The organism is Chitinophaga dinghuensis (assembly GCF_003259435.1).
GTDB classification, from domain to species: domain Bacteria; phylum Bacteroidota; class Bacteroidia; order Chitinophagales; family Chitinophagaceae; genus Chitinophaga; species Chitinophaga dinghuensis.
The window spans coordinates 115,343-230,685 of the sequence record NZ_QLMA01000007.1 but is presented as its reverse complement, the minus strand read 5'-3'; the positions used below and the strand labels follow the sequence as shown (position 1 = coordinate 230,685).

General features: G+C 44.1%; 100 protein-coding genes (1 of these 100 cut by a window edge). 35 read left to right on the top strand and 65 right to left on the bottom strand.

The window, feature by feature from the left end; genetic code table 11:
• From CLV59_RS20850 to CLV59_RS20815, 8 genes are all read right to left on the bottom strand, one after another.
• A protein-coding gene (locus CLV59_RS20850; RefSeq protein WP_111594015.1) for a class I lanthipeptide crosses the window boundary here: on the bottom strand, positions 1–9 show its start. 171 nt of this gene lie to the left of the window's left edge; only the first 9 of its 180 coding nucleotides appear in the window; its start codon is at positions 7–9; its stop codon lies off the left edge, out of view.
• A gap of 93 nt (positions 10–102) precedes the next feature.
• Positions 103–294, bottom strand: coding sequence for a class I lanthipeptide (locus CLV59_RS20845; protein ID WP_111594014.1), 192 nt, complete (start codon positions 292–294; stop codon positions 103–105).
• Positions 295–385: 91 nt separating this feature from the next.
• Positions 386–580, bottom strand: a complete 195-nt coding sequence (locus CLV59_RS20840; RefSeq protein ID WP_111594013.1) for a class I lanthipeptide — start codon at positions 578–580, stop codon at positions 386–388.
• Positions 581–675: 95 nt separating this feature from the next.
• Positions 676–867: a class I lanthipeptide gene (locus CLV59_RS20835; protein ID WP_111594012.1), complete on the bottom strand. Its 192-nt coding sequence runs from the start codon at positions 865–867 to the stop codon at positions 676–678.
• Positions 868–894: 27 nt separating this feature from the next.
• A complete protein-coding gene (locus CLV59_RS20830) occupies positions 895–1,092 on the bottom strand; it encodes a class I lanthipeptide (RefSeq protein ID WP_111594011.1) in 198 nt (65 codons plus the stop codon).
• A gap of 32 nt (positions 1,093–1,124) precedes the next feature.
• A complete protein-coding gene (locus CLV59_RS20825; protein WP_111594010.1) occupies positions 1,125–1,322 on the bottom strand; it encodes a class I lanthipeptide in 198 nt (65 codons plus the stop codon).
• Between the two features lie 95 nt (positions 1,323–1,417).
• On the bottom strand, positions 1,418–1,597 hold the full coding sequence (locus tag CLV59_RS20820; RefSeq protein WP_111594009.1) for a class I lanthipeptide: 180 nt from the start codon (positions 1,595–1,597) through the stop codon (positions 1,418–1,420).
• 235 nt (positions 1,598–1,832) lie between these two features.
• Positions 1,833–5,720 (bottom strand): PAS domain S-box protein, encoded by a 3,888-nt coding sequence (locus tag CLV59_RS20815; RefSeq protein ID WP_111594008.1) that lies wholly within the window; start codon positions 5,718–5,720, stop codon positions 1,833–1,835.
• Positions 5,721–5,829: 109 nt separating this feature from the next.
• Between CLV59_RS20815 and CLV59_RS20810 the strand changes: the two genes are divergently transcribed.
• Genes CLV59_RS20810 through CLV59_RS20800 form a run of 3 tightly spaced genes read left to right on the top strand, consistent with a single transcriptional unit; the run spans position 5,830 to position 11,375 of the window.
• Complete coding sequence (locus CLV59_RS20810) at positions 5,830–8,868, top strand: FxLYD domain-containing protein (RefSeq protein ID WP_111594007.1); 3,039 nt, start codon at positions 5,830–5,832, stop codon at positions 8,866–8,868.
• A gap of 3 nt (positions 8,869–8,871) precedes the next feature.
• Positions 8,872–9,810, top strand: coding sequence for an Ig-like domain-containing protein (locus tag CLV59_RS20805; RefSeq protein WP_146616264.1), 939 nt, complete (start codon positions 8,872–8,874; stop codon positions 9,808–9,810).
• Entirely contained in the window at positions 9,807–11,375 is a 1,569-nt protein-coding gene (locus tag CLV59_RS20800; protein WP_111594005.1) for a cellulase family glycosylhydrolase, read from the top strand. Before CLV59_RS20805 ends, CLV59_RS20800 begins: the two co-directional genes overlap by 4 nt.
• Here CLV59_RS20800 and CLV59_RS20795 read toward each other — a convergent pair.
• Positions 11,364–12,563 carry a glycosyltransferase gene (locus CLV59_RS20795; RefSeq protein ID WP_111594004.1) on the bottom strand — a complete coding sequence of 400 codons (1,200 nt, stop codon included), beginning with the start codon at positions 12,561–12,563 and terminating at the stop codon, positions 11,364–11,366. The genes CLV59_RS20800 and CLV59_RS20795 overlap by 12 nt on opposite strands.
• Position 12,564: 1 nt before the next feature.
• Complete coding sequence (locus CLV59_RS20790) at positions 12,565–13,302, bottom strand: DUF4184 family protein (RefSeq protein ID WP_111594003.1); 738 nt, start codon at positions 13,300–13,302, stop codon at positions 12,565–12,567.
• Positions 13,303–13,389: 87 nt separating this feature from the next.
• Here CLV59_RS20790 and CLV59_RS20785 point away from each other — a divergent pair, with 87 nt between their 5' ends.
• From CLV59_RS20785 to CLV59_RS20765, 5 genes are read left to right on the top strand one after another with little or no spacing between them, the layout of a single operon-like run.
• Positions 13,390–14,568 (top strand): response regulator, encoded by a 1,179-nt coding sequence (locus CLV59_RS20785; protein WP_111594002.1) that lies wholly within the window; start codon positions 13,390–13,392, stop codon positions 14,566–14,568.
• Positions 14,565–14,876, top strand: a complete 312-nt coding sequence (locus CLV59_RS20780; RefSeq protein ID WP_111594001.1) for an STAS domain-containing protein — start codon at positions 14,565–14,567, stop codon at positions 14,874–14,876. Before CLV59_RS20785 ends, CLV59_RS20780 begins: the two co-directional genes overlap by 4 nt.
• The gene (locus tag CLV59_RS20775) at positions 14,873–16,111 is read left to right on the top strand and encodes an oligosaccharide flippase family protein (protein WP_111594000.1); all 1,239 of its coding nucleotides are present in this window, start codon (positions 14,873–14,875) and stop codon (positions 16,109–16,111) included. The genes CLV59_RS20780 and CLV59_RS20775 overlap by 4 nt, the downstream gene beginning before the upstream one ends.
• The gene (locus CLV59_RS20770; RefSeq protein ID WP_111593999.1) at positions 16,108–18,147 is read left to right on the top strand and encodes a tetratricopeptide repeat protein; all 2,040 of its coding nucleotides are present in this window, start codon (positions 16,108–16,110) and stop codon (positions 18,145–18,147) included. Before CLV59_RS20775 ends, CLV59_RS20770 begins: the two co-directional genes overlap by 4 nt.
• Positions 18,144–18,473 carry an Hpt domain-containing protein gene (locus CLV59_RS20765; RefSeq protein ID WP_111593998.1) on the top strand — a complete coding sequence of 110 codons (330 nt, stop codon included), beginning with the start codon at positions 18,144–18,146 and terminating at the stop codon, positions 18,471–18,473. The genes CLV59_RS20770 and CLV59_RS20765 overlap by 4 nt, the downstream gene beginning before the upstream one ends.
• Here CLV59_RS20765 and CLV59_RS20760 read toward each other — a convergent pair.
• Together CLV59_RS20760 and CLV59_RS20755 are read right to left on the bottom strand one after the other, a co-directional pair.
• A complete protein-coding gene (locus tag CLV59_RS20760; RefSeq protein WP_111593997.1) occupies positions 18,451–20,328 on the bottom strand; it encodes a glycoside hydrolase family 130 protein in 1,878 nt (625 codons plus the stop codon). The genes CLV59_RS20765 and CLV59_RS20760 overlap by 23 nt on opposite strands.
• A 50-nt stretch (positions 20,329–20,378) precedes the next feature.
• The gene (locus CLV59_RS20755) at positions 20,379–20,816 is read right to left on the bottom strand and encodes an SRPBCC family protein (RefSeq protein ID WP_111593996.1); all 438 of its coding nucleotides are present in this window, start codon (positions 20,814–20,816) and stop codon (positions 20,379–20,381) included.
• Between the two features lie 231 nt (positions 20,817–21,047).
• Between CLV59_RS20755 and CLV59_RS20750 the strand changes: the two genes are divergently transcribed.
• Complete coding sequence (locus CLV59_RS20750) at positions 21,048–21,632, top strand: hypothetical protein (RefSeq protein WP_111593995.1); 585 nt, start codon at positions 21,048–21,050, stop codon at positions 21,630–21,632.
• Between the two features lie 27 nt (positions 21,633–21,659).
• On the opposite strand, the gene CLV59_RS20745 is transcribed toward CLV59_RS20750, so the two are convergent.
• From CLV59_RS20745 to CLV59_RS20730, 4 genes are all read right to left on the bottom strand, one after another.
• Positions 21,660–22,508: a DUF5694 domain-containing protein gene (locus tag CLV59_RS20745; protein WP_211323997.1), complete on the bottom strand. Its 849-nt coding sequence runs from the start codon at positions 22,506–22,508 to the stop codon at positions 21,660–21,662.
• Positions 22,509–22,629: 121 nt separating this feature from the next.
• A complete protein-coding gene (locus tag CLV59_RS20740; RefSeq protein ID WP_146616263.1) occupies positions 22,630–23,235 on the bottom strand; it encodes a hypothetical protein in 606 nt (201 codons plus the stop codon).
• Positions 23,235–23,753: an RNA polymerase sigma factor gene (locus CLV59_RS20735; RefSeq protein ID WP_262511911.1), complete on the bottom strand. Its 519-nt coding sequence runs from the start codon at positions 23,751–23,753 to the stop codon at positions 23,235–23,237. Before CLV59_RS20735 ends, CLV59_RS20740 begins: the two co-directional genes overlap by 1 nt.
• A gap of 96 nt (positions 23,754–23,849) precedes the next feature.
• Positions 23,850–24,638: a hypothetical protein gene (locus CLV59_RS20730; protein ID WP_146616262.1), complete on the bottom strand. Its 789-nt coding sequence runs from the start codon at positions 24,636–24,638 to the stop codon at positions 23,850–23,852.
• 212 nt (positions 24,639–24,850) lie between these two features.
• On the opposite strand from CLV59_RS20730, the gene CLV59_RS20725 reads away from it, so the two are divergent.
• On the top strand, positions 24,851–25,321 hold the full coding sequence (locus CLV59_RS20725) for a lipocalin-like domain-containing protein (protein WP_111593991.1): 471 nt from the start codon (positions 24,851–24,853) through the stop codon (positions 25,319–25,321).
• Positions 25,322–26,096: 775 nt separating this feature from the next.
• Positions 26,097–26,315, top strand: coding sequence for a hypothetical protein (locus CLV59_RS20715; protein ID WP_111593989.1), 219 nt, complete (start codon positions 26,097–26,099; stop codon positions 26,313–26,315).
• On the opposite strand, the gene CLV59_RS20710 is transcribed toward CLV59_RS20715, so the two are convergent.
• A complete protein-coding gene (locus tag CLV59_RS20710; RefSeq protein WP_111593988.1) occupies positions 26,299–29,271 on the bottom strand; it encodes a T9SS type B sorting domain-containing protein in 2,973 nt (990 codons plus the stop codon). The two genes, CLV59_RS20715 and CLV59_RS20710, sit on opposite strands and share 17 nt — an antisense overlap.
• A gap of 84 nt (positions 29,272–29,355) precedes the next feature.
• Positions 29,356–30,486: a hypothetical protein gene (locus CLV59_RS20705; protein WP_111593987.1), complete on the bottom strand. Its 1,131-nt coding sequence runs from the start codon at positions 30,484–30,486 to the stop codon at positions 29,356–29,358.
• A 129-nt stretch (positions 30,487–30,615) separates the two neighbouring features.
• Here CLV59_RS20705 and CLV59_RS20700 point away from each other — a divergent pair, with 129 nt between their 5' ends.
• Positions 30,616–31,434 (top strand): helix-turn-helix transcriptional regulator, encoded by an 819-nt coding sequence (locus CLV59_RS20700; RefSeq protein ID WP_111593986.1) that lies wholly within the window; start codon positions 30,616–30,618, stop codon positions 31,432–31,434.
• A 7-nt stretch (positions 31,435–31,441) separates the two neighbouring features.
• Here the strand turns inward: CLV59_RS20700 and CLV59_RS20695 are convergent, their stop codons facing one another.
• Positions 31,442–31,891 (bottom strand): YybH family protein, encoded by a 450-nt coding sequence (locus tag CLV59_RS20695; RefSeq protein ID WP_211323996.1) that lies wholly within the window; start codon positions 31,889–31,891, stop codon positions 31,442–31,444.
• A 71-nt stretch (positions 31,892–31,962) separates the two neighbouring features.
• Between CLV59_RS20695 and CLV59_RS20690 the strand changes: the two genes are divergently transcribed.
• The 3 genes from CLV59_RS20690 to CLV59_RS20680 all read left to right on the top strand — a co-directional run bounded on the left by CLV59_RS20690 (position 31,963) and on the right by CLV59_RS20680 (position 33,328).
• Positions 31,963–32,538, top strand: a complete 576-nt coding sequence (locus tag CLV59_RS20690) for a Crp/Fnr family transcriptional regulator (RefSeq protein ID WP_111594205.1) — start codon at positions 31,963–31,965, stop codon at positions 32,536–32,538.
• A 69-nt stretch (positions 32,539–32,607) separates the two neighbouring features.
• On the top strand, positions 32,608–33,012 hold the full coding sequence (locus CLV59_RS20685; RefSeq protein WP_111593985.1) for a DUF4267 domain-containing protein: 405 nt from the start codon (positions 32,608–32,610) through the stop codon (positions 33,010–33,012).
• Positions 33,002–33,328 (top strand): hypothetical protein, encoded by a 327-nt coding sequence (locus tag CLV59_RS20680; RefSeq protein ID WP_111593984.1) that lies wholly within the window; start codon positions 33,002–33,004, stop codon positions 33,326–33,328. The genes CLV59_RS20685 and CLV59_RS20680 overlap by 11 nt, the downstream gene beginning before the upstream one ends.
• A 143-nt stretch (positions 33,329–33,471) precedes the next feature.
• Here CLV59_RS20680 and CLV59_RS20675 read toward each other — a convergent pair whose 3' ends face one another.
• The 6 genes from CLV59_RS20675 to CLV59_RS20650 form a co-directional block, all read right to left on the bottom strand.
• A complete protein-coding gene (locus CLV59_RS20675) occupies positions 33,472–34,101 on the bottom strand; it encodes a DUF4241 domain-containing protein (RefSeq protein WP_111593983.1) in 630 nt (209 codons plus the stop codon).
• Positions 34,102–34,116: 15 nt separating this feature from the next.
• Entirely contained in the window at positions 34,117–35,076 is a 960-nt protein-coding gene (locus tag CLV59_RS20670; protein ID WP_146616261.1) for a hypothetical protein, read from the bottom strand.
• Between the two features lie 145 nt (positions 35,077–35,221).
• On the bottom strand, positions 35,222–36,274 hold the full coding sequence (locus CLV59_RS20665) for a linear amide C-N hydrolase (RefSeq protein WP_111593981.1): 1,053 nt from the start codon (positions 36,272–36,274) through the stop codon (positions 35,222–35,224).
• Between the two features lie 60 nt (positions 36,275–36,334).
• Positions 36,335–36,925, bottom strand: a complete 591-nt coding sequence (locus CLV59_RS20660) for a YdeI/OmpD-associated family protein (RefSeq protein ID WP_111593980.1) — start codon at positions 36,923–36,925, stop codon at positions 36,335–36,337.
• 6 nt (positions 36,926–36,931) lie between these two features.
• Positions 36,932–37,399, bottom strand: a complete 468-nt coding sequence (locus CLV59_RS20655) for an SRPBCC family protein (RefSeq protein WP_111593979.1) — start codon at positions 37,397–37,399, stop codon at positions 36,932–36,934.
• A gap of 5 nt (positions 37,400–37,404) precedes the next feature.
• Positions 37,405–37,728 (bottom strand): ArsR/SmtB family transcription factor, encoded by a 324-nt coding sequence (locus CLV59_RS20650; RefSeq protein ID WP_111593978.1) that lies wholly within the window; start codon positions 37,726–37,728, stop codon positions 37,405–37,407.
• 154 nt (positions 37,729–37,882) lie between these two features.
• Between CLV59_RS20650 and CLV59_RS20645 the strand changes: the two genes are divergently transcribed.
• Positions 37,883–38,929 (top strand): RNA ligase family protein, encoded by a 1,047-nt coding sequence (locus CLV59_RS20645; protein ID WP_211323995.1) that lies wholly within the window; start codon positions 37,883–37,885, stop codon positions 38,927–38,929.
• A 138-nt stretch (positions 38,930–39,067) separates the two neighbouring features.
• Complete coding sequence (locus CLV59_RS20640) at positions 39,068–39,757, top strand: dihydrofolate reductase family protein (protein WP_111593977.1); 690 nt, start codon at positions 39,068–39,070, stop codon at positions 39,755–39,757.
• Positions 39,758–39,759: 2 nt separating this feature from the next.
• Here CLV59_RS20640 and CLV59_RS20635 read toward each other — a convergent pair whose 3' ends face one another.
• Positions 39,760–40,185 (bottom strand): hypothetical protein, encoded by a 426-nt coding sequence (locus tag CLV59_RS20635; protein ID WP_211323994.1) that lies wholly within the window; start codon positions 40,183–40,185, stop codon positions 39,760–39,762.
• Between the two features lie 236 nt (positions 40,186–40,421).
• Between CLV59_RS20635 and CLV59_RS20630 the strand changes: the two genes are divergently transcribed.
• Positions 40,422–42,062 carry a peptide MFS transporter gene (locus CLV59_RS20630; RefSeq protein WP_111593976.1) on the top strand — a complete coding sequence of 547 codons (1,641 nt, stop codon included), beginning with the start codon at positions 40,422–40,424 and terminating at the stop codon, positions 42,060–42,062.
• Positions 42,063–42,124: 62 nt separating this feature from the next.
• Here CLV59_RS20630 and CLV59_RS20625 read toward each other — a convergent pair whose 3' ends face one another.
• The gene (locus CLV59_RS20625; protein WP_111593975.1) at positions 42,125–42,883 is read right to left on the bottom strand and encodes a DUF3667 domain-containing protein; all 759 of its coding nucleotides are present in this window, start codon (positions 42,881–42,883) and stop codon (positions 42,125–42,127) included.
• 91 nt (positions 42,884–42,974) lie between these two features.
• Between CLV59_RS20625 and CLV59_RS20620 the strand changes: the two genes are divergently transcribed.
• Entirely contained in the window at positions 42,975–43,733 is a 759-nt protein-coding gene (locus CLV59_RS20620; protein WP_111593974.1) for a response regulator transcription factor, read from the top strand.
• A gap of 187 nt (positions 43,734–43,920) precedes the next feature.
• On the opposite strand, the gene CLV59_RS20615 is transcribed toward CLV59_RS20620, so the two are convergent.
• Genes CLV59_RS20615 through CLV59_RS20605 form a run of 3 tightly spaced genes read right to left on the bottom strand, consistent with a single transcriptional unit; the run spans position 43,921 to position 51,288 of the window.
• Positions 43,921–45,255 (bottom strand): RagB/SusD family nutrient uptake outer membrane protein, encoded by a 1,335-nt coding sequence (locus CLV59_RS20615; protein ID WP_111593973.1) that lies wholly within the window; start codon positions 45,253–45,255, stop codon positions 43,921–43,923.
• A gap of 10 nt (positions 45,256–45,265) precedes the next feature.
• Positions 45,266–48,637 carry a SusC/RagA family TonB-linked outer membrane protein gene (locus CLV59_RS20610; protein WP_111593972.1) on the bottom strand — a complete coding sequence of 1,124 codons (3,372 nt, stop codon included), beginning with the start codon at positions 48,635–48,637 and terminating at the stop codon, positions 45,266–45,268.
• A gap of 26 nt (positions 48,638–48,663) precedes the next feature.
• The gene (locus CLV59_RS20605) at positions 48,664–51,288 is read right to left on the bottom strand and encodes a zinc-dependent metalloprotease (protein WP_111593971.1); all 2,625 of its coding nucleotides are present in this window, start codon (positions 51,286–51,288) and stop codon (positions 48,664–48,666) included.
• A gap of 449 nt (positions 51,289–51,737) precedes the next feature.
• Between CLV59_RS20605 and CLV59_RS20600 the strand changes: the two genes are divergently transcribed.
• The gene (locus tag CLV59_RS20600) at positions 51,738–52,268 is read left to right on the top strand and encodes a GNAT family N-acetyltransferase (protein WP_111593970.1); all 531 of its coding nucleotides are present in this window, start codon (positions 51,738–51,740) and stop codon (positions 52,266–52,268) included.
• Positions 52,269–52,293: 25 nt separating this feature from the next.
• On the opposite strand, the gene CLV59_RS20595 is transcribed toward CLV59_RS20600, so the two are convergent.
• The 3 genes from CLV59_RS20595 to CLV59_RS20585 all read right to left on the bottom strand — a co-directional run bounded on the left by CLV59_RS20595 (position 52,294) and on the right by CLV59_RS20585 (position 55,526).
• Positions 52,294–52,845, bottom strand: a complete 552-nt coding sequence (locus CLV59_RS20595; RefSeq protein ID WP_111593969.1) for a UPF0158 family protein — start codon at positions 52,843–52,845, stop codon at positions 52,294–52,296.
• Between the two features lie 80 nt (positions 52,846–52,925).
• Complete coding sequence (locus CLV59_RS20590) at positions 52,926–53,894, bottom strand: DUF2167 domain-containing protein (RefSeq protein WP_111593968.1); 969 nt, start codon at positions 53,892–53,894, stop codon at positions 52,926–52,928.
• A 120-nt stretch (positions 53,895–54,014) separates the two neighbouring features.
• Positions 54,015–55,526 (bottom strand): S41 family peptidase, encoded by a 1,512-nt coding sequence (locus tag CLV59_RS20585; RefSeq protein ID WP_111593967.1) that lies wholly within the window; start codon positions 55,524–55,526, stop codon positions 54,015–54,017.
• A 262-nt stretch (positions 55,527–55,788) separates the two neighbouring features.
• On the opposite strand from CLV59_RS20585, the gene CLV59_RS20580 reads away from it, so the two are divergent.
• Genes CLV59_RS20580 through CLV59_RS20570 form a run of 3 tightly spaced genes read left to right on the top strand, consistent with a single transcriptional unit; the run spans position 55,789 to position 58,036 of the window.
• Positions 55,789–56,124 (top strand): PadR family transcriptional regulator, encoded by a 336-nt coding sequence (locus CLV59_RS20580; protein ID WP_111594202.1) that lies wholly within the window; start codon positions 55,789–55,791, stop codon positions 56,122–56,124.
• Entirely contained in the window at positions 56,121–56,723 is a 603-nt protein-coding gene (locus CLV59_RS20575) for an HAAS signaling domain-containing protein (protein ID WP_111593966.1), read from the top strand. Before CLV59_RS20580 ends, CLV59_RS20575 begins: the two co-directional genes overlap by 4 nt.
• Positions 56,720–58,036: a serine hydrolase domain-containing protein gene (locus CLV59_RS20570; RefSeq protein ID WP_111593965.1), complete on the top strand. Its 1,317-nt coding sequence runs from the start codon at positions 56,720–56,722 to the stop codon at positions 58,034–58,036. Before CLV59_RS20575 ends, CLV59_RS20570 begins: the two co-directional genes overlap by 4 nt.
• A 51-nt stretch (positions 58,037–58,087) precedes the next feature.
• Here the strand turns inward: CLV59_RS20570 and CLV59_RS20565 are convergent, their stop codons facing one another.
• Positions 58,088–59,389: an alpha-L-fucosidase gene (locus CLV59_RS20565; RefSeq protein ID WP_111593964.1), complete on the bottom strand. Its 1,302-nt coding sequence runs from the start codon at positions 59,387–59,389 to the stop codon at positions 58,088–58,090.
• A 51-nt stretch (positions 59,390–59,440) separates the two neighbouring features.
• Entirely contained in the window at positions 59,441–61,348 is a 1,908-nt protein-coding gene (gene dxs, locus CLV59_RS20560; RefSeq protein ID WP_111593963.1) for a 1-deoxy-D-xylulose-5-phosphate synthase, read from the bottom strand.
• 79 nt (positions 61,349–61,427) lie between these two features.
• Between dxs and CLV59_RS20555 the strand changes: the two genes are divergently transcribed.
• Together CLV59_RS20555 and CLV59_RS20550 are read left to right on the top strand one after the other, a co-directional pair.
• On the top strand, positions 61,428–62,834 hold the full coding sequence (locus CLV59_RS20555; protein ID WP_111593962.1) for an aminotransferase-like domain-containing protein: 1,407 nt from the start codon (positions 61,428–61,430) through the stop codon (positions 62,832–62,834).
• Positions 62,835–62,918: 84 nt separating this feature from the next.
• Complete coding sequence (locus tag CLV59_RS20550; RefSeq protein WP_111593961.1) at positions 62,919–63,425, top strand: GNAT family N-acetyltransferase; 507 nt, start codon at positions 62,919–62,921, stop codon at positions 63,423–63,425.
• Between the two features lie 2 nt (positions 63,426–63,427).
• Here CLV59_RS20550 and CLV59_RS20545 read toward each other — a convergent pair whose 3' ends face one another.
• Both CLV59_RS20545 and CLV59_RS20540 read right to left on the bottom strand, forming a co-directional pair.
• The gene (locus CLV59_RS20545; protein ID WP_111593960.1) at positions 63,428–63,841 is read right to left on the bottom strand and encodes a hypothetical protein; all 414 of its coding nucleotides are present in this window, start codon (positions 63,839–63,841) and stop codon (positions 63,428–63,430) included.
• A 10-nt stretch (positions 63,842–63,851) separates the two neighbouring features.
• Entirely contained in the window at positions 63,852–64,286 is a 435-nt protein-coding gene (locus tag CLV59_RS20540; protein WP_111593959.1) for a DUF3592 domain-containing protein, read from the bottom strand.
• Between the two features lie 111 nt (positions 64,287–64,397).
• Here CLV59_RS20540 and CLV59_RS20535 point away from each other — a divergent pair, with 111 nt between their 5' ends.
• From CLV59_RS20535 to CLV59_RS20525, 3 genes are all read left to right on the top strand, one after another.
• Complete coding sequence (locus tag CLV59_RS20535; RefSeq protein ID WP_111593958.1) at positions 64,398–65,363, top strand: DUF6624 domain-containing protein; 966 nt, start codon at positions 64,398–64,400, stop codon at positions 65,361–65,363.
• A 115-nt stretch (positions 65,364–65,478) separates the two neighbouring features.
• Complete coding sequence (locus CLV59_RS20530) at positions 65,479–66,864, top strand: aminopeptidase P family protein (protein WP_111593957.1); 1,386 nt, start codon at positions 65,479–65,481, stop codon at positions 66,862–66,864.
• Between the two features lie 14 nt (positions 66,865–66,878).
• Positions 66,879–68,195, top strand: a complete 1,317-nt coding sequence (locus CLV59_RS20525; RefSeq protein ID WP_111593956.1) for a hypothetical protein — start codon at positions 66,879–66,881, stop codon at positions 68,193–68,195.
• Between the two features lie 64 nt (positions 68,196–68,259).
• Here the strand turns inward: CLV59_RS20525 and CLV59_RS20520 are convergent, their stop codons facing one another.
• From CLV59_RS20520 to CLV59_RS20465, 12 genes are all read right to left on the bottom strand, one after another.
• Positions 68,260–69,726 (bottom strand): TolC family protein, encoded by a 1,467-nt coding sequence (locus tag CLV59_RS20520; RefSeq protein WP_111593955.1) that lies wholly within the window; start codon positions 69,724–69,726, stop codon positions 68,260–68,262.
• Between the two features lie 3 nt (positions 69,727–69,729).
• Positions 69,730–72,786 carry an efflux RND transporter permease subunit gene (locus CLV59_RS20515; protein ID WP_111593954.1) on the bottom strand — a complete coding sequence of 1,019 codons (3,057 nt, stop codon included), beginning with the start codon at positions 72,784–72,786 and terminating at the stop codon, positions 69,730–69,732.
• A gap of 1 nt (position 72,787) precedes the next feature.
• Complete coding sequence (locus CLV59_RS20510; protein ID WP_111593953.1) at positions 72,788–75,925, bottom strand: efflux RND transporter permease subunit; 3,138 nt, start codon at positions 75,923–75,925, stop codon at positions 72,788–72,790.
• Positions 75,922–76,992, bottom strand: a complete 1,071-nt coding sequence (locus CLV59_RS20505) for an efflux RND transporter periplasmic adaptor subunit (RefSeq protein ID WP_111593952.1) — start codon at positions 76,990–76,992, stop codon at positions 75,922–75,924. Before CLV59_RS20505 ends, CLV59_RS20510 begins: the two co-directional genes overlap by 4 nt.
• Positions 76,993–77,001: 9 nt before the next feature.
• Positions 77,002–77,628 (bottom strand): hypothetical protein, encoded by a 627-nt coding sequence (locus CLV59_RS20500; protein ID WP_111593951.1) that lies wholly within the window; start codon positions 77,626–77,628, stop codon positions 77,002–77,004.
• 2 nt (positions 77,629–77,630) lie between these two features.
• Complete coding sequence (locus CLV59_RS20495) at positions 77,631–78,812, bottom strand: 6-bladed beta-propeller (RefSeq protein WP_170137843.1); 1,182 nt, start codon at positions 78,810–78,812, stop codon at positions 77,631–77,633.
• Positions 78,813–78,876: 64 nt separating this feature from the next.
• Positions 78,877–79,356, bottom strand: coding sequence for a carbohydrate-binding module family 14 protein (locus tag CLV59_RS20490; RefSeq protein ID WP_111593949.1), 480 nt, complete (start codon positions 79,354–79,356; stop codon positions 78,877–78,879).
• A 68-nt stretch (positions 79,357–79,424) separates the two neighbouring features.
• Positions 79,425–79,916 carry a chitin binding peritrophin-A domain-containing protein gene (locus CLV59_RS20485; protein ID WP_111593948.1) on the bottom strand — a complete coding sequence of 164 codons (492 nt, stop codon included), beginning with the start codon at positions 79,914–79,916 and terminating at the stop codon, positions 79,425–79,427.
• 144 nt (positions 79,917–80,060) lie between these two features.
• A complete protein-coding gene (locus tag CLV59_RS20480; RefSeq protein WP_170137842.1) occupies positions 80,061–81,119 on the bottom strand; it encodes a DUF1573 domain-containing protein in 1,059 nt (352 codons plus the stop codon).
• Positions 81,120–81,215: 96 nt separating this feature from the next.
• Positions 81,216–82,238, bottom strand: a complete 1,023-nt coding sequence (locus CLV59_RS20475; RefSeq protein WP_146616260.1) for a DUF1573 domain-containing protein — start codon at positions 82,236–82,238, stop codon at positions 81,216–81,218.
• A 400-nt stretch (positions 82,239–82,638) separates the two neighbouring features.
• Entirely contained in the window at positions 82,639–83,073 is a 435-nt protein-coding gene (locus CLV59_RS20470) for a peptidase associated/transthyretin-like domain-containing protein (protein WP_111593945.1), read from the bottom strand.
• A 39-nt stretch (positions 83,074–83,112) separates the two neighbouring features.
• Positions 83,113–83,427 (bottom strand): hypothetical protein, encoded by a 315-nt coding sequence (locus tag CLV59_RS20465; protein ID WP_111593944.1) that lies wholly within the window; start codon positions 83,425–83,427, stop codon positions 83,113–83,115.
• A gap of 98 nt (positions 83,428–83,525) precedes the next feature.
• Between CLV59_RS20465 and CLV59_RS20460 the strand changes: the two genes are divergently transcribed.
• Both CLV59_RS20460 and CLV59_RS20455 read left to right on the top strand, forming a co-directional pair.
• Positions 83,526–85,805 (top strand): hypothetical protein, encoded by a 2,280-nt coding sequence (locus CLV59_RS20460; RefSeq protein WP_111593943.1) that lies wholly within the window; start codon positions 83,526–83,528, stop codon positions 85,803–85,805.
• Positions 85,806–86,048: 243 nt separating this feature from the next.
• The gene (locus tag CLV59_RS20455; protein ID WP_111593942.1) at positions 86,049–87,167 is read left to right on the top strand and encodes a hypothetical protein; all 1,119 of its coding nucleotides are present in this window, start codon (positions 86,049–86,051) and stop codon (positions 87,165–87,167) included.
• A 144-nt stretch (positions 87,168–87,311) separates the two neighbouring features.
• On the opposite strand, the gene CLV59_RS20450 is transcribed toward CLV59_RS20455, so the two are convergent.
• Positions 87,312–88,343: a hypothetical protein gene (locus tag CLV59_RS20450; protein ID WP_111593941.1), complete on the bottom strand. Its 1,032-nt coding sequence runs from the start codon at positions 88,341–88,343 to the stop codon at positions 87,312–87,314.
• Between the two features lie 773 nt (positions 88,344–89,116).
• Here CLV59_RS20450 and CLV59_RS20445 point away from each other — a divergent pair.
• The gene (locus CLV59_RS20445; RefSeq protein ID WP_146616259.1) at positions 89,117–89,701 is read left to right on the top strand and encodes a hypothetical protein; all 585 of its coding nucleotides are present in this window, start codon (positions 89,117–89,119) and stop codon (positions 89,699–89,701) included.
• Positions 89,702–89,859: 158 nt separating this feature from the next.
• On the opposite strand, the gene CLV59_RS20440 is transcribed toward CLV59_RS20445, so the two are convergent.
• The 3 genes from CLV59_RS20440 to CLV59_RS20430 all read right to left on the bottom strand — a co-directional run bounded on the left by CLV59_RS20440 (position 89,860) and on the right by CLV59_RS20430 (position 93,167).
• Positions 89,860–90,846, bottom strand: a complete 987-nt coding sequence (locus tag CLV59_RS20440) for a lipase family protein (RefSeq protein ID WP_111593939.1) — start codon at positions 90,844–90,846, stop codon at positions 89,860–89,862.
• A gap of 198 nt (positions 90,847–91,044) precedes the next feature.
• The gene (locus CLV59_RS20435) at positions 91,045–92,244 is read right to left on the bottom strand and encodes an FAD-dependent oxidoreductase (protein ID WP_111593938.1); all 1,200 of its coding nucleotides are present in this window, start codon (positions 92,242–92,244) and stop codon (positions 91,045–91,047) included.
• A gap of 89 nt (positions 92,245–92,333) precedes the next feature.
• Positions 92,334–93,167 (bottom strand): helix-turn-helix domain-containing protein, encoded by an 834-nt coding sequence (locus CLV59_RS20430; RefSeq protein WP_111593937.1) that lies wholly within the window; start codon positions 93,165–93,167, stop codon positions 92,334–92,336.
• 107 nt (positions 93,168–93,274) lie between these two features.
• On the opposite strand from CLV59_RS20430, the gene CLV59_RS20425 reads away from it, so the two are divergent.
• The gene (locus tag CLV59_RS20425; protein WP_111593936.1) at positions 93,275–94,102 is read left to right on the top strand and encodes a hypothetical protein; all 828 of its coding nucleotides are present in this window, start codon (positions 93,275–93,277) and stop codon (positions 94,100–94,102) included.
• 48 nt (positions 94,103–94,150) lie between these two features.
• On the opposite strand, the gene CLV59_RS20420 is transcribed toward CLV59_RS20425, so the two are convergent.
• Positions 94,151–95,659: a serine hydrolase domain-containing protein gene (locus tag CLV59_RS20420; RefSeq protein ID WP_111593935.1), complete on the bottom strand. Its 1,509-nt coding sequence runs from the start codon at positions 95,657–95,659 to the stop codon at positions 94,151–94,153.
• Between the two features lie 191 nt (positions 95,660–95,850).
• Here CLV59_RS20420 and CLV59_RS20410 point away from each other — a divergent pair, with 191 nt between their 5' ends.
• The 3 genes from CLV59_RS20410 (at position 95,851) to CLV59_RS20400 (ending at position 98,899) form a co-directional block, all read left to right on the top strand.
• Positions 95,851–96,378, top strand: coding sequence for a hypothetical protein (locus CLV59_RS20410; RefSeq protein ID WP_111593933.1), 528 nt, complete (start codon positions 95,851–95,853; stop codon positions 96,376–96,378).
• Between the two features lie 232 nt (positions 96,379–96,610).
• Positions 96,611–97,918, top strand: a complete 1,308-nt coding sequence (kynU, locus tag CLV59_RS20405) for a kynureninase (protein ID WP_245950911.1) — start codon at positions 96,611–96,613, stop codon at positions 97,916–97,918.
• Between the two features lie 12 nt (positions 97,919–97,930).
• A complete protein-coding gene (locus CLV59_RS20400; RefSeq protein ID WP_111593932.1) occupies positions 97,931–98,899 on the top strand; it encodes a tryptophan 2,3-dioxygenase family protein in 969 nt (322 codons plus the stop codon).
• Between the two features lie 91 nt (positions 98,900–98,990).
• Here the strand turns inward: CLV59_RS20400 and CLV59_RS20395 are convergent, their stop codons facing one another.
• The 11 genes from CLV59_RS20395 to CLV59_RS20345 all read right to left on the bottom strand — a co-directional run bounded on the left by CLV59_RS20395 (position 98,991) and on the right by CLV59_RS20345 (position 115,202).
• Positions 98,991–99,464, bottom strand: a complete 474-nt coding sequence (locus CLV59_RS20395; RefSeq protein WP_111593931.1) for a hypothetical protein — start codon at positions 99,462–99,464, stop codon at positions 98,991–98,993.
• A gap of 16 nt (positions 99,465–99,480) precedes the next feature.
• On the bottom strand, positions 99,481–100,011 hold the full coding sequence (locus CLV59_RS20390; protein ID WP_111593930.1) for a hypothetical protein: 531 nt from the start codon (positions 100,009–100,011) through the stop codon (positions 99,481–99,483).
• A 273-nt stretch (positions 100,012–100,284) separates the two neighbouring features.
• Positions 100,285–103,410, bottom strand: a complete 3,126-nt coding sequence (locus tag CLV59_RS20385; protein ID WP_111593929.1) for a glycosyl hydrolase — start codon at positions 103,408–103,410, stop codon at positions 100,285–100,287.
• Between the two features lie 4 nt (positions 103,411–103,414).
• Positions 103,415–105,292, bottom strand: coding sequence for a family 20 glycosylhydrolase (locus tag CLV59_RS20380; protein ID WP_170137841.1), 1,878 nt, complete (start codon positions 105,290–105,292; stop codon positions 103,415–103,417).
• A gap of 38 nt (positions 105,293–105,330) precedes the next feature.
• Positions 105,331–106,389, bottom strand: a complete 1,059-nt coding sequence (locus CLV59_RS20375; protein WP_111593927.1) for a DUF6528 family protein — start codon at positions 106,387–106,389, stop codon at positions 105,331–105,333.
• A 4-nt stretch (positions 106,390–106,393) separates the two neighbouring features.
• Positions 106,394–107,500, bottom strand: a complete 1,107-nt coding sequence (locus tag CLV59_RS20370) for a DUF6528 family protein (RefSeq protein WP_111593926.1) — start codon at positions 107,498–107,500, stop codon at positions 106,394–106,396.
• Positions 107,501–107,516: 16 nt separating this feature from the next.
• Positions 107,517–109,007: a RagB/SusD family nutrient uptake outer membrane protein gene (locus CLV59_RS20365; protein WP_170137840.1), complete on the bottom strand. Its 1,491-nt coding sequence runs from the start codon at positions 109,005–109,007 to the stop codon at positions 107,517–107,519.
• A gap of 78 nt (positions 109,008–109,085) precedes the next feature.
• Positions 109,086–112,517 (bottom strand): TonB-dependent receptor, encoded by a 3,432-nt coding sequence (locus CLV59_RS20360; RefSeq protein WP_111593924.1) that lies wholly within the window; start codon positions 112,515–112,517, stop codon positions 109,086–109,088.
• A 134-nt stretch (positions 112,518–112,651) separates the two neighbouring features.
• A complete protein-coding gene (locus tag CLV59_RS20355) occupies positions 112,652–113,812 on the bottom strand; it encodes a FecR family protein (RefSeq protein WP_111593923.1) in 1,161 nt (386 codons plus the stop codon).
• Positions 113,813–113,896: 84 nt separating this feature from the next.
• The gene (locus CLV59_RS20350; protein WP_111593922.1) at positions 113,897–114,478 is read right to left on the bottom strand and encodes an RNA polymerase sigma-70 factor; all 582 of its coding nucleotides are present in this window, start codon (positions 114,476–114,478) and stop codon (positions 113,897–113,899) included.
• Positions 114,479–114,632: 154 nt separating this feature from the next.
• The gene (locus CLV59_RS20345; RefSeq protein WP_111593921.1) at positions 114,633–115,202 is read right to left on the bottom strand and encodes a methyltransferase family protein; all 570 of its coding nucleotides are present in this window, start codon (positions 115,200–115,202) and stop codon (positions 114,633–114,635) included.
• Between the last annotated feature and the right edge of the window lie 141 nt (positions 115,203–115,343).

Genomic DNA, 115,343 nt, shown 5'->3' with positions numbered 1-115,343 from the left:
CTTTTTCATGCTGAATGCGGGTTATGGACATTGCAATTCTACTAACTGTAACGCACACAGTATTGGCGCTTTGTCCGATGAGGAAAAAAAAGGGTCATCCAATTAGCATACAATGCAATTATACTCTCCCGGAGGAATCGTTTCGCAGCTAGCTTCGCGTGTAACGTCACAAGTTAACAGTCTTGTGAAAATAGCGCCACCTGCAATGCTCTGTTGTTGTGTTGCATTCAGTGATGCTACTGCTTCCTTTTTCAAGGTTAATTTTTTCTCCAGGGAGATTTTTTTCTTTTTCATAACTGGATTGTATTATGGACATCCACCTTCTGCCAACTGCGAAGCGCAGCGCGGGTTATATGTCCGGTGAAGAAAACTAGGAATTACCTGATTAGCAAATAACGCAATCAAACTCTCCCGGAGGGATGGTCTGGCAGGTATCCTGGTACGTAACAGTACAGGTAAATTGCTTGGTGTAAAAAGCGGCGCCACCAGCGATGGCACTCTGCTGCATTGCATTCAACGATGCAACTGCTTCTTTCTTAAGCGTGAGTTTTTTCTCCAGGGAGACTTTCTTCTTTTTCATGATTAAGCTGCATTATGGACATAGAAATCCTGTAACTGCGATGTGCTTACAGTTATGACGCGCTGTCCGATGAATAATAAATAATACCAGGAGGATTAGCAGTAAATGCACTCCATCTGATTAGGAGGAATTGTTTCGCAAGTATCCTGAGAAGTAATACAGGTAATCTTGAGTGTCAGTGGAGGTATACCACCGGCGAGGGCTTCTTTCTGAGAAGCGTTCAGAAAAGCAACGGCTTCTTTATTCAGCGCGAGCTTTTTTTCGAGGGACAGTTTTTTCTTCTTCATAGCAAAACGGAATAACAGATGAATGAATTAACAAAGAACGCAGCTAGCACCGCCAGCAGGAATTGTTTCACAGGTATCCTGCCAGGTAATGCAATTCTTCATTGACTGAATCGTTGTGGTAGGAAGACCACCAGCAATACCATGCTGTTGTGAGACTGTCAATAATGCTATTGCTTCTTTATGTAGCGTGAGCTTTTTATCCAGCGATATTTTCTTCTTTTTCATGAGAAAACAAAATATTAAATGACCAGATAAGATTAACAAGCTACACAAGCCATTTGGCCCGGAGGAATAGTGGAACAAGTATCAACCACTGTAGGGCAAGTTCTGATAGACATTACCGTAGTAGTAGGCTGACCACCAGCGATCATATTCTGCTGAGCGTCATTCAGGAAAGCAACTGCTTCTTTGTTGAGCGTGAGCTTCTTCTCCAGAGAGAGCTTTTTCTTTTTCATAACTAACGGAGTTAAAGGGTTATCGGGTTAATTTGTATGGGATAGTGCTGACTAAGGACGGGTTAACGGCCTTCTTAAGGCAGCTACAATAAGGCTTACATACAAACGTATCCAGGTCTTGGATGAGACTCACAAGTCCATTGTGGATCGTAGGTATTGCAATAGTCCGTGTTGAGACCACCGGCAACTGCCTTCTGCTGTGGTTTGCTGAGGGATGCCACTGTCAGTTTGTTCAATGTCAGTTTTTTCTCCAGAGAGATTTTTTTCTTTTTCATAAATTGGAAATTAAATCATAGTCCTCCCCTGTCTTCAATGAAGCCATTACGCCCTGGGGCGGTTGTTCAGCGTTAAAAAGATTATAAGTGAAGTGAATTGTTTTTCATACACGTTGACATATCGAAAAGCCAGGTTATTTTGAGCTTAATAGATACTGAAGATAGGAAAAATGATTTTGAAAAAAAATTTCTTGGGGATTTTTTTTAGAGAGATGAATGTTCGGCTGCCAAATGATTATAAACTATTCAGCGACAAGCGGATGGATAAAATCGCGTTATTCAGCTCCTTAATAAATTTCTTATATTTAAAGACAGATGGCGTCGTCCCCTCAATATCCAGGATGATCGCATCCAATTCCGTAAGACCAGTATAAGAAGCCACACCATGCATACTATGACAGATTTCTTTCAGTCGCTGAATATCCGCTGAAAGATCATTCGTCTGTAACTCCTGATAAACACGCTCACATTCATCCAACAAAAGTCTTAATGTTTCCTTTAGCAACTGATTATTATCTGTATCACCTAAAAATGATCGCAAGGTGGTGAGATCCAGTGGAGCCGCCGTCTCTTTCGTAGTAAGGGTTTCCGGATTATTTTCACCCAGCCATTTCTCCAGTATACTCAGTAACATATCTTCCACAAATGGCTTTGCAAGAAAATCATTCATTCCTGCAGCCAGACACCGTTCCCGCTCCCCTTTGACATTACCAGCTGTCAATGCAATAATAGGCACCGAATGCCCGGATATATGATCCCGAATAGCTTCTGTAGCCTCATAACCATTCATATCTGGCATCTGTACATCCATCAGTATAACATCCGGATGTTCAACAATAAACACATCATATGCCTCCCTTCCCGTTTTTGCTTCCAATATCCTTGCATTCGGCAACGCCCGTCCAATAATCGCTTTCGCCAATAGCATATTAACACTGTTATCCTCAGCCACCAAAACTGTAATACCTTCTGACAATACCTTCCGCTGTTTTTTTTCTGCCGGGATACTTCCCTGGCTTGCTCCTGAGGTATCCAGAAGCCCCGATAATGCCTTATACAGCTGTTTCATCGTAACCGGCTTTACAAGACGTTGGGATATACTTAACTCTTCACATGCTTTCACAACCATTTCATCATCTGAAGAGCTATACAAAAGTACTACCGGAATAGAAGCAACTTGCGGCGATTGCATCCCCCGGATCTTCCGAACCGTTTCCAATCCATCCATAATTGGCATATGATAATCTATAATCAAAACATCATAGCTATTAGCCGGGTCCATTAATAATTGTAATGCTTCCAATCCATTATTGGCTTTAGTGGTAGTCATTCCCTTCAATTCCAACATCCGGTTAATAATCTCCTGATTATGCTCATTATCATCTGTGATCAATACATTTTTGATACTATTAATATTGATGTATTCCGGTTCAACGGCATTCACTGCCTGCACATTCAGTTCAAAATAAAAAGTAGTCCCTTTTCCCAGTTCACTGGTCAACTGCAACTTGCTACCCATTATCAAGAGTAACTTATTGGAAATGGTAAGCCCAAGTCCAGTTCCTCCATATTTCTTAGTAACGCTGATATCCTCCTGTGTAAAGGCCTCAAATATTTTCTCTCGCCCTTCTTTTTTAATACCGATACCTGTATCAAATACTTCAAATCGGACTACCATATTTGAAAGACCCTGTTCTTTTCTTATGATAAATACCCTTAAACCCACTTCTCCATGTGTTGTAAACTTCACCGCATTGCCCAATAAATTGATCAATATTTGTTTCAGCCGTAGTTGATCTATCCATATATACTTTGGTAGATCAGCACTTATATCCAGAATAAATTCCAGGCCTTTCCTTTGCACCAGGAATTTCACGAGATCTCCCACCTCTGTACATAATTCTGTCAAATCAGACTGCTGGATATCCAGGTCTATCTTACCCGCTTCTATCTTCGAAAAATCAAGAATATCATTGATGATATTCAGTAAGGTATTCGCACTCTGATTAACAATAGATATATACTGATACTGCAGTGCCCCCAACTCTGATTTCAGCACCAGATCTGTAAATCCTATTATACCATTTAATGGCGTCCTGATCTCATGACTCATGTTGGCAAGAAACTCCGACTTGGCCATACTGGCCTGCTCCGCTATCTTTTTTGCCTGCTGTAGTTCTTCCTGTTGCATGGATTTGTTGGTGATATCTTCCGTAAGGATCATAATTCCCCCTATTTCACCATTATACTGATACCATGGTCTGTATTCGATTCGCATATGCTGATCGTGATCCCAGCCCGGAGGACGCCAGGTATAATCTTCATACTTTTCAATTTTACCCTGCAATGCACTACGATGCATTACCTTGAATTCTTCCGGTATATCAGGGAATACATCATACACCTGTTTTCCAAGGATGTCTTGTCCCTGAAGATTATAATCCTCCATCCAGACATTGCTATGCAAAATAAAACGCAATGAATTATCCAGCATAGCAACAGCTTCAGGAATATCTTTGACAAAAGCGGCCAACTTCGCTTTTTCATCCTGCAACATTTTTTCCGCTGCCTTCCTTGCACTAATATCGTTGGCTATATGGAGATAACCGGTAATCTGGCCATCTATATCCCTTATTTCAGAAATGATCTGAGATACATCCAATTGTTTACCATCGCTTCTGTGATACACCCATTCTCTTTGATGCCGGCGATCCTCCGCCTTGGCTTCTACTGCAAAAACCTGGAATAAAGGCACTCCCAGTTCTGCCCCTACCTGCTGTAACTGATCCTGATCATGGATAGCGGCTATACGCTGCTTACCTACCATTTCACTTCCTTTATACAACAACATTTTCTCCGCTCCGGAATTAAAATGCGTAATCATTCCATCAGGCGTTGTGGCAATGATACTCACATCTACCGCCGCTTCCAGAATGTCGGCAAGAAACTTATGCGCTGTCTGAATCTCCTCCTCCATGCGCTTATGCTGATCAATATCCTGAAAAGTGCCATACACCCGCTTACATTTCCCATCTTCCATTTCTGATCTTCCAATAGACCTTACCCAAACTTCCTTTCCTGTGGCAGTTTTAATCACCATCTCTTCATCCCACGGCTCTCCAAAACGAATCGCCCGCGACAACACGTCCTGTATCCGTTGGCGACTGGCATTATCTCTGTAAAAATTCAAGGCTTCTTTTACAGAAGGACTATAGTCCTCCGGTACCTCATGAATATTACAAGTAACCGATGACCAATAAGACTTTTCAAGATCCAGGTCATATTGCCAGAAGCCAATTCTGGCTACTTCATTGGTTTGTTCCAGCATCTCCTTGGTCCACTTCAAATCCATCTCCAAGGCATGCCGCTCAGTAATATCCAATGCATTCCCAATAACATAGGTACTTTTCTTATCCTCCCCAGATTCAAGCACGTTATTGTATAACCATATCCGGGTAGATCCATCTTTATGCAGCGTACGCATAATTCCAGTCAATTGCTTGTCTTTCGCTATCTGCCGCAAATACGGCTCCACCCCTTCCCTGAATGCTGCTGGCACTATATCATTCAAATTTTTCCCTTCCAGTTCTTCGGCAGTATATCCCAGGCTCGCCGCACTGGCGTCATTTACAATGATTAACTTTCCCTCCAGATCATGCAAACACATCATGCCTTTGGAGTTTCTGAAAAATATTCTAAACCTTTGTTCAGACTCTTCCAATTGCTGCTCCTTCCGCCTGTAATCTGTTATATCACGTCCAATGGCAAAAATATCTCCTCCAGGACCTTCCGGAGTAGCCATCCATTGGATCCAGGCATAATTTCCATTCGCGCATTTCCATCTAAGTTCAAAATTCACCGTATTAATCCCTTGATTTAAGCGCCGCAGCTCTTCCATAGCCCTGGCAATATCTCCTTCATGAATGAAACTGAATACAGACTGCCCCTCCACTTCTGTAGGCTTCCATCCCAATATCTTTTGGAATGCAGGATTCACTCTGCTGAAATTTCCTTCAGCAGTTACAAGACATACCAGGTCATTGGAAAGGATAAAGAATTTCCGGTAGTAATCAAACTCATCATTAACCGGGGTAACCGGTTTGGGGTTAGTCTGGTTCTCCATTATGAATAGTATTTCTACAATATCAATTTACAAAAACTAAACAAAAATCAGGCAGGATGCCTTATTATTTACAAGTACATGGAAAATAACTTATTTTCACAATACCACTATGAACCCCTCATCCAACAAGGCTGACCGTTTACTCCTCATCGCACTGCTCCTGGCGTTACTGCTTCATGGCGCAGCACTTATCTATAATGCAGACAAAACTTACGACGCTTTTGTTCATATGTTTTTTGCCGATCACTACTCCAGATCCTGGTTCGATCCCTGGGAACCCCGCTGGTACACCGGATTCCCAGTCACCAGCTACCCGCCTCTAGGGCATCAGCTGATTGCTTTATGTAGTAAGATCGGCGGACTTAAATTTGGATTCTTTATGGTAGCCATGACTGGCTTATGCTTCTTTGTCATCGGCATCTATCGGTTCAGTCTCCTTTGGGTATCCAAACGCAGCGCCGGCTATGCGGCTATCTATGCGGTACTGGCATCTTCCATTATTGAAACCATCCATATTTTCGGACAACTACCAACTGTTATAGGCATTTCCTGTTTACTGAATGCGTTACCTGAAATATATGCCTACTTCAGAAATTCCCGCTTTACCCATCTTTTACTGGCACTGGCTTTATTGGGTGTAACGGTTGCATCTCATCATGTAACTACTATTTTCGGGATCATCTTTTTTATTGCACCGATCATTGCTACTGCTCTCGCAGATGAAATCAATCTGGAAGAGAGTTTTGGCATAGTCGCATGGAAAATGGTTAAAAAGGCTTTCCAGAAATGGAAATCTTTTGTGCTGTTCTTTGGCCCGCTATTCCTGGAGATCATCATTATTATTTTCCCCTACTGGTATTGGTCCAAAACAGACCCCATCAGCCAGGTCCCTATTCCACATGGTTCCCGTGATTCCTTTATCCATGAACCTTCTTCAGGATTGATGTTTTTTATCATTCCACTGGGTTTTACCATTTTACTCCTTCCCTTTATTCTTCGCTCGCTATTCAACAGAAGAAATGTTTTTCTTGCCCTTTCCTTTTGCCTGCTGCTATTACTCGGCACCGGAGGCACTACCCCTCTGCCGGCTATGATTCTGGGAAAAAATGCATTTAATATTCTTACGCTGGACAGATTCACTTTCTGGGCCTCTATTATCGCCATTCCCTTCATCGGGGATTTCTTCTGCCGCATCGTGGAGGGCGATATCCGGGAACGTATCATCCACAGATATGGCAAGAAAATGTATCATTTCACTTCCTTGCTAATGATTGCCACCGTTCTTTTCCAGGGCCTGGCACTACTGAACTTTCATAAATTCAGAAAACTCCAGCCAGATACCATTGAATTACGACCGCTTCTTAATTTTCTGAGTCGGGATCAACATGATAAATGGCGATTCATGACACTGGGATTCGGCGATCAGATGGCCTGGTTGTCTTCCCAAACCACCGCCTCTTCTATCGATGGTAATTACCATTCTGCCAGGCGGGTACCTGAAATGACCGGCAAACCACTGGAACGCCTGGAAAACTCAAAATTCAAAGGCATTCCCGGCCTGGGCTCCCTACATCAGTTCCTCACCATACCGGAGAAATATTACTTAAAGTTCATCTTCTCCAATGATAAATTCTATGACCCCATCTTATTCTTTACTGGCTGGGAACGGGTACAGCGACTCGAAAACGGAATTATGGTCTGGCAGAAAGCCGATGTTCCTCCACTACCAGCCGTAACCGGCAGAAAAAATATTCCTCGGATACAATGCCTGATGTGGGGAATACTCCCGCTATCCTCCTTATTCATACTATTCATTGTGCTGCTCATCTGCAATAAACGATTCCTGCTGTCTCCTTTTCCCAATCGTAGCCGCAGTAGTTTTAAACCCGCTAATGGCAACAGACTGCTCTTTTCATGGATGGGTATTATCCTGCTGATAACTGTTGCTTTCCAGGTGAAGGCTACCTTCAGATCCCTGCATAATTCTCCTGAAATGCTCATCCGTACTTATTATCATGCTTTGGATTTCAAAGATTATACCGTTGCCTACAGCTGCTTTCCGCCAGGCGCAGAACGAATTGACAACTACTTGTTGCAGCTTTCTGTTCGGGATGGCCTGCTGGCTTCTTATGGTAAACTGGACAGCCTTTCCTTTAAGATCACATCGAATAACCATCATCAGGCATTTGCAAAAGTTGTTTCCCACTGGACAACTCCACTGGAAGAGTATGAAATTACGGATAGCCTTCACCTGGTGGAGCTAAACCATAAATGGTACCTACTACCTCCCTCCTTCCAACATCCTCCGGCTCCGGATGAACATATAGAAAAAGGTGTGCTGGCCCTTCACAGCCAGGGAAGCAGAATCATTGATCCGGCACTGACACGCCAGGCAGATATCCAGGACCGACCCTCCATTGCGGTAGTATCTGCCAGACTGGTAAAACTAGATTCACAATACATCGTAGTCGGAGAGATTAGCAATACCAGCGCGATTCCGGCTCACCTCACCATTACCGCCGAATTATATGACCGTTCCGGCTCCAGACTGATATCTTACAATACCCGCTACAATACCATTCATGACCTGTTACCAGGAGAGGTAGTTCCCTTCCGTATTGATTTTGAACAAACAGCCTGGCTCCGGGAAAATGACCTGCGACCCTTTAAATTCGAACCATATGCGCATTATCCATTTACATTCAATACAGCCCCTGCCACCTTCAAAATACTGGCGAAAGCGGTAGTCGGGGATAAAGATCTATACCGGGATGATGGTATTATGAATATTCGTATAGACAGCAGCATAAATACACTTCAAGCTGCTGTCTATAACTACGGAGTGGAGGAAATTACGATCCCCCAAATACTTCTCACCTACTACGATCAGCAACAAAAGGTATTGTTCGTGGATCACCACTTCCTGAAAGATGGAATCAGGCAACAGGCCAAGGAGACATTTTCCTGTTATCTGGCAGATACGGATTCAATACAAGTTATATACAATGGCGACTTGATCGATTTTTATGTAAACGGCCTGCAACAACAGCATCCATTCGAATCTAACAACAGCAGGTTGCCGGTTGGCTCCAGACGGTCGGTCAGGCTATCGCTCAATACCTATATTGGTAATCCAACTATTTACTGAGATTTGAATAAGTATATCACATATATCATCTTTTTTCTGCTATTACTTTCCTGCACAAGCCGGCATCAAAACAATGCCAGTGCCCATCCTGTTGCCAGTATTGACGGGCCCGATACGATGACAGCCGGGCATGTTTCTCTTCGAATAAAAAGCAATGGGAATGAATGCATGCTGTTGATCACCTGTAGCAGTGGTAATCTTATTCTTCCGTTGTTGCCCCACTCGGATACATTGCTTCAAATCCCATGCTGGCAAAGCGGATGGATGGAAGCAAAGGTAATTGCTAGCAACCGCGTCATCGCAAAAAAAGCAGTGATGGTGCAGTCGGACCAGCAACCAGCAGCGCTGGAACTCTATATTTCTCCCAAATCGACCATTGCCGGTCACCCTGAACAGTGTTTTCTGGCATCTGTTCTTTCTGATAAATACGGAAATCCTCTGGAGAATGGCCAGGAGATCAACTATCAACTGGAATATCCCAATCAGCAAGTAAAAACAGTAACAGGTAAACCACAATTTGGTATGTTCTTCACCCCCATTACCCAAATTCTGCAAGCAGGAAAAATAATGTGTTTTGCCAGTTACCACTCCCTGCAGGCTGAACCGGCAACCGTGCGGATATTCTCTGGGAAACCTGCATCCATACATATATATTGTGTATCCCAAACCCCCATTGCAGACGGCAATAGTACGCTGATCATTAGAACAGATATAATCCGGGATGATTATGGGAATACGGTTGCAGACGGCGCCTACATTACATTTCTGGCGGAGGCAGACGGCGCAAAAACATATCTGTCTTCCTACACGCTGTCAGGCATTGCCACAGTATCCTTTCAGAATCCTGTCAAAGCCGGACATTTCACCATCACCGCTTTTAGCGACAATGGCGTACAGAGTAATGCCCTGACATTTTACTTCTCCAAAATACCCGTTCCATGAGCATCAGAAAAATAAAATATTATCGTATCTGGTTTGCGGTGATCAGTATCAGCATCCTGGTGTTGTTGATTGGCGTAACAGCGACGGTACTTGCCTATTTCAACACTGGAGCAAACCGAGCATCCCTCCTGAATTTGCCGCCAATTGAGCCAGAGAAACATGTGCCGAAGGTAGAATGGTTGGGAGACGACAAGTTCTCTGGCAGCAGTATGCATGATTATAACCGGGCAGAGATAACCAGAGAATATATAAAATCATGGTACGCCCGTTGTATCAATCAAATCACCGGAGATACACGCCTGCTAACAGACCATTTCCCTGCAGCACAACTAAAGTGGATGACTGCATTCATTCACCATACAGAGCATCCCGGGTATACCATACAAGAAGTGGATATGGAACATCATCTTCAATTACACTACTTCTCTCCGGATGGCAACCTGGTTTCCTTTACTGATCATGATGTAAGGTTAATACAACGGATAGTCAATAACCAAAGCACAGCCCCCTTCTTTCAAGAGGAGACTACGGCCGACTTTGATGTCATTATGTTACTCAACCGAAATAAGTGGCAGATAAAATCCATGGTCAGAAAACCAGCTACCATACAGGAAACGGACACGCTGGAGCCAGCATCTCCCAATAAAATACAAATCGTCGGCAGAGCATTTATGCAGGATGGCGTTCCTTATAGAATAAAAGGAATCAACTATTATCCCGTTGCAAGTCCCTGGGAATTATTCTCGAATAAGTATGACAGTACCATTATTCAGCATGATCTGCAAAAAATCAGTCAGCTTGGTTTTAACACCATTCGTATTTTCATCAATTTCCAGGAGTTTAATGGCGGTGTGGTTAATCCACATCGAGTGACGCAACTAAATAACCTGTTAGCAATCGCGGAAGCTAATCGCCTGAAAGTAATAATTACTCTTTTCGATTTCCTGGGAAATTATCATCTGCTGAACTATCCTGCATGCGACCGCCAACTGGAAACCCTACTAACCACCTTTCGTAATTCAAGTACCATTCTGGCCTGGGATCTGAAGAATGAGCCCGATTTGGATTTTCAGACCTATGGCAAAGAAACTGTGATGAATTGGTTAGCCTGGATGGCAGGGAGAGCAAGAAAATACGATCCAGATCACCTGCTGACAGTCGGTTGGTCTGACGGAAGATTTGCGACAGCATTGGCAGATAGTCTGGACTTCATTTCTTTTCATGCTTTCACAGACACCAGTACGCTTTCCCAATATCTGACCACGATACAACAAGTCCAACCAACAAAACCAATATTAATTGAAGAATTCGGGCTGTCTACTTATCGTGGAATATGGGACCCATTGGGCGCCGGCGAAAAAAAGCAAGCGAATTTCTACAGGGGTATGAAAGCCATCTTCAAACGATATGATACCGGATGGATGGTATGGACATTATATGACTTTCCTTCCATCCCTCCCAATACTGCCGGTAAATGGCCATGGCAGCTAAATCCGCAAAAGAATTTTGGCATTCTTCGTAGCGACGGAAGCCCTAAACCATCCGTGCAGGTTTTATCTGACTGATGCAGAAGGATACTTCAGTATGCCGAGGAAATGCATATAGTACCAGTTCACCAGATCCTTTACAGGAAGAGATGTGGCCGCATAATAATTTTGCTGTCCAAGGCTTCTTCTATACTCCTCATCTTCCAATACTTTTTGAATAGCATAAGACAAACTTTCAGGATCATCCGGCAGAAACAATTCCCCGGCATATCCTTCTTCTCGTATCAACATGGCCAGGTCGCCGATATCTGGTAGTATAACAGCCTTCGCATAACTGCCTGCCTGATGTAATACGCCAGAACTTCCCGTGGTGGAGGAATAAGGAAATACTACCACGGCACTATCCAAAAAAAGCGCCTGTACCTGTTCCTCCGGTACATAACCCATAAAATTAATTCCCGGCACATCAGCATATTGTTGCTGTACCCCTGCCAGATAGCCTTTTTTATTAGGAGAGTCAGTTCCTGCTATTACAATTTCTACCGGAATATTGCTCCTTTGTCTCATTAATCTGACAGCTTCAATCATGACCTCCACGCGCTTGTAGGTACCAAATTTCCCAAAGGTCATAACGCGGGCAGGGCCGTCGGGAAGTTGTGCTGAAGGTTGGGGTATATGCTCAAAGCTACCATGCGGAATAAGTGCTACGTGTCTCGCCTTATACTTATCCTCCAGAATCCTTACATACTTGGAGATGGTGACAGCCACCAGATCAGCGGATAAAACAAATCTACTCAACATGGTGCCAATGAGATTGTAAATCTGGTTCATGAGTTTGTTTTTCGACACGCCGGCACTTTTCAGATCTACTTGTTCCAGGATATTATGTAGCAAGACAACAGACCTATACCCTGACAATTTCATCAAAAAAGGGGTCAGTAACCCTAATGCCGCCTGAATTTTCCGGTCTCCAAATGAGAGGAACTGGATGTTGAATAATACAATATCTGGCTGACATCTTTTAATTTCTCTCAGAATACGGAATGGGTTTGTCCATCCATTAAATTTCCAGCCAGTAACAAAACGGATGCTGGGATCAGTTGCATCATATTGCAATCCTGGCGGCAATTCATCTGTGATCACCGTCACTTCGCTAAAGAGCTCACTTTCCTTGAGGGCACTGATAAGATAATACCCATATTCGTTGAGCGTGCCCATTCCTGGCGGATAGGTGGACACCACAGCTATTTTGAGTTGGGGCAGCATATTAATTGATCTTAAAAACTTTGTAAACAATACTGACAATGGCCACAGAAAATCCAGCGGCACTCATACCTATTACAATCAATTGCCCAATTAGTTTTTCATTAGGTATCCCAATCAACAATCTCACGATAAACATCAGCAACGCCAACACAACCACCAGTATCCAAAACAGGTGCACATCGCCTTCATTGGCAGCAGTCTCAGTGAGAACAGGCATTCTCCACACATACCAGACCAGGATGATTAACCCACCAATACTGCTAACCCCTTGTAAGATGGAATGAACGGGGATATGGTAACGTCCAACAGGAATACGTATCAATAAGAAGGTAAGGTAATTAGCAAAATCATAATTGCTGCCATGGGTAAGTCCATCCCATAGCAGGTGTGTAAAAATCCCCATAATGATGGAGAGTAAAAACCATAAAGGATAAGTGCTGAGATAGGTCTTCCAGTCGGCATGAATAAAGCCATAACATCTTATATAGAGTACCCGCGGGAGATGCATGAACAGGGATTGTCTTATTCCCCATTGGTAAAGCAGGTACACCGCAATGGATACTGGTACATCAAACAACACAACACCAGTAAGGGTATGGCCGTAATGCCCATACAACGTCATCCTTAGGATATACTCAAAGTCTGGCGCCATACTGCCAATGATAAGCGCTGTAAACGACAATTTCCGTACATGTCGGAATGGCAATACTGCTGCGATATGAGAAATCGTGAATGGCATTTCTGTTGTATGAATTTTAGTATATTTGTATCGTCCTCTTTCTTATACATTCCCTCAATTTGTTTTGTTTTTTCAACCTCAAACGACATGAAAATCCTTATTGCTGATGACCAATCCTTCATACGGCACGCCGTAGTTACAGAATTAAAACAACAAGGGCACGACGTATTATCTGCCAATAATGGAACGGAAGCGGTTTCATTATATAATACCGAACAGCCTCACCTGGTGATGGTAGATTATAATATGCCGGGTCAGAATGGACTGGAAGTGCTGGAATATATCCGTCAGGTAAAGCAGGATAATATTCCGGTCATTGTCATGTCGTCAAACGAAGATGAGGATACTATTGTTCGCGCCTTCGAGGCCGGAGCGGATGATTATATAGAAAAGCCTGTTGGTATCAGAGAATTACTGGCTCGTATACATCGTTTACTCCAACGCATATATGGAGACAAACACGACTCCTCACAGGAAAAAAATCCCCATGGCAGACGCTTGCAGAAAAAATCCATCGCGGTGGTGATTCCTTGTTATAATGAAGAAAAAAGGCTTTCTACGGCGGAGTTTACTTCTTTCTCAGATAGTAATTACGGTATTCATTTATGCTTTGTCAATGATGGCTCTAAAGACAATACCCTGGAGATCTTACATGGGTTATCCGAGGGCAGAGAAGATTTTATTTCTGTCTTCAATATGGAGCAGAATGGCGGCAAAGCAGAAGCAGTAAGACAAGGTATCCTCCATATGGCCTCCAAGGGAGAATTCGATTACATAGGATATCTGGATGCAGATTTATCCACTGATTTCAATGATTTGAATGACTTGGTAAATACCATTACTACGAATGGATATAAAATCGTCAGTGGGTCCAGAATTAGCCGGGTGGGCGCGAATATTACGAAGAATGGCGCCAGGGAAATTATCAGTAAAGTCATCAATCTTATTATCAGGAATATACTGGGAATGAGCTTTCAGGATACGCAATGCGGCGCTAAAGTAATGGCAACGGAAATAATTCCTTACACCTTCCATGAGAAATTTATTACCAGATGGCTGTTTGATGTGGAAATATTTATGCGCATAAAAAAACAATATGGTAAGGATATGGTTAGCAGCCTGATTTATGAGCAACCGTTAAAAAGATGGATACATGCAGACGGATCTAAGTTATCCATGAAAGATTCCTTGAAGATTGTAGGGCAGCTAGCCCGAATTGCCGTCCATTACCGTAATTATCAGCCTGTTCAAACGCCTGCCCTATGATAGACACAAATAAAATAAAAAGGTATACGCTCACAAAGCCCCTTACAGCAATGTATTCGGAAGAATTATTGAAGGAACTAACCCTCTTCGCCTCTTCCGAAAAACAGGAATACATACTGGACCTCTCTGAGGTGGAAGAAGTGGATATGGCTGGGATCAATCTCCTGGTAAAAATAAATTTGCTCACCATAAAGCACCATTCCAAACTCCTCCTCTTACTAACCCCGGGTTCCAGGTTAGGTGAGCTGCTGCATTTGACAAAGTTTAATGAAAGGATTTTAGTCATTCACACTTCTAACAAGCCATGAACAGGCGCAAACGCATATTATTTCAGAGAGGAACCTTATTAATGGGTAGTACGCTGCTCGTCAATGCAGGTAACTATCTGACTAACCTGTTACTGGGAAGGTGGATGGGGCCGGAATCTTTTTCCGAAGCCGGCTTACTGATTACCATGATGCTCATGCTTTCCTTTATTGCTACCGGCTTTCAACTCACAACTGCCAAATATGCAGCGTTGGCAGCAGGCGGATCAAGGCTAAAACAAGTAGGTCCAGTTTACAAATGGATATCAAAAATCGCACTACTCAGCGGCACAGGTATTGCCCTGCTGATATTTGCCAGTTCGGGCTTCTGGCGATCCTTTTTCAACACTACTTCTTCTTCCCTTTTTATCATATTAGGCGCAGGTATTCCGGTGTATCTGGTAATGAGTGTAAACCGCGGTATACTCCAGGGCAAAGGACGGTTTAAGAAGCTGGCATTGACTTACCAATTTGAAATGTGGAGTCGTTTAATACTCAGTGCTATTGCCGTTAAATGCGGCTTGGGGCCGCCGGGAGTAGCCGCTGCCATTACGCTATCACTGGTAGTCGCCCTTGTGATTTCCCGGTTTAAAATACCGGCTATTCCTGCAGGCGTGCAAGCAATCGACAAGAAAGGGATTTTTCATTTCATAGTACTCATACTTATCTATGAATGTAGTCAGATACTGATCAATAATAGCGATGTTGTACTAGTAAAACATTTCTTCCCGCCACAGGATGCCGGGCTATATGCAGCCCTGGCCTTGGTTGGAAGAATTGTATACTTCGGCACGTGGACAGTGGTCACCATTCTTTTCCCGATGGTAATCCGCCTGGAGAAAGAAAACAAACCGCATCTGACCTATTTCTTCGCCGGGCTGGGGATTGTGGTATTAATGTCGGCAGTAGCTATTGCATTAATGGCCGCTATTCCCAACCTGATAGTACACCTGCTGTTCGGACCTGCCTATTATGGACTTACTCCTTATTTGTGGTATTATGCATTGGCCACCAGCCTTTTCGCCTGTGCCAATGTTTTTGTGTACTACAACATTTCTCTTGAAAGACGGCTACCAGTATGGATAAGTATCTGTGCGGGGATTGCACAAATCATACTTATTTGGAAGTATCATTCCAGCTTTTATGAGGTCATATCTATACAAGTATGGCTAATGGCGGTGGTGCTTCTAATTTTTATTGGAGTACAATGGGTTTATTTCAAAAATAGTAAGCGATGAAGGTACTGATGATTTTTATCTCCCTATTATTTACATTTCACGTTTGTAATGCCCAACAGACATTACAATCAGGATTTGATATGTTGGAGAAGGGAGATTTTCGTCAGGCCGCCGATTTTTTCAAAACCTATTTGAAGACTGATCCACAGAACAGAACTGCATTACTATGTTATGGGCGCGCTATTGGATTGCTGGGAGATGTAAAAGAAGCGCAACAGATTTTTGCGGAGCTGGAACAGCGATATCCGGGAGATTTTGAAATCCGGTTGAACATCGCCGAATCGCTGATGTGGGGTAAGCAATTCAAACAAGCCAATACCTTGTATCATTCCCTTACGGCATCACAACCGGGGAGTTTCCCCGCCAATCTTGGTTATGCCAATTCATTTGCCGCCTTGCTGCAATATGACTCTGCTACCCTGTTTATACAGAAGGCATTGACCATAATGCCCGGAAATAAAGGAGCCTTAACCAGTCTGAAATATATTCGTCTGGCACAAGCCGATCAGTATACACGGAAGCAAAAATATAATGCTGCCATGGCGTTATTGGATAGTAACCTGCACTTATTTCCCGGAGATCCCCAAACAATAATAGCCAAGGCCAATCTGCTTACTACTACTGAAAAATATGATGCGGCACTCAAGAATTATGATTATTTGATTAAAAATAATTTATCGCTCACAGATGCTTATCTGGGAGCCAGTTATACCCTTTTTCTTCAGCGCAGGAAACAAACAGCGTTGACATATGCAGAGAAAGCGGTTGCCACTGCCGATACCGCCGGCATCCGGAAAGCCAAGATAGGTCTGGCCACCGCCTTAGGTTGGAATGGCAGATACAAGGAGGCCTTCCGTATTTTAGATACGCTTGAACGATCCGATCCTGGCAATCAGGATGTTCACCTTCGAAGAGCGATGCTATTGGAATGGAGTAAAAATTTCGGGCGCTCCCTCTCCCTCTTCCGTCGTACCCTGCTACAGGTACCCACTTCATTTGATGCCAACCTGGGAACGGCAGATGTATTGTTTGCCCAGGAAATGGATGCAGAAAGCTTACGGTATGTAGACAGTACTTTGAAGTATTTTCCGGGACAAAAAGATGCCATGGCTTTCATGGACCGACTGTCTCTGCGCCATGGCCCCACCTTTACAACACAGGATTACCGCAGTACGGACATTGGAGGAAATATTGCTTATAACATCAATGCAGCGGTGGCCTTTGATATAAGTCCTCCTTTAAGAATGAGCGTTCTTTATTCCAGCAGGTTTGCGAGTAACAAATATGATGGCAGTAATGCCAGGAATGATAACTACGCGCTAGGCATAAGATGGAGAATTAAACCCTGGTGGCTGGCAAGCGGCGTTTTGAATAACGCCGTCATTTTCGCAGACAGTACATCTTCCTATATTCAAACTGAACTCGCTACAGAGTTCAAGTTTGCAAAATGGAATACGCTGGAATTAAAATACAAATCAGATCTTCAAAATTTCACTGCCAGCTTGATTAGCAGCAGAATCACCATGAACAATTTCATTGCAACTTATAACCTTAACACTCCGATAAAACTGGGTCTGTTTACTCAATACTATTATTCTGCCTATTCTGATAATAACAAACGTAACTTATTATTCGCTTCTTTATATTACAATATTCTTACAGATCCCATTCTGAAGGCCGGATTCAATTATAATCTAATTCGCTTTAAATATCCGTCTGTGGTTTATTTTAGTCCGGATCATTTTACCAGTATGGAAATATTTGCAGATTTTGAAAACCTGGATATTATAAAAAGACGTTTCTTATACCAGATAATAGGTGCAACAGGATCTCAGCGAATTGACGACCAGCGTTCACAGTGGATATACCGGTTCAACATTCTGGCCGGATACAGGCCGGTCAATAATCTGGAGATCTGCGGTTACTATATGCATAGCAACAGTGCAGGATCTACCGTAGCCGGTTACGCATATACGGAATATGGTATAAAAGGAAAGTGGATACTTAAAGGCATCTATCAAAAATATCGGAAATGATACATTTTGAACTGACACATACACAGCAAGAGCTGGATCTCCCGGTAGCGGTAATTGTAGAGATTCTGGAGGCCAGTATGCGGGAGTTGAACAAAGCAGTGTCTATACTCGAAACCAGTTATGCTGCTAAAGACCATAGCGCTATTAAATCTATTGCGCATAAGATTCATGGGATGTCGATGACAATCCGGTTGGAAGAACTGTCAGGGCTAACTGCTTCGATACAGCAAATGGAGCCGGAAGAGATCTTATCTTCCCCGATTGTCCAACAGACGGTGGAAGAGATTCGTTATACGCAGTCACTTATTTCAAAGCACCTGCCTTGACTTCTTTCAAAATCCTGGTAACTAATTCCAGGAGCAGTACTTTATCAACTGGTTTCTGTAAATAGGCCGCCGCTCCCAGGTTGAGGCCTTTCTCCTGGTCATTCAGATTAACGGACCCGGTCAACAATATTACAGGAATTTTAGAGGCATTAGAGGAAAGATAAGCCAGTAGTTGATAGCCATCGAAATTAGGCATTGCAACATCGGAGATAATAAGGTCGAATTTGATCTTATCAATTTTCATCAATGCCACAATTCCATCCGGCGCCATATCTACTTCATATCCCTGTTGTTTGAGGTAATGCGCCAGGACTTCCAGACTAACCGTTTCATCATCCACCAACAGAATATGGCCTTTGGAGTGCCGTTTCCCTTTCGGACGAACATGTACCGGCAGTAATAATTGCATCAGCTCATCCATACTAACCGTTGCATAGGAAGAGCAGGTATCCGACATCGCATAAGGGATGACCAGTTCATCCCCATTGAGCAGGGAGCCACAAGAATACACCACATTAGGTACGTAGCCTTCCCGCTCCTGTTCACTCGGAACCATTAATGGCTCACTGAGTGCGCCGATTACTTTCTCCGGATGCTCCAAATCCAGCAACATGGCTCCCAGGCAATATCTTCTCATTGTACCTACGCCATGCGTAATCACTAACCAACCTTGCAGCGTAGCAATAGGCGACCCACAGTTACCTACTTGTATAAACTCCCAGGGATAAGTGGGCTGTTGTATCAGGTGGGTATCTTCTCCCCAGACATTCATATCTTCAGAATACATCACATAGTTATTCACCCCATCCATACGGGCCAGCATCGCATATTTCCCTCTTATTTTCCGTGGGAACAATGCAATTCCTTTATTATGTACATTTTTCCCATGGATAGGTATGATATTGAATTTGTAGAAATCCCTTGTCTGGATTAAACGTGGCATGATATCTTTACCATTATAGGCCGTATAGGTGGCATAGTAACTCACCAGGCCATCATCTCCGGTAAAGCGTACAAAACGCGCATCTTCAATACCATTCTGTTCATCGGAGGTAAGCGGAAATATTACCCTGTCGGAGATCCCTGTATCTAAGGAGAAAGTGATCTCGTAGGAAGTATCAGAGAGGCTTCTTACTTTTCCCAGGATTCGTTTTTCTTCATCAGGCAGCTGCGAATTTTTTAATTCTTTATCGATGGCCTCATGTAGTTCGTAATAGTCAAATTCCTCATTCAGTTTTTCTATGATATTTCTGGTAGATAGATTATCCAGTTTTTTTTCTTTTACTTCCAGCACTAAAGCTTCTTTTTTATACTTTCGATCTACCACCATATCCGCCTCTTCTACCAGTCTTGCAGTGGGAATGACTTCCAGGTTATTATGTTCATCCAACACACCTCCTCTGAATACGATGGAAGATACATGCCCTTCGCCGGTGGCGCGAAAACTGAGGATGACTCTTTTTTGTCCTATTCTTAAGCCCGACTGATCAGGATCTTCCACCATAGATGGATTAAAGAAAGCGGCGGATTCAATAGAGTATTCAGCAGTGAAGTAAGCCCCTATCAGCAGTTGTTTATTTTCGGGCAACTGCAGCATATCGAAGCCTGGGTTACGGAGAAGTTGTCTGGCTCTTCCAAAATGTTTGCGGAATATACGGGAGACATTTCTATGGCGACCTGAAAAGTCTCTCAGGGTTTGGTTCAGTACCAGTGTGGCCGCATGCGCAGGCATGTCTTTTACTTTTTGGAGGATGCTAATGATCCTGGATTCAGGCGATGGCATGAAAAAGCGGGTAATCACGCGTTTGGGGTCACCACTGAATACTGTCTGTTTTCTTGTTACTTTGATACTCATATCACGAGGCGGCTATGTTAAAGTAACACCTGTTGCAAGAAATAGTTTGGTTACTCTTCGGCGAGTGCTTTCACTTTTTCTAATGCCTGAGGCCATAATTTCTGGAAGAAGTCGAGGTACTCCGGAACGATATCCATGCTTACTTCCAGGCGGGTATCACCGTCCTCATCAGTGAGGGTGTAGTTTTCCATGGCGCCGGCCCATTGTTTGGCATCTTTGCCCAGGCTTTCTTCTGACCCGCCAGCTATGACGCCTAAGTGCCGGAAAGAGAGGAATTTTTCAGGGATGATATCGGCTATTTCAGAGAGCATACCATCGTCGTTTTTATTGAGGAAGCGAACCTGACTGCCTTTTTTCCAGTCTGTTTCCATGCGGGCGTCTTCGCCGAATGCGGCTGTCCATAATGGGTAGGAATCTTCGTCCCAGAGTACATCCCAAACGATATGCGGTTTAGCATGGATGTGTGTGGTGAAAGTTAGTCTTTCCATAACACAGCGTTTATCCTTTAAAGTTACGCCAATTATTGGCGCTGCCAGCGGGTTCAGGCGTATGGAAATTTCAAGATGAGTGGATCATATGTACCTATTTATGATAAACAAGCGGCCGACTGTATAGATGTATACCATGAACTGAAAAGGCTTTCCGCGATTGCGTAACCGTGTCTCCCTAAAAATAAAAAAGATAGCGTAATTTCAACCTTGTTAATACAACTGTTGCGTATGTCTGTTATATCTGCTGTAGAACCTATTGCCGGAAGAATAAAAACATTTATTTACCGGCAAATTCTTACTGTGCTCCTGCTGTTGTGCAGTAGTATAATGCTCTATGGCCAGTCAGCTGACAAACTGGGTAAATTTATTCCGCGTGGCTATACGATTCTGGATAGTATCAGTGGAGATTTGAATAATGATAAACGTCCGGACCTTATTCTTATATTACAATACGATGGGTCCAGCGACCGGCCTTTTCTTTTACTGATCAGGGATCAGCAGCAACATCTGCAATTGGCGGCACGTAATAATTTTCTGATTTTTCCTGCCGATCTGGGCGGCACTGTGGGAGATCCCTATGTTAAAACAACGATTGATGGTTCCTGCTTTACGGTAGAACATTTTTATGGTAGCCACGACAGTGTACATCAATGGTTGACGTTCTGTTATCAGCCGGCCATACAGGATTGGGTATTACAACAGGAGGTGACTACTACGGCGGCTGCCAATAATCCGGATGCTGCGAAAACGGTGGTTAAAAAAGGGAAGCAATTGGGGTATACTACGATAAAAACATACCAGGGAGGTGAATGATGCACTCCGCTCCCTGGCAATGAAGCATTATTTCAGGCTGTCAAATTCCACAAATTGGTATTCAGGAGAAGATTCCAACAGATGTCTGATGATAGACCCATGGCCATTTCCGAACAGCATTAATATTCTGTCTTCCGGGCCGGCGGTGATGCGTTGCAAATTTCTAACAATGCGCATATTGCGGTCGTACCAATAGAGTGCAGTAACATCGGCGCCTCTGAATTCACCCAGTTTAAAATCTCCTACTACATAAGCGCCACCTAATACCAGGTGCATTTCCCTTGAATTTATATATTTGAAATAATCCAGCAATTTGATTTTAGGAATCAATTTGTCATCATATCCGTATAGCTTGCGATATCTGAGCGTCATGGAATCCGTACTCTGAAAATCGAAATCTGCCATTAAATTTTTGAAATAGGTAGTATCCATTTTTATCAGATCTTCCAGTATACCGTCGGCGTCTATGGAGTAGATAGTATCCATTTTAAGTTCGCTGGCCAGTCGGATTGCGATCTGGAAGCGTTCATCTCGCTCGTCCCGATATGCACCCTGGTTATATTTGCGCAGTTTCTTTACTGCATTCCATTCCGGAAAGGCTTCAATGGCAATTTTAGTTGGTTTGAATTTCTTGATGTAGTTGATGAGTGCTGTCATTTCTGATTTCTTCGGTTCTTTCAGCACGTCTACTCTATCATCTTTACTGGTTTTATGGGCATCCATATCGGGATAGTCCATATGAAAGGTTCCCACGAAGAGGACTTTTGTTTTTTGGTCGGGGAAGAATGATGAAGGCGATTTGATTTTTTCCTGCTGGGCATTAACAGTTATGGTTGCTGCTAGCAGGAACATAGAGAACAGGCATTTTTTGAGCATATTGGGTCTTTTATTTATCCAGAAAAGTTGGTTGTTATTTTAGGGAGACAAGGTACCTCGAACTGCTTCCAGTCTACCTTTTATTCGATTAGCAAACGTTTCCGGTTGAATATAGGTTTTATTAATGAGTCTTGTTCACAGAATCTTTATCAACGGTAATTTTATAATCATCACTGGTAATTCCTTTTACGCCTTTGGGTTTCTTTGGCGCTGGGGGGATTACCACTGTATCTGGCTGCTGGTGTGGTTTTGCGGGAATTGTTGTTGGGATGTGGACAGAATCTGGTGTCATCAGTGGTAAATACCGTGCAGGTACAGAATCTGTCAAGGGGTTACTGAAGGGTGCTGCGGGGAGCTCGATGGTATCTTTATGTTTTGCAGGCGTTTGGGGTAGTGTAATAATGGTATTGCTGTCCGGCGTTGGAGGCGCAGGAGCAGATAATGTTGCAGGCGTAGGTGTAGATGTAGGCGCAGGTGTTGTTACAGGAGTTTCAGGTGTAGCGGATTGGCTGTACCACCAGATGCCGGAGGCGATAATGGCGATTCCGGCGATGCCGAACCAGGTTTTCCCTTTCCATTTGAAAGAGGTATCCTGGTCCGGAGTTGTTTCCACCACCGCGTCCAGCTGTGCTTCAATGCCGGCCCAGATGCTGTCCGCCATATCGGGGACTGGCATTTGTTCCAGCTTTTCAGCTATTAATTGCTCGTATCGGGTGGTGTTATTCACTAAGTTAATGTTGTTATTTTTTGTTGCAGTATTTTTCTTGCTTCGCTTAGATGCCATTTACTGGTTCCTTCGCTGATATGCAGTTCTGCGGCAATTTCTTTATGGGTATAGCCGTCGATTGCAAATAGTACGAAGACCGCATGGGTAGCGGGTGGTAATTGTTTTATCAGGCGCATGATGGCTGCTGCATCTGTTTTCTCGATGATACTGTTATTGACAAAGGGTTCTTCTGCCGATTCCAGTTCGAGGTGAGAAAACTTACTCCTTTGTTTGATCTGATCCAGTGCTTCATTGATGACGATGCGTTTCAGCCAGCCGTGAAAATTCCCTTTGGTAGCATCGAATGACTGGATGCTGCGAAACATTTTGACATAAGCCTGTCCGAGGATATCAGCCGCTTCATGTTCATCCAGGGCGTAGCGCATGGCAATAGCCATGGCAAAGCTATAGGTAAGCCGGTACAGCTGTTCCTGTGCTTTCCTGTTGTTGCTACAGCAGGACTGAATGATATGGCTTATATCTTGTTCCAGCGCTTAATCAATCGTTTCAAATTATTCTGCGGCCTAAAGCCGGTATGTTTTTTCAGTGGCGGGCGACTTTCATCTCCCTAGTAATTACCATTTTACATCATGTACTTTTCTGGCAAAGAGTGCGGTGGCGATTGCCGTCAGGTGCAATTTTTCCGTATTATCCAGTTCATTGTAAAACCATACATTGCGGTCTATCATGTCTATAATGCCTATCACGCCTCCGCTGGTACTTAGCTCATATCCGGACATGACTTTAAATGGCAGCTTTCCGGGTTTGCCATTGGTGGTCTCTGTTTTTCTGATACTGAGTGGTTTGACAAATATGGTATCCTGCCCATTGGTAGCCAGTCCTTTATCTTCCCGACTGATAAAAGTAAACGGGTTATTGTCTCGCTGGGCTTGACGGTCATACAGGTTCGTCATTACCAGTTCCCAGTCCCGGCTATCCTGCGCTGAATCGGAACGGATGACCGCAGAAAAGACATAATTATATTGCTGCAATTTTTCGAAACTGCTGAAGATACCAATATAGTTAGTCGTATTATATTCATGCTTAACGGTGACCTGCATTTCATTGGCATAAATATTTACCTGGTTATTCCCGTCCGAAAGACTGTACCGGAACCGGGTTTTCTCATTTTCTACCGTCTCCGATTTTTCAATTCCCATCCGGTGCAGTACCAGGTTTTCCAGGAAAAAGCCATGCCCACGCCCCCAGTTAGGATAAATCACATGTACCCCTCTTTTAATTTTAGACGTCTTAAAATTAGCAAATGACATCTTATTTCCTCTGGCCCCATTTACGTGATGCATGGTAGCCTGTTGCTTAAAAGCCTCTGGCACTGCCAGTTTCATCGATGTACAGCTACTCATTAAAAAAGCCGCCCCTATTACTAATACCGAATACTTCATTATAAAATTTTTCTCACTGATGACAACTACCGGGAAAGTATAAAAATGTACCGGCTCAATAGTAGTACCCCTGATTTTTTGCAAAGGTTGGGTCAAACCTAAAAAAAATATTTTTTTCTTTTTACCCAACCATTGGATTCCGGTATGGGGTATTACTACTAAACAAAATATCCATGCAACTGAAATTTATGAAATCAGCTTCTATGAAATGGGCTCTGATTGCCCTCGTATCCGGTAGTATCCTGTATTCCTGTAAGAAAGAAGATAGTCAACCCAACAACAATAATAACAGTTGTGAAGTCAATGTAGCCAACCTGGTAGGCAACTATAAGGTAACCGCCCTCCAATACAAGGCCAGTGCCAATGCCACCCCTGTTGACTTCCTCGCTCAAATGGAGGATTGTGAAAAAGATGACATCCTTACTTTAAAAACGAATGGTACCTATACCTTCACGGATGCAGGTATCGTCTGCAAACCTGACGGTAATCAGGAGGGCACCTGGAAGTTGGAAGGTAAAACCCTGATCAGCGACGGTATTCTTCAAGGTACCGTATCCAGCTATAACTGTAAAACACTGGTGTATTATGTAGAAAACTCCCTCGCAGACGGAGATAAATTCACCTTTACACTGACCAAACAATAGTTTCCCAATATGGGCAGAGGGGTCCGCAGCTATCGATACCATGCAGTTATCCGCACTGCATGGTGTTGGTAATGCTGGGAATTTAGGGAGCAGTAAAAGCGCTTAAGGATCGACGCACGCAAATGGCCACCTGAGTGAATATGCTCCGTAAGGATTGGCTACAGGTAGTACTTTCGGTCGCAAGATTTGCAAGGTTCTATTTTCTTCGTGCCGTCACCTCAGGAACAGGGGGATAAGCCTTCCATAGATTGTAAGGCCCATCACAAGTTTTAGCTAATTCTACGAGGTTGGACTTATAAGCTTTCAATGGATGGTGAGGCCATTTCGAGAACAGCATTCATGGTTTTAGCCTTGATAATAGGATGCTGGACTTATAAGCCTTTAATGAATAGTGAAACCATTTCAGGAACAGCATTCATGGCTTTAGTCTTGATAATAGGATGTTGGGTTCATAAGACTTCAATGAATGGTGAGGGTATTTCAAGAATAGCATTCATGGCTTTAGCTATTGATAATAGGATGCTGGACTTATAAGCCTTTAATGAATGGTAAACCATTTCAAGAACAGTTTTCATGGTTTTAGCCTTGATTATAGGATGCTGGACTCATAGGCCTTCAATGAATGATGAGGGTATCTCAAGAACAGCATTAATGGATTTACCTATTGATAATAGGATGTTGAACTCATAAGCCTTTAATGAATGGTAAACCATTTCAAGAACAGTTTTCATGGTTGTAGCCTTGATTATAGAATGCCGGACTCATAAGCCATTCAATGAATGATGAGGGTATTTCAAGTACAGCATTAATGGTTGTAGCTATTGATTATAAGTCTTTAATGGATATGGAGGCCATTTCAGGAACAGCATTCATTGAGTTAGCTACAGATGATACAATGTTGAGCAAACAAATCTTAAATGTGAGACCCATTTCTGGAACAGCATTATTTTGCTACGCCCCCAAAGCATCAACACCACCTATAAGATTAAAGTAAATGTCCCTGTCTTCCGGATGATTCCAGGTTGTTCCGGGTTTTCATATTCCAGCATCCATAAATATCCGCCAACTTCCGCTCTCCTACCCCCCACCATTCCATTCCAGCCTTCACCAGGATTATGACTGCTGAATATCAGCTGGCCCCAACGGTTAAACACCTGAAAGTAATACTTACTGGCCGCACAATACACCACTGGCCGGAACAAGTCATTGCGACCATCCCCATTCGGCGAAAAGGCAGTAGGCACATACACATCGCAGCCACAATGCATTTCACCCAACTTGATAGAACTGGTCGCAATGCACCCCCACTGATTTTTCACCTTGATCTTAACCGTCGATGGCGCAGTAGCCAACCACCCCGCCTTAGAGCCAAAAGGCCCATCCTGCCAGCTATAACTATTGACACCCTCACTGACAACCGGTTGAATAAAGAACTGGGCATCATGGCAAATAATCGTATCCCGACCTAAAGATACCGTAGGCAGCGGATGCACTATTACCGGCTGCGGCACATTCACCGCCAACGTTCCGCAACTGCCTGTAAGCGTATAGGCGACAGGGTAAATCCCCGTCGCACTCCATTTTACAATCACATGGTCTCCTGTTCCAGTGATAACAGGACTGCCTCCAATACGCCATTGGATACTGGCATCTCCCGCTCCCGAAACAATAATCGACATAGTGTCGTCCTGGCATACGCCGGGATTAAAAGAAACTACACCAGGAGCAGGAACCCCATTCACTGTTACACTATGCGTAATCTGTCCGTTACCTATGCAAACATTGGGTACCGCCAGCTGAATAGCATAGACACCTGGCGTATTCCAGCTGAATTGAGGCGTAAGGGTATGCGGCCCGGTAATGGTAGGACTCCCCGCAGCACTCCAGGTATAATTTCCATCTGCTACAATTCCCGTTGCCTGTAAGGATAAGGTTTTACCAATGCAGACCTGAGAGGCAGACAAAGTAAAATCAATGTTACTACCATCTTTTACGGTGACATTTGTTGTAGCAATGATGGTACATCCCGAAGAGGAGGTGAAGTTCAGGATGTAATCCCCTGTATTCTTTGTTGCAGCCGAAGTAGTTACTACGGCATTCAATCCGGTGTAATTAGTGCCATCAGGCCCTTTCCAAACAGCGCTGGTGGGCACATCTGTAGTGGTAGCCTGCAATTGCAACTGGTTACCACTGCAGATAGTCATGGCAGCTGTCACCGTTAGCACAGGCGCTGTTTTCATGGTGAGATCCACTATTTCCGACTGCGCCCCTCCTACGCAGCTACCCGTGGTATTATCAGTGATCAGTACCTGGTACTGCCCTGCATCTGTTAACTGGGCACTCCCAAGGGTATACGTTGCTCCTGTCCCACCCGTAATATTTTTCCAGGTAGCAGAAGGCGTATCAAATTTCTGCCATTGGTACACCGGTTTCGCGAAGGTGAGTCCTGTCAGGTCCACAGAAAACTCAATACTGCTGCCTACGCATCCGGTATATTTATTCACCGGTATTTTATTGATTAGAATGGGTACGACAGGTTTACAGGTACTCAATATGATATCGTCTATGGCCAGATCATTGCCACAACCTCCAGGGGCATCATCCAGTAATATCACCTGGAAACTACTCAGGTTCGGTGGCAATGTGAACAGGAATCCATATGATTTCCAACTGCCAGCAGGATTAGGGTCTACCGGGATATACCGTTCGGGGATTTCTCCTAATATGTTCCCATTATCGTCTGCTATCTGTAGCCGTACCCGGGAAGGAATAGGCACTGTATTCGCTCCACAGGACAGCGTCGGTGAAATAACTGAGCAGGCGCTGAACGACAATGCATATTGTTGTCCTCCACATATACCGCTGAATTTCTTCCGATAGAATTCTCCCGGGATTACAGATCCGTTGATCACCAACATACGACCATTAGGCTGCCCGGTATGATCTGGCATCGACTTCCAGGTATTATCTCCTTTAGCCAGTTGGGGATTGTTGATGATGGAATAAAAACCTTCCCGCTGAGGGGACGTATTGGTAAACTGATATGCGGCGCTACTCAAGCCAGTCAATGCATCGCCGAATCCTGTGCCTGTCCCGAAATCTTCTCGAAACAATTCCTTGCTTTCGGTAGTACAGGCGCCTCTTTTTAAACGACAGGCCATATCTGCATCATCAATCAGGCCATTATGATCATCGTCAATGCCATTACCACAAATTTCAATATCCTTGTCATTCTTACCTTCGTCCGTCATGGCGATGCCGTTTACCTGGGCCATAGGGCCACTCACAGGGTTTGCGATGATATAGGTGGTAGCATCCTGGAGGTCCACCAGCGCCAGTTCGGAGAGGGTGCTGATGACATAACAGATACCATACTGGTTGCAACCAATACCGTAGACGTTTCCTTTTACAGTCATTTGACCGGCATTCCGCTGGGCAACGATTTTAGTTCTGGCCGCATCGAGCGTGATTTCCAGCAGGAGATTGGTATTGGTAGCCACATAGAGCCGACCATCACTAAAACAAAGATCTCCGCCTGAGGGGTATTGCATTTTACCAAGAAAATATATGGTACGAGCGGTCATATCTATTTTGTACAGGTTATTGTCGCCCGCCACATATAAATCTCCATTTCGGTCGCTCACCAACGAGTTACCAAAACTGAAACCTACTGTATTCGTCAACGTTATTAATGTACAGACACCCGTTGTAGGGTTTATCTCAAAGATAGCGCCGCTGTATATGCCATAGAATTTCCCACCTGGCGTAATGGCCAGATCTTCAAAAAGGTAAGGTAGGGAAACCATTTTTGTATAGGTATCATTGGAGACGTCTACATACCCCAAATCAGTCCCATTTACTACATACAGGCGATCCTGGCAGTAACATTTAAAAACAGGAAATAACAGCAGCAACAACAGATATAACCCCTGAAACAAGCATCGTTTCATTTGAAAAGGTTATGTATCAAATATACAGAATCCCTTCATATGAAAATCAACATCATATAGATGAGCTTGATAATTTTTTTTAGATTAAACCCGGATTTGTTGTAATAGTTGTATCGTATTCTCTACCACGCCTCTGGTAGCGCATGCAAATTCCAGCATCGTTTGTCCCTTCCCGTTACGCAGCAATGCCAGTTCCCGTTTACTATATTTCAGAAAAGGGGCCAACATATCCTGTTCATTGCGCTGTACCAGTCGGAATACCTCTTCCGGAGCCACGGTAATAATGGCAGAAAGTAACCAATGCGGCTTAGAAGAGAAAAATGATTTGAAGTGTTTTCTTGCTTTATTATTACTCGTGAAGGCATTCAATAAATCCTTTAACATAGCAGCGTTTAGCCGGCGACGTAACTTTTCCAGATAAACGCTCACCGCTGGTTCATCTGAAGGAAACAACATGGTTAACCAATGCAACTGCATACCTGCTAACTTATTGAAATAAAACGCCGGCGTATTCAGTGTCCTGGATTCAAACAGCGCATACCCATGACATATCATTCGCTGTATTACCTGCTCCTGCAACGAAGCGACTTGCGGCGATTCCTGTAAAAACTGGAGAAAGTGTTCGAAATAAAATATTTCCCGTATTCCTTTCCCTGCCTCCGGATCTGTGCCCATCAGCCAGGGTAAAATCCTGTAGCATAGCTGGTAAGTGGGCAACGACTTGAGGCCCAAACTATGCTCATCAATGCCCTGCCCCAGATAAAGCAATACCCATTCTATACAGGTATCTCCTCCGTTGCCTATGTAGGCCCTTTGCCGGTATAAATGGGCCCCCGCAACAACCGACGATTGGATCACCGATGCTGCTAGCGACAGACATTCGTCTCCCTGAACAACATTTAAATATTTTATAAACATGGCCAGATTGAAACTGCCCAATTCGTCCTGCCCCAATCTGTGTGCGGAAGCGCCTTCTCTTATCAGACCCTCCAGTTGATGCAATATGGGAGCTAATTCCATGCTGGTAGGCGCCAGGAATTGTTCGTTCAGCAATTCGAAAGTTGCTTTAAACGTTGCATCTAACTGTAGTTGGACAGTTGGGGTGAGACTATTCCGTTTTAACAGCCATGCGTTTTTCTGCTCTCGCAGCGATTGCTGTTCCTGCCCCAGTGTATTTTTTATCCGTTCAAATGTGGATGGTATCTGGTGTTTCATTGATTACCAACAAAGATACATTCCTGTAGGTAACTGCAAAGACCTCCTCTACGGGAAAAGGAGGTCTTTTTTCTGGAGATGCATGAAAAAAGTATAACTTTATAGTAGGCAGATTTAATGCAACTTTAGATGCAATTCTTACCCTCGCCAATACTGGCCCCGTATATAAAGAATTATACCCTTGTTAAGATTGATGCCCAGCTGGAAAATGAGGTATTCTTCCCCAGCGGCTATGTGGATATGGTTATAAATGTTTCCTCAGGATCAGCAGCCACCATCATCAACGGCAGGTGGAAAGACACCCCTGCTATAGAATTACTGGGGCATCTTACCCTACCTACGCGGTTGACGGTTTCCAAGGGAACTGCTGTATTGATTGCACGGCTTTATCCTCACGCCAGTGCTGTATTTTTTCCGCATTCTGCTGATGCGTTTACGAATTACGCTACAGATATGCAGGACGTCTTATCAAAAGAAATAACAGCATTATACGACAGGCTGATGACCGTTGATTCCATTGCAATGAAAATCAACGTTCTGGAAACCTACTTTCTGGAAAAACTCCGAAAGAATGAAAAACAGCTCAAAAAGATGGAAGTAATGCAACAACTCTGCACCCATCTTCTCAAAACCTACGACCATTTTGATTTGACGGCCCTGGCACAACATTCCGGGATGTCAGAAAGAAATATCCAGAAGCTTTTCCTGCATAATGTGGGTATTAGTCCAGCTTCCTTTGTTTCCGTTGTACGGTTTAATAAGAGTCTGGCCCAGGTCCTGAACAGCAACGCTTCCTTAACAGACATTGCATATGACTGCGGCTACTATGATCAGGCCCACTTTATACGGGAATTCCGGAAATTTACGGGCATCCCTCCTTCTGCCGCCAGGCGCTCGCCAATCAAGGGGGATATCGACCTTCAACAGGCGGTGAACATTGGATTTTAGGCCGGCGTTATTGCTTTAAAGGTCCATTACTACTGAACATATCCCGGTACATTTTCCAGCCATCATTTGTTTTTTTCCAGATGACAATTACTTTGCCTTCATCCATTTTCTTACCGTTCATGTCGGTCATTTCATAAAAACTTTCTTCTGTTACATATTCTTTCCCATCGCCGTACAGGTGTTGGATGGTGAATTTTACCTGCACCTTGGGGCCTGACTTAAAGAATTTCAGCATATTATCCTTCCCACATACAGGAGCTGCATTGGGAGGAAACAGGCATGCGTCGTCGGTGTAGCGGGTAAGAATGGAGGCATCCTCTTTATTGGCCAGGTCGGCGTAAATGGCATTGCTTGCCTCTATTATTTTTCTAATATCCTTCAGGGGATCGTCACCAGCTTTAGCGTAGTTAAAAATGGTCATTCCCATCAGCAGTGATAGCAGCAACTTTCTTTTCATCGTTGTATTTTTTTACAAAAAAAGTTAATTCCCACAGCCTGAAATTGTATAATTGCGAACAAAATTTGACCATGCATCAAGAACTGATCCAGCAGATTTCCCAGCTTATTCATATGTCGGATGACGAAAAGGAATGGATTTCTTCCCGCTTTATTCCCAAAGTATATGCGAAGGGCGATTTCTTTCTGCGGGAGGGTCAGATATGCCGGGAAGTAGGTTTCATTGAATCCGGCCTGGTGAGATATATTGTTACCAAAGAAACGGGAGAAGAAATGACCACCGGTTTTAATAAGGACCTGGAATATACCTGCAATTATGAAAGCTTTCTCGATCATTCTCCTTCCCATGCAGCCATCCAGTGCATTGAACCCTCCGTTATCCTGTCGATTTCCTATGATCATTTACAGGAGCTGTATATACATGTAAAAGAAGGGCAGAAATTCGGGCGACTCGCATGTGAATTTCAATACGTGGAGGCTATACGAAAACTGAAGGAAATATATACGAAAGATCCCGAACAACGATACCTTCAATTTCTGGAAACCTACCCTGAACTGGTACAGCGGCTCCCTCAGTACTATATCTCTTCCTATGTAGGGGTAAAACCTCCTTCTCTCAGCCGGATCAGAAAAAGGCTGGCCAAATGATTTATTAACCTGGGTGAACGAACAGGGATTTTTTGGTGCATAGCTTTGTATCATCATAAACACAAAGCCATGAAAACAACCGCACACAAAGCTTTCTATTTTATTTCTCTGGCCACAGGATTGCTGCTGCTCTTCATAGGGCTGCGCTTTCTGTTGGTGCCACAACAGGCAGAAGCCGATTTTGGTATACAGACCGGTCCGCATATTTCGTTTGCATTCCATTATATCAAAGGAATCCGCGATTTCGGGGTGGGATTGCTGACGCTGGTATTATTATTCAGTAAGGAATATCGGAGTCTGGGCTGGATGATGCTCTGTATGGGACTGGTACCTTGTGCCGACTTCCTGATTGTATTGAAAGATCCGCATCACCTGACCAGTCATCTATATCCGCATCTTACTGCCATATTGATTTGTTTTACCGCAGGCCCTTACTATCTCTTTACTACCAAAAAACAGGTATATGCTCTTTAGTATTATTTTGCTGATACATTTCCTGGCATTCGCCGCATATCTCCTCCACTTAGGCATGATGTGGCCCAACCGGGGAGCAGGCCCCCGGGACTATACCGGACTGATAACGGGTATTACAATATTGGTAACAGGCTGCATCCTGGTAGCTTTTAAATACCCACATGTAAATTATTACAAGGTAGTTCCCAAGACAGCTGTATTTCTGTTGGTAACGGGGATCAATATACGTTTTCAGGGCAAGCCCTATACGAAAACAGCCTACTATACATTAATAGGGCTCACGTTAATGGCTGCGTGTATAGCGGTGTTTCACTAAACTAATGTAGGGAGACACTGCCTCATTGTCCCTGATGTTTGAACCGTAGCGTGGAGCAGGTGTACATCAGGGACAATTTACAGCTTGTAATTAGCAAAAAATGTTATAACCAGATATGCGTACTTCTTTTCTTCAATATGCTGTTAAAATACAACGCCGAAATCGGTTACCAATCTGCAAATATTCCCTCCCGCATCATAACCGATATAAGAGCCATAAAAGCCATCTCCCCAGCCGGAGCTGAAAAAGGCAGCGTTGGCAGCTTTACCGTTCCACATCATCCAGCTACGTGTATGCGCATACGTTTTTTCCATTTCTTCGGTCAACTGGTCGTAGTTATCGTCCTTTTCCTGTAGGAATTCATCCAGTTCTTCTGCTGCAGTGATATCCATAAATGCGCCAGTACCTGCGTCCACACCATAACCAAAAATTTCATCCGCTTTCAGGGTAGAGATATCATCTCCTTCACAGAGGGCCATGTTCCAGGAAACAGGTTGTTCCTCCGAAAATTTGATGCGGGCAAAAGCGACTCTTTCATCGTCTTCAAATTTGGCAACACCCAGTTGAACTGGAAATTCACCAGTAGGAAACACAGTACTGAAGGGACTTTCCAAATCCAGGATAAAAGGATCACATGCAATTAACTGACCGCTGGTAATTTTTAACTGACCAGGATTGACAGTATAAAAAGTGCAATTACGTGCGCCTGACTCGCTGGTGGTACCAGCTACAAAAGCGCTTTCTAAAAAAGCAGGTATTTGTAACGCTGACATACTATTTGAAGATATTTATTGATAATATTTTGAATCGTCCAGGAATTTGAGAATAGCTGTTTGATCAGCATAATTTAGGGTGATGATATCTTTTATAGCCTTCTTCTTGTCTTTCGCATGCGCAAAGTAGGACTTACATATAACATATCCCATAAAGTACCCCAGGTCTCCCATGGTTTTGATGACAGCTCCGTTATACAACCAGTTGGAATAGTCGGTCCCCATCATTTCCTGTTTGAATTGGGTTTTCAGGGTATCCTCATGATTACGGCCATATACTAAATAGCTGTTGGTGAGTGTTGTTTTGAGCACCTTTTCTGCAATGAAGTCGCATGCTCCTTCTGAGAGGGCTTGTCCCAGCAGGATTTTGCCTTCTCCATGCTGCTGCGTGTGTACGTACTCGTGAACGGCCACCATGAGGATGTTATCTGCTTCCTGATTTTTGAAGAAGTTGACCAGGCGGTTATCCGGAAATTCTGATACATCTGTGTATTTATTGCCGGTGGCCAGTTCCGTACCAATCAGGGAGATGGAATCCTGCACAGTGCCGGCAGAGCGTGTAGCCGTGATCGTGAAATACATTTTAGCGTCTCTCAGCTCCGGATAGATTTTGCGGAAATCTTTGACTGCAGTTTCGATAGCAGGGATTTTCTCTTTTACCCGAAGGGTATTGGGACGGATGGAGGCCCAGAATTTGGGATGTTTGTTGATATTGTCTACCAGTTTAGCGGCATCAAAACGCCTTACCTCCATAAACTGTTTCAGGCCGGGAGTAGCTTTATCCGTGTACAGCGTTTTCATGATCTGTACTTGTTTGGCGGAATCCGGCTCCAGGTGTACGGCATCAAAAGCTTCCCAGAAATGATCTATATCTGAAATATAAATATTGGAGCTATTTTGTCCATTTACGGGGAGTATATTGATAAGGGTACAAATCAATATAAGTAAGGGCAATTTGAGCGCGCATTTTTTCATGCTGTTCATTTTCGGATAGGAAAGATTTAACCATTACTGTTGGCAAAAGTGAAGTTAGCCAAAAAACATTGTACTTTCAAAATCCGGCAATGAAAAGCCCTTGCGTGCTTGTTACGCAAGGGTTTCCTCTAAAAGAGCTGATGCTTTATTGTTCGCGCCCCAGGAATTTGAATGGTTCGCTGTTTATAAATGATTTTGCAGCATTACCGGCATATATTTCTCCTTTCGCGAGGGGGAGTTTTTTTACGTGGGCATTGGCGGAAAAATCTACATCTTTAAAATCCACCCAAAAAGTATTGGGCGTAAGTGCAGACTCAAAATAATACACTAGATTTTTTTGATCAGCTACTGTTCTCCATCTTGTAGAAGAGATATTAGGTTGGCCGGGAGTGGAAATACCCAGTGGAACAGAACAGTTTCTGATGACGCTAAATACGCTGGCGATAGCTAGCTGCCTGTCTTCTGTTTTAGGCAGCGCGTTAATATAAAAGGAAGCTCTTACAAATCTGTCGGCCGCCCGGTTGGTTCCCGGCAACATGGTCAGGCCTCCTATTTCCTCCCAGTATTCATTCAGGGCCAGTTGTTTGTCGAAAATAGGAGAATTGGTCATTACAGTATAGTCAGGGCTTTCATGGATCACCAGTTTTCCATTGATATATTCCAGGATGGCATTGTTCCCGCTGGGGTCCGACAGGGACAAATGCAGGGTGGTTAATCTTTCCTGACCAGGAACAGCATCTGTTACAATCACAAATTTCTCCTGGCGAAGTTCTTGCACGGCCTCTTTCACAGTAGCGAAATTATCGAGCACATACTGTACCCATGCAGCAATGGTAAGGCCTTTTTTTCCTGCATTCCAGTTGGGATAAGTTGATTCCGCCAGCCACAAGACATTTGCCACCAGTCCTTTTTCATTCATGCCATCTGTGCTGGAAACATTATAAGCAGCGGCGATGACGCTTCCGTATTTAGACTTCCATTTGATGGTATTGGCGCCTGTTTCGCCATTACGTTCCATTCCTCTCGGAAAAATCCAGAGATCTGTAAAAAGGTCGTCTTTCCAGTCCATTGATCTGGCGGTGATGACTAACCCATTAGGGCCTTTATAAACCACTCTGGTACAGGCATTGCTAAGATCGGTACAGATGGTTAATAGTAGCATACCTACCGCCACAATAGAATTCCTCAGGATGTTCATGTCTACATTTTTATGGTTAATCCCTTTACAATCAACATCATAAAAATGTTCGATAAGACATCAGTCATTCATTCCTCTTCCCTCAAGGATTTGCGGAATGTATTTTTCAATTCTGGACTCCCGTGTTTTCGACTGTTTGGGCGAAGAGAAATAATAGATATAGGCGCGTTGTCTTCCAGGGGTTAAAGCATGGAAGGCCGCCTTGAATTTTTTGTTGGTATCCAGCTGGTGTTGGAGTTCTGCGGGAATTGGTATGGAATTATCCTTGTTGACTTCCACTTTCATACCGGCACGCTCCAGTTCAATGGCCTCATACACGTAAGCTTTCAACACTGGCGCGAGCTTGTTGATCTCTTTGATATTGGTAAATCTTACCTGGCGCCCCACTTGCGTATTTTCGCCGGTTTTAATGAGGATACCATCCGGATCGCTCATTAGAACGCCTTTAAAAAACAGCAGCGCACAGTATTCCTTGAATCCCTGAATAATGACAATGTTCTTCCCATCGTTGGCGTAACAAGGCTTACCCCATTTCAGTTCTTCTGTGAGATCACAATCCAGCATGATATCGCGGAGTTTTTCCATTTCCTTCTCCCACTGAGTTGCCATATCAAAAAAGGCGTCTACTTTACCATTTGACGTATGTTTCATCGGATATTATTTTAATTTGCCTGCAACAGTCTGTAATTGATCATGCGCCATGTTAATACCTTGTACCATGCCCATTTTCAGGTTCTGGTCTCTCTTATCGCCGGATTCATAGATCACATGGATATGCAGCCGGCTGGTATCATCGGTTAGTTTTTCAAAGGTGATGAGCTCCAGGGTAACGCCGAAAGGCATATTCTCCATTTCAAAAGTCCGGGTAATTTTTTCATTCGGTATCCATTCATGGATCGCTCCATTTGCCTGGAACATGACTTTCCCTTCCTGATTCTTTGTCTGGTATTGCCAGCTGCCATGCTTTTTACCTTCCAGTTTAAGTACATGGGTCCCCATCCATTGTTCAATGATTTCCGGATCTTCATGGGCCTTAAAAAGCAAGTCTACCGGCAGTTCAAATTCACGGATGATGTGCAGATCCTGCTTTCCGGATTCAGCATTGATTTTCGTACGGTTTTCCATGACGGTTACTTTTTAGGTTTATAATTTTTCATGATCGCTTCCAGTTTATTAAACCGGTCATCCCACATCTGGCGGAATGGTTCAATGAAATCTGCCACTTCTTTCATTTTCCTGGCGTTTATATGATAATAAATTTCTCTTCCGTTTTGTTCCTGCTGGAGCAGTTCGCACGCTGTGAGTATGGCCAGGTGTTTGGAAACGGTGGGCCTGGCAGTATCAAAGTTGGATGCAATGGCTCCGGCAGTCATGGCTTGCGTGGCCACCAACAGTAAGATCGCTCTCCTGGTGGGGTCTGCTATTGCCTGAAATACATCTCTTCTTAAATTCATTATGTAGCCATTTGACTACAAATATACATGTAGCCATTTAACTACACAAATATTTTTTTGCCGGTTGGAAGACGCGTGTCTCTCTATAATCCATTAAAATATTGGTAATTTGCCCGTAATATCTGATTTGATTAACCTAATTACGGCGTATAGTATGGACAAGAATACGGAATATGAAAAAATGCCCAAAAGTTTGAAAGGCCTGCATCTCACGGACAAAGAACAGCATGATCTCAACAAATTAAAGTGGGTGGTGACGGAGAAAATTCATGGCGCTAATTTCAGTTTTGTATATGAAAATCGTCAGTTGAAATACGCCAAACGCAAGGATTATCTCAAATGGAATGATGATTTCTTCGGCTTCCAGGCAGTTGCGGCAGCACTGGAAGAACGCATTATCCACCTCTTTGAAGCGCTACAGCAGCAAATTCCAGCACATAGGTACATTATTTACGGAGAGCTATTTGGCGGCCAATATCCGCATCCCGACGTAACTCCCAATACAGCAGTACAAGCCATTCAGACCGGGGTTTATTATAGTCCCGATATACATTTCTGTGCATTCGATATTGCGTTCGAAACTACGGAAGAGGACTCTAAGTATTACCTGGATTATGATCAGGCTGTTGCCTATTTTGAGCGATTTGAAATTTTCTATGCCAAGATACTTTTCTCCGGCAAATGGAATGAAGCCCTGAATTTCAATACCAGAATAGATTCCTTGGTGCCGACACAATTGCAACTGCCAGCGCTGAGCCCTAATCTGATAGAAGGCATTGTGATTAAACCGTTCAGTCATAGTGGACTGTCCACCCTCTCCTTTCGGCCGGTGATTAAATTGAAAAATCCGGAATTCGATGAAGAAAAGAAATTCCATGAAGCAGAGAAATGGTCTTACATTCCTGAAGTGAGTTCCCGTACGGAAGAACTATCATTTCTTGTGGAAGAAATGGCCCTTTATATCACGAAGAACCGACTGGATAGCGCCTTATCAAAGACTGGCCGACTGGACCCCTCCAATCCCCAGAGAATGGATGCTATCCAACAGGAATTCCTGGAAGATATACTCACTGATTTTAATGAGGACAACAATGCCATTCTGAACGAACTCGACATTGCTAAAACAAATTGGATAAGGGATCGTATAGCCGTCAGGGTTACTGCATTCATGACGGATGTTATCTCCCGGCAGGAAAAATAATTGCCATTAATTTTCGCACCTGACATTTCTCTCATGGTCTCAGTTGGCGTTCTCTAACATAAACCAATCAGCGTTTAGCCTCCTTTCAGAACAAACCGGGCATTCGCTTGTATTATAGAGATAAAACCGCATACTACTATGAAAGTGATTTGCCATATGATTGCCTCAGTAGATGGAAAGATTAAGGTGAGCGACTGGGGAGAAGCTTTGTATAATCAATCTTTTTCTGGGTTATATGAAGAATGTCATGCCTCCTTTAAACCTGATGCATGGCTTTGCGGGCGGATTACCATGAGTGAATTTACCAATGCAGAGACGCCGGTTCCGGAATCCACTGCTGGTAAAACGGTAGAAAGAAAAGCATTTATAGGAAATCCGGATGCCAGATCTTTCGCCATTGCTGCGGATTCCCAGGGCAAACTGGGTTGGAAATCCAATGATATCAGCGGAGACCATATCATTGAAATATTGAGCGAATCTGTGAGTGATGGGTACTTGTTATATCTGCAGAAAAGAAAGATTTCTTACCTCTTCGCCGGAGAAGAGGAACTGGATTTTGCGGTGGCGCTGCAAGAAATTGAAAAACATTTTCCTATCCAACTGATTATGCTGGAAGGTGGAGGCACCACCAATGGGAGTATGCTGAAAGCTGGATTGATAGATGAGCTGAGTTTGCTCCTGGCCCCAGTTGCAGACGGTACCACAGGCGGCACTACGGTATTTGATGTACCCGGACTTTTATCAGGCGCGCCAGGCAGACACCTGCAACTGATATCCTGCGAGACATTGCGGGATGAAGTGATCTGGTTACGTTATGCTTTTAAATAATTTTATATTGTCTTATCCCCTTCTTTTTTGCTGAACAGTACAACGCCAATCAGCAGCGAAAAAATCAATGTCAGTACCGCAAAGCATTTTTCAAACAAGGTAGCAGCAAACAGATTACCAACGGTATTCAGGAGAAAGAGTGCGAAGAATATCCAAAGCAAAATATTTACTATCCTAACAGGAACCGTAATACGTACCCAGCCTCCTTTTACCAGCAGCACAACGCTAAACAGAAGGTTAACCGCTATGGAGACCGCCTCCAACCGGTACATATCTGCATCATTTTTTAAGCGCCCGCCCCAGGCGATATCATACGGCACTATTTTTAGCGCCAGGCTAATATGAAATAAGAGAACAAGCGTATTAAGGGCCAATAATACCAATATGGCGCGCTGGACAGGCTTCCCGGATGTGATCATTGTAGGCATAAGGACAGCATATATCGAACGAAGATAACCATTCGGAATAATAACTGCTTGTGTTCCAGGATGAAGAAAACTTTAAACTTTCTTTTCATGAATCATATACTGCTGGCCTGTTTAACGGCTCCATTTGAAGGAATTAACGATACAATTCCTTATTTTAGCAGTTTGGCGGTGGCCGGTAATGCCCGGATTACTGCAAGATAATAACCTATATCACGTACTTAGAGCTTTTCACTTACATGAAAAAAACGCGTAACCATCCAGTTGCATTGCCTTTCCTATTTCTGTCGGAAATGTGGGAGCGCTTTGGTTTTTATTTGATTCTCGGCATTTTCCAACTGTACCTGACCGATACCGCCAAAGGTGGCTGGGGCATGGATAGGGCTACTGCTGCGGATATTTTCGGCACCTTTATCGCCTTTGTATACCTGACTCCCTTTCTCGGGGGACTGATAGCAGACCGTAAACTCGGCTACAGTAAATCCATTATCATCGGGGGTATATTAATGGGAATAGGTTATATCGGATTATCCGTTCATAACCTGACCGTATTTTATAGTTCCCTCGCCCTGATCTGTATCGGGAACGGCTTCTTTAAGCCCAATATCTCCACCCTGCTGGGAAATGTTTATAACGACGATCAATATCGTAGTCGCAAGGACACCGGTTATAATATCTTCTATATGGGGATTAATATCGGTGCTTTTATCTGTAACTTCTTTGCGGCCTTCCTCCGTAACTCCATCGGTTGGGGCGCGGCATTTATTGCGGCAGGTATTGGTATGTTCCTGGGAGTAATCATCTTCTCCATTGGGCTGAAACATTACAAGCATGCAGATGTACGCAAACCAGTACAGGACGGCGATATGCCATTAAGCAAGATATTCTCCATCGTATTCCTGCCTGCAATTGTAGTAGGACTTGGCGCCTGGTTCATTCCTGGCAATATCTTCGGATCTGATTCCACAGATGCCTTTATTTTTGCATGTATTCCTATCTTATTGTTCTTTGTATCTCTGCTGGTAAAGGCAGATACAAAAGATCGCAGACCCATGGCGGCATTGCTGTCTATCTTCGCTGTATCCATCGTTTTCTGGGCAGTATTCAAGCAAAATGGTACAGCCCTGACTACCTGGGCACAATATTATACTGACAGAGAAATTCCTGCCGTTATTGACCAACCAGCACAAAAGCTGTACCTCGTTGAGTCAGTAATGAACAAACCGGATTCTATCACGGCCTATGATCAGGAGTTCCGGATTATACGCGATGCAGCAGGTAAGCCAGTGAAGGTTTGGGCCAAACCCGTATACTTCAATAATATGGCGCCGGAGAAAATGCCTGCTGAAGGACAAAGTATCAGTTTGTTCAACACAGAATTGTTCCAGTCCATCAATCCTTTCTTTGTAATTACACTGACACCATTGATCGTACTGCTCTTTGCACTGCTGCGTAAACGTAACAAGGAGCCCTCAACACCAACCAAAATTGCCATGGGACTACTCATATCGGCACTTTCTACTCTAATGATGGTGGGCGCAGTGTACGTATGTAGTAATGGAACTATTAAGGCGTCGCCTTGGTGGCTGATCGGATGTTATGGTATCATTACCGTTGGGGAATTATTCCTCAGTCCAATGGGCTTATCTCTTGTATCTAAACTGAGTCCGGCCCGTATTACTTCCTTGATGATGGGTGGCTGGTTCCTGGCAACTTCCATCGGTAATAAGCTTTCTGGTATTCTGGCTACTTTGTGGGATACTTATGATAACAAGGCTAATTATTTCCTGGTCAACTTCCTGTTGCTGGGAGGGGCCGCAGCGGTGATATTCCTGATGTTGCGCTGGCTGAACCGAATCTTTAAAGAACACGTACATTAAATCATAAAAAAGAGCAAAGTGATAATATTCACTTTGCTCTTTCTCTTTATTACTTCTTCTTATTACTTCTTCAGGATGTCAATCAGTATCCCAAAAAGTAAAGCAGTGAAGAGGCAGAAGAACATCCCCAGACAATAGGCTACCAATGCCTTGATATAACTCGCCACTTTCTTTCCATCGAAGAACTGCCCTATCGCCCAGATACAATAAATAAAAGGCACCAGTCCTTCTATTAAAGCCATTTTTACCCCGGTCAGCCCTGTTATCAGTGCGAAAAGAGAGTAAATCAGCATACTTGTTCCAAGAACAAAGCAGAGCATAATAATATATTCAAAGTAGTTATAACCACTTTTCTTAAACAACAATTTCAGCCAGAAAGCAACAAACGCCCCTATTATGAGGTTACCGTAGCCTATATGCCCCTCTAACCAGGCAAGAAAAGCCATATAGGTAGAACCGGCCAAGGGTGCAGCCGTGTAATCTCTTTCCTGATGAAAAATATGTGAAATCGTAGAAAAGAGAAGGGAGGTAATAATGATGAAAATAATCGGTTTAACAAGCCGGCTCCTGTTCTCATTCAAAAAGATCCTGATATTCCTGCCCGGCCGTATGAATAATTCCTTGACGGTGTAAAGGATTCCTTTTTCAAAGTGCAATACATGCTGTATCTCGTGGACGACATAATGCCTATCTACTCTCTTTAAAGCAATGGGAGTTCCGCAATGGCCGCAGTATTGAGTGCTAACAGTTTTGTTACAGTTCCGACAGTGAATAGCGGCAGTTTCGCTCAGACTTTCGGTATTGACATTCGTCAAATCCATAGTGTAAAATATATTTCTGCCAAAAATGGAAACAAATATTTTGCAAAACCCTACACCAGAGTGTAAATTTATGCTGACCTAATTGCTGTACATGAGAAACAACTCCAGTTCCAGTTTATTGAAAGTAAACAAGTTAGAAGAAATCCCGGCGGAAGACCAAACGCCGCAATCCTACCTGGAAGTGGTAAAAGCATTTGCCCGTCTTACCTACGAAAGTGTATACCTGATCGATTATACTAATATGTCGTTTGAATATGTATCAGACAATCCGTTGTTTCTATGCGGGTATACAGCCAAGGAAGTTTTACAACTAGGGTATGAATTCTTCTTCCGGCATGTTCCGGAAAAAGACCTGGAATTTTTGGCGTTGATGAATGAGGCTGCATTTGCGTTCTATGCCGATATTCCTCTGCAGGAACGGAAAAAGTACAGTATCCGTTATGATTTTCACCTCATTGATAAAAAAGGTAAGCAAATACTTGTCAATCATAAGCTCACCCCCCTTTTTCTCACCAAGGATGGAAGGATGTGGAAATCGATTTGCATTGTTTCCCTCTCTCCTCATCAGACAGCAGGCAATGTCCATATTTCAAAGGAAGGCTCCAGCGAAACGTGGGAGTTAAATGTAACCACTAAAAAATGGTACCCCACAGAGAAGCCTGTACTTACGGAAAGAGAGCTGGAAGTATTACGCTTACATGCACAAGGTTTGTCCATTCAACAGATTGCGGAGAAAATTTTTGTTTCGCCAGACACGGTTAAGTATTACCGCCGACGCATATTCCAGCGCCTGGAAGTGAGTAACATTATGGATGCTTTGTCGCATGCCGTTACCCGCAAACTGATGTAATCGTGTTGTTACTCTGAGGGTTTGAGGAGATCATGCGACCAGTGTATATCGTGTCTCCCTATAATCATTCCGTTGCTACCAATAAGGGCTCAGCACTCTATTACACATCAATTATAGAACGATAACTAACAAAAATGGCCACTGGTGCAATACCAGCGGCCATTTAATTTTCGTTTACACGATACGGTTATTCAGATAATAATGGATTATTTGCAATCGCTTCCACCGGAATTTTGATGGTATAGCGAGGATCACCGGCCTGCAGGGTAACTGTCTTACTTTTGATAGTATGGACAATCTGCGGCTGTGTGGTTCTGCGGAGGTCAAACCAGCGGTGACCTTCAAATGCCAGCTCACGGGATCTTTCATTGTATATTTCCTGCAACAGTGCGGCGCCAGTCAGTGTAGCGAGTCTTGCCTCTTCTGTCTGATAGAAATCCGCTGTAAGGCGGTTTTTCTTCAGCTGATTCAGGAAAGTTCTTGCCTGCTCCGGCTGATTCAGCTGTGCAGCAGCTTCTGCTGCAATCAGGTACATTTCCGCCACGCGGAATGACTGACGGAAACTATTGCTGTTACTTACTTTAGAGACAACGTTATTGTTTTTGCTGTCTTTTCCATAAAACACTTTCAAACGTAAATCGCCGGTAGTATTGTATAATGCATACAATGCATCCGAAACAAAAGCGGTTTGGATATAAGCAGAGGTATAATTTTGTTCCAGTGCCTGGATGGTTTCCACTGAATTGTACTGCGTAGGCAGCGTGGAAGCTTTATTAAAATCTACCAGTGTGTTTTTCTTCGCCAATACTGCTTTTGCCGCTTCCAGTGACTTTTCCCACTGATGCGTGTAGAGATATACTCTCGCTGCCATGGCCAGACCGGAGACTTTCGTAAACTTATACGAAGCTGCGGTCTGATATTGATCTACGTTGACGAGCGACAACCCGGTAGCAATATCTGCGATTACCTGATCATATACTTCTTTCACAGAATTACGGCCACTTACTTTTTCCAGGTCTACCTTGATGATAACCGGAACAGCCTTATCAGTAGCGGCGGTTGCTTCGTTGTAAGGTTTGCCATAGAGGTTTACCAGGTTAAAATGCGTGTAAGCACGCATCAGGTAAGCTTCTCCCAGCAATTGATTTTTCTCTTCCTGGGTACCGTCTGTAGCATTAGGCGCTGCATCTATGATATGATTAGCATAGAATATCTGCTGATATTTAGCCCTCCAGTCGTAGGTATAAATATTAGCGCCATTGTTTTCATCCCAGAAATAGTTGGGTTGAAGCATATTGACGTCGCTGGAGCGACTTTCATTCATTTTAATTTCATCTGCTCTGTAGGAAGCCAGGCCTTTATCATAGTTAATGATGGCATATCCTGCATCCAGTTCTTTGCGGAAGTCGGCCACAGTAGTAGGGATTACTTTCCCTACAGGCACGATATCCAGGTATTTTTTGCAGGAAGAGAAAGTGGTCAATGCCCCTATCAGTCCGGCGGTATATAGTACTTTACGCATTGGTTAATATTTAGAAAGTGGCATTCAGGCCGATGGTAAATGTTTTAGGAATTGGCTGTGCATAGATATTACCCATTGTTTCCGGGTCCATGTAACCGTCGTAGTTACCGGAGAATACAAATGGATTGCGCGCTTCTGCCGTAATTTTCAGGCCTTGCAGACGGATGCGGGTGCATACCTCTTCTGGCAGGCGGTAGCCTAATGTGATATTACGTACGCGTACATAGCCGCCATTTCTTACCCATAATCCCAGGCTGGTGAACTGGTAGTATTTATCTTGCAACCAGTGGCCCAGTAGCTTTTGATCTTCCGGCGTATTAGGACCATCTCCAAACAACGGAGGCGCCTGACCGTTAGGGTTGGATGGTGTCCAGCGGTCCAGGATTTTATTGGAGGAGTTAGCCCCACGATCGTAGTAGAACGGATTGTAGTAAGGCTCTATCTTCACTTTCTGACCTAAGTTAAACAGCAGGCCGATAGCCAGGTCAAATCTTTTGTAGGTGAAGTTGTTATTGAAACCACCTGTGTACAGCGGATCTGAAGTACCCATATTGCGGAAGAGGGCTTTCTGCTGTGCATTTGTCAGATTAGAATACGGGAATAAGCCACCCAGATCCGGGTCTCCCGCAAAATCATCCTGCAACTGCAACAGTTCAGATAAGGTCTGTGTTTTACCGCCATGGTTCACGAGGATCATACCATGTTCATTCAGGCCAGCATAGTCAATACCCCAGATCGTTCCGGTAGACTGTCCTTCTCTGGAAGGGAAATAGCTATTGTCCTGGAGGGTTTCGCGCAGTACGGTATTTTTATTGTAAGAGAAGTTGAAGTCGGTAGACCAACGGAAGTCCTTACGGGTAATATTCCTGGTATTGATGCTGAATTCCACACCACGGTTACGCATTTCCGCCCAGTTCACCGTCATATTCTGGAAACCGGTTTCTAACGGCAATGCACGTACGTTGATCAGGTCTTTACCATGACGATCATAGTAATCGGCCGTGATGTTCACCTTGTTTTTCAGGATACTGATGTCGATACCAATATTCTTGTTGATGGTTTTTTCCCATCTGAGCTTGGCATTAGGTGGTGCATCTACTTTGATTGTCTGCAAAGGATTACCTGGCAGAATAGGTACATTGGTATAGGTGCCTACTACGAAAGGCGATGTATTCTTATCAATATTTCCTTGCAAACCGTAAGAGGCGCGGACATTCAGGGTATTAATGAAGGTGATATCTTTCATGAAAGATTCTTCCATTACACGCCATAATCCACTTACAGACCAGAGTGGCAGGTATTTATACTTTGGATCTACCCCGAACAGGTCGGAACCGTCGAAACGGATGCTACCACCTAAGGTATAGCGATTATTGAAAGTATAGCTACCAGTTCCAAAGAAGGATACAAAAGCATTCTCTGTATAGAGGGTTCTGTCTTTGTACAGGTCTTTGATATCGTTATCATTTTGGAACTTGATAGGAATGGTGGTGAGTGTTTTAGGATCGTATCCATAACCGGTGCTGGTCATGTATTTATCTTTTACTCTTCTCAGTTCATTACCTACCATGAAGTTGAAGTCATGTTTCTTTTGCAGGTTAAAGCTGTATTCCGCCATTGTTTTCAGCGTATACTGCTGCATATTACGGTTGTTGTTATTGATCACGCCGCCGTCAGGAAGAATGGTTTTCTGCGTGCCGCTGGTTGGATCAAAACGCATATTCTGGTCTGCGAGTAATCTTACGTAGTACGTATTACCGAGGGCAATTTGCTCGCCGGTAGTGATATCCGACTGGATACCCAGCTGGGAGCTGATATGCAGGCGGGGAATCACTTCATAATCCAGTTTGAAGTTGGTATTCACCGACTGTGTCTTCAGGGTATTGCTGGTATTTTTACGTTCTTCCAGTAAGTTGAAATCCACTACGTTTCTGTCGCCGCCGATATTTCTGTCATACACATAGTTACCGTTGTCGTCCAATACTTTCATATATGGATTGGCCAGGCGGGAGTACTGTAAAGGATTCGTATTACCGCCACGGTTAGTACTGAAAGAGGTCTGACTGCGTTGATTGGCAAAGATGCCAGCAGAGAATTTCAGTTTGCTGGTCAGGTCGTAATCTGTTTTCAGGGTGATGTTATAACGATTAGCGCCGGTTCCGATGGTAGCGCCTTTTTCGTCATAGTATCCGCCGCTGAAGTAATAAGCTGCTTTATCTCCGCCACCGGAAACGCTTACGGTATGTTCCTGGGTGAAGGCACTGCGGAAGATCAGGTCGTTCCAGTTGGTATTAATCCCTCTGAGTGCGTTGATTTCGTTGCGTGCCGCAGCATCGATACCGTCAAATCCTTTATTAGTAAGATCTTCCGGAGAAATATTGTATTTCTGAAGAATGCGGGATACTTGGCCGTTATTCTGTGCGTAGGTGAAGTCGGATGTATACAGATCCAGTTCCAGTCCTACTTTCTGGTCGCTGTTCATCAGGTTCAGTCGGCCCAGATCCGGTTTCTGTGTGAACGTGAAGTTATTGCGATAGTTCACAGACAGGCGTTCTCCTTTCTTACCAGATTTGGTAGTGATCACAATCACCCCGTTGGCAGCGCGGGCGCCGTAGATAGCAGTAGCAGCCGCATCTTTCAGTACGGTGATACTTTCGATATCAGAAGGGCTGTAACCTGCGATAGAAGTAGTGTATAGCTGATCGATGGCTTTCGCATCTTCCATAGAAGGCAGGTTGGTGCCTTCTACTGGCAGCCCGTCGATTACCCAGAGGGGATCTTGGGTGCCTTGTAAAGAGGAGGTACCGCGGATACGGATTTTCGCCGCCTGGCCCGGAGCACCGGATTGCGGCGTGATAGCCACGCCGGAGAGTTGTCCTTGCAGCATTTGTTCCACACTCATCACCCCGCCCACATCGATTTTATCCATGCTGATTTTGTCAATCGCGCCGGTGGATTTATTCTTCTTAATGGTCTGGTAACCGGTAAATACGAACTCATTGAGGTTTTTACCGGAGTTAGACATCGCTATTTTGTAGTGATTGCTGGCAGTAAGCTGCAGCAGCTGGGTTTCGTACCCCATAAAACCAATGGTAAGTTGTTTTACGGAGAGAGAATCCGGCAGTTTCAGGGAAAACTCCCCTTTTTCATCGGTAATAGCGCCGATGCTGATATTCTCGATTACATTCTGGGTACCGGTGACAGTGCCAATTGTTTTATTGCTGGCATATACCGACACGCCCGGCAGTACTTCGCCAGACACCGCATCTACTACTTTTCCTTTGATAGTACGCTGGCCTGTTTGCGCCTGCGCCCACCATGGGGAAAGGGAGACTGCCAGGAGCAGGCAAAATACCTTCACTAAGAACTGACTTTTTTTCATTGCTTACAGAAGATCAGGTTGTTTATTTATTTGTTGTTTAATGCTTGTTGTATGCGGAGTACCAGATCGCTGTAGTGATCGGCAGTGGCTCTGTCGCTTGTATTCTTGCGGCTGTTCAGCAGCTGCATGAGTCGACTCAGTTCTCCGCGCTTAGCGCTAACGGCATCGGATACACGGTGAATAGAGAAATAATTCAGGTTACGTCCGGCGCGTTCATTTTCTTTTTGCGGCTGTAAAGAGAAGCTGCAGAAACCATCCAGGCCGGTGAGGGCGAATTCTTCCTGTAATCTTTTAGCTGCCGGCGGCGCAATAGATTTATCGATACTTACAATCAGTGCATCCACAAAGCCTTTCTGGCTGTTACGTTCGAAGATATCCAGTGTCTGGCCTTTAATGGTTTTGGCAAAAATGCCCTGGTGCAGGTCTTGCATCAGATCAGACACGGTATAGGCAGTGGCGCCGTTAGTAGCTTCATTCTCCAGCATGCGGGAGAGTCTTTCGTCGCGGAGCAGGTCGTAATAGAAGAAGGACTGTAACCCTTTCGCATATACGAGTGCGCCGTATTCTATATTACCGATCGGACTTTCCTTGATAGGATAGCTTTTCGCATAGATGTCATTTTTAAACAACCATGCCGGGGTATTGAATACCTCTTCAATCAGGTATTTCACCGCCTCTTGTTGTTTCTTTTTAGGCACATGCTGGTAGGTATTCTGTTGCTGACCGAATACGGTAGGCGTTACATAGATACCGCCTACATTTGCCATTACATGGTATCCGTATTGGTTCCACTGACCGATGGCGCTGTTCAGCATTTTACCGGCTTCATCGTAGGTGCTGCCTTCTTCTTTTGTCCAGCTAAGGATTTGCGGAACAATACGTTTCAGGTTCTGGAGGCCGTAGCGACTTGCTTTCACCGCATCGTTGCCCAGGTCTTCGATCTGGCTGCGCGGATCGATTGCATCTCTGATATCCTGTTGTTCGCCGAAAGCATAGAGGGGATCATTTTCGTGTGCGCGTAACTGTTTGTTCAGTTCCGGCAGTTCCTCATGCGGATTTTTACCGGTATAGCGGTAAGCCCAGCCGATAGCGAATTTATCGTATACGCCAATGGCAGGAGTGATCTGAGTAACGTTGTCTCCCGGCTGTGCCACATAGTTAAAGCGGGCATAGTCCATGATAGACGGTGCAGTACCGCCCATGCGGGAGGTGAATTCAGGCGAGCGCAGGGAATCCACTTCAAAAGCGAAGGAACTACCCATGTTATGTTGTAATCCGAGCGTATGGCCTACTTCGTGGCTGGATACGAAACGGATAGCATGGCCCATGAGGGAATCGCTGAAATGGTTGCCACGGGCGCGAGGATCGATAGCGCCTGTTTGAATACGCACCCATGAATGGAGGGTACTCATCACATTATGCCACCAGATGATATCTGCCTCCAGGATTTCGCCGGAGCGGGGATCAATAACAGAGGGGCCCATGGCGTTGGCTTTCGCAGAAGCCGCATAGGTCACCACAGAGTAACGGGCGTCATCGCCGTCGAAATCCGGATCATCGGTAGGCGCATCTTTTGCGATGATGGCGTTTTTGAAGCCAGCCGCTTCAAAAGCTTTCTGCCAGTCTTCAATACCTGCCTTGATGTAAGGACGCCATTGTGCCGGCGTACTGGCATCGATATAATAAACGATTGGCTTTTTAGGTTCTACGAGTTCGCCGTTCAGGTAGCGCTGCATATCTTCCGGCTTAGGTTCCAGTTTCCAGCGGGTGATCAGTTCTCTTTCTTCCAGTTTATGCTGGGCATCGCTGAAATACCATCTTGGAGTGGTAAAGAGTCCTACCCTTCTGTCGGCGAACCTTGGCTTCATAGGTTGTTCGCTGAGCAAAACGAGGTTGGTAGTGGTTTCTATGGATACTTCCACACCGGTGATTTTCGATGTCAGCTCGGATTTGGCCACTATATTTTCCTGGAAGGATTTAATACCGCGGATACGAGACAGGTCTTTGATAGGAGAACCTGGGAGTCCGAGTGATTCAAAAACGTTGTTGATACTGCTATTGGAGCCATCGAATAGTTTTGATACGTTGATGACAACAGCGGAGGTATCTTTATTAAAAGCTTCTATTTTAAACTGATCAATCAGGGAAGGGATGAAGTTATCTGCCACGGATTGCGCGATAGCGTTGTTGGCAGGCACTTCCAGGAATGGGTTCTGTTTACGCAGAAAGAGTTTATTCAACAGGGTATCTCTTTCAAAAGCGATGACCATGTTGGCGTAGTTCATTCCTTTGTTCACGCCAGCTTCATTGAGCTGTTCCGGTACTTTCGAAATTTTATTCACCACCAGGATTTGTCGGCCCATTAATTTCAGTGGGATTTCAAAGTAGTAGTCTGTTTTCACCCGGTGCACTTTCAGCAAACCATTGCTGGTTACAGCTTCCGAGGTGATCACTTCCGAATAGGGTTTCATCCCTTTGGTATCGGGTTTCTTCTTCGCAGTTGTATCCGCAGCCACCACGGGAGCCTTCTTTTTGAAGAGCCACCCGCTTTTCTTTTTGGATTGGGCTATTACATCAGTGGATGTAAAACACTGTGCCGAAAGGGCTACGCATGGGAGTAGCCATAACAGTTTCCTGTAACTTGCGTGCATAAATAGGAATGATATTAAATTGTATTAAACAATACTTTGGGAAACAATGCACCAGTCCCATTGCTGCTGATGAGGGTTAACTATATAAAACAGCTAAACCCAGCAAGGGCCGGGCTACAAAGGACGAATGGGTTGCTAGAAAGTATTGGTGCGGCTACAATAACTTGGGCACAGGCAATGTCTTTTTAAGCAAATGGTTTCTACGTTTAACTTTTTTTTAACTACAGGGCCGCAAAGCTATAGAAAACTTCAACGCAATCCGCGTTTTATTAGATATCTTTCTAGATAAAATGGCTACAACAGACCCAAACCAGCCACAGACGGGCATCCCCATTCATAACATTTTTAAAAAAATCATACAATTACAGCAGTACGGACGATATTTGGCGTATGACCGTCAGGGTTAGACTGCGAATATTCAGTAGTCCTAAATAGCTTACTTTTGTGATATGGAATCAACAAGCATTTTGACAGGCAACAATGACGTACAGCTGAAAGCTATTGCGCACAGCGATTTGGAAGACATGGCCCTGCTGGCCAATAACCCTGCTATTGCAGCCAATCTGCGCGACAGCTTTCCGTCTCCGTATTCCCTGAAAGATGCAGAAGAATTTTATGCGTTGATTCAACAGGGGAAAATAAAGAATGTATGGGGTATTTATTTCAAGGGTAAAATTGCGGGAGTGATCACGCTTACCCCACAATCAGATATCTACCAGCATTCCGCTGAAATTGGCTACTGGCTGGGCGCGCCCTTTCATGGAAAAGGCGTTATGTCGGAAGCAGTATCTTTATTGTCTGATTATGCCTTAAAAGAAATGCATCTTCACCGCATCTATGCAGGCGTATTTGCGTACAACATTGCCTCACAGAAAGTACTGATGAAGGCTGGCTTCCATCTGGAAGCGATTAAAAAACAGGCCGTAATTAAAAATGGCGTCATGCATGATGAGCACCTGATGGTAAAGATGAATAGTTAGCCCTGTTGGCGAGGCCACTGCCAGGCTATGTGAGATCCATTTCTATCCAGGAACTATTTCCAATGTCCCACACCCTGGAGCTTTCCAGGTCAATATTATTATCTACCATAAATTGGTCAATAATAGTAATCAGGCGTGTATGCTTCCATTTTTCCCATTGGTCTTTCAGCTCATCTGTTGCCTCTGTGCCAAAATAGAAACAGAATCGCTGAGATCCATCCTGGTTCTTTACCCGCTGCTGTAGCAGGTTGAATAATTTTTCATCCTTTATGCCGCTGATAAATTCTTCCATAATCGCTTTTCTTTTCCCGAGTTCCAGCGCTGGAATCATCACAATTTCAGGATCGTTTTGCTCCCGCCTGGAAATCCTGTCCGCAATCAAAGCCGTGGTATCATCGGCATAGGAGGCTCTTACCGATTCATCTCTTGTGAGATCATCTGTCACCAATAAGAAATCAGCGATATGGATAGAGTAAAATTCGCGGTCCCTCCTATCGTAGTAGAAAGTCTCCATTAAATTAGTAATTGGCTCAGAATAGGCCACGATCAGCCAATTATAGATTGCTGCTTTGTTCATATTGCAATGACTATTGAGAAAACTACAGCGGCGATTCCATTGCCTGGTATCGCCGCTGTTAAAAAAGAGATGAATGCAGATTATGCATTCATCGTAGGTTCATCTTCAGGCGTAGGCGCCGGTTCGGTTACCACTGGTTCTTCTGCTTTTTTGCGGCCCAACATTTTTTTAATGAAACCGCCTAAGGCAGCTAGTCCCAGCAGGATAAATTTCCAGCCGGCTACGAGGAATTTGGCAAGGAAAGCGAAGAGGCCCACTTTTGCGAGGATCTTACCTGCTACCAGGCCACCAATGGTCCATGCAGCTACTTTATCAATCTTAGGATCGAAATCGAAGTAGGTATTTCCTTCCGTGAAAGTAGCCATATGCAGTACTTTATCGATATTGGCTTTTACCAATGGTAATTCCCGCATAGTACATACCGCATTTAGGGAAAGAATGCCATGACGACCTAAAATACGGATCTGGTAATTCAGGGTATTAGGGCCTTCCTGATCGCCGAAATGAATTTCTTTCGCCCAGTGCAGGACTTTGTTTTGCTTGTCGTAGAAAGGAGGCTGTGCCCATCCTATCAGATGTATAGGGGCATAACCTTCTTTCTGCCTTGCCTCATTCACTTCTTTTTCATCCTTCTGCATGTCTTTCATGAGGTCGTCGTAATTGATTTTTTCGGCGTCATCATCTTTTATGTAGCCAACTTCTTCGTATGCTACGACGAAGACAAAGCTACTGTCGGAGAAGGGATCAGAATTTTCAGGGAAGATCATTCCAAGCATGTTTTCTGCGTTGGATTCCGGATTGCCCCAGAGTTTCGTGAGCACAAAAATACTTTGCTCTTTGTTCAGGTACTTAAACCCAGCAGGAACTTTAATTTCCGCCTTGCCACCGGGAAGCTTAATATTACCGATTTCATACTTTTGCGCTTTGCGGATAGAATCTACCAGGAGTTTTACTTGTGCTCTTTCGTATTCGAGAGAATCAAGTACAGGGGCTGCTTTTATAGTTAGGGCTATAAACAGCAAACATGCCACAGATAGGTATTTAAACATAAGGGAACGAATGTGTTTCAGTCGCTAAATATGCAATATTTTTTTTGAATATGAAAATCACACGCGGTTGTAAGCCCTTATCTGGAGTAGTTTAGGGAGACGGATGTCTGTCTGTTCCTGTCATCTGTTTTTCCCGGATGCAATCATTTTAACCGCCTCCTCCAGATCTCTGTCTCTGTTGGTAACGATATCAGTCGGCGTATAAACGACTTCCCTATCCGGCATGATTCCATGTCCTTGTATCATAGGGTTTAGGACCGACACTACACGCAGCAGCGGGAATGTTATTACTATACCAGTATTGGGTAAGGTTAAATCCTGGATAGTACCGCCGCTACAGCCTTCTGCCCCTCCTGCCGTTTCACGCCCAATGAAGGTGGACTTACTACAGTATTTTCTGATAGCCGCTGCTGTATGAGCGCCGGAGGAGAAAGTGGCGCCATCAATTAAGACAATGAGCGTACCGTCAAAATGGTCTTTCTTATCCAGCTCCATTTTTTCCAGCAAATTGACAAATCCAGATTGAAATGCCATATAGTAGCGACCTTCATTTCTTATTCCTGTTGGTCTGAAACTCTCCATAAAACTTAGTGTTTTAGCAGTGTCCAGATACGGATCAAATTTTGTTTTACCAGGATTGGGTACTCTTGCCCAAAGATTGCCTACCATTTGAAATGCACTATCAGCAAGATAGGTCAGTAATTTTGCCGCTATTCTGATATCGCCGCCGGTATTATGTCGTAAGTCAATGATGAGCGTTTGAACGCCGTTTTCCCTGATGGCCTTAAAAGCTTTACTGAAAACTAAAGTATCCTCATACTGGTAGCTATGTACTTCCAGACATGCCACCGCCGCGTTATTCAGCCATCTCAGTGGCAACTCCTCCTCACCAACAGCACTTTTCCAATTCCTGCGATTGTCTACTACCTGTACAATTTCAGCCTGTGGCGCCGTTGCTGGTAAAGTATCTGCGGATATGGTGATCACTTTGCCCTGCACCGTTTTCAACTTAATCGCATAAGGAGGTTTCCATTTATAATACTTATTGCAGGCATCTTCAAAACCATCATATTCGCTCAGAAAAAGCTCCTTGAAGGTTTGATTATTTCCATCAGCAGCATACAAATCGCTGCCATGTTGTATGATATCCTTCACAGCTACCCCATTGATGCTTAATATTTCATCCCCGGTACGGACCTCTTTTAACTGATGTGAGGTAATCCAGGCACGGTGCTGCCGCACTAATACCTTGAATGGTAACGAGGGTAGCTGGTCGGCAGCAGCAGGTCTGAAATGGGCACTATGCTTTATCTGGGTATGACCACATTTCAATGCGCTGATCAATGGATAAACGATTGTAATAAATTCACTTTCCGACATAGGCTGCTGAATGCGGCGAACGGTGTTATCATAAACAGTACGCAGACTATCAGTGGCCGTATAAAGACCATATGCAGGATGCATGTCACTGATGGCCGCCCAGAGAGTAGACAAGTCCTCCCGCATTGCTTTCACTGAAAGCTGCTGATGGCTGGTATCTGGCACAGACTTCAACTGAGCGCTGCTGGTCATGACAAGTGTAAGTAATATATTCAGGAAGAATATGCGAATAAGTGGTTTATTATCATGCATAAATTAGTAAGGAGAAAACCCTTTCTTCTAAAGTAATATAATATTACGATGTTTCTATACTGTCCACTTGAAGGCGCCAATAGCTCCTCGTGAGACTATCGCGTTTTCATCGTCCCTATTCTTGCTTTTTGCAGGAAGTAACATCCCCACTGCGTGAGCTTCTCGTCTACATAAACAATTAATAATCAATATTCAAACAGAACAAACTTATCTACATCCAAAATACCTAGTAATGCTATGTATTTTGTTATACATTTACCTCATGAATGAAACCTTTGTAACGAATTGGAAGTCGCAGGTAAAAAAGGGAACATTAACTTTTATCATCCTGAATATCCTGAAGGGGCATGAATATTACGGTTATGAGCTGATTGAACAGATTAAGCAGCATACCGATATGGACATTGCAGAAGGAACGCTTTATCCGCTGATGAACCGACTAAAAACGGAAAACCTGGTAGATTCCAAATGGGTGGAACAGGAAACCGGCATCCCGAGGAAATATTATTGTCTGACACCTGTAGGCATCAAAACCCTGGCTCAGATGAATGCATACTGGAAAAATCTAGAGAGTTCAATCCATAAAATTATCAAATGAAAATAGCGCAGATAAAATTCAACCAGCCAGCAGCAGCCAGAGTGTACAACGACTATATGAAACGGGTGAAGAAAGTGACCAGCTCGTTGCCCAAAGAGAGTCAGGATGATATTTATATGGAGATGAACAGTCATATTTTTGAGGCGATCCAACATAAAGACAAGCTTAACGAAATTGATTCTCTGCTGGATATTCTGGAGAAACTGGGGCCTCCGGAAGAAGTACTGAAACCGCTGGTAGCCGATAAAAAGCTGGAACAAGCCACCAAAACTTTCAACCCTGTACATGTATTCAAAGCATTAGCCCTGAATATTACCAACGGTATTTCCTATATTATTTTCGCGATACTGTATTTGTTTCTCTTTGGGTTTGTCATTTTGATTATCGCCAAAATCGTATATCCGTCAGAGGTAGGACTTTATTACAAACCCAACACCTTATTTGTACTGGGTATGGGCACGGTCACGAAAGAGAATGGCGTACATGAATACCTGGGCAATTGGTTTATCCCTGCGATGGTACTGGCCATTGCCGTATTCTATATACTCCTCACTGCCCTGCTCAAATTGAAAAAGAATCTCAACAAAAATAAATCATGAAAAGACTCATCGTCATCACCCTGCTAACGGTAGTAGCCGCCACTACTTTCGCGCAAACATTGAAACGGGAACGTTTGGATAGTTTGTTAAACCTCCTCCAGGAAAAAGATAAATTTATGGGAAGCATTGCCGTGGCACAAAACGGCAACATCCTCTATACAAGGGCCATTGGCTATAGCGATGTGGCCACCGCACATAAAGCCGATCCCAAAACCAAATATCATATTGGCTCCATCACTAAAATGTTTACCGCCACACTGATCATGAAAGCGGTGGAAGCGAAAAAATTATCGCTGGACCAAACACTGGATAAATACTATCCCCAGGTTGAAAACGCAAAGAAGATTACCATCCGGCAAATGCTGACACATAGAAGCGGCATTCATAATGTGACGAATGATTCCGTTTATCTCAGCTACTATACGCAACCCAAATCAGAGAAGGAACTGATGGGCATCATCGCCAGTGGAAAAAGTGATTTTGAACCCGATACTAAAGCTGGTTACAGCAATTCCAATTATATCATCCTCACCTATATCCTGGAAAAAATTTATCAAAAACCTTATGCGGACATCTTAAAAGAACAAATCCTTACACCGGGCGCCTTAGCCAGTACGCATTACGGAGGTAAGATCAATGCCCAACAAAACGAGGCCTACTCCTATCTCTACAAAACCACCTGGGCACAGGATGCGGAAACAGATCCTTCTATTCCCCTGGGAGCGGGAGCGATGGTTTCTACTCCGAGCGACTTAACCTCCTTCATTACCCAACTGTTTGCAGGTAAATTCGTATCCCCTTCCACGTTAGATACGATGAAAACGCTCCGTGATAACTTCGGGATAGGAATGGGCAGATTCCCTTATGCGAATAGTTTTGCTTATGGTCATACTGGTGGAATAGATGGTTTTCAGTCGGTACTCGTATACTTTCCGGAGGAAAAGCTTTCTGTGGCTATTACCGCGAACGGACTGGTGTATCCCTATAACAATCTCCTGAAATGTGCACTGAGCGGCTTTTTCAATCAACCATTTGAGATGCCTGTTTTTAACGCCGTGGCCATCACTTCGGAGAGCCTGGATCAATTCGTTGGTAGCTATGCCACCACGCAGATTCCCATAAAAATTAAGATTACAAAAGCAGATAACAAACTATATGGTCAGGCTACAGGTCAACAAGCCTTTCCGCTGGAAGCCTCTTCTCCCACTACTTTTCAGTATGAGCCGGCAGGTGTTGTGCTTGAATTCAATATTGAAAAAAAGGAGTTGTTACTCAAACAGGGAGGACAAACTTTTCAGTTTACAAAAGAATAACTATAAACAGAAAACCCGCTTTGATAGCGGGTTTTCTGTTTATTAAAACGATCATTTCACCACTGGTAGCGTCATGGCATCTTTGTCCAGTTCCAGTACAACTACATACTGCAATTGCCTTCGCAAACTTTCCGGCAACTGTACCTCCAGCCCTTTATTGCTAGTATTCACTGTCACTGGTTGCCCTGTAATCGTATGCGCACTTTTCACTAAAGCGCCAGGAAGCGCTGGCAGCAAGTAGCTAGCCGTATCGGTATTCAATATGTGCAGATAAATATTCTTTCCTTTGCGGGTGGTCGCATAGTTATTTGTTGCTTCATAGGGGCCTCCTGCGGTGTTGTAGATGGCGTCTCCATTGATCTTCAGCCAATCGCCTATTTCTTTTAATCTTGCTACCTGCCGGGCTTCTATGCGTCCATCAGGCATAGGGCCAATATTCAATAACAGGTTACCATTTCCACCGGCAGTTTTGGATAGAATGGCCAGGCATTTCTGTAATGGCTGCATTTGATCATTGGCTTTCCAGGCCCATTGCTGACAAAGGGTAAAGCAGCTTTCCCAGGGCATGGTCATATTCAACCGACCTACTACCCGTTCGGGCGTATCATAATCGCCCACCATATCTGCCGCATTGATCTCCTTATTCTCCATCGCTGCGAATTGCTTACCCAGCCGGTTATTGGTGATAATACCAGGTTTCAGACGCTTCACATAGGCATAGATTTCTTTTCCCATGGCATCTGTCCAGGGACTCTCCCACTGTCCATCAAACCAAAGCATGTATGGATCATAGTTGTCGATGAGTTCCTTCAACTGGTTTTTCATATAGGCGATATACTTTTGCATATCTGCCTGCGGGTCCAACTTTGCATGGTGCGCAGAATGAATCGGATAATCAGGATGATGCCAGTCGAGCACAGAATAATAAATACAAAATTTGATACCTTGTTTTTTACAGGCTGTCTGTAATGCTTTCAGGATATCCTTTTTATAAGGCGTATGGGAGATGTTATAGTCGGTATACTTTGATGGCCATAAACAAAAGCCGTCGTGATGACGGGCCGTGATGGTAAGATAGCGCATCCCGGCATCTTTCGCCGTTTTCACCCAGGCATCGGCCTGGAAGAGTACGGGATCGAATTCTTTATACAGACTATCATACTCTTCTTTACTCACTTCTTTATCTCTGCTCCATCCGATTTCTGTACCACGGAGCGTTACCGGCCCCCAGTGTATAAACAGGCCAAACCGGTCATTCATGAAGGCACTGAGCGACTGCTGGGCGGGCGTCTGGGCGTACAGCCTTTGTGTCAGCAGTAAACATAGGAAAAATACTAGCCGGATAACTTTCATACTTGTTCACTTTAGTGAGTAAATATAATAAGTTGCCGGCATTGATTCTCATCACTGGAGTATCTCTTGTATACATTTAGTTTGTGTGGCAAGTTGCAGTATCAGGGAGATGAGTGCTGCACTATCATACCCATATAACGCATGTAATTGTTGTGGCGTACCTTGTGCTGCGAAGGTATCCGGCAGCCCCAATCGCTTTATGGTAGCCCGATAGCCATACACTGCCATGAATTCCATTACAGCGCTCCCGACGCCACCGGTTATACATCCGTCTTCTATGGTGATGACCGTTGAATAATGTTGAAATACTTCATGGAGCAACGCTTCGTCCAAGGGTTTGAAGAAGCGAAGGTCATAATGCGCGATGTTCAGATGATACGCTTCCAGGGCCACGCAGGCATCTATGGCATATTGTCCTACAGGGCCAAGAGAAAGGATGGCGATATCTTCACCGGATCGAATTTTTCTTCCTTTCCCAATTTCCAGTTTGCGGTAAGCGCCGGGTATGGTTGGCGAGGCGCCCACGCCTTTAGGATAGCGGATAGCGAAAGGGCCCGTTCCCTGGCTGGCTTGGGCAGTATAGAGTAAATGGCGGAAGTCTTCCAGATCCATAGGAGCAGCGCCCTTTATATTGGGTATGCATCTGAGGAAGGCGATATCAAATGCACCATGGTGCGTAGGGCCATCCTGGCCTACCACACCTGCTCTGTCGATACAGAAAACGACATCCAGATTTTGCAAGGCTACATCATGGATTAGCTGGTCGTAGCCGCGTTGCAGGAAAGTAGAATAGATGGTACAAAAAGGGATCATGCCATCGGCGGCGAGGCCTGCGGAAAATGTAACGGCATGTTGTTCTGTGATACCCACATCAAATACGCGGGCAGGCATTTCCTGTTTCATTTTGGTCAATGCGCTTCCTGATAGCATGGCGGGAGTAACCGCTATGATGCGTGGATTACTCCTGGCCAGGTCGGAGAGCGTGTTGCCGAAGACGGTTTGAAAAGTAAAGGAAGTATTGCCCGACGGCTCCGTGTCTAGCGAAGCGCCTGTAATTTTATTGAATTTCCTGGGCGCATGCCATTTTGCGTGATCCGTCATGGCGGGCGCAAAACCTTTCCCCTTGGTGGTTACACAGTGTAATAACTTAGGGCCAGGTATCTGTTTCAGTTTCTCTAATACATGGATGAGTTTTTTAAGATCATGTCCGTCTACCGGGCCGAAATAGCGGATGTTCAGCGCTTCGAACAGATTGCTATAGCGTAACAGTCCCCCTTTCACTGCCTTCTGGAGCTTTCTGACCACTTCCATTGGCCAGGCGTCAGTGGATAATACATTCCTGATATGCGATTTTAAGGCATTGTAATGCTTGCCGGTAGTGAGTTCCGTGAGATAGTCCTGCAAAGCGCCCGTATTGGCATCGATGGATCTGTTGTTGTCATTCAAGATAACCAGCATGTTGGGTTGTTCATATCCCGCATTATTCAGGGCTTCAAAGGCCATTCCTGCGGTCATTGCGCCATCGCCGATAACGGCGATGTGCTGGCGGGTATGATCGCCTCTGTATTTTGCAGCGCAGGCCATGCCGAGGATCGCAGAAATGGAAGTGGAAGAATGCCCCGTTCCGAAGGCATCGAACTCGCTTTCCTCTCTGCTGGGGAAGCCGCTGATACCGCCTAGTTGTCTGTTAGAATGAAAGCGACTTTTCCTGCCTGTGAGCAGTTTATGCGGATAGGCCTGGTGTCCTACGTCCCAGACGAGCTTGTCGTCCGGCGTATTAAATACATAATGCAGCGCCACTGTGAGTTCCACCACGCCCAGACTTGAACTGAAATGCCCTCCATGGGAGGCCACGTGATCGATTAGAAAAGTGCGTAATTCCTCGCAGAGATCCTGCAGCGATGTAATGGGTAGTTTTCGCAGGTCATCAGGCATATCGATGTTAAAGTTTCCGGACATTCCTTGTGCTTTTCGACAAATTTAAATGGCTTAAATTTGCCATACAGATACAGAATATGTACAAATAACCAGTACAGATATGAAGGCCTATAAATTCGAAGCTTTCACGAATGTGATTGAGAAGAACATCCGGGAAGGGATTTTTAAGCCGGGGCATAAACTGCCGTCGGTGCGGGATCTGAAGGAGCAATATCAAACGAGCATCAGTACCATACAGCATGGCTATGAGTATTTGGTGGCGCGTGGGTTGGTGGAGAGTGTGCCAAAATCGGGGTACTATGTTAGTAACCGGCCGGATTTATCCCAGTCGCCTGCTAAGGTCAAACACCGGCCGATAGCCAGGGATGCTATTTTCAAGCATCATCTTGGGTTGACGACATCGCAAAAAGCGGGGCATCAGTTTTCGGAGTTTAATGTAGCGGCGCCCGGCGATTTGCTGGTACCGCAGAAGTTACTGCTCCGCACCATGCAGCAGGCGATCCGGGAGCAGGGAGCAGCGCTGTTGCGTTACTACCCTTCCAATGGGGCTGTCGCATTAAAGGAGCAAATCATCCGGAAAGCAGCCGCGCATCAAACGATTATCCATCCGGATGAGCTGCTGATAACAGATGGCGCGCTACAGGCCCTGTATATTGGGTTGTCGGCCGTATGTAGTGCCGGCGATGTAGTAGCCGTGGAGAGTCCTTGTGTATTTTCCATACTGGAAGTGATTCGGGTATTGCATTTGAAAGTGATTGAAGTACCGGTGGACCCATATGCCGGATTTGATGTAGATTTTCTGCGAAAAGCCTGCCGCAATAATGCAGTGAAAGCCGTGATTGTAACGCCGAATTTCCATAATCCCACGGGGATATTGCTGTCCGATGAACAGAAGCAGGCTTTATTAGCCGTTGCCCAGCAGTATAATGTCGCGATTCTTGAGAATGATATTTATGGAGACTTAAACTTTCATGGCCTGCGGCCTTCCACCATCAAACGATTTGATGAGAGTGGGCTGGTAATGACCTATGCTTCTTATGCGAAAACGTTGGCGCCGGGGTTGCGGGTAGGTTGGCTGGCAACGGGGAAATTTATGCCGCGTGCAGAGCAGATCAAGTTTGCATTGGGCAGTACCGTATCGCCGATATACCAGGAAACGGTGAAGCGCTTGCTGGCGGGTAGCAGCTATGACCGGCATGTACGTTCTTTCCGGATGCAGTTGGCGAAAAATGCTCATCTGGCGGTGAATTTATTATCGGCCCATTTTCCGGCAAAGACGTTCATTCTTCCGCCTGCCGGCGGGTATAATATCTGGGTGAAGATGCCTGCTGATATTGATATGGCTCACTTTTATGATCAGTGTGAGCAGATAGGCGTGCGGTTTACACCTGGGTATACGTTTTCTTTTTCAGGCGATTTCGATAAACATTTCCGGTTGGTATATGCAGACAAATTTTCCTCCAAAAGAATCGCTGCCATCCGACAAGCCGGACAAAGGGCCAGGTAACATCTGTACTGATAATATTTTCAAATTGTGTACCTGTATCTTTTCGGAAAGCCTGATAGTTTTGCTGTTGTAAAACGACAGGATATGAACATCATCACGAAATTTACGGTAGTCACCGAGCAGGGAATGGAGGCGCTTTTGATGCTGACGAAAGAACTGGCCATAGAGAAGTATTCCACTGCGCTGGAAAAGAAAGTATTAGATCGTTATATCGCACAGCAATTCAACAAACAGGCGCTGGTGGCCGCCATCAACAATATATCCAACCAATGGCTGGTAGTATATGCAGATAACGAGCCGGCAGGATATGCCTGTATAACGTCGAAGGGTACACGACCAGCGGTACTGGAGAATAAACGGGCCGCTCGTATCCGGGATTTTGGGGTATTAAAAAAATATACTGCTCCTGAGATCAGCGCGTCGTTGTTGGAAAAATGTCTGACGGTTTGTAAAGCCTATGATCATCTGTGGATCATGGAGTATGCAGACAGTCCGTTGGTAGGAATTTTTGAGCAGAAAGGGTTTATCCGGCAACCGGGTAACGAACAACTCGGGGAGTTGCCATTGGCATCGGTATTTTTGATGAAGTAACCTTATGCGCTGAAATAATCGCGCAGCAGGAAATAGCCGCCGCCAATCACCAAAAGGTCTATTGCCAGTACCAACAGTATCATGGACCAACCAAAAACCGACCAGTAATTCAGGAACCTGGCGGTTTCTGGTTTACCGGATTCAATGATGAAAGGAGCCGTCTTTCCTATTGGCCAGACAGTCGCGGAGGAATGACCGGTAGAACTCCTGTAAGTGACTTTATTGAGTAGAGGGGTATGCATCTCAAAAACAGCATAATAGGCGCTTCCCTCCTCGTCTATTCTTTCCTCCAACGCTACAACGGTTCCAATGGTACGTTCGGCTGTTTTCATGAGCGCCAGCTTACCTAGCAGATTTGAGATAGCGCCGATTAACAGGAAACCGCCAACGATAAGAAAAATCAAACATACGATCATCTGCTAAAATTTAAAATTTACGATTAGCTTTCCAGGTATTATTTTCTGCTGGAATGCGAGTGAGTGGCGCTAAAATAAAATAGCCGATGGCACTTACGATCAATGGAATGGCCAGGCCCATAAAAACGATTGCCCAATTGAAGAGCGTAAAGTACCCTACCATCCTTGGTGATTCCGGGGCCTGGGGATCATACAAGAAAGTAGCTTCCTCTCCTACCCGCCAACTTGCAGGACTGCTTCCATAGGGATGCTGGTAAATGATCTCATCTCCCTCTTTTGTTCTTATTGAAAAAACAGGCCAATAGGAGTCGTCATCTTTATGCAGGCTGGTAACTACCCCAATGGCTCGCTCACTTCGGGCGATGAATGCAAAGGCTTGTTTCCAATTATATATTGAAATGGCGAGGAGCGTGAGGCCCGTTAACAAATAAATTGTGTACCGCATAGGATATTTTGAATTATCTTGGTGATGGTTACATAGCTATCCTCCATTCATTCTATTTTCAAGGATAGCCATTTCCGTTCTTTCATGCTACAGTCATTAATACGCCAACCTATGCACTTATATCGGCATGTAATACGTTCTGGAAGATACAATATTATTACCAATTTTGGTGTACTCCCAGCATTGCCCGCGGATTCGCGTCTCCCTAAAAATTTCAAACAGTACATTATTCTATTCTTGTTTAGTTTCCTGGCGATGGCCTCCAATGCCCAACAACTAAGCTCCCGCGATAGAAAAATGCTGACCGCCGAGCTGGAAAAGGCTTTCGACCTGGATCAGCAAGTCCGCAAGGAGTTTAATAAATGTATAACGGATCATGGCGGCGCCAATCCATGTACGGAGCTGCGGCAGCAACTGGAAAGGCAGGACTCCATCAACCAGCAGGTTGTTTTTCCCATACTGGATAAATATGGCTGGATACCTGTCCGCCTTATTTCAAAAAAAGCGAACAGCGCTTTTTTCTATGTGATCCAACATGCACAGGTAGAACCGCAAATCAAGTACGCCCATCTCGTAGATACCGCCTTTAAACGCAAAGAAATTTCACCAGTAGAATACGCCTACTTTGTTGACAGGCTGCGGTCCAAACAAGGAAAAGCACAACTGTACGGCACCCAAACAGTGACAGATAATCTGGGCAATACTTACCCTTATCCCATAGAAAACTGGACAGTAGCGGATTCCCTGCGGAAACTGATTGGCGCTGAGCCGCTGGACGAGTATCTCCCCTCTTCCGGGCTCCGGTATCATCAACTGCCTAAATTGGATTTCAGTAAATACTGCCTGTTGATAGGCCATATCTGGTCCCAGAAAAATCAGCCTGTTGACAGCGTTAAAGTCGCTATCGGTACGGAGCAAATCGGCCTCACCGATGCCAATGGCTTCTTCATGATTGCCATAGAGAAGAATAAGGTCGTTGGCGCGAAATTGACTTTAGAAAAAACTGGCTTCAAAAACGCCTATTATCCTATTAAAGGGGAAATGGACTTTTATGATATCTATGCCATGTTACGCTAATCTCATTTTACAATTATTAACCACCATTACACACTTTTTAACGCTTTGATTCATTGTCCGTCATTGTTGCTTATTTTAGCCGGATACTATCTGCTAATTATAAAATTACAATCGCGTGTTTTCAAAGGAAACTTATATCAACAGAAGGAACAGACTACAATCGGACATAGGCAGCGGGATCATTTTGCTACCTGGGAATGACGACTGTGGCATGAACTACAGGGATAACATTTATCCTTTCCGGCAAGACAGCAGCTTTCTGTACTTTACTGGCATTGACCGGCCAGGACTTACCTTCGTCATTGATATCAATAATAACCGGGAAATATTATTCGGGAATGAAGCCACTATCGAAGAGATCATGTGGACAGGGCCCGTAGACTCATTGGCTTCTCAAGCCGCACTGGCAGGTATTTCAGATATACGGCCACTTTCCCAACTCGACAGCTTCCTGACACAGGCTGCCAACCAGCGTCATATTCATTTCCTTCCTCCCTATAGAGCCGAACATACGCTCAAACTGGCTGCCTGGCTGAATATTCCGGCGAAAGAAGTAGCCGCACAAGTATCTGTGCCCTTAATCAAAGCGGTAGTTAGTCAACGTGCTACCAAATCTGCAGAGGAAATTGTGCAAATTGAAATAGGCGTTAACACGACTATAGACATGCAGTTGAAAGCTATGGAACTGGCTGCAGCCGGGGTCACGGAAACGGAGATTGCCGGTAGGCTCCAGGCAGTTGCGATTGCCGCTGGCGGAAATATATCCTTCCCCGTTATCCTGACGGCCAATGGGCAGTTTCTCCATAATCATCCGCACAAAACGGCCTTCCAGGATGGACAGCTCGTATTGTGTGATTGTGGCGCAGAGAATGCCATGCGCTACGCCGGCGACCTTACCCGTACTCATCCTGTGAATAAAAAATTCACCACAGCACAGCGGGAAATTTATGATATCGTGTATAATGCCTACCAGGCTGCCGCAGATGCTGTTAAACCAGGCGTTCGATTTAAGGATATACATCTCCTTGCCTGCGAACAGATTGCAGCAGGAATGATTGCATTAGGGCTGATGAAGGGTAATGCGAGAGACGCGGTGGCGGCAGGGGCACATGCCCTCTTCTTTCCATGCGGCTTAGGGCATATGCTGGGGCTGGATATCCATGATATGGAAGGATTGGGAGAAGAATATGTAGGATACACGGATCAGCTGAAGAAAAGCACTGCATTTGGACTGAAGTCACTCCGTCTTGGACGCGAACTGGAAGAAGGTTTTGTGCTAACTATAGAACCGGGCATTTATTTCAATCCTTTACTCACGGCTGCATGGGAAGCGGAAGGTCGCCACAAGGATTTTATCTGCTATGATAAACTGTCGGCTTATCATCACTTTGGCGGCGTGCGCCTGGAAGACAACTTCCTCGTAACCGCGACTGGCAGTCGCCTACTGGGACGTCCATTTGCTAAAACAGCTACTGAAATAGAAGATCTAATCGCGCAATAAAAGTTTTCCTCTACATGAAAAACACTTTGTGGCTACTGCCACTTACTTTACTGTTCGCCTGTCATACAGGCCAACCAAAACATTCCGGGAATGCGGAACTGAACCTACTTGCAGAGAAGTATGTTCGGCTGGGATTGAATATCGGGCAATATGATACTGATTTTGTGGATGCTTATTACGGTCCTGATTCGCTGAAACCTGTATCCAAACAGCCGGCTTTTCCGAAAGACAGCTTCCTCTCCGAAGTAGAAACGCTGAAAAAAGAACTACAGGAAGTTATCGCAACAACAGACAATGATACGATTCGCACCCGGGCTAACTGGATCACGCACCAGCTCACCGCTTTCGGCAGGCGTATCAGGATATTCTCTGGCGAATACAAACCATTTGACGAAGAGTCTAAAGAATTGTTTGATGCCGTAGCGCCGGTATATCCGGAAGCGCATTATCGTACGCTGATAGCGGAACTGGATAGTCTGTTGCCTGGGAAAGGCCCGGTAGCGGAGCGTTTTCAGCACCTGGCCAACCACTTCATCATCCCTAAGGATAAACTGGATACTGTTTTCAAAACAGCGATTGCCGCTGCCCGCAAACGGACCTTAGCGCATTATGACCTGCCTGCCACAGAGGATTTCACACTGGAATATGTGAGTGGTAAGCCATGGATGGGCTACAACTGGTACAAGGGTAATTATAAGAGTCTGATCCAGATCAGCGCCGATTTAAATATTTTCATAGAAAAAGCGATAGACCTGGCTTGTCATGAAGGATATCCTGGCCATCATGTATACAATATGTTGCTGGAAAAAAATCTTTATCATGATAAAGGCTGGGTGGAAATTTCACTTTATCCGCTCTTTAGTCCGCAGTCGCTTATTGCAGAAGGCAGCGCCAACTATGGCATTGAAATAGCCTTTCCTGGAGAAGAGAAAACCACTTTCACCAAAACAGTGCTGCTGCCTCTCGCAGGACTTGATACAACGGGCATTACCACTTACTTTAAAGCGCTGGAAATAAAAGGTAAACTCAATTATGCACGCAATGATATTGCCAGAGGCATGTTGAGCGGTAGCATGTCTGATTCCACCGCAGAACAGTGGTTACTGAATTATACCTTGCTCAATCGCGAGGCAGCGGCGAAAGGGATATTGTTTATTCGCAAAAACCGTAGTTATGTGATTAACTATAACTATGGGCAGGATCTGATCAAGCAGTATATCAATGCTAAAGCGCCGGGAGGCGATCCTAAGCAAAGATGGGATGCTTTCAGCTATTTGTTGAGTAACCAGATTACGCCGGAAGATTTGATCCAGGCGACTTCTGGGAAGTAAGATAGTCGATAATAGAAAAGCCGCTTGAATTCGAGGATTCAAGCGGCTTTTATGTTGATACGTCTTAAAAATCAGCGGTATTGTATGCAATGCGTTTTCCTTCTTTGAAATCGAATAGTGTCAGTCTTCTGATAGTGTAGTACATGGTCCAGTAATCCCGCAGAACATTGATCCAGGTGATGGTTGACATATCTTTCTGTTGTTGGGCGCTATTGAACTCTGTAAAGCTGAGGGAGCCTTTTATATACTTTTCTTTTGCGATAGTATAGCGTTCATTTCCAATTTCCAAGGCCAGTTTGGCCGATTTTAGTTGTTCCTGTAAAGCATTCCATCGCATTGTTTGCAATAAAATCTCCTGCCGGAAACTAATATTCTCCTGATCAATAGAGGCCGCAGTGACCTCCTTATCATAGGCCGCTTTTCGTATTGCCGCCTTATTAACCCCCCAATCCACCAAAGGAATGGACAGTTGTACCGCTACCACCTGTTGTTGTTCCAGTTGTCGATATACATTGCCAAGGTCAGGACCAGATTTTGACATCCCCAAATTGGCCGTTACTCCAATAACAGGCGCCGCCTGAGATTTTGCCTGACGTACATTCTGTTCAGCTTGCAGTCGGCGAATCCGCCACTCTAGTACCTTTGCCCTGTTGGATGCCGCTTCCCCCAACGCTTTCTCCTGGTCTATAGTAAAGAACTTCAGGTTTTCCGGAATAATCAACTGCAGAGAATCATTCTCTCCCAACCCCAGGTATTGTATAAAGTCTTGTCGTTGCTGTTCATAGCTGATTTTATCATTTTGCAAACTAATTTTTGCGCTTTCCAGATTAAGTTGTGATTGCAGTAAATCGTTCTTATCTCTTGTTCCGATACTAAATTTTTGTTGTGTGAGACTAAATAATGTATCGGCATTCAGCAAATTTTGCATATCCAGGAATACCTGCTTCTGTAGAGCCAGTAAAGAAAAATACTTAGCGACGGTTGTTTCCCCTATTGATTCCAGCTTTTCGGTATAGGCTTTGTCACTTTGTTTATACTGCAATGGCGTAATCTGCTTCTGCCATTTAAAGGCATTATAGAATAGTGTATTCTGATTATAGGAAATAGAAAAAGGTACAGAAGAATATTGCTGGTCCTTACGTCCTCCAAAGATGTCAATTCTGTTAAGAGAGGAATAAAAGGAAAGGTTACCTCCCGTTAGGCCAATGCTCTGATTTACCTGCAGCATCATGGAAGAATAAGAAATATTCTGCGTCACAAATGCATCCTTTCCATCTGGCATAGTAATTTTATTGATCGATCTGTTGTAATTAGGTATCGTTCCAACTAATCGCAATGATGGCAACAAACTGCTTTTGAAGGACTGATAGGTCCAGAAGGAAGAATAAAGTGAACTCCTGGCAATTTTCTTATCCAGGGAGTTTTGTTGTGCAGTATAAACAGCCTCCTCTAATTGCAATTTTATTTGTTGAGCCTTAGCAGCATAGCAGCAACAGAGGAGCATTACTACCAGGGATATACGAACTTTCATAAGTTATTTTGATTGGTCAACTATTCTTTTCATTTTAAAGCGGGAGTAGTAAGTATAATATACCAGCGGTATGAAGTATAAACTAACCAATGCCCCTAATGTCATTCCTCCAATTATGACGAGGGAAAGAGGACGTTGTAGGACAGCCCCCATATTACTCCCAAACAGGAATGGAAGAATGGAAAAGGTGGTGATCAGGCTGGTCATGAGGATTGCCCGGAGTCGACGCTTTCCTGCCAGATGTATAGCCGTGGTAAGCGCATATCCTTCTTCCTTAATCAATTTATTGATGGTATCTAGTTTCATAATAGAATCATTGATAATGATCCCGCTCATGATGATGAGTCCTATCAAGGACATCAGGTTGATGGACGAACCGGCGAGATATAGCATTAGCAAGGCGCCACTGGCACTAACCGGTAACTCAAGCAATACTATTAGCGGTTGGATCAGCGATTCGAATTGGGCTGCCAGGATAAAGTACAACAAGCCAACAGTAATTATAGCAATTACCATCATCTCTGAGATCATATCCTGGTTGCTAAAACAGGATCCGGAATAGCTCACGGTTAGCTCAGGATAAGCTTTCATCAGCTCATCCACCGCCTTCATTATTCTATCGGGTTGTTTTGTATTGATATTAATTGGTACGTTGGCGCCCGATCTGTCTCCGAAAAGGGTTTGATAGCCTTCATCAGACCCGAGTCTTACTAACTCTTTGACTGGCACAGCATTTCCGTTTGCAGACGGTATTTTCTCCTGCGCTATAATATCTTCCAGGTGTTGACGTCTGGCTGCCAACACTACGGGAATTGCGTTACTGCTATTATCCAGCAGCCCCACCTCAGTACCGTTCAGCATCATCAACACCTTATCCCGGAGCTCTTTCGGATTAATACCATAACGTACCAGTCTTTCCTGGTTTATCATTATTTTATATGCATGCCCCACTGGCAAAGCTGCAATGTCTGCCTCCGGAAAGGCCGTCATCAGGGATTGATGCATTCTTTGCACCTCGGATATGGCAGGTAATACAGATGGATGTATGCTTTTCAGGTGTACGATCAGGTTATACCGGCTTTTCGTGAACGTTTGTTCCAGTGGCGTTTCAGGTTGGGTATAGGTTACTTCTGCGGAAGGATATGCTGTTATCATTATCCTTTTAATACTTTCTTTGGCTTTGAGTAATGTAGCAGGCGATGTGGCCTTCAGATAAATATTTGTTTCTCCTGGCAGTTGTGGCTGGCCTCTCGATATCAGATATTGCTGGGTACCTATTTCCGCATTGAATACCTCCAGTAATTTTCCAGTAGCCTCTCTCAGGATATTTGTTCTGCGGACATTCTCCGCAATTTGAATCTTATCGCCCCAGTTTACATGAATCATCATCTCGGAAGACTCAGTGGCGGGAAGCTGTTCTGCAGGCAGTTGCCGAAAAATAAATTTGCCGCCACACAAGAGTAGCAATACCAAAATAAGTGTGACCACCTTGTTTTTAAACACCCACTTAAACCCTCTCTCATAGATCCTTTCCAGGATGGACGATCTCTCTTTCTCCAGCGTTATAACATTTTTTTTGCTGGTCGAATGATGTAGCCAGTAATACAATACCGGCATCAAGGTTACTGCCACCAAAAATGAGACAGAAGCGGCAATAATCACCGCAAGCGCTTGTTCATAGAAAAGTGCGCCTGCAATACCGCTGACAAAAATCAGCGGGAAGAACACAGAACTGGTGGTGAGTCCTGAGGACAACAATGGCCTGATAATATCCATGGTGCCTTTATTACAGGCTTCTTCCAATGAATACTGTTGTTGAAAATAATAGCTGATATTATCAATAACAATTACAGTATTATCTATAATTAATCCTATTCCCAATGCCAGACCAGCCAAGGATACTATATTAATGCTTAATCCGCATAGATATAACAGCAGCATACTCAGTAACAGCGAAACTGGAATACTGATACATATCAACAAAGGAATACGATAGTTTCTAAAGAACAGGAATAATACCGCCATAGCTAAAGCGCCGCCTATCAGTAAATCCTGCCACAGATTAGCTATGGAATAGTCCAGCATTACCGCTTGATCCCTTACTTCCTCGAATGAGAGGTTGGGATATTCCTTTCGTAATTTATCTAATAGTGAAGCTACTTGTTCTTTAACGGCTCCGATCCTTGCGTTTCCTTGTCTTAAGATGGCTACATTCAGGCCGTACTGACGATTGACCAGAAACACCCCCGAGGAGGTTTGCGGTTTCATGGCCACGTCTGCCACATCTCGCAGGCGCAGCAAACGTTCCTGCACCATAAAGGTATGATTCAATATTTGCTCAACAGTGGTAATGCCTGGTTCTGAAAAACGTACCTGGTATTGATATACCCCATCTCCAACTGTAGTGGTACCCGCGATTTTATTTTTCTCCAGGATTTGTTGAAACTGGGTGGTGGAAATGCCCAGTGTAGCCAGTGCCGACGGGCGTGGCGTTACAATAATCACAGGTTCTCTGTATCCGGTAACATCTGCCAGAGACACTTCCGGCAGTTGTTCCAATCTTCTTTTCACCACCTGTCTGACAAAGTCAGAAAGCTCCCACTCTTCTTGTACGCGAAGCGGAGACCGGGAAGAAATATTGATATAGAAGACGGGAAGATCACTGGTATTCACCTTATTTACCTTTGGGCGATCCATTCCCTTTGGCAGTCCATTCATTAGATGGTCTACTTTCTCATTGGCTTCCAGGTAGGCATATTCCATATTTACCCCAAACTGAAATCTGACTTTAATGGTAGCCATGCCATCTCTTGTTTCAGAAGTAACGGCATCTACCTGCTGTAACATGCCCAATTGCTCTCTCAGCAACTTTGTAACCGTGGTTTCCATTTCAGTAGTACTGACATTGCTTCTGAAAGCAGTTACTACCAGTTCAGGCATCTTCACCGCTGGCAGTGGTGAAACAGTCACCTTACAAACCGCCAGAAAACCCAGCACCAACAATGCCGCAAATGTCATAAAAACCGCTACCGGCTTTTTTATAAGATAACTCACATACATACTAATCTTTCTTGATCTGAAGCCTTAAAAAGGCCGGCAATAATAAAATAGTTCCAATAACGGACGCCAGTAATCCACCTAGCGTACAAACACCGAATGCGAACCAGAAATCATTCCCATCACCACCTATTACAAAGGGTAATACGCTGATAATGGCAGAAATGGCACTCAGTATAATGGGAATTAATTTTCGCTGAAATGCGCGCAGATAAATACTTACAGCAGAACGTTGGGTATTCGGCACCAACTGACTGTAGTCATTCAGTATATACAATGCCCAGTTAACGGCTATGCCAGCAAGAAAAACCATTGCAGCGAAAGATCCGCTGTCAGGCCGGATATGAAATACTACTGCAGCCACAAATACTCCGATGAAGGATAATGGCATCATCCAAATGACTGCCCATGCATACAACAGGGAATTCAGCAGCACACTGCAAAGAATAAATATCAGTACGACCGCTATCAACAGGATAAGGTACATAGGAACGGTAGTCACCACTTCACCGTAATTACGTTCATCTGTTATTTTATAACCTACGGGGAGTTTCTCTTCCATCTGATCGATGATATTATCTTCCAGAAACTTGCCTGCATCCATCTCCCCAAAAAAGCTATAGTTGATGAATAAGGAGTATTCCTGCGCTTTCCGGGAGATTTCTATACTATTCCCTTCTTTTTCTATAGTAGCCAGATCATGCAGTTTAAAAATAACGCCGGAATCAAGCGATACAGGTTGGTGTAACAGTTCCCATTCTGAACGTTCCTTCAAACTAAACGGACTTAAGTATACTGGCACATCAGATCCGTCCCAGGAGCATGCTACCGGAATTTCGTCTGCGGATAATGTGGCAATACCTGTGGTTGCCCGAAAAAAATCAAACTGTCGGACTTGCAGTCGGGTGGCTGATTTCAATCTGAATACATAAGTGAATTCGGCATTTCTGTCATTGGACACCCTGGAATTTGTGGAGGTATATATCCGTCGTACCCTGCTATTCGCTTTCAACATGGTTTTTACTTCCTCTGAGATCGCGATTACCTTATCGAGGTTGTAACCAGTAACCACCAGGGAATAATTGGTATTATCTTCTGTCAGATTATTACTGAAGGTCCTCCCTACGCCGCTGATTTCGAAATTCAACAGGCCCGTATTCTGCGCCCACTCCTGCAACCCTTCCTTAAGCTGCAGCGGCACATCACTCTCTTCATAAGCTGGTTTAAAAGAGACAAAAATGTTTGCGTTTTCCGCATCATGGATAACGCTTATACAAGTATCAATTCCAGCTACGGTATTGATAATACTATCTACTTGATTGGCGACGGAGGTAATAAAACGGCTCTTTGCACCTGGTGCAACAGACATGGATATGTTTAAGCCGGTCCGGTCTTTCCCTTCCGATTTATTGTTGGCACTTGTTTGCATGAATAGGCGAAAAACTCCTCCCAGCGTGGTCTCCACGCCTTTACGAACAGTTCTTCCATTATCGCTGTTCAGGTACTTATTGACAGGGCGGCTCCAGGAATATTTTTGGTCTATATTTGCCGGCAACAGAAACAATGGTATCCCGAATAGCCATATCAGCCCCACTATTACTTTCTTTTTATGAAGAAGAATAAATGAATGGATAACACCCAATCTATTCGTTTGTCGCCAGAAGCGTCTTCTTTGCCGGAAGGAACGCTTGTTGATGATGGTTGGTACTGACATTAACTGCAACAGGGAAGGCACAAAATAGTATGCCACCGGAAGCGATACCAGCAGATTTATCAATACTGCCCACACAAACCCTTTCATGGTGAGTTGCAATGACTTGTCCAGGAAAAACATAATCACCAGGGTACACATGGTGGTAAGGTGCGCCACCACAAGTGCAGTAAATACTTTCTTATTGCGGAACCGCATCACATGATCCGTTACCACGATGAATCCATCAATTGTAAGGCCCATACTGATCGCAATACCAGCCAGCATCCAGGTGTCGATGCCAATACCCAGCATATAAGAGCAGGCAAATGAAATCAGGATATTAACAAGGAGCGAAAGAATAGTTAACCAGAGATAGGCATAGTTCCTATAAATCAACCAGATAAAGATAAATAGTCCGATGAGAGAGATGAGTGTACGTATAAGGACCATTTTTATCTCCTGAGATATTTGGGTTGCTGCATTAAATTTCTGAAAAAAAGTTACTTCCTGATTCTTCAGCAGGGATTGAATGGTCGCTATGGCGATGGGGGCAATTGTAATTACGTTTTCTGCAGCGCCTACACTAATATTCAAGTCAATTGTATTGACGCCGTTTATTTTAGTTCTCGGATAGCCATCATTTGCGGCCAACACGGGTGTTAAGAGTTGAGACAGGACATACTGACGCTGATTCACCGTAATAAAGGGGCTGGTCGCCGGTATGGTGTCATTCTCCGCTGAAGTTAGTTTAACAGGAGCTGTACTGGTGTCCCAATTATCTCCCATTCCCGGATAGCCCAGATCCGCCGCGAAGCGGTGTTCCTGGAAGCGCGAAGCAAGTATTGCCGGAGAAATGCCTGCGCTTTGAAGCTGCTCAGGACGATAATAGAGCTTCCATTTTAAATTGCTTTCCGGACTGATATTTACACGGGATATGCCTTTAATTCCTGTCAGGGCAGGAATAACAGTTGCCTTCAGCAAGCGGCAAATTCCAGCCACCGGTTGCTTACTACAAACAGTGATGACGAGCAATGACTGGTCGTTTGTATCATCTTCCGACTGAATGTGAATGATCGGATAAGAACAAGTTTTAGGCAGTGCAGGATATAATTGCCGGATGATCTGTGCTAGTTCAGTCCTCGCCCGGAATATAGGGCATCCTTCTTCGAAAGAAATTTGCAGGCTGCCAAAGCCGTTATAGGAGTTTGATTTCACCTCCTTCACGCCCTCCACTCCCATCACTGCGGACTCCATTACAGCTGTAACTTCGGATTCTATTTGCCGGGCAGACATTCCTGCACATGAAAAAGAAATACCGGCTGCATTTGTTCCTACGGTAGGGTTAAAACTAACGGGAAGACGGGTCAGCAGTATTCCTCCGGAAAGTGCCAGCACCACGAATATGATCACCATTGAATAGGCGGATATGACCGGTTTCTTTTCGTTCATTTCAACATTCTTTCGGTGACTACCGCATTATGTGCCAGGGTAGCATTATGGGAGATGATGATCTTCTGTCCTTCCTGTAAACCATTGGTGACAACCACATTCGTAGCGTTTCTTTCGGCAATTTCGACATAGTTCCACCTGGCTCGTCCATCCTCCAGCGTGAATACAACCTGTCTGCCTTGCCGCTCTACCACTGCAGCCAATGGCACTTGCAGGCGTGCTCCCAGGGCAGATTGTGCCGTCACCTGTACGCTCATTCCATCCAACAAATTACTACTGCCATTGGCAACTACCCCAGTAACGCTGATCATACCATGGGCATCTACCTGTGGATTGATGGACATAATCTTTCCAACGCATTTTTTGTCCGGATAATCAACGGGAGTAACAACAATAGACATCCCTGTTTTTACATAGGTATATTCGGACTCCAGAATGGGAAATACGATTTGCATGGACTTATCTTCCACTATTGAACAGAGGACTTGCAAATTCTGGCCGTAGGTACCCGCTTTCGTACTGAGATTTACAATTTTGCCGGAAAAAGGGGCTGTAATTTCCGTTTTTAGCAATTCTCTTTTTACGTCAGCATAATCCAGTCTGGCAGCATTATAATTGCTTTTAATTCTGGCCATTTTCAGGATATCAGGGGGAATACGGTTACTGTCTGCCAAACGGTATCCGTAATCAATTAACCGGTCATCCAGCGCTATTTCTGCCTGCTGCAGCGATTCTGCCACTCGTTGCAGCTTCCGTTGCAATGCGGATGCATCTTGTCTTGCGATTACCTGTCCAGCAGTTACATTTTGTCCATTTACTACCAGGACCTGGAGCAAAGGCTCTGATACCTGCAGGCGGATTTCCTGTTTTTCCAGGCACTCCGCCTTTCCGTTAAAAAACAATTCTGTATTAAACATTTCCTTCTTTGCGATGGCAGTCGCCACTGCTTCCGGTTCTTTTGATACCACAATTTTATCTGTCACCAAAGTCCGCTCCTGTTTAGCCTGGTTGCTACAGGATATTATCAGGATCATCAGGGTGGACGCTTTCCAACTCACATGCTTCATACCAGTTGTTTAGTTGTTAAAAAATTTATTCTTCATGAGGTCCAGGTACTTCATGGTAGATGCCTTATCGTGTTTGTCCGGAAAAAACAGATAGGAAACTGTTTGATCTTTTCCATAATAAAACAGGTAAGGCGCATTCTCCTTTTCCGCCAGCAGTGGCATATCATTCAGTGGAATTGAGAAAATGGGAAGTTTGATTTCATTGAGACGTACCCACTCATTCAGATAATTTTCATAATCATAGGACACCAAAAAAAGTACATGTTTTTCCAAACTGGTTCCTATCAGCTTTTGTTTAAATACATCAATTGTGGAGTCTACACAGGTACCACAATTCATGGAGGTAAAGCGAAAAACAAGTACCGGAGGTATTATCGTTGACATGACATCCCCACCTTTCTTTGCCTGTACCGGCGTCATTGCATCGCTTTTCAGAAGAGCTCCATTATCTCCCATAGCAATAATATCCTTCCAACGTTGATCTTTCAGCGTTGCATTTGCGTTATAACGATCCACCATAGTGGCTCTTAAGGTAGCTTCCTGTAATTTTATGGTTTGTTCATATTTCAGGCGAGTGAACATAACCGCGCCGATACCGCCTACCAGCAGTAATAAGGGAAGCAAAAATTTTCTCATGATTATTGTTTCAGCTTAAATGAAATGATAAATGGATTATCATAGGTATCCACTTTCAACGCAAGGAAGTTGCGAATTTGTAGGTCTGTCAAATCCGGGTCACTTTCTCTCAGTTGTTTTTGGGCATTAATAATACTCACAGCGGTCAGAACAGCATAGGCGGTATCTTCCTGATCCATAAAATCTATTTTAAAAGAACGGATTTTGAGCTTATCATATAAAAATCCTAATCCCGTATATACTCCTTTATTCATTTTCTTATCATACATAAAAAATGAGGCAGACTGCAAGTAGTCTATATTACCAAGAATAAAGCGCTGTCCTTCGGTAAATTCAAATATGCGAAAAAACTTCCCTTCTTCTTTTCCACGGATAAGCGCGCCAACTTTCTCATAACTAAACTGTTCTTTGGGCAGAATATTCCTAAAATCAATATAATATCTTGGTGTTAGTTTATCTGTGATGGTATACACAACCGGAAATCCTGTTTCATAAAAAATGGAGGTTTTCCCGACATTACTAAACTGGTTGGCCGATATAATCTGCCTGACCACTTTTGTACTCTGAAAAGGTAACGCTTTGCTTGTGGCCTTTCCATTTTCTATTATATAAAATCTATTTGTCTCATCATCGTCTGCACTCATCACATTACTATTATTGTACAGCGCATATTTCTTCTGACCCAATGGAAAAAACAGGGTAGGTTTATATTGCTTCATCAACTCCAAATTCTCAAAATCGTTACCACCTGCTATCTTATAACCAGTAAATTTGAGACCGATGTCCATTACTTCTACATTCTTTGAATAATCATTGTAACGAATATCGGTCGGAGTCAAGTGTTCAAATGGTCCTTTACCCATTGCCCCAATAGCCCGGATAAACTTACCATTAGTAGTAAATACTTTGATGGCTCCATTCTGTTCTCCCACTACAAACGAACTGTCAGTTTTGTACAGGTAATTGACTTTACCAATCAAAGAACGCTCAGCGGTTTCTAATGGAAGTATGGTTAATGAGCCCTGCTCACTTAATGAATCGATCAATATCTCAGGTACTGCTTTATCTATTTTTAATACGCTGGCAGTGCTCAAGTCAATATTCTCTTCGGGCTTGTTATTACTACATCCATACATTACACTGGCTATCATAGCCAGTAGTGCTAAACTTCTATATTTTTGCATCGGAATAAAATTGAAATTAAACAGACTGGATAAATAATTATCCAGTCTGAATGGTGCAAAATGATTATTCGCATTTGTGCTTTGTACAGCTACCCGCATAACCAGGACAGGTCTCTATGTACATGTTTTTAGTCGTGGTCACTTTAGACCGATACTTCACCATAGTTTTACCATTTACAACTACCTCTGCAATTTTCACATACTTGGTAAGATCTACATCCACCCCTAAATCAAAGTATACCTCTGTATTTGCTTCGATAGTGGTTGTACCACAAACAGTAGGGCTATCATCCCCAAGCATGGTACATTCGGTAGGAGCGCTTGCAGTTGGATCAGTCTCGCACCCAACGTTTGCCGGCAAGTCGCACAGGTCTCTGTCCTTATCGAATACAAGACCTGGAGGGCAGTTTCTAGAAATTAAAGTACCGTTGGAACATTGGTAAAACTTGGAACAATCTGTAGGATCAGGTATCAGGACACTTTGCGCCCTTACTACGCTAAACAATCCAATTGCTGCAATAACAGCCATGATGATTTTCTTCATTTTGCTGAATTTTGATTTTAAGGTGAATAAAAAAATACCTTTAAATACATGACAATGATAGAAAATGATTACTGGCAAGCAGTTTTAGTACAGAAACCAGCATAACCCGGACATGTATCCATGTACAGATTTCTAGTGGTAGTCTCTTTAGACCTATACTTCACCATTGTTTTACCATTTACAACAACCTCCGCGATTTTCACGTACTTAGTAAGGTCAACATTTGCGTCCAATTCAAAGAGTACCTCCGTATTTGCTGCGACGGTTATTGTACCACAAACGACAGGATTAGAAACGCCAAGTAAAGGGCAAAGACCATCGGAACTAGAACTAGCATCAGCAAAACCAAAACCGCCATCGCAATCTGTGTTCTGTGGCCAATCGCATACCTGCGTTTGCATATTGAACACTAGTCCGGGGCTACAGGTGAATTCGATTTTTGTCCCATTTTCACATTTGTAAAACTTACTACAATCCTGAGGGTCCCTCATGTAGGTCTGGGCATGTACAGCCGTAAAAATCCCCAATGCCGCAACTGCAGCCATCATGATTTTTTTCATGTTTTTGAATTTTGATTTTAAAGTGAATAATAAAAATGAACTTCTTTATGAACGACTTATAGACATACCATTCCCTGTTCCCTGTTGATCTTTAAATCATCAGGCGATAATTGATGTACGATCTTGGTTATGAGATATAGCCTATTATTCTACCACCCCACTTACCGCTACTTCCATGATGGTATTTCTGGCATTACTCAGGATAGACAAGCCACGATTAAATACGCCATGACTACTGGCATCATAGGATAGCTGAATTATCGCCGAGTCGCCGGGAGCAATAGGCGCTTTAGGACATACCGCACTAAGACAGGAGCAAGACGCAACCGCCTGATGCAGGAGCAACGGATTTTTACCTTTGTTGTAGACCGAAATTTGCCATACTTTTTTCTCTCTGAATTTTAGCACTCCCAGAGTAATTTTTGATTGAGCGACAGCCAGGTAGGGCGCATTTTCCATTGTAAGGGTAGTATCAGCGTAGGTTTTGGTCTCATTCAACAAATCTCTGTACAGCAGCATTTCATAGGAACCCGTTAACTCCAACGCTTTCAAGGCCCATTTCCTGGACTGAGACTTATCGCCAAGCTTATTGTTAAGCATAGCACTCAGATAACAATTGTAGAAGTAAGGTTGACTCATGGCAGCTGCTTGTACAGCGGTGAGTGCAGTCCTCCATTTGCTGGTATCATTGCCTGCTGCCTGAAAGGCAAGCATGGCCTGCAGGCTCTTTTCAATTGCCTTTGGCGGAGTACCTAAATGATTACTGTCTGATGCCCGCTTCGTATAAAAACGGAACATGCTCCGTTCATTTTCAAATGCATATAGCTCTGTAATCAGCTCATCTTCTTTCTTGTTCCCGGTAATAATACTACCAATCTCTCCCCTTTGGTTATAGAGAATAGTGGTAGGGCTACCAACTGAATTAAGTGAATAAGAAAGAATTTCATTCCCTTTCACCTGACGAACACACCTGTATAGCAAATACTTATCTGCCAACATTTCCTTTACCTGCTTATTCTCTGTCAGTAAACTATTCCATGTAACACAAGGCGGACATTGTTCATTTTCAGAAACAACCAGCAGGTACTTTTTTTGTCTGGCAGCCTCCTCAAACGCCTGGCTTAGCGTTCCAGAGAAAAATACACTTTTTGACTGGTTATGACAGGACATGAGCATCCCTGCACAGGAAGCTATTGCTAGCATCCGGGTAAATCCTTTAAAAAACATCTTGTTTGATTAAATCAATGAAGAAAACGACGACTGTGTAAACCCTAACGATTTATGAAGGAAACAACATGGTCAGTTCGATATACCTTTAAAAACAAGTTTCATCTCACCATTTGTAGCATCGCTTTTGACAGATAGAATTTGTGCGAATGGACCTTTATATGCTGCAGCGTAGGTCACATTCAAAATACCTTTTCCACCTGGTTGCAACAACGTATCCTTGTAGTTGATGACTGTGCAACTACAGGATGGTTCCTGCCGCAATATGTGTAATGGTTTATTTCCATTGTTTAAATAATGATATTCAAAATTAATTGTATCACCTCGTTTCATTTCTCCTACCCATTTTGCTTCTTCTTCAAATTGAATATGAGGCCCCTCATCAAAGCTTCCGCCTGATAAATAAACCAATTCATTCCTCAGTGGAAAATAAAGCATGAGTAGTTCTGTAGATTCCATCTGCAATGCTTCGGATGCAAACTTTGCAGCTGAATCAGGAGCAATAGTGCTATATGATTTTGCCAGGAGATATAAACGATAGAAAGCGGTCTGCTTATCATCATATTGCTTCAGCCTTTCCACTGTTTTCAGCGTACCAGCATCCATATTATCATGGGCTAACAATGTCTGTTGTAGCAAGAGTAAATCTCTCTTCTCCGCAACATTGCTATTATTTTTCGGAAAATCAACTATCAAACTGGTCAATGAATCTGCATAAGCTGCCATACTATTTCTTTTCGCCAGAAATGCCTGCAGTACTCCATTTTCATCGAAAAAAAAGCAGGACAACTGGCTGTCATCTCCCGCAATAAAGTCTAATGTATGATTCGCTAAATAATGCTGATCACATGTATAAATCAGATAGTCGTTAAAAATCTTATTGGTAATTGATGGGCGTTTTTCCAATAACCCTTTTAGTGCTTCTACATCCAAACGCTCAGAATTACCGGCAAAAACAATCAGCTTACGTTGTTGGTTCTTTGCATCCTTCAGGGCATATTCCAGTATTCCAGAACGCACTTCCACCTGATGGCGGGTGCATGCAGACAATACCAGACATAGCAATGAGGACACCATAATTAATAGGCGTTTCAAGGCTTATCTAGATTTTCAGATAGTACTATGCATAGACATAAGGGATAAATGCCTTATCTCTTAAGCAGCACAAAACATGAATAATGAATTTGAAAAAATAAGGATCTCATCAATATCTATTTCACTACTTCCTGGGCAACAATTTGTTGTCGGTTAAATTGAATGGTATCTTTTAATGCAATTAAAAATTGGTTGGGTTGTTAATAATGGTTGTTCACGCAGTCATAAATCGTTCAACAAATATAATATGTTCATTCAAAATTCATAGTATGTATCTAAATAAAATAATTTCATGAAAAGATTATTATGAGAGATGTAGTTCAAACTGCCTCTCTGCGCATTCGAAACGTAAAAACGCTAATGGGTTAGTTGCGAACAATCAAATTTTTCTTACAAATCACTAAAACAGTTTTTCCTTCGAACCCTTTATCTGTAGCGGCCAAAATCCTATATACAATACCTTCATTTCTTTCATGGGCGCAGCCTTCAACAATATAAACTTTCCAGTTGAATCAGTTACCAACTTTTCTATTGGGCCATTCTTTCTCGTCAATTGGACGCTGGCGCCTGATAAGCCCTGACCGGTATGCTCATCTCGCACCCATCCTTCTATATGCTGCACATCCATATCCCGCAGCTCCAGATACAGCTTTCCGGATACTACGCAGCCATCTCTCCCTGTTATTCCAAATTCGGGATTTCTACCAGTTATTAATTCGCTTATGTTCTTTTTGTTGTACGTTACTTTTCCATATTTATCCTGGGCGTGCACCTGAAGAGCAAAGAGCGTAATCAGGGCAATCAGTGAAAATAGTTGGACGAATTTGGACACCATGGCAGCAGGTTTAGAATAGTAAATTTTATGCAAACAAAATTACTCATTCCTATAATAAGTATTAAACGCTTTCAGCGCATATGTTTTCCAGTATTGCGACTGCTCAAAAGGAATGAGTACTCCACTATTGATAGGTCGTTCCTCCCCTCTTGGACAAAATATTTTTGCGCCTTCTATCTGTAATGCTTCTTCCTTGTCGGCTCCTTCCAATCTGAACACCATATCATCTTTCCATAACAAAGCTATGGTCACTCCTTGCTCCATTTTTATGGCATAGGCACATAATATCTCCGTTTCCTTCACATTGGGTAATTCGCCGGCTATTTTATGAAAAACCTGTTCCGCTTTAGTCATAGTTAAAATATTTTTTATTTACTGAAATAAATGTATATTTAATAACGATAATACTTCTTTTTCCCCAATTTCTATACCTCAAATAAACCTAACTATTTATGGGCGATTTTTCGACTTATATTACTATTAAGAATAATCTTAATTCCCCGCTGCAATTAGATGGTTCCGCTGCAACATTAGGAAGTTGGAAGACCGCTCCTCCGAGTTGGATTTCTGCCCGAAGCAGCAGTGTTCAATTCCAATGTTTGCATGCATCCGGCTCTAACGGGTCGGAAGGATGGTTCATCTACAGAACAAATAGCGAAATAGAGAACCTCCGGTTCAAAATCAACTTTGCCGATCCCTATCGGGACGATAATTACGTCAGAACAAACGGATTCTCCAGTAACCTTTATACATTAAGCTACAGAGCCAGATCCAGCAATGGCGCATGGTGGGATAATACATGTCCTGCCTCCGGACATCCTGTAGAAGTGGAGATAACGATATCTTACAAAACTGTTCCGGATGCATATACGCTTCATTCTTTGAGAGCACAAAGCGACTACCGCATTAAAAGCAGTTCCGGATTTGCATTGCCATTAGATAATACCGTATGGCAGCAAGGAGGGATAAACAATGATGGCGATTATTCCGCCAATCCAATATTGGTAAAGACAAATAATCAAACCTTCCTGAAAATCAATCTAGATATATCAAACAGCAAATTAACGGATGTCCCTATCAAAATTAAAGGCACTAAAGCGAGTGGAAATATAACTTTTCAAAGTAAAGTCATAACCCCTACCAGCACGGGGATCATGATGATCGATCTTATGCTTAGTGGCGCCGATTTAAGTAAGGCGCTGCAATCTTATGGCGATTTCAAGTGGAGTATTGAGGCAGCGAATCAATCCTTCCAGCTACCAGATACCACCCGTCTTGAAATGTACTGGATTTCAAACAGTCCGGATGAAATGTTTAAAGCTGGGGTATGGGTGAAGGTCTACCGAAAAATATTCACCGTGCTGTCAGCAGGCATGACTACGGATCAAATTGCAACCTCCATTAGCAAACAATGCTTTGATGGCTTCTCCAAGAAATATGACACTGTTTATGGGGCCGCTAAATATGGACCAGGTCCTGACGGCGGATTCTTTGAGCTAAAAAACTATTATAACAATACCAACGGAGCACTATGTAATTGTTATGATCAGGCAGGTTTGGTACAAGTACAACTAGGCGCAATGGGCATTTCCTCTTACTGGGTGTATATGACTCCTTTCGGCTTTATTAATCAAACCAATTTGATTGGGGTTGGTCAATGCAATAATCCGTTCTTTTCCAATCCAGTTTGTGCACCTGAGAAAATAGTTGACATTAACAATCCTAAAAGATCTGCTTTTGGCAACCATGCATTCGTAGCCAAGAGTATTTCTAATAATTCCATCATCGATGCTTGCCAGGGGCCATTTATCGGCGATAAGACGTTAGCCACTTACGTTAGTGAAGGAATAGATAGCAAAACCGGGCTTTACAAAAAGTTTGGTCCTCCTAATAACGTACCAGGAAAAGCAACAGATGCCAAACAAGAACCAGGTATTGTCAGCTTAATACTGGTTAAATTACTCGCATCAAAGATCAATACCCTGGAAATGGAAGCATTAAAACCTGTTATCGACTTTGAAGAATTATATAAAACCGCATCTGCGGAGTTTCTCCTGGTAGATATAGATCAGCTATTGCAGTTTGCGTTACAGGACTATACTTATGAGACCGGAAGCATTGTATTATCCGATAGTGGCGTTATTAAGACCGGTACTTACGTAAAAGATCAAAAACGGATACAACTCAAAATACACGTTGCTACAAATGGTATTACTGCTTTGCGATTTATGGAAAGGTTCCTGAGCGGCTTCTCTAATCCACCATCAACGATCTTTGAAAGAGGTCCTGCAGCATTAGGTCCCGTTGCATTACAGCACCAGGAAGCACCAGAACCAATGCTACTATGGACTCAGCAAAATATATTCTTTGTACTCGATGGTTTGGAATGCAGTTATGATGAGTTGTACCAAATAAGTATGCGTATCAAAGAAGGATCTGCCAATACACAACTATTGGACAAACATAATATTCCTGATAGTGTAGATATGCATGTCAATCTCAGCAATCCGGAAGTGAGAGTAAATGACTCCTTCAAGGTTAATTTCTCCGGAGAAATGGATGATATGATTATCTGTGACACCGCAGATACCACTATCGAAATAGATTCCACTGGAAGAGACTACTACCACTACCGCGCCGTAGCGCCGGGGAATGCTACGTTACAAATATTCGTTGTGCAGCCGAAATACTATTTCCTGTTAACGCATACCGTAAATATCACTATCAAATAACTGGATATTTATTTGCTTGTAAGATAAAATCCGCTTTCATTGTATAATGGAAGCGGATTTTTGCATTTGAATACCAGTAATCTATACAATATTTGGACCCCTACCTTTTCTCAATATTTAAAAAAATCACAGTTCTGAATTATTATTGCAGTTACACGCGGTAATTTAGCGACTCAACCTATAACCCGTATTAAAGCCCTGATCACTTGAAACCCGATTATTAAATTCCCTCAAGAAAAGATTATGAAAATCAATTCCCTTTATGTTGCGAGCGGCATCGCTGCTCTCATGCTTCTTGGCGCCTGTACCAAGCAGTTAAAAAACGATCCTGCTGAAGCTGCGAAAGCAAATCTTGCTACCAGTATGGCTGCTGCAGCACCTGATAAAGACGGGTTAGCGCTTCATACATTCCTGAGAGCAAACGGTCCTGCATATGAAACATATACCGTGAGTCTCCAGGAAAGCGCTTCTTTCACCACCAGAAGTGGCAGGAAGTATACCATATATCGTAACTCTCTGGTAAGACCCGACGGCAGCCCTGCTTCCGGCACTATCACTTTCTCCGTAAAAGAAATCAATAATGCGGCTGCAATGATCTTTGCCGACAGACCTACCGCCACCAACACTGGCGCTCAACTGGAATCTTACGGCGAATTTTTTGTATCTGCCAGTCAGGGTGGCGTTCCATTACAGTTGCGCAGAGACAGCGCCATTGTTGTTCAGGCGCCTGCAAAAATTGATGTTCAGCGTATCCCTATGTGGAATGGCGATACATCCATCACCGTTAGCACCAGCGGTTACAATTATATCAATCAGTTGATCACGATATCTACTACCATCAGTGCCAACAAAGGCATCGACTGGCAGCAGGTTACCAATCCGGCTTCTGCTTATGCGCTGTTTGATGGTACCAACGGTACGCTCAACTTCCGCCTGGACAGTCTGATCAAATGGGTTAACTGCGATGCGTTAATGAGTAATCCGAACCCTAAAACCACGGTACTGGCCTATTTTAATTCCAATTACAATCCGGCTACCAATACCAGCTATAGCGGAGAAGAGCCTACTATGCTGTATTTCAAGCCATCTGGCATAAACAGCATCATCAAATTCTATAATACTATTTTTACTCCGCCAGCAGGCTATGAAGGTTTCCTGAGCTATCAGAATTCTATTCCTGTAGGACAGAGCGGTACTTTCCTTGCTATTTCCTCCATCGGTGGTCAATACTATGCCGATCAGAAAACGGTAACGATCCCTGCTCCTGCTCCAGGCAATAATTACAGCACTATTACTTTCAACCCGGTTCCTGTTAGTCCGAGCGCACTTGTTGCGCTGATCACCGGCATGAACACCAAGTAATCAGGCAAAATAAAATAGCCGGTAACTGGTTGATTAGCGGCTACATTTTCTACATTATCAGTGGCAATCCTCCCACAACGGGAAGTATATGAAAGGTTGCGGTCGTCCATAGGAAGGCCGCAACCTTGTTTTTTTAATGCTTAATTATCGTATTGGTATTTTTGGATTCTTAGTAATTGTATCAATTTTTACGAGGATACTATCAATTGGAACAGTAATAAGCGCAGGGCGCAGGTCACCTGCTTTTACATAGGTAAGAAGACTGGCCGCAGCAGCGCCAAAAAGCCCCACTCCTATCCTATAATTGGAATTACCAATACTTAATTTTCCATGATCATGATACTCGTCCATTACAGCCTTTCCCCATCCTAAAAGGTATCCGATACAATCAGCAGTCATGAATGGTGTCTGAGAACGTACAGGATCTTTTATAAGTGCAAATGGGCTACCATTTTTGTAGGCCGCAATATCGTATGTTATTATGGAGTTTACATACCTGGCTCCTTCTCCGCTCCAGAATTCATTCGAAGATTCGGCAATAGCCAGTATTCCAGAATACAGTTCTCCTTCATTTGGCAGTAAAACTGTGTTACTATATTTGCTCCGGATTGCCGCCAGTTGATTTTTTACTGTCAGATAATTCTGTTGTAAGGAAGCACCGGAAGCGAATGAATTGTTAAACACAGCGGTAATTTCACCTATCATCCCTCTCTCCCTTGTTGAAACTAAATCCAGTACCACTGGCTCATTTATTGAACTGGCCCAACTTTCCTTAATACTATTCTGACCAAGATTACTCACTATTGGGTCTAAAGCCGCAGCTGTTGCTGGATTAACGGTCAGTGGCAAATTACTGAAGTTGGGATTCTGAAGTAACTGGTTTTTTGCGGCTTCCAGTACGGCAGTAGTTGAATAGGTCGAGATAGTAGGTGTCACAGAAATGTTTCCTGTGCTTCCTGGCGGAATAACCATTTTTGAAAGGGGATTTACAATATTCACTCTCCCGAGATTATTTCTGTTGTTTAAGAGCTTGCGCAATTCAACATTGTGCAATTCTCCCAGCAAGGTCTGATTACTCAGTGGTTTTACCGGGTCAACTTCAGCAGTTTTGGGCTCTTTGTTACAGGCATAAATAACAGCCAAAAAGACAAGTACTAACAGGGCTACTTTTTTCATGTTTGTTTGGGTTGTTTAGTTAGAATTATTCAATAAGGAATGTACGCTTGTATATGTACTTTGTGGGTTTAAACAGCATATTTGGGGGGCATTCAAATTAATTCACTATAAAATTACATTCTTCTCAATTTGGGCACTAGTACATAAACGACATTTTTCCTGATAACCTGGTGCATGATAATTATTTTAGAATGACGTAATTCATCCATAACTAACTGGTTTCAGTAAGCAACACCTGCATCAGGGTAACTTTAAAAATACAGTATTACGTATAGTCGTAACAGTGATCACTTTATTCCCGGATATCATAAAATAAGCAGCCCCACGCAGTACCTGGGGCTGCTTATTTTATGTGGAAATACTTATTGATTAAACGGTAGCTGCCTGGGCTGGGGCATGTTAGTAACCCGAACCCTAAACCTACTGTACTTCAGGCAATATAAAATAGCCGTTAACTGGTTGATTGACGGCTACATTTTCTACATTATCAGTGGCAATCCTCCCACAACGGGAAGTATATGAAAGGTTGCGGTCGTCCATAGGAAGGCCGCAACCTTGTTTTTAGGATTTATTAAACGAATAGTTGGTGCTGAGCGAATCATCTATAACCCAGGCTCTAAGAGCACTTGTAAATTACTTCCATTCTCCCTCCAATTATAGTACATAACCAACATTTGCCAGAGGCCCTAAATTCATCTGGTATGAAGATGCTATCGGTTAATTCTGGCAAATAGATTTTATTTGCGTTTTACAAGCAACCTATAAAGCAAGAGATGAGACGAATTACATTTACCCTATTACTGATGCTGTTTTTCTTTAACAGCCAATCGCAGTCAATGTACGGGCAGACGGATTACATGTATGGCACAATGGGGAACAGAACGGAAACCTTGGTTGGATATTTTTCATTCGACTATGAAATCTCCCAGAATGGTCAAACTGTTTATTTTTGGAAGGGACCGGGATCTGGCCGGCCAAAATCCTTTCAATCGCGCAAATACGACTACTTCCGGGGAGACTCTGTCTACATGGAAAAATTCGGCGGCTATCAGGCGCTGGGCGGGAAAGTAGAGCTTTTGATTCCCAGGATAGTAGATGGCAGGATTCAATTATTTGAATTATTCTTTAAGTGGGGACCAGGGCATCTGGCTAAATCAGATCGTTATTTTGTAAAGAAGGGCGAAGAGAAATTCCAACTCAAAAAAAAGAAGTTTAAAGAGCAAATGAAGAGCTTAATTAATGAAGATGCTGATTTATTAAAGAAAGTGGAAAGTGGGGAATTGACTTATGATAATCTGATAGATGTGATTTTAATGTATAATAATAAAATACTGTCGGCAGACACGAATCTCCAGTAATGCTGCTATTTCAGTAAGCAACACCCGCATCAGGATAACTTTAAAAATTCAGTATTCCGTATAGTCGTAACAGTGATAACTTTATTCCCGGATATCATAAAATGAACAGCCCCACGTTGTACGTGGGGCTGTTCATTTTTTGTAGAAATACTTATTGATTAAACGGTAGCTGCCTGGGCAGTGGCATGTTCCGTTTTCGGATGCAGCACCTCATTCGCGTATACATCTAATTTATGCTGCTCAATGACCTGATTCTTCCAATTGTCGAAGGTGCTGTCTGTCGGCGCTACAATCGGATTCGTAAATTTCATAATGGATCTTGGATCTGGTTGCTGGTAGTCGAACCGTTCAAATCCTTTCGATAATCCCAGGTAGAATTGCTGGATGGTCACCGCCGGGTCCGTATTAGGAATAACTATCACTGCTGCATCCGGTCCATCAGGCGCATACAGCATGGCCGTAGCGGCTAGTCCCTTAGCTACCGGATAGTAAGGAACGGCATCATTGGTATTCTGAAGATGGTTTTGCTTACCAATAAACTTTTTATTCAGATCATCATTAAAAGCGGTATTACCAGAGGAAGGCGCAGCGAAAGTATAAAGGTAGGTATACCGTTTATTAGGCGCATCCGCATCATTCAGATGGAGATAGTAGGAACCATAGACTTTTGCCAGATTACCACCCAGACTATATCCAGTAATCACAAAATCTTTGGATAAATCTTTATTCTTCTTCTTTAAAAAATCGAGCAGCGTATCGCCACCAGTGCCTTTCGTCAGCAAGAGATTTGTAAAGCCTACATAGCCACCAGCACTGATTAATGCTGGTTTACCATCGCTGGTATAAGGCCAGTATGCTAACGCATCATTCAGATCCTCCAACACCCAATCGCCCAAAAAAGCCCATTTCCCAAAAGGAACCGGCATTACAGACCCTCTGATAGCCAGGACATAAATCTTTTCGGCGACATTCTCTGCTACAATGAAAAAGTTGGGGTCATTAATATTCAGGCTGCTCCAAACGATATTCCAACCCGGCATATGATTTTTAATATGCAATTCAGGGGTAGGGCTACATACAACCTGGCAAACCTGTACGGCATAACGGCACTGCTGCGCCGAGGACATTCTGTTTTCGGTGTTCATAGAGGTGGTATTTTGAAGTTAATAAAAACAATTGGGGGAAATGTTAATCATCTATCTCATATACTTATCTTGATCAGCAACATTAAATTAATAAATTAATTTGGATTCCAAACAAAAAATAAAACACGAAAGCCACTTAATACTTTTTAATTATTGTGGCTTTCGTCTGCTCTTATCATTTTCCTACATGAAATATTATCATATCACATCCGCATGCTGACCAAACAACTGTTGCCCTCCCTCCAAAGAAGCACGGATGGCGGCTCCGCTATAAGTGATCATCTTGCGCTCATAATCAGTAATAGCCGCATTAACGGAATATTCACCCGCAGCAGCTTTTCCCAGGCATGCAGACAGCAAGGCGGCATCCTGCAAGGCCGTATTGGCCCCCAGACCGGCTGCGGGACTCATCACATGCAACGCATCTCCCAAACCTGTCACCCTGCCCGTTTCTCTTGGTACCAATGGGCGCGCTGTTCTCACAGGTATCATCATGGCTCCCGGAATATCCGCATGTTCAAATAATGCCCGCAGTCCCGGCGCCCATGCGCCTGTACGCGTAAGCACCAGCTCCCGCAACGCCTCCTCCGAAAATCGCAATGTGTGCGCAGCATCCAGCCCGAATGCTTCCCGGGTGCCTATCAGTGCCCAATACATATAATTGCCAATATCACTCAAGGGGAAATCAACCTGATGCCGCGCTGCATGCACCGACTGGCTATCGCTGAATTGCATGGCATCAATAATCACTGCCAATCCGGTATCAAAAATGGCGGTAGTACCTCTTTGCAAAATGGCGGCTATGGCTTCATTCCCTTGTAATGTAGTACCATAGAGGCATACGCTGCCAGTATCAATTGGGGCCGAGTCCGGGAAGAGCTGTCGGGCAAGCAGAGAGTTCACCCCATCTGCAATTACCAGCACATCACAGGAATGCGCCGTACCATCCTTAAAATGCAGCGTAGTTCTTCCATCACTGTTCTCTTCCCACGACTCTGCACTTTTGTTAAAATGAATATTAGGTAATATATCCGCCATGAGTATCTCCCGCATGGTAAGTCGGTGTGCCTTGAGGTCAGCCGCCTCTTCATGCTCGCTGTCCATCCAGGAATAAATCTGTTTATCGTCAAGACTTTTCAGCGCCGAGGTGAGCGTGCGTACGCCTGCAACAGGTATGGCACAGGTATCTCTGAATAATGCATATCTGTCCGGAGGAAAGCAGGAAGCCAATGCCCGCTGCCCTGTGAGATCTATTCTGATCCTGTATCCCTGTGTTCTGCTGTTAATGGCTTCATCCCTTTCGAAAACATCCACATCGATGCCTTGCTGCCGGAGGCCACTGGCGAGGCATAGTCCGCCAAGACCCGCTCCTGCTATCGCTACTTGTATCTTCTTCATTTTTTACCGAAACTGTTTTTATCAGTTACAAGGCAAAGGTCTGATACAAATACAGCGGAGTAAAGACACAATACATGGTAAGTATAGGACTATTCGCGGGAGAATTTTCTTGCCTGCGCCGGCGTCATTCCGGTGGCATTCTTGAAATACCGGCAGAAATAGGAATAGTCATCATAGCCCATTCGGGTAGCCAGTTCTTTAATGGATATATCCGTATAATATAATATCCTGCGGGATTCTGTAATAACCTGCTCCTGGATGAGCCGACTGACGGAATAGCCTGTCTGCTCCTTCACCACTTCATTGAGATAGGAAAGGGAGATATGTAGTTTATCGGCATATGCAGCAGGACTTTTCATGGTAAGGTAATGTCTGGCCAGCAACTGTCGGAACTCATGCAGCAACTGCACCGGCCTTGATAAGATAAGATCATCTTCTGTATGCTGACGGTGATAAGCGCCGGTGCAGATACCTATGCAAACGTCTGTTGCACCACGAAGTACTTGCGGGAGAAAGCGAATTTCGTCTCCCGAAATATACATATCATGCAACAGGGTAATACTATGATGAAGGGCCGGCAGCATGGCCTTATCCAGTGCAACAGCGCCGTGATTGGGCGCAAAAGTATCCAATACAAAACGGTAAGTTTCGTGTATCCATTCCCGTTTTACCGCAATAATCCATACATGCGAATGCCTGGCAGACTGTGCCCTGTGTACCTGTCCGGGAAGAATGCACAGCACATGCCCAGCCTTGAGGGGAACCGTTTTAAAATCGACACTCATCACCGTACTCCCGCTTTCCTGGATCACGAACTGGTAATGCTCATCCCGGTGCGCCAGTCTACGGTGAATGCTGTCCGGGTTGATACCGGACAACTTCCTTATTTCCAATGCGCCTGTAATACTATGTACGGGAATCATCTTATATGAAAGTTGCGTAAAATATGGATCTCTCAACAAAAATAAGGTTCCTTTTCATGCCAGCCATTTGCTTTTTCCCTATTTTGTGTAACGAAAAATTATCCTATATGAGTAACCTGTCAAACATCGGGTTTATATTAACTTCCCAGGAAGATCTCCGGCCATTGGTTGAAAACACTTATGCAAAATCTACAGTGATAGCTACTGCCATTGGTAACTATCACGTATACACCGACGATTCTAATGCCCAGATATGGCACCAATTTGACAAGGAGCAGAACTGGCTGGCGTTTAACCCGCAGTATAAAGGAAAAAGCCGCCGAAAAGTGGAACTGACTGCCACTATGAGCAGCGAGGAATATCCGATGGAAGGATCCTTCCATGGTTGGGCAGTAGAAGAAAATGCAGGAGAATATCAGCAAGTGTATCCCTTCGTTTTCGAAACGCCCGACTATGCGATCTTTGCCGCTATCCCGCTCCCATCCGTTGTTACGATTCAGCTCACGGCATTCGCCAATGAACTGAGTATTTTTGATAGTCTTACCTCTTTTGAAAATGCACAGGATGGGGAGTTCAAAATGGCTGCACAGTCGTTTATTCCCTCCGGATTATTTTCCACTTCAGAAGATGAAACCTCTTCCGCCTCTAAGGCATATGGATTCTTCGCGGGTACCATCAAAGAATGGGAAAAGAAACGGAATACCATCACGGGCAATCATTTCTACTGGATGTTGGTAGAAACATTGGGAGGAGAAATAGATATTGTGGCAGATGAACGCTTCTTTGAAGCGCCACCAGTAATCGGAGGAGTGGTACAAGGTAACTTCTGGCTTTGCGGACAAATACTGAATGCTCCGACAGAGGAAACATCTGCCTCAGCAGCGCCATCAGCAAAGGAAAAGAAAGGTTTCTTCAGCCGTCTTTTTGGAAAATAAATAATCTATACCCTCCATAAACAAACGGTTTTATGGAGGGTATAGCGGTTATCGGCTTTCGCCCCCCACAATTTCTACGGGAATCTTTTCATTTACCGATTTTGTGTCTTCCGTAATATATACCTCTGGCTGATGTTGAGCCAGCTTAAAGTCCATCAGAAAACGGTTTATCTTGGTTAGTGTATTAAAATCAATCTGAAAATCTGCGTTGGCCTTCCAGTATCCGCGTACTGCAAAAACGTGTCCGGATGTAGGATCATTATAAAAATGGTATTGACTGCCAAGTCCCAGCGGATATACTACGATGCGGCCATCATTCCAGGTCAGGTTGAAAGTTGTATCCTTACCAACAACGATTCGGGCATTTTTAATACCAAGTCTGTTCTGAGAAAACCTGATTTCCTTATTAAAGAAAGACTGCTCCGGCTGGTCAACAAAGTTCGGCGCCGTAATGTGTACCTGCTTCGCCGCCAGTTGGGTTCGGGCGATGAGCGTATCAAGCGCTTGTTTTACATCATTATCTTTTAGCTTAAATGAGGCGCTTAAAAGATCGCTGAGTCCACCTTTTTCATCCCAATCGTAGCCTCCGCCGGTGGCGACAATAATTACTTTATGCAGGCGATCCACATACAGTCTTTGTCCTCCTCTACCAACAGCATTAAAAGCATGATCGTTGTCTATCCAAAATCCGTAACCATAGCCTTTATTGTCTGAAAATGGGACCTGTATGGCAGTAGCCTTCTTAATGTATCCTGCGGAGATGACCTGCTTGTTGTTCCATTTTCCTTGATTCATTAACAACTGTCCGATCTTTGCAAGATCGATGGGTTTAAGGTTAAGATCGCCCCAGCCATGATTGACACCCTGTTCATTCTTGTCCCAGTAATACCCCGCAATACCCAGTGGTTTAAATAAATATTTGTCCGCAAACTGCCCAGGGGTCAACTTGGTGGCGCGGTACAGAATTTCCGCGAGTAGCTGGAAATTGCAACTGCAATATGAAAATTGCTTTCCGGGTTCTGTGATGCTGGGAATATTAAAAATGAAAGCGGGCCAGTTATTTGATTGGAACAAGCGTGCAAATAATTTATCCTCATTATCAAATCCACACTCCAGTCCGGAGGTCATGGTGAGCAGGTCCTTGATCGTTAAGGTCTGGAAATTCTTACTGTATGTTTTTATCTCCGGAAAATATGTTCGAACCAGTTGGTTTTCATCCCGAATGAATCCATGATCCATCGCAATACCAATTAGTAAGCCTGTAACCGATTTTGTACAGGAAGCCATATCATGCCTTAACCCGTTGCGGTAGGGATAGAAGTAAGCATCCAGTACTATTTTTTTATCCCTAATCAGTAAGAGACTGTGCAGGTTCACTTCCTGGTCATGCACATAGGGGAATATTTTGGCCAATGCATCGGCGGAAATATGTTCTTCAGCTGGTGTTCCAGGGTAAAATGGAGCCGCGTTGGTACTACTGCCGCTTGCTTTGTGTTGTGCTGCAACATGGGTCGTAACTGTTGCAAAGATGATCATAAAAGCGAAAAACCTATACATAATTTAGATATGTTGATGATTCAAAGATATAATCCTGAATTTTGGGTATGCCTACATTTTGACGAATGGACGATTATGTTTGATGAAATGCAGCGCATATGCGCAGTTTTGAAATTGCTTCCTATTTATGGTATATTGATGGCCGAACTTTGCAAAACCATTAATGGTTCCTACGGAAAGATAGTATACCTATGAATAAAATACAGGAAATTGAATCCACGATAAAAGAATTGGAGGAAAAGGTGCATGCCCTGGATCTGGGCAGCATGGATGAGCATACGCTTGAAATAGTACGCTTGCTAAAAACAAGGACTGATCTGCTAAAGGACCTCTTCCGATTACAATGGGAGCAGAAAAGTATGCTGGAAAGACATCAGTTTCGGAAGGAAGACCTGTCCACAACATTCCATTATATGAAAAAGTATGAAGAGGAGGTGAAAGACCAATGGCAATATAAGAAAACCTATATCGAGATGACGGAGCAGCTAGAAACTATACTGCAACGCGATTTCGGAGATATAAATATCCTTTTTAAGATCATCCATGCGGAGCTTGCCAGTGCCAAATATTTAAACATTCAAAAAAACGTTTCTTTAAAAATATGTTTTCAAATGCTGTCGGACAGAAGAATGGAAGAGGCAGTAGTGAATGATTTATTGCATAATTATGCCTTGTTGAATGCGCTGGAATGTCCCTTAAAAGGATTAAGTATTTTCTAAGTTAGGAAAAGACAAACCCCATTTCCAACATTTTTTTGGAAGTCTAATTAAATATTCATTGATTTGCGGTTCATTCCCGCCGATGGAGAATATTTATAAAAATATCATTAACCGGCCTTCCTAGCAGCACTTTCTTCTGCTAGCAGTTTTATATTCTGCTTATACTTTACTACATCACTTTACTGCCATTGCGACGCAATGTTCGGTGGCGCTAGTTCCAACCATTGACATAATGAGTACCATGATTTTTAAGAACAATCTGGCATTTGCACAACGCCTTGATCAACAGGATCCATTACATCACCTGAGAGATGAATTTCTGTTTCCACAGCAAAACGGTGCGCCGTTTATTTACCTGTGTGGTAATTCCTTAGGGCTGCAGCCCAAATCCGCCCGTGAGTATATGTCGCGGCAAATGGACAACTGGGAAAATCTGGCCGTAGAAGGTTGGTTTGAGGGAGCAACTCCCTGGATGTTTTACCACAAGGAGCTGAAAGCGCTAATGGCCAATATTGTGGGCGCCAGTGCTGCAGAAGTATGTCCAATGAATACATTGACAGTGAACCTGCACCTGCTCATGGTGAGCTTCTATCGCCCTACAGCGAAGCGTTTTAAAATAATCATGGAAGCCGGCGCATTTCCTTCCGATCAGTATGCCATTGAAAGCCAGGTAAGGTTTCATGGCTACGACCCAAAGGACGCCATCATAGAAGTAGCGCCGAGAGCGGGAGAAGCCACTTTAAGGACAGAAGATATCCTGGATACCATAGCTACTAATGGCGCGGAAACGGCGCTGGTACTGTTTGGTGGCATCAACTATTTCACTGGGCAATGGTATGATATGCCCGCCATCACGAAGGCTGGTCACCATGCCGGCGCAGTTGTTGGGTTCGACCTCGCACACGCCGCAGGCAACGTACCATTGCAGCTACATAACTGGGATATTGATTTTGCCTGCTGGTGTTCCTACAAATACCAGAATGGAGGGCCTGGCGGTATCAGTGGCATTTTCGTCCATGAAAAGCATTTTGCCGATACATCCCTGGACCGCTTTGCCGGCTGGTGGGGCTACCAGGAAGAACAACGGTTTAAAATGGAGAAAGGGTTTACCCCGGAAATGGGTGCAGATGGATGGCAGGTTAGCTGTACACAGGTTATTCCCATGTCACTTTACCATGCCTCCCTTAAAATCTTTGAAAAAGCAGGATTTATTGCACCACTTCGACAAAAGAGTCTGCAATTGACCGCCTACCTGGAATATCTCATTCAGGAAGTGAATACCCAACTTGGCTTTGAACAATACAAAATAATTACGCCGAAAGATCTGGCAGACAGGGGCGCACAGTTATCCATCGTGGCACAACACCATGCCAAAGAGATTTTTAACGCATTGGTAGCGAAGAATGTATTGGGCGACTGGCGAGAGCCAAATGTTATCCGACTCAGTCCCGTTCCTTTGTACAACAGCTTCCAGGACGTATTCCATGCCGCCGAATACCTGATGGCCATCTCCAAAGATCTCATCTCACCAAAGCAATAATTTATTTAGACAATGGAAATAACAACGGAAATTCACGACAGGCTGTCCAAGCTACAGGAGAAATATGCTGCCATGGGGCAGGATATTATGGGCTACCTGGACGGTTTGCTCTATGCAGATTACCTTACCTATTGGGATTACATTCACCTGGACACCTTGCTGAGCCTACAACATCCCAAAACCTCCTATCCTGATGAAAAGATCTTTATCGTATATCATCAGATCACGGAATTATATTTCAATCTGACTTTACACGAATGCGCTCAAATCAGTAGCAACAGCGCACTGACTGCCAGCTTCTTTGCATCCCGACTCAAACGCATCAACGCATATTTCACGGCCCTGGTATCTTCTTTCGATATCATGGTGGATGGCATGGACAAAGAACAATTCCTGAAATTCAGAATGTCTCTCCTCCCCGCCAGCGGCTTCCAGTCAGGGCAATACCGTATGATCGAGATCTATTGCACAGAATTGATCAATCTGGTGACGCCAGGTAAACGCGAGGAATTAAAAGACGCATCTCTGGCAGAACAGTTTGAATACCTCTATTGGAAGTATGGCGCATCTGAATTATCTACCGGGAAACAAACCCTCACCCTGCAACAGTTTATAGGGAAATATACAGGCCAATTAATTCATCTGGCACAGACAAATGTGAACAGTAATTTTTCTCAGTTGTATAAAAAACTACAGCAAAGTGGGGAAAATGAGGAAGACATGAAACAGGTAGAAGAGGAACTCCGGAAACTGGATTTGTTTGTGAATGTAGAGTGGCCGCTTTCGCATTATAAATCTGCCGTTCGTTACCTGGAACGCGATCCGGTGGACATCGCTGCTACTGGGGGTACTAACTGGCAAAAGTACCTGCCTCCGCGCTTCCAGAAAAGGATCTTCTTCCCTTTCCTCTGGACTTCAGAACAAATAGAGCAATGGGGTAAATCCTGGGTAATGAATGTATTGAAATCTTACAGAATCTAATTTAGCTATCTTAAAAAAGGGATTGACGTCGCAGACATCAATCCCTTTTTGATTTTATTACTTTGTTGCCGTCTTTCCGACAGCAGGCCAACTATGCGGAAGGCGGCGTCAATGACCAACCAGCAAGTACCAATTCCTGTACTGCTTCATTCTGTTTGGCGCCATCCATTAGCGTATAGATTCCTTTTTTCCTTGTAATGATATTCTGAATCAGTTGCTTACCTAATACAGTAATAAAAACAGCGGCAAGAATGGAAAACATACCAAATATCCCGAATGCCACGAATGACAGTATTACCACTGCAGCAGCGATACCCCAGGTCCACATGACGGCGATTCCTTGCGCTCTCACATGTATATTTCTGCACCTCCTGCATCTTGGTATGCCCACCAAGATTTTACTGTACTTAACAGAACGATAAACAACTATATTAGTTCGGTCTTGCTCTGAAAATAAAGGGAGGAAATAATTGTCTTCCATATCTGTCGACTCGTCCTCTTCACAATACTGACACTTCTTTTCTACAGGCTCCAGTCGCTGCTTTTCTTGATTGATAACATGCATAATTTGCGTTTATTTTTTAGTCGTTTTCGACGTTGCCATACACTGTTTTGGCTATTAAGAAATAGATGATGATAGCTGGGACTAGCGCCACTATTACAGGAATAAACAGCTCAATTCCTATATAGCTGCTTCTCCCGGAGAAATACCCCTTATAGGCATATGGTAGAACGAACGTAAATATGCCACATGCCAACACTCCTGCAAATGGTTTTGGTTTATAGCCCCAATAGCCCGCTGCACCTGCAACGATAACTGCCGCCACATACCACAACATAGATTCTATTTTGAATATGGGGCCTGTAACCGCTAAAAACAATACTCCCATCGTTACCACTTTCTGAATTTCAGCCTGGCGGTTTATAGCCTGTAATTCGTCAAACAACTCTTTTTTATACTGTCGGTATTCAGCCACAATCAGGCGCTGGGCCTCTGTCTCATCAAAGCCAGCATCCACTAATTTTGCCGCTTCCTTCTCTACCGAAAAATCGTAATGGGGAAAAACTCGTCTTAACTCCTCTTTTTGTTCCTGGGAAAGAATATTACTCATGATAGCATTTAGGATATAGGAATATGGAATAATTACAAATACAATCTTTAAATAGGTTCAAACATTGGTGGCCTCCCTGATTGATGGAAGTCTACATCTCACTTCAGGGAATCATCCACTTTATAAAGAAACGAATTTTAAATTATAAAAAAAATACATTTATAAAAATCGATGTGAAAAAGAGGCGCCAGGGCGCTAATCCCCTGGCACACCTGCTTTTGAACTATCTAACCCGAACATTCCCAATTTCAGATAAGCTTATCAAGTGGACGATTACCTGCTTTCATGCAGTGCTCTGATTTCATAATCGTCTATCAGACCGTAATCATATAAATCATATTCCTTCCCTGCGGGCTGGGTGCTTACATTGTACCATTTGCCAGGATCAACCAATCCAGGAACGGGCTTCTTATAGAAAGGTCCTAAAACATTCTTCAGGCTACCTACTACAATAACTTCCACCTTGTTTTTTCCTTGCTTCATGAACTTCCGGATCGCCAGACTATTCGGTTCGGCGCTGATAATGCCTGCCAGTGAATCATTTACTTTAACCGCCGCCACTGTGCCTTTCCAACTGCCTAGCATCACCTGATAATCATCGGCTAATGTATCGGCGCGGAACTCCTTCGTGTATACCACACCGTTACCATATAAGGGCAGGCCCTGCGCCTTCCAGGAGCCTAATTGTAAGGGCCTTGGGGCTACGATGGTCCAACCCTGCGCAGCTGATTCCAGGTGGAAGTCGCCCAGTATATAAATGGGTTCTATCTCTGCATAAACACTCATTGGCGTTACCGTTACCGCCAATTCATTATCGCCGATTCTAACATGCCTTCCAATTGAATACACGCCATAGGAACGGTCCAGCCACCATTGGCCAGGTGTCGATTTTATTGCCACGCCATTCATCTTCACTTCTTTCCATAATCCTGGCTGTTCCAGAACTGCTTTAAAATTAGTGACGTCTACTCCAGGTTTTACAGTGAAACGATAAACCGCCGTATAGCCGGTACCGATAGAGAACGTATCGCGTCGGGTAATGGCATCTCTGTACTGGGTACGATTATTCCAGGGGTTTCCCACACCGTCTGTAAACCCATGACGCTTGAATGCGGCATTGGAAGCCATTCCTACATGCAGATTCGCATAGCTGGTGTCAGGAAGATGCAGATCACAGAAATCAATTGTCAGGGAGTTTTCCGCGATAGGATGAATAGTCGAGGCTCCTGTGCTCATAGTTGTCCATGCAGCAGAGGAGGCTGCCACTTTATATCCGGGTAATTGTTTATCCGCAATAAACAACATCTTGCTGCCTGCTGGCAGAAGCTGGAAATTGAATTGCACCTGACCATTTTTCCTGGTAAAGTCAATGCGGGAAATATCGCCGGTTTGAAGATCCAATTGTAATACATCTTGTCCTTGCATAGCAATAGTTCCTGTGGAAGCTTCCGTCATGCTGGCATTGGTCAGTAAAAGCAACTGGCCATTACTGAGCCTCCGGCGCTGATGATAGAGGTTTCCTCCAATACTGTCTCCTGTTACAGGGAAAATGGTAAAACCATTGTTCTGAAAGAGCGAGGCCAGGGAAGCAGGTGTCGCCTCATGAACAGATGGTAGCTTGATAAGCGCTTTATTCGGAACGCCATCTACAAAACGTAGTTGTTCAAAACAAACCACCTTCCCTCCTGCAGCCATGAACTTTTTCAGCAAAGTAAAAGTAGTGTGGTCCATATTCTCCATACCTGGCGGGATTACTACAACCTTGTAAGATCGTTGTCCAATAACAAACCTATTCCCCTTTACGCTGCCATGATCTTTGATAATATTCTCCGAGCCCAGATCATATTCCAGGAACCCACGCTGCATCATGGTCACCATGTCATTAAAACTTTTAGTGATGTCGAAAAAACGTTTGTTCTCTCCATCCTTTGCATAATACATCCAGGCAGAAGTAGTAGGCTCAATAATAAGAATATCATTGTATTGCTGTCCTTTTGACAACATGTACGACAAGCGGGAATAATAATGATTTACATTTTTGTAATATGTCCACCATGGCTCGTGATAAGAGAAGCTTGGCGGGTAATCATATTTTCGTGCACCCGTCAACGTCATAAAGGAAAGATGTTGATTCAGGAAATTAACGCCCAATACAAACTCCCAGTCAGCCAGTCGTTTCATATCTTTAAACGTTAGTTCCCAGCCAGAACCGCCGTAGGTTTCAGAAAGGGTGCGCGTTTTGTTCAACTGATTAGCTACGCTGCTCAATTCTTTCACTGCCCGTATATTCCCAAACTGCACGGGTTTGTCTTCATTAAACTGGTTAAACAGCATGTCAATTCCAGGCATCTGATGCCAGGCATACATGGCCATATTATCGGGGCCATGATATGGGCTGGGCCAACCATGTTCCCAGTAGTGGCCTGTCCAGGTCAGCTTCCGACCCTTCATATATGCCGCTACCGGCTTAGACCAGCGGTCTATAAACAGTTCCAATAATACTTTGTAATAGTTATGGCGCACCCGTTTCCAATCGCCCACTTCTTTAAACAGTGAGGGCAGATGCAGGCGTAGATCATAATGCCACTCCTGGTAAAAGCGGTCAAATAAATCAGGTGTCCACCGGACGGAATTACGCCCTTCATTGATGATCGTTGGCTCGTCCGAAAATACGCCTTTGATTGTTTTACCAAACTCCTGCCCTATTACTTTCTCATAACTTTTATAGGCAACATCCATGAATTTTTCTGTAACGCCTTTGGCCATGAGATCTACATAAGATACGCCAATGGGGCCTGCCACAGAGCCTCTGTTACCACGCTGATAATTTACTTTTTTAAACAACAAGTAATGGCCAATTTTCAATGTTTCAGCAGCTATGTTTGGGGAGACATCTGTATAGCTGCCATCCACTTCTTTTAAAAGCAAAAAATAAGGAGTGAGATCCGCGGGTAACCGCGTAGTATCCTCCATGTACAGCATCTGGCCCTGGTTGTAAGCTGCCGGCATCTGATCCGCTACCAGCCCTCCTGCAAAGCCTGTAGGGTATGAATTTTCGTCATAGATCCATATATTCAGACCTAACTTCTTTCCTTGCTGCACGGCGTACTCAAACAAGTCAAACCAATCTTTCGATAACCATTCTGTTATCAGTCCTGGCCTGGCATGAATGATCACTCCGCCAAAGTCATTCTTCTTATAATCCTGCAGCATCGCATCGATCTGGCCTTTCGTTACCTTGGTATTCCATACCCAGAAAGGCACGGAACCAAAATCTCTGCCTGGATTACGGAAACTGGCGGCTACTTCTTCAAAACCTTGGAGGCGTTGTTGTGCCGTGGCCAAGACTCCTGTCAATAATAACGCGATTAATAAGCAGTGGAAGCGTATCTTTTGCATAAGGTTATTTATTTTCAGCTGAACTATTATCCAGTACAGTCCGTGTTATTATACTCCGTCTGCCAGCCGGCGTAATGACGATCGTTTTGAGCGTAATCTTCTTTCCTTTAGGAATAATAATTGTCACTGGTTTCGTATATGCATGGTCGTAATCGCCGGGTGGCCGGTTATTGAGTGTATAGTAGATGCGCGCTCCGGGAAGAGGAAGCTGCGCTACTTCAAATTTGAATTTATCTGTTGTAAATGTTGTATCCGTATAGTCAAAAGCAGTGGGCACCCGATAGTTCATACCCGCTTTGTCAAAAGCCCCAAGATGAAGCGGCAATGCACTATTGACAAATCGCGTATAGTCTTTAACGGTAGTATCCGACCAGGCGGTTTCTGCCAATGCCAGCATACGTGGTAGCAGCATGTATTGCAGCTTGGAAACATCGGGAATGTTTTCGGTCCAGATACAGCCTTCTACGCCCATCATAAATTTACGTTCTTCTGCCGATAAACCCGCATATGCCGGGTTGTACTGATAAGCTTTCCAGGCGGGCGCATCGCCACCATGACTGGAAGGTTCCTGATCTGAACTACTTTGTGCATAATCAAAATAAAGACCGTTCCCTCCTGGCGCAAGTATGATATGCATTCCTTTCCGGATCTGTGTTGCTGCGCTCTTCTCTCCAAATCGGTTCATGATGGTGATACTGTCGTTCATCTCCCCCTCTGCTACTTCATCCCAGGCAATCATCTTTTTGTGTTTCGATAAAATGATCTTATTCAATTTGCTGATGAACCAGGTTTGTAATGCATGCGCATCCTTGATCTGATACTGTTTCATGAACGACTGCACCCGCTCATCCTTCTCCCAGAAAGCTTTATAGCATTCATCTCCTCCAATATGGATATAAGGATATGGAAATAATGCCGCCACTTCCTCCATCACCTTGTCCAGGAATGTATATACTTTTTCCGCTGTAGGGTCCAGCGAATTATCTATATACATTTCAAATCCGCCACTGGGGAACCACTTCGCGAAGCTGCTACCAGGATTCACTTGAATACTGGTATCCTTCGTTACACAAAGCTCCGGATAGGCGGCTATGGCTGCCATCGAGTGACCTGGCACATCAATTTCAGGCAGTATTTCAATATGTCGTTCTGCCGCATAGCGAATGATATCACGTACTTGTTCCTGGGTGTAAAATCCGCCATCAGTAGCAGCTTCGCCCGGCTGCGGCGGAAGCGTATTACCGCTGAATTCTATTCGTGGTACACGCCATGCGCCCACCTGTGTTAGTTTAGGATAACTTTTTATTTCCAGTCGCCAACCCTGATCATCTGTGAGATGCCAGTGAAAACGATTCAATTTGTAATAAGCCATCAGATCCAGCAAGTCTTTTATCTGAGCTACCGTGAAAAAGTGACGGGAAACATCCAGCATCAGGCCACGATAGCCAAAACGAGGAGCATCTTCAATGATCATACTATTTATTACGCCATGCTCTTCGGCGTTGTTTATTAGCTGCAATAATGTTTGCAGTCCATAGAACAATCCTGCGCCTTTTCCTGCAAGGGTAATGCCTGCCGGTGCAACTACCAGTCGGTAACCTTCTTCGGGCAACTGCGCCGTACCTGCACTGGTAATGAAAAGTTCCGGTTGTTTGCCTGGTACTTTCCCGCTAACGATTTTGTTGCTGAAATTTCCGGCGCGTTTTAATTGCCGGAGGAAATACGCTACCGCAGGCGATTTTGCATCTTCTGTACGAATGACGGTGTTAGTCGTAAACAGAAAACGGCCATGGGTCATTTTTACAGTTTGCGGCATAGGAATTAAAGCCGACTTGGGCTGCTGTGCTACGCTGCTGCCAATACTACCGTACAGAAAGGCCAAACAGCAGCTGCTTATTTTTAAATATCTACTCCAATTCATTACTGGTAATTATCGTATACTACTTTTACTTTATAGAAACATGCGCCACTCACGATACGTGCGCCTTGCCATTGTCCGCCGGCAGTATAAAAATCCACCGTGCTGGTGGACCAGTCGTTCATCGTACAGCTAACAGCCGGGCGAGGGTTTTTATTGGCATCTGGCCGCGTCAGCACAATCTGGCCACTGGGCTGATTGCCGATACCTTTCACAAAAGTCAGATTGTTAGTAGGCGCGGTAGAAAAAGTTTTAGTAGTCTTATTAAAAATATATTCGCCACCGTTAGTAGTCACCCAAAGCAGGTTAGTATTTCCGTAATAGGGACTGACCTCATGTCCCCAGGCAGTCGGTAAGGTAGCGCGATACTGCGTCAACTCCGTCAGTACTGGATTGGCTGTGGTACCACCCACTGTTACCGCAGTGAGTATATGTGCCTTTGTGGCTACATCCTGGCCAGTCACCCAGATACCATTGATACCAGGGTCCCATAATACCGCATGTGCCTGCGACAACGGAAACTCTGCATATACGCCATTATCCGCGCCCTGTGAGGCGGCATATACGCGTACCCAGTTGCCATCAGAGGCAGCCAGCGCAATGTTGCCATCAGGTAATAGTTCTGCGGAGTGGACATTCGCATTGATGATTTTTGACCAGATGCGCTGTCCGGATGGAAAACCGATGACAGCTGCCATGCTGTTATCACAGAGTGCCGCAATGGCCGTATCCTGCCCGAATGAACGCTTTCTTAATTTAAAGTCTGTACCTCCACCCCATATTTTTATTTCGTTGGCAGAGAAGCCTTGTCCTGTAGTGGGAGTCCATTTCCATTTCCTGGCGGCATCGGTATTCCAATCGGTAATCATTGGATCATAGAGCACCAGTTCTTTGGTGGCATCATTGGTGAGTGCCAGCAACTGTCCGGGATATGGTTGCGGTGTCTGAACTACTGGAGGAGTGGTAGTATCGGGAGAGGTCGTGTCTCCCGATTTACTACCACAAGCAAATTCCAAAATTATCAGACAGCATACTGCTCCTGTCTTCAACATTTTTCTCATGGTATCAATAATAGTTAGGATCGAATGTTTTCCCTTTGTAGATAGCAGCGCCGCTTACGGTACGGGAACCGGTAGCAGCGCCTGTGGCGGCATTATAGAAATTCACCACAGAGGTACACCAGGTATTGGCAGGGTAAGCCGGACAGCCAGTGCTGGGAATAGTTTCCACCAGCGTGTTTTGTCCGGGCTGACTGCTTACCGCCTTCACGAAAGTTTGTTGAGCCGCGCCAGGCATACTACTGAATGTTCCTGTGGAGATATGAAAAATATATACGCCACCGTTAGTCGTCAGTAACAACTGATCGGAGTTATTCGGATCTGCTGAAAGATCGTGTCCCCAGGCGGTTGGCAGCACATTGTACGTTACCAGCAAATCCAGTTTAGGATTCGTAATTGTGCCTCCTGTTCTGGCAGTGTTGTAACCATACTTTCGTAATTCATTACCAAGCGCCCAGAGTACCTGGTGTGTTTGATCCCATAGCAATCCATGTGCGGATGTGAAATAATATTGGGTATTCACCCCATGATTGGGCGATGGCTGCGAGGAAGAATATACGCGGATATATCCCTGCGGGTAGGCAGCTCCCGCACTGGCCACCACGGAATTGCCATCTGGCAGTATTTCCATGGCATGCAGTCTGGTGGTATCATTAAAACCCATTACCCAAAGTTTCTGTCCGCGTGTACCCGTTCCCGTATATCTGGCGATGGTAGCCAGTCGGTAAGATGTAGCCGTGATCACCTGTGCCGTATTTGCAAATACGGTATTGTTACGGACTTTAATATCCGTTGGCGTTTCCCAGAGCGATATCTCACTGCTTTGAATGTAAGACAAGGCCGTGGTAGGCTTCCAGGTCCATTTAGGGGTTGTCCAGGCCGCATCTGCCGGATCATAGACCTCTATTTGCTGATTGGTCTGGTTAGTAATGGCTACCCAGCAACAGGTAGCTTCTGTCTTAGGCGCAGGGCCTTCGGCCTGCTGATTTTTGAGAGACAGCCGCTCCTCCTGACGACTACAGGACGTCGACAGTACAACCCAGAGAAATGCTGTCAAACAGGCAATAGCAGCCCGTAAGCAGGAATGACCTGCTTTTCTTTTGAACGTTTTCATCATGGTGAGTTTTTAGTTAGTATCCCGGATTGGGGGTAAGCTTGTCGTTCAGCAATATTTCTGCATTAGGAATAGGGAACAACAATCTGTTCTCTGTCACATTATAACTTCCTGGTTGCAGATAACTATACATTGCTTTCTGTTTGATACCGAAGGCCGTCATCACTGCTACAGCATTGCCTGTACGCACCAGATCCAGCCAGCGTTTGTTTTCAAAAGCCAGTTCCACTCTTCTCTCCTTTAAAATAATTGTTTGTAATGTTGCCTGATCGGTTGTTGTGATGTTATGTGTTGCATCGCCAAATGCGCGGGTTCTTACCTGGTTCAGATAAGTGAGCGCTTCGCCACCTTTTCCTTGCAGGATCAGACTTTCAGCGAGCAAGAGTAATACTTCCGAGTAACGGTATACCGGCCAGTCGTCGTTTGTCTGGTTACCGATAGTATGTGCATGCAGGAACTTTTTAGGAAAAGGTCTTCCTGTTTTGCCGGCAGGCGCGGTATAGTTCACTGCCGACTTTACCGCTGTGGCAGTAAAATCATCTGTCGCATTAAATGTTCCTTCCGCAATACCAATGGATGCATCCAGGCGAAGATCGCCAGACTCATAGGCGCTGATCAGATCCTGGGTAGGCGTATTGTAGCCGCCAACAGTGGTAATGTTATTATAATTTATGCCTGTAACCACGGTAGTATTGGCCATACGTGGCAGGAAATTATATACAGACGCATCTGTATTGGCCTGTGGCACAGACAAAGCAGTATTAAACTGAATTTCAAATACTGATTCACGGCCATTCTTGTTAACTAACGCGAACGCATCTCCGTAGTTTGGAAAAAGCGTATATCCCATAGCCGTCACTTGTTTCAATGCATTTTCCGCCAGGTCGTATTTTTTTAAGGTGAGATAAACATCTCCCAACAGGGTCAGTGCCGCTCCTTTGGTGGCACGCCCTGTTTGAGGAAATGTCGGTGCATCTAACTTGGCAGCTGCATCTGTGGCATCGGCTATGATCAGGTCATAGACTTCCTGTACGGAAGAACGTGGAATATAAGTTTCCTCCCGGGTAAGCGGGGCATGCTTATAAATAGGTAGTCCGCCATAAAAGCGCACCAGATCAAAATAAGAGAGGGCACGGATAAACTTCGACTGACCTATAATAGCATTGCGACTGGCATCTGTAAGTTTGATATCATCTATATGATCGAGGATAGTATTTACTGCAGATATAGCATTGAAACCAGCGTTCCATTTGGCAGGCGTCTGATTATTGTATTTATCATCCAGGAAATCGGCCACTGCGCAACGGTTCGTGGTAGCTACCGCCTGATCTGAAGATTTATAGTCATAATGCGTATTGTCGGAACGCATCTCCCCCATTGTCCATGCCGACTTATTATTATACAAACCCCGGAGTTGGTTGTATGCGCCATTCACTGCCAGATCAAAATCGCTCTGCGTTTTGAAATAGTTGTTCAGGTTAATGCTATTGGGATCCGTTTCGTTCAAAAACTTTTTACAGGAAATTGCTGTCAAGCTTATGATCACTATTATTAAACAGAAAATCTTTCTCATTTCTTGCTGATTTTAGAGGCCAAGGTTAAAGCCAAACGTAAATGTTCTTTGCAGCGGGTATGCTCCAAGGTCTTGCCCCTGCTGTGTTACAAGGGATAGACCGCCGGCGCTTACTTCAGGATTACCCGGGTAGCTGGTGAAGATGTATACATTCTGTGCAGATGCGTATACTCTCAGGCTCTTGATAAATGGCGTTTTAAATTTCCTTATACTATACCCTAAGGTGATATTGTTGATGGTGAGATGGGAAGCATCATGGATAAACAGCGTATTATCTGTACGATAAGCGACTGTTGTTCCGGCTAGTGTCCGGGCTACTCTTCCGTTGCCAGGATTCTCCGGAGAACGCCAGCGGTCCAGCAGTTCCGGTGGTCCGTTAAAAACGCCGTCCAGGTTGTAGGTACTTTCCTGCATACCATTCTTCAGTTTATTGCCATAGGTACCGGACATGGCTATACTAAGATCAAAGTTCCTGTAGGCAAAGGTATTGGTGAAACCGAAAATGAATTTAGGATTAGGATCCCCGATCACGGTCTGATCTTCAGGGAAAGTAATTTTACCATCGCCGTTCATATCTTTAAATCGTACCGTTCCGATCTGGGAAGTAGTGGTAGTACCGGTTCCATAGTATTTAGGACCTGCGTCTACCTCAGCTTGCGTTTTGAAGATACCATCGAAAACATAACCGTAAAATTGTCCTACAGGCTTGCCCACTAACGTACGATAGTCCGTAAATTCGGATAAAGTAGTGGTAGGATTATCAGCGAAAGAGATATTATTGAGACCAATGCGCTCCACGATATTCCTGTTAAAAGAGATGTTGAAATCGGTATTCCATTTCAGTTGACCTACCAGGTTCTTTGTACTTAATATGATCTCGTGTCCCCATTGCCTGATATCGCCGAGATTGTCCTGGATGGTAGAGAAGCCGGAGGATTGCGGCACTGGAACAACAAACAGCAGTCCTGATGTCAGTTTGTTGTAGTAATCATAGGAAACATTTACACGGCCATCGAATAAACCGATATCGATACCCGCGTCAAACTGTTTGTTACGTTCCCAGGCGAGGTTCTGGTTACCTAGCCGGGACTGCACCTTTCCGCCGGCAAGTCCGGTAGAAAAAGTGTAGTTGGCGTTGCCTATACCGGCAGTAGTAGTGTAGTTCCCAATTTCTGCCATACCGGTTAAACCATAGGTAGCGCGTACTTTCAGCAGACTCAGATAAGAAATATCTTTCAAAAACGATTCATCGCTTATAATCCAGCCTGCGCCTATACTGGGGAAGGTACCCCATTTGTTGTTGGCGCCGAAGCGGGAGGAACCATCTCTGCGGAGGGTAGCCTGGATCATATAGCGGTCTTTATAGCTATAGTTGGCGCGGCCCAGGAACGACATCATTGACCAGGCGTTGAAGCTGGAAGTATTGGTGGTGATGCGCGTTGCGGCACTTAAATAAGGAATGCTGTTATCCGGATAATCGCGGCCTACCATATCGCTGGCAAAACCGGTGTTGCGTTGCAAAGTGAAGCCGCCTAGTAAATTGAGAGAATGTCCTTTTCCTAACTGAGGATTGTAGTTCAGGGTATTTTCATTCAGCCAGGAGAAATCATTATTCAGTAAGGTTTCACCTAAGGCCGAGTTATTTCCTGGCGGCGGATTCTCCATAGGCACCGCATTAAAACCACCCATAGAAGTAGATGGGATGAATCTGTTTCTACTCATGCTACCGAGATCTGTACTCCCAGCAGTGCGGAAAGTGAGATGGTCCGTAATTTTAATTTCGGCAAATACATTGGCCAGGACGCGCAGGCGGTTAGCATCATCTTTCACTTCGAGCAGCTGTCGTAACGGGTTCGCCCATACGAATTGATTGGTAAAGCCGGTGATACCTAATGCCAGACTGCCATCCGGATTATAAGGAGATCCCATGGTAGGGATCATGGCGGCGGAAGCGAAGATGGCACGCTGTCCATCTACGTTGAAGCCAGTTCCCTGCCGGTTGTTATGTTCCAGTTGCAGAGAGGGAGCAATACCTACGCCAATTTTCACCCGTTTGCCCGGATTAAAATCTCCGTTCATACGCAGTGAAAAACGTTTGTAGCCGGTATTCACCAGAATTCCTTGTTGATCGAAATATCCGCCCACAATACTGTACGCCGCTTTTTCATTGCCGGTACTGATAGCAATGCTGTAGTTCTGTACTGGCGCGTTTCTTGTCAGCACGCTGTACCAGTCTGTCCCTTCTCCGTATTGATCCGGGTTTTGGTATACTGCAGGAATACCGCCAGTATATCCTTCATACTTGATTTTATCTTCATAAAACCCTTTCATGTAAGTGGCCAGTTGGTGGGCATTCATGACAGGAGGTATCAGCTCCCGCATCATAGAGGCCGTGCCGTAGTAGGAGTTAAAATCAATTTTTGTATCGCCGGCTTTTCCTCTTTTGGTGGTAATCAGGACTACCCCATTCGCTGCACGGGAGCCATACAAGGCAGTAGAAGCCGCATCTTTCAATACCGTAAACGTTTCAATTTCATCCGGATTGATATTATTGAGATTATCAGGACTTCCAACCATGGGTTGTCCGTCTATTACTACCAACGGTCTGACGCTGGAAGTCAGCGAGGAGGCGCCGCGGATACGGATGTCCATACCTTGTCCTGGTCTGCCGGTGGTTTGTACCACCTGTGCCCCTGGCAGTTTGCCTGGAAGTCGTTCCAGGAAAGTGCCTGTAGGCTGGTCTTTGACGGTAGACGCGGAAACGGTAGCCAGAGCGCCTACTACATCGCGTGTTTTTTGTTTACCATACGCCACCACTACTTCTGTCAGTTGTGAAGAGGTTTGTTCCAGCTGTATATTGATAACAGTACGTCCATCGATGGGTACTTCCTGCGGCGTGTAGCCCATATAGGTAAAAGTGAGTACCCCAGTGGCTTCCGGAATATTCAGTGTGTAGCTACCATCTGGCTGGGAGATTGTTCCCAGTTGGGAGTTTTTGAGTCGCACTGCCACTCCCGGCAAGGGTTGCCGGTTGATATCGGTAATGCGTCCTTTGATAGTTACGGCGACTGCAATTTCTTCCGGCAGGCGTGTAATCACGATGTTACGCTCCCGGATGGTATAGGTAAATGGCTGATTGGCAAAAGCTTTTCCCAGTACGTCTTCTACAGAGGCGTTGGTAACCTGTAGGGCCACTGGTCTGGCATCTTTTAAAATATCGACATCCCACAGCACATTATATCCGGTTTGTTTGCGTATCTGACGGAAAACTTCCTGTAGTGAGATTTGTCTGGCCGATAAAGTTACCTTCTGAGCATAGCTGGAGGCGCTGACTTCCATTAACGCTGCGATCATTAAAACAACGGTGAGTTTCATAATCAACAGGATTTTTTTGCGCGTAGTGCCGGTCATTACCTGGCACACGTCAGGTATGTAAAATTTCATTACATTTGATTGTTAGTGTTTATTAAATGTGGATGACGTTTGCAAAGTGGATTTCACAGGGTAAGCGCTGACAGTACCGGAAGTGTTCCCGCACTTCCGGTTGTTTTTTACCGTACCACTGTTTTGCGGATGGTCTATGGCATAACGGTGATCCTCCTTCCTTCTATTTTAAAGTGAATAGTTCCGGTTAATTCCAGCATACGTAATACATCTGTTACATCTTTAGTACGGGAGAGGCTACCGGCAAATGCTTTTCCCGAAACATTGCCTTCATAGCGGACTTCCACATCATACCAGCGACTTATCTGTCGCATGATGCTTTCTATATTTTCATTATCAAAAAAGAAATAACCATTTTTCCATGCCGTAGCGGCGTCTGTATCGGTATCTTTTGTTTGAAGCTGTCCGGAAGCTTTGTTCAGTATAGCCACCTTACCGGGTACCAGTAATGCACTGGTCTGATCATAAGCTACTTTTACAGCTCCCTCCAGTAACGTGACAAAGTTTTTCTTCTCTTCAGGATAGGCATTAATATTAAAATGGGTGCCTAAAACCCTTATGCTCATTGGCTTTCCGGAGGTTGTAGCAACGTTCACATTGAACGGTCTGGTTACATCTTGTGCCACTTCAAAATAGGCCTCACCGGAAAGGGTCACATTTCTTTCCCCTTTCGGAAAAGCGGTAGGATAATGTAAGGATGATCCTGCATTCAGCCATACTTTGGTTCCATCTTGCAAAGTGATACAGAACTGGCCACCATAAGGCGTATTCAAGGTGTTGTATACAGTACCGTCGGAAGGTTGGTTGCCATTATACAACAAGCTGCCGCTATCCGTTTTATTGACGGCCACATTGCCTTGTTGAGAGATGATTCCATTGTTGGCATCTTCCAATATTACCTTATCTCCGTTGGCTAAAATCAATACGGCTTTGTTGCTACCAGGCAGAATTTCTTTAGATGCCTGTGCGATGGTTTCTTGCTTATGCTGATGGTGCGATGATGGCGAGTACAGGTAGGTAGCGATTCCGGCAGCCAGGAGCACTACAGCAGCGGCAGCCCAATAGTACCAGCGGCGTTTATGCATCACTGTTACAGTTTGTGGCGCAGCAATCTGCTGTTGGATCTGGTGCAGCATGCGCAGGCGCACGTGTTCTTCCTCATTTGGATTGTCAGAGACCCATGCTACGTCTGCCTCGTTGCGCTCCTTATACCAGGCCATCAGTTCTGCTTCTTCGGACATCGAAATAGTACCATGGAGGTACTTTTCGATCAGTTGATAGATATAGTCGTTCAACGTATAGATTTTATGCGTTATACAGATATGTACCGCAACTGAGGATTTACCCTTAGTACTCCAGATAATTTTTTTGAGAAAATTTTAAGGGCGGAAAATTTCGGAGAGCAAAATGGCCCACAAATAAGGGCGGTTTAGTTTAAGTCGCAGTTCCTTTAAGGCTTTGGTGAGATGCGCTTCCGCCGTTTTTTCGGCGATTCCCATTCGCTGGGCTATTTCTGGGATACTGAGTCCTTCTTCCCTGCTCAGTTTGAATACCAGCCGGCATTTCTCTGGCAAAGATTCAATGATACCCTGGATATATTGTTGTTGGAATCTGATATAGATCTGTTCTTCGTCCCAACGCTGGTTTGCCGGATCAGCGATCTGTTCTCTGATCTGGCTCCTTCTCTTTTCCTTGGCATATTGCTTGAAAACAGACAATCTGATGGCAGTAGCAAGGTAGGCTGCCACATTATCGACATAGAGCTCATTGCGGCGATTCCAGAGGCTAATAAATACCTCCTGGACTATTTCTTCGGCCAGCACTTTATCGCCGCTATGATGATAGGCAATCGCCAGCAGCTGGCGCCAGAAACGGTTATACAATTCAGTAAAAGCGGTATTGTCGCCTTCGCGCAAGGACATCATTAACTGTGCGTCAGATTGTTGCGAATACCGGTTCATGCGATTGAAAGTTCACAAGGATATAAAAATAATCCGAGATTTTATATCGATACCAGAAATGGTAACAAAAAGATTAAGCAACAATGAGATAGCATTTAAGAAAGACAAAACCCTGCGACTAGCGCAGGGTTTCATCCATTATAATGATATTTTTTTACCATATAAAAGGGATCAGTTTCTGTGTTTGTTGCTGATAGACCTCGTAGGTACCTGGAAAAAGGTCTTTCAACAGGGCCTCTTCACTGTTTAACTTCCTGGATAATGCCAATGTGTAGATGAAAGTAATTACCATGGCGGCCAGGCCTCCAGTCACCATACAGGTACCCGCTAAAGCAGTGAGGAAGCCGGAATATATAGGATGCCTCACCAGCCGGTAAGGCCCCTTTACCACCAGCTCATGTCCATGTTTCTCTGTCACGCCCCCACTCCAGTTTCGCCCCAATACGGTGCGCGCCCATATACAAATGCCAATGCCAGCCATACATAATGTTGCCCCTATTCCTTGTAACAGGGCATTTGAAGGTAGGATACGTCCGAAAAAGCCACCCGATACAAAAAGAGGAAGATAGAGTAATCCAAAGATTACTACATAGCCCAGAGGACCAAGGTAACGTTGTCTGACAGTGCGTTCACGCACATTTTTGCTGGTTTTATTGCGGAGGAGTATCCAGTAGCTACAGAATAATACCCAGCTGGCGATGGTAGCCCAGGTGAATATGGTCATATTTTAGGGGGTTGAGTGAAGAATGAAAATACGGGAAGTTTCCAGGAGAAGCCTGTTCATTTTGTTCAGGTGGCAAGGAAATGGGGAATTAAATTCAGGGAAGAAGCTGACAGAAATAGGATTAATTTATCTTACAAATAG

Bases quoted from the DNA above. Each gene is read 5' to 3' on its own strand.
- CLV59_RS20410 (WP_111593933.1), top strand. From the start codon at position 95,851: ATGAATAAAATACAGGAAATTGAATCCACGATAAAAGAATTGGAGGAA.
- CLV59_RS20630 (WP_111593976.1), top strand. From the start codon at position 40,422: ATGAAAAAAACGCGTAACCATCCAGTTGCATTGCCTTTCCTATTTCTG.
- CLV59_RS20425 (WP_111593936.1), top strand. From the start codon at position 93,275: ATGAGTAACCTGTCAAACATCGGGTTTATATTAACTTCCCAGGAAGAT.
- CLV59_RS20605 (WP_111593971.1), bottom strand. From the start codon at position 51,288: ATGCACGCAAGTTACAGGAAACTGTTATGGCTACTCCCATGCGTAGCC.
- CLV59_RS20420 (WP_111593935.1), bottom strand. From the start codon at position 95,659: ATGTATAGGTTTTTCGCTTTTATGATCATCTTTGCAACAGTTACGACC.
- CLV59_RS20825 (WP_111594010.1), bottom strand. From the start codon at position 1,322: ATGAAAAAGAAAAAGCTCTCTCTGGAGAAGAAGCTCACGCTCAACAAA.
- CLV59_RS20780 (WP_111594001.1), top strand. From the start codon at position 14,565: ATGATAGACACAAATAAAATAAAAAGGTATACGCTCACAAAGCCCCTT.
- CLV59_RS20635 (WP_211323994.1), bottom strand. From the start codon at position 40,185: ATGCCTACAATGATCACATCCGGGAAGCCTGTCCAGCGCGCCATATTG.
- CLV59_RS20545 (WP_111593960.1), bottom strand. From the start codon at position 63,841: ATGATCGTATGTTTGATTTTTCTTATCGTTGGCGGTTTCCTGTTAATC.
- CLV59_RS20395 (WP_111593931.1), bottom strand. From the start codon at position 99,464: ATGCATGTTATCAATCAAGAAAAGCAGCGACTGGAGCCTGTAGAAAAG.
- CLV59_RS20840 (WP_111594013.1), bottom strand. From the start codon at position 580: ATGAAAAAGAAGAAAGTCTCCCTGGAGAAAAAACTCACGCTTAAGAAA.
- CLV59_RS20450 (WP_111593941.1), bottom strand. From the start codon at position 88,343: ATGAAAAAAGTAGCCCTGTTAGTACTTGTCTTTTTGGCTGTTATTTAT.
- CLV59_RS20540 (WP_111593959.1), bottom strand. From the start codon at position 64,286: ATGCGGTACACAATTTATTTGTTAACGGGCCTCACGCTCCTCGCCATT.
- CLV59_RS20510 (WP_111593953.1), bottom strand. From the start codon at position 75,925: ATGAACGAAAAGAAACCGGTCATATCCGCCTATTCAATGGTGATCATA.
- CLV59_RS20360 (WP_111593924.1), bottom strand. From the start codon at position 112,517: ATGAAATTTTACATACCTGACGTGTGCCAGGTAATGACCGGCACTACG.
- dxs (WP_111593963.1), bottom strand. From the start codon at position 61,348: ATGTCCGGAAACTTTAACATCGATATGCCTGATGACCTGCGAAAACTA.
- CLV59_RS20375 (WP_111593927.1), bottom strand. From the start codon at position 106,389: ATGAGAAAAATGTTGAAGACAGGAGCAGTATGCTGTCTGATAATTTTG.
- CLV59_RS20580 (WP_111594202.1), top strand. From the start codon at position 55,789: ATGAATGAAACCTTTGTAACGAATTGGAAGTCGCAGGTAAAAAAGGGA.
- CLV59_RS20455 (WP_111593942.1), top strand. From the start codon at position 86,049: ATGAAAATCAATTCCCTTTATGTTGCGAGCGGCATCGCTGCTCTCATG.
- CLV59_RS20675 (WP_111593983.1), bottom strand. From the start codon at position 34,101: ATGTCAGCGTTACAAATACCTGCTTTTTTAGAAAGCGCTTTTGTAGCT.
- CLV59_RS20600 (WP_111593970.1), top strand. From the start codon at position 51,738: ATGGAATCAACAAGCATTTTGACAGGCAACAATGACGTACAGCTGAAA.
- CLV59_RS20625 (WP_111593975.1), bottom strand. From the start codon at position 42,883: ATGGATTTGACGAATGTCAATACCGAAAGTCTGAGCGAAACTGCCGCT.
- CLV59_RS20690 (WP_111594205.1), top strand. From the start codon at position 31,963: ATGCATCAAGAACTGATCCAGCAGATTTCCCAGCTTATTCATATGTCG.
- CLV59_RS20440 (WP_111593939.1), bottom strand. From the start codon at position 90,846: ATGAACACCGAAAACAGAATGTCCTCGGCGCAGCAGTGCCGTTATGCC.
- CLV59_RS20575 (WP_111593966.1), top strand. From the start codon at position 56,121: ATGAAAATAGCGCAGATAAAATTCAACCAGCCAGCAGCAGCCAGAGTG.
- CLV59_RS20390 (WP_111593930.1), bottom strand. From the start codon at position 100,011: ATGAGTAATATTCTTTCCCAGGAACAAAAAGAGGAGTTAAGACGAGTT.
- CLV59_RS20815 (WP_111594008.1), bottom strand. From the start codon at position 5,720: ATGGAGAACCAGACTAACCCCAAACCGGTTACCCCGGTTAATGATGAG.
- CLV59_RS20790 (WP_111594003.1), bottom strand. From the start codon at position 13,302: ATGCCATTCACGATTTCTCATATCGCAGCAGTATTGCCATTCCGACAT.
- CLV59_RS20615 (WP_111593973.1), bottom strand. From the start codon at position 45,255: ATGCGTAAAGTACTATATACCGCCGGACTGATAGGGGCATTGACCACT.
- CLV59_RS20685 (WP_111593985.1), top strand. From the start codon at position 32,608: ATGAAAACAACCGCACACAAAGCTTTCTATTTTATTTCTCTGGCCACA.
- CLV59_RS20795 (WP_111594004.1), bottom strand. From the start codon at position 12,563: ATGCTGCCCCAACTCAAAATAGCTGTGGTGTCCACCTATCCGCCAGGA.
- CLV59_RS20495 (WP_170137843.1), bottom strand. From the start codon at position 78,812: ATGCAAAAATATAGAAGTTTAGCACTACTGGCTATGATAGCCAGTGTA.
- CLV59_RS20755 (WP_111593996.1), bottom strand. From the start codon at position 20,816: ATGGAAAGACTAACTTTCACCACACACATCCATGCTAAACCGCATATC.
- CLV59_RS20480 (WP_170137842.1), bottom strand. From the start codon at position 81,119: ATGCTAGCAATAGCTTCCTGTGCAGGGATGCTCATGTCCTGTCATAAC.
- CLV59_RS20655 (WP_111593979.1), bottom strand. From the start codon at position 37,399: ATGGAAAACCGTACGAAAATCAATGCTGAATCCGGAAAGCAGGATCTG.
- CLV59_RS20385 (WP_111593929.1), bottom strand. From the start codon at position 103,410: ATGCAAAAGATACGCTTCCACTGCTTATTAATCGCGTTATTATTGACA.
- CLV59_RS20705 (WP_111593987.1), bottom strand. From the start codon at position 30,486: ATGAAACACCAGATACCATCCACATTTGAACGGATAAAAAATACACTG.
- CLV59_RS20520 (WP_111593955.1), bottom strand. From the start codon at position 69,726: ATGAAAGTTCGTATATCCCTGGTAGTAATGCTCCTCTGTTGCTGCTAT.
- CLV59_RS20370 (WP_111593926.1), bottom strand. From the start codon at position 107,500: ATGAAAACGTTCAAAAGAAAAGCAGGTCATTCCTGCTTACGGGCTGCT.
- CLV59_RS20695 (WP_211323996.1), bottom strand. From the start codon at position 31,891: ATGAAAAGAAAGTTGCTGCTATCACTGCTGATGGGAATGACCATTTTT.
- CLV59_RS20820 (WP_111594009.1), bottom strand. From the start codon at position 1,597: ATGAAAAAGAAAAAAATCTCTCTGGAGAAAAAACTGACATTGAACAAA.
- CLV59_RS20610 (WP_111593972.1), bottom strand. From the start codon at position 48,637: ATGAAAAAAAGTCAGTTCTTAGTGAAGGTATTTTGCCTGCTCCTGGCA.
- CLV59_RS20555 (WP_111593962.1), top strand. From the start codon at position 61,428: ATGAAGGCCTATAAATTCGAAGCTTTCACGAATGTGATTGAGAAGAAC.
- CLV59_RS20620 (WP_111593974.1), top strand. From the start codon at position 42,975: ATGAGAAACAACTCCAGTTCCAGTTTATTGAAAGTAAACAAGTTAGAA.
- CLV59_RS20710 (WP_111593988.1), bottom strand. From the start codon at position 29,271: ATGAAACGATGCTTGTTTCAGGGGTTATATCTGTTGTTGCTGCTGTTA.
- CLV59_RS20470 (WP_111593945.1), bottom strand. From the start codon at position 83,073: ATGGTGTCCAAATTCGTCCAACTATTTTCACTGATTGCCCTGATTACG.
- CLV59_RS20800 (WP_111594005.1), top strand. From the start codon at position 9,807: ATGAGCATCAGAAAAATAAAATATTATCGTATCTGGTTTGCGGTGATC.
- CLV59_RS20830 (WP_111594011.1), bottom strand. From the start codon at position 1,092: ATGAAAAAGAAGAAAATATCGCTGGATAAAAAGCTCACGCTACATAAA.
- CLV59_RS20490 (WP_111593949.1), bottom strand. From the start codon at position 79,356: ATGAAGAAAATCATCATGGCTGTTATTGCAGCAATTGGATTGTTTAGC.
- CLV59_RS20660 (WP_111593980.1), bottom strand. From the start codon at position 36,925: ATGAAACATACGTCAAATGGTAAAGTAGACGCCTTTTTTGATATGGCA.
- CLV59_RS20465 (WP_111593944.1), bottom strand. From the start codon at position 83,427: ATGACTAAAGCGGAACAGGTTTTTCATAAAATAGCCGGCGAATTACCC.
- CLV59_RS20670 (WP_146616261.1), bottom strand. From the start codon at position 35,076: ATGAAAAAATGCGCGCTCAAATTGCCCTTACTTATATTGATTTGTACC.
- CLV59_RS20765 (WP_111593998.1), top strand. From the start codon at position 18,144: ATGATACATTTTGAACTGACACATACACAGCAAGAGCTGGATCTCCCG.
- CLV59_RS20445 (WP_146616259.1), top strand. From the start codon at position 89,117: ATGAGACGAATTACATTTACCCTATTACTGATGCTGTTTTTCTTTAAC.
- CLV59_RS20550 (WP_111593961.1), top strand. From the start codon at position 62,919: ATGAACATCATCACGAAATTTACGGTAGTCACCGAGCAGGGAATGGAG.
- CLV59_RS20350 (WP_111593922.1), bottom strand. From the start codon at position 114,478: ATGAACCGGTATTCGCAACAATCTGACGCACAGTTAATGATGTCCTTG.
- CLV59_RS20770 (WP_111593999.1), top strand. From the start codon at position 16,108: ATGAAGGTACTGATGATTTTTATCTCCCTATTATTTACATTTCACGTT.
- CLV59_RS20400 (WP_111593932.1), top strand. From the start codon at position 97,931: ATGGAAATAACAACGGAAATTCACGACAGGCTGTCCAAGCTACAGGAG.
- CLV59_RS20590 (WP_111593968.1), bottom strand. From the start codon at position 53,894: ATGTTTAAATACCTATCTGTGGCATGTTTGCTGTTTATAGCCCTAACT.
- CLV59_RS20745 (WP_211323997.1), bottom strand. From the start codon at position 22,508: ATGCTCAAAAAATGCCTGTTCTCTATGTTCCTGCTAGCAGCAACCATA.
- CLV59_RS20515 (WP_111593954.1), bottom strand. From the start codon at position 72,786: ATGTATGTGAGTTATCTTATAAAAAAGCCGGTAGCGGTTTTTATGACA.
- CLV59_RS20345 (WP_111593921.1), bottom strand. From the start codon at position 115,202: ATGACCATATTCACCTGGGCTACCATCGCCAGCTGGGTATTATTCTGT.
- CLV59_RS20835 (WP_111594012.1), bottom strand. From the start codon at position 867: ATGAAGAAGAAAAAACTGTCCCTCGAAAAAAAGCTCGCGCTGAATAAA.
- CLV59_RS20665 (WP_111593981.1), bottom strand. From the start codon at position 36,274: ATGAACATCCTGAGGAATTCTATTGTGGCGGTAGGTATGCTACTATTA.
- CLV59_RS20505 (WP_111593952.1), bottom strand. From the start codon at position 76,992: ATGAAGCATGTGAGTTGGAAAGCGTCCACCCTGATGATCCTGATAATA.
- CLV59_RS20700 (WP_111593986.1), top strand. From the start codon at position 30,616: ATGCAATTCTTACCCTCGCCAATACTGGCCCCGTATATAAAGAATTAT.
- CLV59_RS20760 (WP_111593997.1), bottom strand. From the start codon at position 20,328: ATGAGTATCAAAGTAACAAGAAAACAGACAGTATTCAGTGGTGACCCC.
- CLV59_RS20715 (WP_111593989.1), top strand. From the start codon at position 26,097: ATGAATGATGAGGGTATTTCAAGTACAGCATTAATGGTTGTAGCTATT.
- CLV59_RS20525 (WP_111593956.1), top strand. From the start codon at position 66,879: ATGAAAAACACTTTGTGGCTACTGCCACTTACTTTACTGTTCGCCTGT.
- kynU (WP_245950911.1), top strand. From the start codon at position 96,611: ATGAGTACCATGATTTTTAAGAACAATCTGGCATTTGCACAACGCCTT.
- CLV59_RS20585 (WP_111593967.1), bottom strand. From the start codon at position 55,526: ATGCATGATAATAAACCACTTATTCGCATATTCTTCCTGAATATATTA.
- CLV59_RS20570 (WP_111593965.1), top strand. From the start codon at position 56,720: ATGAAAAGACTCATCGTCATCACCCTGCTAACGGTAGTAGCCGCCACT.
- CLV59_RS20725 (WP_111593991.1), top strand. From the start codon at position 24,851: ATGCAACTGAAATTTATGAAATCAGCTTCTATGAAATGGGCTCTGATT.
- CLV59_RS20485 (WP_111593948.1), bottom strand. From the start codon at position 79,916: ATGAAAAAAATCATGATGGCTGCAGTTGCGGCATTGGGGATTTTTACG.
- CLV59_RS20460 (WP_111593943.1), top strand. From the start codon at position 83,526: ATGGGCGATTTTTCGACTTATATTACTATTAAGAATAATCTTAATTCC.
- CLV59_RS20435 (WP_111593938.1), bottom strand. From the start codon at position 92,244: ATGAAGAAGATACAAGTAGCGATAGCAGGAGCGGGTCTTGGCGGACTA.
- CLV59_RS20650 (WP_111593978.1), bottom strand. From the start codon at position 37,728: ATGAATTTAAGAAGAGATGTATTTCAGGCAATAGCAGACCCCACCAGG.
- CLV59_RS20680 (WP_111593984.1), top strand. From the start codon at position 33,002: ATGCTCTTTAGTATTATTTTGCTGATACATTTCCTGGCATTCGCCGCA.
- CLV59_RS20775 (WP_111594000.1), top strand. From the start codon at position 14,873: ATGAACAGGCGCAAACGCATATTATTTCAGAGAGGAACCTTATTAATG.
- CLV59_RS20810 (WP_111594007.1), top strand. From the start codon at position 5,830: ATGAACCCCTCATCCAACAAGGCTGACCGTTTACTCCTCATCGCACTG.
- CLV59_RS20845 (WP_111594014.1), bottom strand. From the start codon at position 294: ATGAAAAAGAAAAAAATCTCCCTGGAGAAAAAATTAACCTTGAAAAAG.
- CLV59_RS20565 (WP_111593964.1), bottom strand. From the start codon at position 59,389: ATGAAAGTTATCCGGCTAGTATTTTTCCTATGTTTACTGCTGACACAA.
- CLV59_RS20730 (WP_146616262.1), bottom strand. From the start codon at position 24,638: ATGAGTAGCTGTACATCGATGAAACTGGCAGTGCCAGAGGCTTTTAAG.
- CLV59_RS20535 (WP_111593958.1), top strand. From the start codon at position 64,398: ATGCACTTATATCGGCATGTAATACGTTCTGGAAGATACAATATTATT.
- CLV59_RS20500 (WP_111593951.1), bottom strand. From the start codon at position 77,628: ATGAGAAAATTTTTGCTTCCCTTATTACTGCTGGTAGGCGGTATCGGC.
- CLV59_RS20750 (WP_111593995.1), top strand. From the start codon at position 21,048: ATGTCTGTTATATCTGCTGTAGAACCTATTGCCGGAAGAATAAAAACA.
- CLV59_RS20645 (WP_211323995.1), top strand. From the start codon at position 37,883: ATGGACAAGAATACGGAATATGAAAAAATGCCCAAAAGTTTGAAAGGC.
- CLV59_RS20640 (WP_111593977.1), top strand. From the start codon at position 39,068: ATGAAAGTGATTTGCCATATGATTGCCTCAGTAGATGGAAAGATTAAG.
- CLV59_RS20595 (WP_111593969.1), bottom strand. From the start codon at position 52,845: ATGAACAAAGCAGCAATCTATAATTGGCTGATCGTGGCCTATTCTGAG.
- CLV59_RS20785 (WP_111594002.1), top strand. From the start codon at position 13,390: ATGAAAATCCTTATTGCTGATGACCAATCCTTCATACGGCACGCCGTA.
- CLV59_RS20430 (WP_111593937.1), bottom strand. From the start codon at position 93,167: ATGATTCCCGTACATAGTATTACAGGCGCATTGGAAATAAGGAAGTTG.